Origin of the sequence: Micromonospora sp. NBC_00898, assembly GCF_045207895.1 — a bacterium.
Classification (GTDB): Bacteria; Actinomycetota; Actinomycetes; order Mycobacteriales; family Micromonosporaceae; genus Micromonospora.
The window spans coordinates 4,213,095-4,328,437 of the sequence record NZ_CP108775.1 but is presented as its reverse complement, the minus strand read 5'-3'; the positions used below and the strand labels follow the sequence as shown (position 1 = coordinate 4,328,437).

The following is a 115,343-nucleotide window of genomic DNA, read 5'->3' as shown; positions in this document are numbered from 1 at the left end:
GTGGGCCCGGGGCGGTCGGTACGGCCGCCCTGTCCGGTCTGCCTGTGGACAACCGGCGGGGCTGTGGACGACCGGACGATCATGTCGGGCCTGTGCTAGGACGCGGCCAGGCGGTCACCGAGCGTGCACCCGCGATGACCGGATCCGTGTCGTGCTGACCTGGGACGGCGTCGTCAGCCGGCCGGATGGCGCAGGTGGAGCCGGTCGCATACCGTGCCCGTCGTGGACGGACGACAGAGCTTTCCCGAGGATCAGCAGGGGTCGCGTTGGGGCGACCAGGGGTACGCCGAGCCGGACTGGCGCGGAGCGGGCGACCCGCGCTACCGCGACGACGACTTCCGGACCCCGGAACAGCGCGCCGGCGCGGACGACGGCCGGTACGCCGACCCGGTGACCTCCCGGTACGGCGAATCCGGGCGCTTCGGTGCGAACGACCCGCTCGGCGACGGACATCAGGAGACCGACGGCTATCGGTCCCGGTCGCGGCGCGGGGAGGACCCGGAGGTCTCCGGCGAGCTGCCCGGTGAGCGCGGCGGCCGGCGGGCCGCGCGGGAGAGCGCGGACCAGCTCGTCGCCGGCGGCCGGGAGAGCGTGGCCGGGCCGGACCAGCTCGGCGCGGACCGGGCACCGGACGCGCTGCGACCCGCTCCCGTCGGCGGCTACCCGATCGTCGAGCCGACCCACGCCGCCGTGCCGCCGTTCGGGGTGGGGGACCGTCCGTCCGGCCCGATCCATGCCGGTCCGACCCCGTTCACCGTCGGGGACCGCCCTGGCGGCCCGGCCCCGCATCCGCTGGAGATGCCGACCGGGCCGATGCCGTCGGTCGCGCCCCGGCTCGACGCCCCGCCGACCGGCGACGGCGTCTACCGGACCCGCCGGCCGGCGCTCGCGGTGGTCCTCGCGGCGCTGACGCTCGTCTTCGAGGTTCCCGCCCTCCGGGTCCTCCTGCACGGCGTGGTGGGGAACCCCGTCTCGTCCTCGGACGTGGTGGTGGGGACGTTCCTGGTGGCCGGGCTGCCGATCTTCGCCGCCGGCCTCTACGGGCTGCGTACCGGTGGGTTGTCGCTCGCCGACGGCAGCCGCGGCTGGCTCCGCCCGCCGACGGCCTACCTGACCGTCGGGCTGGTGCTCTTCGTCGCTGCCGCGCTCGGCGCCCGCTGAGTCGCCCCTCGCCGGCTCGCCCGGCATGCGGTGGGCCGGTGACGCCGTGCGGCGAGCCGCCCGCGCCGGGCGCAGGCCCCGCCGGCGCGGCGCGCCACCCGCACGGGTCGAGCCGGGCGCCGGGGACCGGTCCGGGTGGTACGCCCGGAAAGTGACGGTGCGGGGCGTTCCCGCACCCCGGGTCTGGCGGGCGGAGAAGGGGCGTACACTGGTCGACTGGCGACCGCCTCGCGCGGTCGACCTCGCGCGCCCTCTCCACGTTTCCTCGTGGGGCGACGGCCTCCCTGGTCCCGACCCTGTCGGGCCCGTCACGGCCGGCGACCGGGCGCCAGGACGCCCGGCCGCCGGCCGGGCGGGACAACCAGGGAACACGAGGAGTACCCACCATGGCCGTCGTGACCATGCGTCAGCTGCTGGAGAGCGGTGTCCACTTCGGGCACCAGACCCGGCGCTGGAACCCGAAGATGAAGCGCTTCATCTTCACCGAGCGCAACGGTATCTACATCATCGACCTGCGCCAGACCCTCGACTACATCGAGAAGGCGTACGACTACGTGCGCACCACGGTGGCCGAGGGCGGCAGCATCCTGTTCGTCGGCACCAAGAAGCAGGCCCAGGAGGCCATCGCCGAGCAGGCGACCCGGGTCGGTCAGCCGTACGTCAACCACCGCTGGCTCGGTGGCATGCTGACCAACTTCCAGACGGTGTACAAGCGCCTGCAGCGGATGAAGGAGCTGGAGGCCCTGGGTGACCTGAGCGGCACCGCCGCCGGTTACACCAAGAAGGAGACGCTGCAGCTCTCCCGCGAGAAGATCAAGCTGACCCGCACCCTGGGTGGTCTGCGGGACATGCAGAAGCTGCCGGCCGCGATCTGGGTGGTCGACACCAAGAAGGAGCACATCGCCGTCGACGAGGCCCGCAAGCTGGGCATCCCGGTGATCGCGGTGCTCGACACCAACTGCGACCCGGACGAGGTCGACTTCCCGATCCCGGGCAACGACGACGCCATCCGTTCGGCGGAGCTGCTGACCAAGGTCGTGGCCGCCGCCGTCGCCGACGGCCTGATCGCCCGTTCCGGCCGTCGCCGGGGCGGCGACGAGAAGCCGGAGCCGGGCCAGGTCGGCACCGACGAGCCGCTGGCCGAGTGGGAGCGCGAGCTGCTGGAGGAGCCGAAGAAGGCCGACGAGCAGCAGCCGGCCGAGCAGCCGCAGGCCGAGCAGCCGGCGCCCGCCGCCGCGGAGTGATCGCACCGCCGCGTCCCCATCGTCCGTTTTCGCGGTCGGTGGGGCGCGGCGGATACGCCGGGCACATCCGGCCCGGATCCGGGTAACCCGGCAGCCAGACCATCCCACGCAGTCCCAACACCGAAGAGAGAGTCATGTCCAACTTCACCGCCGCGGACGTCAAGAAGCTCCGCGACCTCACCGGCGCCGGCATGATGGACTCCAAGAAGGCGCTGACCGAGGCCGAGGGCGACTTCGACAAGGCCATCGAGATCCTGCGCGTCAAGGGCGCCAAGGACGTCGGCAAGCGGGCCGGCCGCACCGCCGCGAACGGCCTGATCGCCCACTCCGGCAAGGCGCTGCTCGAGCTCAACTGCGAGACCGACTTCGTCGCCAAGAACGACGCCTTCATCGCCTTCGCCCAGCAGCTGGTCGAGCACGGCGAGCGCAGCGGCGTCAGCACCGCCGAGGAGCTGCTGGCCAGCTCGATCGACGGCAAGCCGGTCGCCGACCTGATCCAGGAGCAGTCCGCCAAGATCGGCGAGAAGCTGGTGCTGAACCGCTTCGCCAAGCTGGACGGCAACGTCGCGGTCTACCTGCACCGCAAGAGCCAGGACCTGCCGCCGGCCGTCGGCGTGCTGGTGGAGTACGCCGGCAAGACCGACGAGGCCGGCGACGCCGACGCCCGCGGTGTGGCCATGCAGATCGCCGCGATGCGGCCGAAGTACCTCACCCGGGACGAGGTGCCGGCCGAGGTCGTCGAGTCGGAGCGGCGCATCGCCGAGCAGACCGCCCGCGAGGAGAACAAGCCCGAGGCGGCGCTGCCGAAGATCATCGAGGGCCGGGTGAACGCCTTCTTCAAGGACTACGTCCTGATCGAGCAGGCGTCGGTGGCCGACAACAAGAAGTCTGTGAAGCAGATGCTGGCCGAGGCCGGCATCGACGTGACCCGCTTCCTGCGGTTCGAGGTCGGCCAGGCCTGAGCCGCCAGCTCGGGCGCGTGAGGCGCCCGTGGGCAAGCAACGTCGACGAGGAGGCCGCCGGTGTACGTGACAGGCACCGCGGCCTCCTCGTCACATAGGGTCGGCAGCGGCAGGTACGCGGTACGCGGCGCACACGAGGTGCGCGACGGGAAGGGCGGGGCGGATGACGCAGGTTGTGAGTGACCGGAGCCTGGCGGCGGATGATCCGACCGCCCCTCCGCCCGGCCGGGCTCGCCGGGTGGTCCTGAAGCTCTCCGGCGAGGTCTTCGGCGGCGGCGCGATCGGGGTCGACCCGGACGTCGTGCAGGGCATCGCCCGGCAGATCGCCACCGTGGTCCGCCGCGGCGTGCAGGTCTCGGTGGTGGTCGGCGGCGGCAACTTCTTCCGCGGCGCCGAGCTGCAGAAGCGCGGCATGGACCGGGCCCGGGCCGACTACATGGGCATGCTCGGCACGGTGATGAACTGCCTGGCGCTGCAGGACTTCCTGGAGAAGGAGGGCATCGAGACCCGGGTGCAGAGCGCGATCACCATGGCCCAGGTCGCCGAGCCGTACATCCCGCTGCGGGCCATCCGGCACCTCGAGAAGGGCCGCGTGGTGATCTTCGGCGCGGGCGCCGGCATGCCGTACTTCTCCACGGACACGGTCGCCGCCCAGCGGGCGCTGGAGATCCGCGCCGACGTGGTGCTGATGAGCAAGAACGGTGTGGACGCCGTCTACACCGCGGACCCGCGGATCGACCCGACCGCCAGCAAGCTGGACTCGATCACCTTCTCGGAGGTGCTGCGCCGCAACCTGCGGGTGGCCGACGCCGCGGCGTTCAGCCTCTGCATGGAGAACGGCCTGCCGATGCTCGTCTTCGGCGCGCAGGGCGACGACACCATCGTCCGGGCGGTCGGCGGCGAGAAGATCGGCACCCTGATCACCGCCTGAGCGGCCCCGCCGAACCAGTAGCGGTCCTCCGACACGAACCAGCAGTGCCCACGACGAGCAACAGAAGGAGGCGAGGAGACCGGTGATCGACGACACCCTCCTCGAGGCCGAGGAGAAGATGGAGCGTGCGGTCGAGCACGCCAAGGAGGAGTTCGGCGCCATCCGCACCGGTCGCGCCAACGCCGCCATGTTCTCCAAGGTCATCATCGACTACTACGGCACCCCCACCCCGCTGCCCCAGATGGCGTCCATCGGCGTCCCCGAGCCACGCATGGTGATCATCAAGCCGTACGACAACTCGCAGATCAACGCCATGGAGAAGGCGATCCGCGACTCGGACCTCGGCGTGAACCCGAACAACGAGGGCAACCAGCTCCGCATCCTGCTGCCGCAGATGACCGAGGAGCGGCGCCGCGAGATGATCAAGGTCGCCCGGCACAAGGGCGAAGAGGCCAAGGTGGCCGTCCGCAACATCCGCCGCAAGGGCAAGGAAGAGCTGGACCGCCTGGTCAAGGACGGCGAGGTCGGCGAGGACGAGGGCCGGCGCGCGGAGAAGGACCTGGACGACCTGACCCAGCGGTACGTCGCCACCGTCGACGAGCTGGTCAAGCACAAGGAAGCGGAGCTGCTCGAAGTCTGAGCCGCCCGACGACCCGTCACGGCACCGGCGTGTCGCCGCCCTCCCCGGGCGGCGGACCCGGTGCCGTCGTCGTGGTGGGCCATCGTCCGCCGTGCCGGGTTCCCCGGTGCAGTAGGCTCGGCACGATTCCCACCCACCACCGGGTGAACGGCGGGGATCGGCCGGCCGTCGCGCCGGTCAACCGGAACAGTCGCGCCTGTAGGGGATGGTCTTGGTCTTGCGTCAAGTGGTGGAACTCGTACCGCGTCCACTCGGTGCGTGATGTCCCACCCCGACCCCTACGGCGCCGCCGAGCCTCGCGGCTGGGACCGACCGGACCGTCTGCCCTGGCCCGACCCTGACCTCGAGCCGGGTTCGCGGCGCCGCCCGGGCGCCGATCCCGAGCTGTACGCCGAGCCGCACGGCCGGACCCGCCCGCCGGCGGAGGCGTACCCCGGCCCGGCCCGCGACCCGTACACCCGCCCGGGAGCCGGCGGCCCGTGGCCTGGTCCGTACGACGAGCGGCCCGGCCGCCCCCACGGCCGCCCGGACCGTGACCACGATGGCCGCGGCCCGGAACCCGCCGAGCGCGGCTACCGCGGCGACCGTGGCTACGGGGACGACCGTGGCTACGGGGACGACCGTGGCTATCGCGACGACGTCGAGGACCGGGGTATGCGGCGCACCGGCTACGACGGTCCCGGGCGCCGCGACGCCGACATCGACGACCGCAGCCGGTGGGACGCCGGCTACGAGGACTCCGGCCGGTGGGACGCCGGCTACGACGACCCGCGCCGCCCGGCGGGCGCGGACCGGGGCTACCCCGGTAGCGGCCCGTGGGGCGACCGTTCCGAGGCGCCGGACGACGAGTATCCGACCGCCCAGATCGCCCCGGTCCGGGACGAACCGGACCCGGAGCCCGAGCCACCGTCGGGCCGCCGCCAGCGCGGCCGGCGGCGGGCCGGCGCGGACCGGCCACCCACCCAGCAGACCGCGCCCAGCCGGGCCGGCCGCAACCTGCCGGCCGCGATCGCTGTCGGGGTGGGCCTCGGCGCGGCGATCCTGGTGCCGCTCTTCTTCTACCTGCCGGCGTTCCTCGCCGTGCTGGTCGCCGCCGTGGCGGTCGGGACCTGGGAGATGACCCGGGCGGTACGCCGCAGCGGCGCCCACCCGCCGCTGGTGCCGCTGGTCGCCGGTGGGGCGATCACCGTCGGGCTGGCCTGGTTCGCCGGCCCGGACGCGCTGAGTCTCGGCCTGCTGGTCACCGTGCTGGGCACGATGATCTGGCGGTTGGGCGACGGCCCGGGCAACTACCAGCGCGACCTCACCGCGGCCACCCTGATCGCGGTCTACGTGCCCTTCCTCGGCGGCTTCGCGGCGATGCTGGCCGCCGCCCCCGGGGACGGGCGGCTGCGGGTGCTGGTCACCCTGGTCGCCGTGGTCCTCTCCGACACCGGCGGGTACGCGGCCGGCGTGGCGTTCGGCAAGCACCCGATGGCGCCGTCGATCAGCCCGAAGAAGTCCTGGGAGGGCTTCGCCGGGTCGGTCACCGCGGCGGCGGCCGGCAGCGCCCTGCTGATCTGGCTGCTCTTCGACGTGGCCCCCTGGTGGGGCGCGCTGTTCGGGGTGGCGATCTCCTGCGCGGCGGTCCTCGGTGACCTCGCCGAGTCGATGATCAAGCGGGATCTGGGCGTCAAGGACATGAGCAACCTGCTGCCCGGGCACGGCGGCCTGATGGACCGGCTCGACTCGATCCTCTTCGCGGTGCCGACGGCGTACCTGCTGCTGGCGGTGTTCGTGCCGGTGGTGGGCTGAGGCATGAATCACGTCGGCGGACGCCGTTCCGGCACGCGGTCGGGGCCGATTCGGCACGGTCGGACGGCTGTGTCCCGCTCCCGGCGTGTCAGACTGGACGCGCCATGACGAGCCTGCCACTGATCTCCGTAGACCCCGACGCCCGCGGTCGCCGACCCGCGATGCCGCCCCGTCACCTCGCCGACCTGGACCTGCCGGGCCGGCAGGCGCTCGTCACCGAGCTGGGTGAGCCCGCGTTCCGTGCCAAGCAGGTCTCCAACCACTACTTCGGCCGGTTGGTCCGGGACCCCGCGCAGATGACCGACCTGCCGGCGGCCACCCGGGAGCGGCTCGCCGGGTCGCTGCTGCCCACGCTGCTGAACCCCGTCCGCGAGCTGGCCTGTGACGACGGGGCCACCCGCAAGGCGCTCTGGCGGCTGCACGACGGCTCGCTGGTGGAGAGCGTGCTGATGGGTTACCCGGACCGGGTCACCGTCTGCATCTCGAGCCAGGCCGGCTGCGGCATGGCGTGCCCGTTCTGCGCCACCGGGCAGGCCGGGCTGACCCGCAACCTCTCCACCGCGGAGATCGTCGACCAGGCGGTCTACCTGGCCGGGGTGGCGGCGTCCGGCGCGGTCGCCGGCTCGCCGCCGCGGCTGTCGCACGTCGTGTTCATGGGCATGGGCGAGCCGCTGGCCAACTACTCGCGGGTCGTCGCGGCGATCCGCCGGCTGGTCGCCCCCGCGCCCGAGGGGCTCGGCCTGTCCCAGCGGCACATCACCGTTTCCACGGTGGGGCTGGTCCCGGCCATCCGCCGACTGGCCAGCGAAGACCTCTCAGTGACCCTTGCGTTGTCGCTGCACGCCCCCGATGATGAGCTGCGCGACGAACTCGTCCCGGTCAACCAGCGCTGGAAGGTGTCCGAGGTGCTGGACGCGGCGTGGGACTACGCGGCCACGACGGGGCGTCGCGTGTCGATCGAGTACGCGATGATCAAGGACGTGAACGACCAGCCGTGGAGAGCCGACCTGCTCGGACGGCTGCTGGCCGGCAAGCTGGCCCACGTGAACCTCATCCCGCTCAACCCGACTCCGGGCAGCCGCTGGGACGCCAGCCCGAAGCCGGTCGAGCGGGAGTTCGTCCGGCGGTTGCGCGACGCCGGGGTGTCGACCACGGTGCGGGACACCCGGGGACGCGAAATCGACGGCGCGTGTGGGCAGCTCGCCGCCGCCGAGGACAGGGACACCGATGCGCCGCGCGAAACAACGGCGTGACCGGGCGTAGCGAACGAGACCAGGAGACATAGTGGCGAGTCAGGGTCAGCGTTTCCGGCGTAAGGCGCTCCGCCGGGGATACAAGGTCGACGAGGTGGACGCCTTCCTGGACCGGGTCGAGGCGACCCTCGCCGGGCAGCCGGTCGGCGCGCCCGTGGCCTCCCAGGAGGTCCACGACGTCGTCTTCCGGGTCCGCTTCAACGGCTACGACGAGTGGCAGGTCGACCTGCACCTCGACCGGGTCGAGCGGCAGTTGGCCGAGCTGGAGGAGCGCGGGGGCGTCCCCGGCGGTCGGGGCGGAGACCCCCGGATGGCCGACCGGCTCGGCCCGCCGATGCGCGACGACCGCGGCCTGTCGCCGGTGCCGCAGCCGCCGATGCCGCCCCGGGGGATGCCCGCGCAGGCCGGCCCGCCCGCCGACCGCTACGGCCGGTACGACGAGCCGACCGGCGCCTTCGCCGGCGGGTACGACGCCCCCCGCGGCGGGTACGACGCCCCGCGCGGCCCCGGCGGTCCCGGCCCGATGGGTCCGGGCGCCCCGATGGGGTACGGTGGCCCGCCGCCGCGCGGCCTGCCCCCGGGCCCGGGCGGGTATGGCCAGGACGACTCGCGCTACGGCCAGGACGAGCAGCGTTTCGACGGCTTCGAGGCCGGCCGGCACGGGCGTGCCGACATGACCGCCGAGATCCGGATGTCCGAGCGGGAGCTGCGTGACATGCGCGATCGCGGCCCGGCCGGCCCACCGGCGCTGCCGCAGCAGGGCATGGGCGGCGGCCCCCCGATGGCCGGCCCGCCCGTCGGTGGCCCGCCGATGGTCGGCCCGCCGATGGCCGGCCCGCCCGGCAGCGAGCTCTACCGGGTGGACCAGATCCGGCGCAGCTTCCAGGTGCGCCGCTTCGGCAGCGGGTACGACCCGGACCAGGTGGACCGCTTCTTCGAGACCCTGCTCGGTGGTATGCAGGGCCGCAACCCGATGCCGGTGAACCCGAAGGACCTGGACACTCTGCGCTTCGGGCTGGTGCCCGGCGGCTACTTCGAGGCCGAGGTCGACGCCGCGCTCAAGGACGTGCAGGACATCCTCTTCGGCCGCTGAGCCCGTACGACGACGAAGGCCCGCCCCCGACGGGGGCGGGCCTTCGTGTTACCGGGTTCCGGACGTCGACCGGGTCAGGACCGCAGGCCGTTGCGGCGCAGCACCGAGTCGCCGATGACGATGGCCAGCAGCAGCACGGCGATGCCGATCAGCCAGATGTCCTCGACCTTGCCCTCGTGGTTGCCGCAGAGCGCCATCACCACCAACACCACCGCCGAGAGCACCGCCCCGATCCGTCCGGACTTCCGGTGTCCGGGCTTGTGCTGATCTGGCGCGGTTACCGGCTCGCTTCCTGCCACTGTCGGTCCTTCCCTCGCGATCGGATCTCCGGTTAGTCTGGCACGCCCGGTGCCGGGCCCGGCGCAGGGTCCGACCTGATGGGGGAGCCCATGACCCGCGCGGACGACCGCGAGCTGTTGAAGACGGCGTACGAGGCGTGGGAGGCGGAGAACTGGGCGGTCGCCGGGGAGCTGCTGGAGCGGCTGGTGCGGCGGCACCCGGACCTTCCCCCGTCCGGGGTGTGGTGGTACGACGCCGCCCTGGCCCACAAGTTCCTGCGCAACTGGGCGAAGGCGTACGAGCTGGGGCGGGAGGCGGCCGCCCGGGCGGAGCGGGGCACCGAGGACCCGGCGTTCTGGAACCTGGGCATCGCGGCCACGATCATGGAGGACTGGGCCATTGCGCGGGACGCCTGGCGGGGCTTCGGCCTGACGGTCCCGGACGGCGACGGGGAGATCGTCACGGATTTCGGGGTCGCTCCCGTCCGGCTCATGGAGGGCGAGGTGGTCTGGGCGCGGCGGCTCTGCCCCACCCGGGCCCGGGTGTTGAACGTCCCCACGCCCGAGTCGGGCCGCCGGTTCGGCGAGGTGGTGGTGCACGACGGGGCGCCCAACGGGGAGCGGACCGTCGACGGGCAGTCGTTCCCCGTCTTCGACGAGCTGCTGCTGTTCCGGGCGTCGGACCTGCCGACCACCACCGTCGAGGTGGTCGCCGGGACGCCGGAGGACGTCCGCGCCCTGGCGGCGCTCTTCGACGAGCACGGGTACGCGGCGGAGCCGGCCAGCGGCGTCCGGATGATCTGCTCCTGCTGTAGCGAGGGGAGCGTGGCGCAGGACGCCCATCACCAGGTCACCGGCGGGCAGCGGGTGCACCTGGCCGCTCCGGTCGACGAGATCCCCGGGCTGATGGGCCGCTGGCACGCGGGCGCCCCGGAGCGGCGGAGCTGGACGGAGCCGGTCCGAGGCTGAGCGCCCCGGGCCGTTGGACCCCTCCTCGGCCGGGCGGATCGGCACTACCGGCGTCGCGGGGCGGCGGCCAGACTGCCTCCGGTAGCGTCGGGACGTACACCTTGATTGTCTTTTTGAGGGGGACTGCGGTGCGAGTGACCGGTACGGGACATGCCAGCATGCGGATCGACACGGCCGCGGGCAGCATCCTGTGCGACCCGTGGGTCAATCCGGCCTACTTCGCCTCCTGGTTCCCTTTTCCGGACAATTCGCTGCTGGACTGGGCGGCCCTGGGCCAGGTCGACTACCTGTACGTCTCGCACCTGCACCGGGACCACTTCGACGCCAAGCACCTGCGCGACTCCGTCTCCAAGGACGCCACCGTCCTGCTCCCCGAGTTCCCCACCTCGGAGCTGGAGGACGAGCTGCGGGAGCTGGGCTTCACGAAGTTCCTCAAGGCGCCGAACGAGCAGGTCGTGGAGCTGCCCGGCGGCCTGAAGATCATGATTCAGGCGCTGACCAGCCCGACCGACGGCCCGATCGGTGACTCCTCGCTCTGGGTGGAGTACGACGGCGTCCGGCTGCTGAACCAGAACGACGCCCGGCCGACCGACCTGACCGTCTTCGCCGAGTTGGGCCACGTGCACGCGCACCTGCTGCAGTTCTCCGGCGCGATCTGGTACCCGATGGTCTACGAGCTGCCGCAGTCGGCGAAGACCGCGTTCGGCAAGCAGAAGCGGGACCGGCAGTTCGACCGCACCTGGCGTTACATCGACGACCTGAAGGCCGACCACGTCTTCCCGATCGCCGGCCCGCCCTGCTTCCTCGACGACGCGCTGTGGCAGTTCAACGACATCCACGGCGACGAGGGCAACATCTTCCCCGACCAGTCGGTGTTCCTGGAGGAGTACGCCAAGGTCGGCGGCACCAACGGCATCGTGCTGCTGCCGGGCAGCGTCGCCGAGGTCACCACCGAGGGCGCGAGCACCACCCACCCGGTGCCGGTGGCGGAGTTCTTCGCCGACAAGGTCGCCCACCTGGAGGAGATGCGGGAGCGCAAGCGCCCGATCATCGAGGCGGAGAAGGCGTCCTGGCGGCACCCCGAGGTCGACGTGCTCGGCGAGCTGAAGCGCCGGATCGAGCCGCTGCTGGACGAGTCGATCTACCTGGCCAAGGGGGTCGGCGGCCCGGTCCGCTTCGACCTGGTCGGGTACGACGGGGAGAGCGTTGAATCGATCGTGGTGGACTTCCCGGGCAAGGAGGTCCGGCCGTACGCGGACGAGAAGGTGCGCTACCGGTTCCGTACCGAGCGGGCGCTGATCGAGCACCTGCTGCACATCGGCGAGGTGGACTGGGTCAACTCGCTCTTCCTCTCCTGCCGCTTCTCGGCGGCCCGGATCGGCCAGTACAACGAGTTCGTCTACGCCTTCTTCAAGTGCCTCTCCGAGGAGCGCCTCCAGTACGCCGAGGGCTGGTACGACGAGCACGAGCGGGCCGTCGACGCGGAGGACATCACGCTGGACGGCTGGGTGGTGCAGCGCCGTTGCCCGCACCTGAAGGCGGACCTGAGCCGGTTCGGCATCGTCGAGGGCGACCAGCTCACCTGCCAGCTGCACGGCTGGAAGTTCGACCTGGCCAGCGGTCGCTGCCTCACCAGCGTCGGCCACAAGATCCGCGCCCACCGCGCTGACGAGCAGACCCCCGCCCCCGCCGGCGAGGCGCTCAGCTGACGACCCGGCCGGGGGCGCGCGGATGCCCCCGGCCGCACCTCCGATCCGCGCCCGCGCGGCCCCTCCCTGGGCGACTATGCAGTGGTGGTGGGTGGCGAAAGTCGCAGACCGGCACCGACCGGACACCAGCGAGAGCGGGGCGGGGCGTGACGGGGGCAGGCGCAGAAGAGAGGGAGTACCGGTACCGGCGGGACCGGGAGATGGCCCGGGACGCGTCCCGGGTGGAGACGTTCAGCGACGGGATCTTCGCGGTCGTGCTGACGGTGATGGCCGTCGAGCTGCTCCAGTACGGCCCGGCCAGGGCCGGCGGGAGGGAGCTTCCCGACGCCCTCGCCCACGCCTGGCCGTCTTACCTGGCGTACGTGATCACCTTCGGGATCGCCGGCCAGATCTGGCTCGGCCACCACAACATGTGGCGGTACGTGGTTCGGGTGGATCAGGTGCTGCTGATGTTCAACCTGCTCCTGCTGCTCTTCGTAGCCGCGATCCCGTTCACCGCCGACCTGCTCTCGGACAACCTGCGCGGCAGCGCGACCGAGCAACGGCTGACCGCCGCCCTCTACGTCGGCACCGTGCTCGGTGAGTCGCTCTTCTTCAACCTGAGCTGGTGGTGGGCTCGGCGGCACCGGCTGCTCCACCCAGACCTGGATCCCCAGCTGGCCCGGGCGGTCGCGCGGCGATTGCTGCTGCGCCCACCGCTCTATCTGATCGCCTTCGCCTTCGTCTTCGTCGACCCGATCCTCAGCCTCTTCCTCTACCTGCTGCTCGTCGGCCTCTCCCTCATCCGCCGCCCCGGCGACCTGCCCCGTTTCTCCGCCGAGGCCGGCGGGGAGGTCAGCGGCCCAGGTCGGTGAGGATGCGCTGGGCGGCGTTGTGGCCGGCGGCGCCGATGACGCTGCCGGCGGGGTGGCAGCCGGCGCTGCCGGCGTAGACGCCGTCGACGCCGGTGGCGTACGGCCTCCGGTCGGAGAACGAGACGGTGTTGTCGACGTGGTGGATGTGCCCGCCGGTGATGCCGAAGTGCGCCTCGATGCCGGGCGGGGGCAGCGGCACCGCGTCGGCGATCAGGTCGCCGGCGCCGGGGGCGTAGCGCTCGCAGATCTCGATCAGGCGGGACACGTACCCGGGCAGCGCCTCGTCCCAGGTGGTGCCGGCCAGCTCGTAGGGGACCGACTGGACGAAGAGCGCCGAGGAGTGGTGCCCGGCCGGGTCGGACAGCGACGGGTCGACGGTGGTGTGCAGGTACCACTCGATGGTCGGCTCCTCGGGCAGCCGGCCGGCCTGCACGTCGTCCACATCGCGCGCAGCGCCGCCATCGGCGACTCGCCGCCCGCCCCGACCAGCGACGCCGAGCCGGGCAGCAGGTGGATGGTCGAGCCGAACGGGCTCGGCGCGTCCGCCGGCAGGCAGGAGAAGCGGGGCAGCCCGGTCAGCGCCAGGTTGAGCTTCAGCGTGGTGCCGGGCCGCCGGACCGCCGCCATCCGCTCGGCCAGGGGCGCCGGGAGCGCGCCGTCGGGCAGCAGGTCCATCAGCCGGTACGGGTCGCAGGCCGCCAGCACCACGGAGGCGGCCACCTCCCGCCCGTGCCGCCACGGCGGCAGCAACGGCCGTACGGGGCTGGATGCGGTGACGGTGCGAGTAGTCCAACGGGCAGGGGGTTTCCCGGTCGCACATGCCGTGCGCCGGGGTCCAGCCGGCGATGTGACCAGCCAGGTGCCATGGCTAAGCCGTGCCTGTCCGGCTGGTTGCTGTCCGCCGTTCGGGCCCTCGCGTTCATGGGGCTTTCCAAGCTGGTGTTGTCCGGGAAGCCTGCAGCCCAAGTTCCGGAACGACCCGTTGTGACGCCCCGGGAAGCCCAAGGAAGTAGCCGCCCCTCCCGTGGCCGCGGAGGTGGCCCCGGAGGGCCCCAGCGGCCCCGTGGGGCCGGATCCTGTGACTCCCGTCCGGAACCGTCGTCCGGCTGTTGAAACGGCCCGGTTGGCTGGTGAGTTGTTCCGGACCAAACACCCCCGGCCCCTGGTTGCTGGTCGAGCATCCCACGGGCTGTCACGTTTCCCGGCTTGCCGCCGGGCAGACAGCATCCCACGGCCCAACACCCCGGATCACAGACGCGCACCAGGGCCCATGGGCACAGAAAACCCCGGCAGGCTGGGACACCTACCGGGGCTAGTTCGTCGCTCTACGGGCCGCCTAGGGGGCCGTGGCGTACCGGGCCGCGTGTGCTTCCTGGCGTTCCGCCACCTCCACCTCATCCGGACCCACCGGGAGGGGCCGCAACCGTCCCCGCCGGTCGTAGACGTGGACGTAAACCGCCGTGGGCGGCAGCACGGGACTACCCGCCGGGAAGATAGCCACCCGCGAGGTAACCGCCCGCACCAACAACCGCCGTTGCTCAATCGTCTGAGCCTCAAACTGTTCCACAGTCACCGGGACGTGATCGGGCAGCGTCCCCGGCTCAGGCTCCGTCAGGGCGTCGGAAATCTCGGTCAGCCGGTCAAGGATGCCTCGGTTGGCCTGCTCAAACTGAGGCAGCGTCATGGCCCGCCGGGAGAGCATGTCAGCCAGTTGCATCATCTCCGCCTCAAGCTGGACGCGCTCAGCGTCCAACGCTGCCCGGTCAACCGTGGGCCCCTGGTCGTCACCCTGGCCCAAATCCTCAGCGGTCAACATCTCCACCACGGCATCCCTGACGTAGTGGTCAATCTGTTCCGCCCGTAGCTGCCAGCACTTCCCGTCGCACTTGTAAACCCGCTTTTTAACCCCGTGTCTGGTGCGCGTCCAGTCGCTACGGGCCGGCGCACCACAGATACCGCAGTCAGCGATACCGCCGCATAGGTACTTGACGTTGTTTCCCGCGGCCTGGCGCGTTCGGGTTACGTGGGCCACAAGGTCGGTCCATTCCTGGTATGACAGGATGGGTTCCCAGTTCCCGGGGATCAGTTCCACACGGTGCTTAGGGGCCCGGTCAGCCTTCCCGGTCGTAAGAATGCTGGTCGGCTGGTAGGCGATCCTGGCGGCAAGATAGGGGTTCGTCAGGGCCCCCTTAACAGCCATCCACGTGTACGGCTTGCCAGTCTTCGGGGCCATGATTCCCCGGCTGGTCCATTCCCGGGCCACGCTGGAAAGCGTGCCGCCCGTCCGTACCTGGTCAGCCGCCCATCGGATAGCGTCCGCCTCATCGGGGACAACGTCAAACGTGGCAACCCCGTTTACACGGGCCCGCTGGTAACCCAGCGGCCGGACAGTGCCCACCGGGGAACCGTTGGCCACGCGGTGGCGGTTGGAGGATTTCTGACGGGCGGATTTCTTCTCCACCTCGGCCCGGGCCATCGTCCCCGCCAACCGGGCGGACATGCGGCCCTCAATCGTCGTGAGGTCAAGGTGGCTGCCGTGGGACCAGAACACGGGAACGCCGTTGCTGTTGAGCACGTCAATCAGTTGCTCTAGCTCAATCGGCTGACGCACCAGCCGGTCATCATCCCGGCAGACGATGCGGGCTACCCGGCCCGCCCTGGTATCAGCCATCATCCGCCGGTACTCCGGGCGGACCTTCCGGGTATCGCTGGCAGACCGGGAAGCGTCCCGGTACACCTCAACGTCCGTCCAGCCGTTGCGCTCGCAGAGGGCCAGGCACTCCGCCTCCTGAGCCTCAAGGCTCACGGACACCTTAGTTTTGATCGAGATGCGGACGTAGACAGCGGTCACGGGGCCCGTGGGCCCGGGGGAAGCCATGTGTATAGTCTGCCCTAGTTCCCGACCAGGAAGTTGTACCCGGTGACCGCGTCGTCCGGGCCGGCGTTGAGCCCGGACAGGCCGTCGGTGACCGCGTACATGCTGACCAGCAGCTCGGAGCGGACGTCGAAGCGGGCCAGGTAGTCGGCGACGGAGCTGGTCGCAGCCACCACCCCGCTGCTCATAGGTGGGTTGGCCATCCTCGGCGCCTTCGTGGCGGTCCGCCTGGTCAACCTGGTCACCGACATGTCGATCTTCGCGATCAACATCATCACCCTGATCGGCCTCGGCATGGCGGTCGACTACGCCCTCTTCGTGGTCAGCCGGTTCCGCGCGGAACTGGCCGCCGGGCACGACACCGGCGAGGCGATCCGCCGGACCATGGCCACCGCCGGCCGGACCGGGACCTGCTGGACAGCCTCGGCGACCAGCTGCCCTGGATGGCGCTGCTGATGGCCGGCGCGACCCTGCTGCTGCTCTTCCTCGCCTTCGGCTCGGTGTTGCTGCCGGTCAAGGCGGTGCTGATGAACCTGCTCTCCATCGGCGCCTCGTTCGGCGTGGTGGTCTGGATCTTCCAGGACGGGCACCTGTCCGACCTGCTCGGCTTCACCCCGATCGGCTTCATCGAGCCGAGCAACCCGATCCTCATGCTCGCGGTGCTGTTCGGGCCGGCCACCGACTACGTGGTATTCCTGCTCTCCCGGGTCTGCGAGGAGTGGGACAAGACCGCGGACAACACGACCGCGGTGGCCAGCGGCCTCCAGCACACCGGGCGGATCATCACCGCCGCCGCGTTGCTGTTGATCATCGTGGTGGCCGGCTTCGCCACCGGCGGGATGTCGTACATCAAGCTGATCGGGGTCGGCATGATCGTGGCGATCGTGGTCGACGCGACGCTGGTCCGCGCGCTGCTGGTGCCGGCCACCATGCGCCTGCTCGGCCACGGGAACTGGTGGGTCCCCGGCCCCCCTCGCCGGCATCTATCGCCGCTACGGCATCCGCGAGTCCGCCGACCCCAGCCCCGCCACTGCGGCGGCCCGCCAACGGCTCAGCGCCAGCGTCGCGGAGTAGCCGGCCAGGACGATCACAGGGAACAGGTAGAGCCAGAGCAGGACGGCGACGCCGCCGCACGCATTACGATCCGCCAGCATGACGATCGTCTCGACCGACCGCCTGGTGGTCCGCGACTGGACCGAGGACGAAGCGGACCTGGACCGGATCTACGACATCTACTCCCGGGACGAGGTGATGCGCTGGCTGGGCGGCGGATCGGGGCGGATGACCGACCCGGCGCAGGCGGCCGAGCGGGTCCGGTCCTGGCGGGACCGGTACGCCCCGTACCGCGACCGGTACGGCCTCTGGGCGATCGAGCCGCGCGCCACCGGCCGGACGGCGGGCAGCGTGCTGCTCAAGCCGCTGCCGGGCCGTGACGGCGTCACCCCCACCGACGACATCGAGATCGGCTGGCACCTGCACCCCGACTCCTGGGGGCACGGCTACGCCACCGAGGCGGCCCGGGCGGTGCTCGACCGGGAGTTCGCCGGCGGCGCCCGGCAGGTCTACGCGGTGGTGATGGCGGGCAACGAGGCGTCGACGGCGGTGGCCCGCCGGCTCGGCATGACCCATCTCGGCGTCCGCACCGACTGGTACGGCGGCGCGAACTGGAGACCTTCGTTCTCAACCGTCCCGACTGACCGGTTCCGCTGCGCGCCCATGCCTGGAACAGGGGGTGTGCAGGCGAGCTGCGGCCCTATCGTCGGCGCCGTGCTGATCCGCTTCGACGCCGCCACCGATCGGGTCCGCTTCACCGCCCGTACCGGCGGCACCTGCGCCAGTTGTTCCTGCCGTACCGGGGCACCGGCCTCGAAGCCAACCTGGTGGAACTGGTGTTCCTGCCGACCTACGCGTCCTGGCTGAACTGGATCGAAGCCGAGTTCGCCGCAGTGCGCTAATTCGCGCTCAACGGCACCGACCACCGCAGCCACGCCGAGCAGGACGCCGCCATCGGCGACTACATCCGCTGGCGCAACCACCGCGCCAAACCGAAATCCGGATTCGCCACCGGATCCAAAATCCGCCACCCGGATTACCCGTTCAAGGCTGCATGACGAGGCACTAGTTCGCGGCGCTGCGGGTCTATAGCGGTAGCGGTCCAGGATCGGACAGACCTGTCGAGGTGACCGGCCGACGGCGGTGCGCGCGGGCGGGACGGCCATAATCGACGCGCCTGGCGAACTCGTCAATCAGGATCGGAGCGACCATGACCCTGCCGACACCGCCCAAGAGCGGCCCCGCGCCGAGCGGCGTCCCAGATCGTGCGCGCGTCGTCGTGGTGGGCGGCGGGATCATCGGGACCTCCGTCGCGTACCACCTCGCCCACCTCGGGTGGACCGACGTGGTGCTGCTCGAACGCGACCAACTGACGTCCGGCACCACATGGCACGCGGCCGGGCTGATGGTCACGTTCGGCTCGACGTCCGAGACCTCCACCGAGATGCGCAGGTACACCCGCGACCTGTACGCCCGACTCGAGGCCGAGACCGGGCTCGCCACCGGGTTGAAGCAAGTCGGCTTCATCGAACTCGCGACCGAACCGGGCCGCCTGGAGGAATACCGCCGCGTCTCGGCGTTCAACCGGTACTGCGGAGTCGACGTTCACGAGATCTCGCCGGGCGAGGTCAAGAAGCTGTTCCCCCTCGCCCGCACGGACGACCTGCTCGCCGGCTTCTACGTGCCGCAGGACGGCCGGGCGAACCCGGTGGACGTCACCATGTCGCTCGCCAAGGGCGCCCGGATGAAGGGCGTGAAGATCCTGGAGGGCGTCCCGGCCACGGGCGTGCTGCGGCGGGGCGGCGCGGTGACAGGCGTACGGACGCCGTACGGCGACATCGAGGCCGAGTACGTCGTCAACTGCGCGGGCATGTGGGCCCGCCAGCTCGGCGCGGCGGCGGGCGTGAACATCCCGCTGCAGGCGGCCGAGCACTACTACCTGATCACCGAGCCCGTCGAGGGCGTCGACGGATCCCTGCCCGTACTCGAAGACCCGGCGTCGTACGGCTACTTCCGCGAGGAGGGCGGCGGGCTGATGCTCGGGCTCTTCGAGACCGTCTGCGCGCCCTGGAAGATCGAGGGCATCCCCGACAACTTCTCGTTCGGGGAGCTACCGCCCGACTGGGACCGGATGGCGCCATACCTGGAAAAGGCGATGGAGCGGATCCCGGTCTCGATGGAGGTGGGCGTCCGCACGTTCTTCTGCGGCCCGGAGAGCTTCACCCCCGACCTGCAGCCGATCGTCGGCGAGGCGCCCGAGCTGAAGAACTACTTCGTGGCGGCCGGGCTGAACTCCATCGGCATCCTGACGGGGGGCGGGATCGGTCGCGCACTCGCCCACTGGATCATCGATGGCCGACCGGACATCGACGTCACCGGCATCAACATCGACCGGCTGCACGCCTACCAGAGCAACCCGGAGTACCGGGCGACGCGCACAGTCGAGTCGCTCGGCACGGTCTACCAGTGCCACTACCCGGGCCGCTCGATGCAGACCGCCCGCAATGCGAAGCTCTCCCCGCTGCACCACCGGCTCGTCGAGCAGCGCGCGTACTTCAAGGACGTGAGCGGTTGGGAGGGCGCCGACTGGTATGCGCCCGAGGGCGTCGAGCCGAAGGTCGACGCGCTGTCGTGGGGGCGGCAGAACTGGTTCCCGTACTGGGAGGCCGAGCACCGCGCCGCCCGCGAAGGCGTGATCCTCATGGACATGTCGTTCATGTCGAAGTTCCTCGTGCAGGGACGCGACGCCGGACGCGAACTCGAGCGCATCTCCGCCAACCGCGTCGACGGCGAGGCGGGCGTCATCACCTACACCCAATGGCTCAACGAGGGCGGCACGCTCGAGGCCGACCTCACGGTTACCAAGCTCGGGGACGACCGGTTCTGGGTCGTTGCCTCGGACACCGCGCACCGGCACGTCGAGACGTGGATGCGCCGCCACTTCGGGGACGCGCAAGCGTCCGTCACCGACGTCTCGGGTGCCTACGCGCAGATCAACATCCAGGGCCCGCGCTCGCGGGACCTGCTGGCGTCGGTGACGACGCAGGACATGTCCAACGAGGCGTTCCCGTTCCGCACGGCGCGTGAGATCGACCTCGGGTTCGCCCGCGTGCTCTGCATCCGCATCACCTACCTCGGCGAACTCGGGTATGAGCTCTACATCCCCGCCGAGCAGGCCGTGCACGTCTACGACCGGCTCGTCGAGGCGGGCCGGGCGGTGGGCCTGCGGCACGCCGGGCTCAAGGCGCTGTCGAGCCTGCGGATGGAGAAGGGTTACCGCGACTACGGGCACGACATCGACAACACCGACTCAGTCCTCGAAGCCGGGCTCGGCTTCGCAGTCGCGCTCGACAAGCCGGGCAGCTTCATCGGCCGCGAGGCCGTGCTGGCCAAGAAGGCCGAGGGGCCGCTCACCCGCCGGCTCGTGCAGGTGCTGGTCACCGACCCCGAGCCGTTGATGTTCCACGCCGAGGTCGTGCGCCGCAACGGCACGCCGGTCGGCTACATCCGGGCGGCCTCGTACGGCTTCTCGCTCGGTGGGGCGGTCGGCCTCGCGATGATCGACGCACGCCAGCCGCTCGATCAGGCGTGGATCGATTCCGGCAAGTGGACCGTCGAGATCGGCGCCTCGACCTACCCGGCCCTGGTCTCGCTGCGACCGCTCTACGATCCCGCCAACAAACGGATAAAGATGTGAGGGGTAGGAGTATCCACCGATCTCATCGAGCTCTATCTCATCCACCCTGGGCATGACCGTAATCTTGAGCCAGGTTCTTGACGCGGGACAGGCCGGCGCATCAGTCTTTGACACACTTGGCCAACAGGTTGATCGATTCGGGCTCGTACATCACGCGGGTGGTCGGGCGTCCGAAGGCCGATGCCTGGAAGAGCCGGTCCAGGTCCTCCTCAGTCCGGTGGACGAGCCGCCAGTCCAGCACGTGGTCCATCAGCGCCTTGGTCACGTTGCGCGGATGGAAGTTGCCGACGATGAGGCGCCCACCGGGCCGCATCGTTGGGTCGGCGTGACGACGCGTGGACCGCACGAGCAGCGCTCGACCTGTTGCCGGAGAACACGGCCCGCGCGTGGAGGTGCTGCGTGGCTGCGTCGTGGTCACGCCCGGATGCGGGCCCGACCGGCGGGTGGTGCAACGGGAGCTCGCCTATCGCCTCCGGCAGGCGGGACGATCGGCTCGCGTGTGGGCTTACCCCTCGGTCAATGTCATCCCTGGGGATGATCTATTTATCCCGGATCTCGCCATGTTGCGCACTCCGGGTGGCGGTCGAACGGCGATTGACATCTCATCGGCGGTCCTGCTCGGCGAGATCGTGTCGCCGGCCGACCACCGCAGCGGTGTGATCGACCGGCGTCGCGAGTACGCCGCGGCCGGGGTTCCCTTCTTCCTCCGGGTCGACCTGCGTAACCGGGTTCCTGCGCTGGCCCTCCACGAGCTGGTCGAGGGGGAGTACCAGGCGCTCTCCGCCGCAGCCGCCGGCACCACCTTCGTCATGCGGCAGCCGTTCGAGTTCTCGGTCGACCCGGCCGATCTGCTCGACGAGGAAGCGCCGTCGGTGGAGCCGGACACCGCGGAGTGAGGCTCCCAGCGGGCGTTCAGGACGCCTGGGGAAGAATGGCCGGGTGACCTCTCCCCGTGACCTCGTCCTGCTCGGGTCCACCGGCTCGATCGGTACCCAGGCCATCGACATCGTCCGGCGCAACCCGGACCGGTTCCGGGTGGTCGCGCTCGGCGCCGGCGGCGGCAACGTCGAGCTGCTCGCCGCCCAGGCGCTCGAACTCGGCGTCGAGGCGGTCGGGGTGGCCAAGGCGTCCGCCGCGCAGGACCTCCAGCTCGCCTTCTACGCCGAGGCGAGCCGGCGCGGCTGGGCCGCCGGCGACTTCAAGCTGCCCAAGATCGTGGCCGGGCCGGACGCGATGACCGAGCTGGCCCAGTGGCCCTGCGACATCGTGCTCAACGGAGTGGTCGGCTCGCTGGGGTTGGCGCCGACCCTGGCGGCGCTGCGCGCCGGTCGTACCCTCGCCCTGGCCAACAAGGAGTCCCTCGTCGCCGGCGGCCGCCTGGTGAAGGCCGCGGCGACGCGGCCGGGGCAGATCGTCCCGGTCGACTCCGAGCACACGGCGCTCGCCCAGTGCCTGCGCTCCGGCTCCCCGGCCGAGGTGCGGCGCCTGATCGTGACCGCCAGCGGCGGTCCGTTCCGCGGCCGGCGGCGGGACGAGCTGACCGAGGTGACCCCGGAACAGGCGTTGGCCCACCCCACCTGGAACATGGGCCAGGTCATCACGATCAACTCCGCCACGATGGTGAACAAGGCGTTGGAGGTGATCGAGGCGCACGAGCTGTTCGACGTGCCCTACGCGGACATCGAGGTGGTGGTCCACCCGACTTCGGTGATCCACTCGATGGTCGAGTTCGTCGACGGTTCCACGATCGCCCAGGCCAGCCCGCCCGACATGCGGCTGCCGATCGCGGTAGCGCTGGGCTGGCCGGACCGGGTGCCCGGGGCCGCCACCGCGGTCGACTGGACGAAGGCCCACACCTGGGAGTTCTTCCCGCTGGACGACGCCGCGTTCCCGGCCGTGGCGCTGGCCAAGGCCGCCGGCGAGGCCGGCCGCTGCCGGCCGGCGATCTACAACGCGGCCAACGAGGAGTGCGTCGCGGCCTTCGTCGCCGGGCGGCTGCCGTTCCTCGGCATCGTCGACACCCTCGAGCGGGTGCTGGAGGACGCTCCCGACTTCGCCGAACCAGGTACCGTCGAGGACGTGCTCGCCGCCGAGTCGTGGGCACGGGCGCACGCCCAGGAGATCATCGCGGCGTCGGTGGAAGGAGCCTGATGGCATTTCTGCTCGGGGTGGTGGCATTCGCCCTGGCGATCCTCATCTCGGTGAGCCTGCACGAGGCGGGGCACATGCTCACCGCCAAGGCTTTCGGGATGAAGGTCACGCGGTACTTCGTCGGCTTCGGCCCGACGCTGTGGTCGTTCAAGCGGGGGGAGACCGAGTACGGCGTCAAGGGCATCCCGCTCGGCGGCTTCTGCAAGATCGTCGGGATGACACCGCAGGACGACGACGTCGACCCGGCCGACGAGCCGCGGGCGATGTGGCGCTACCCGGTGTGGAAGCGGACGATCGTGATGTCCGCGGGCTCGATCACCCACTTCGCGCTGGCCCTCGTCGCGCTCTGGATCATCGCGATGTCGGCCGGCCTGCCCAACCCGGACTTCCCCAGCACCGAGAAGGAGTTCCGGGCCCAGCCGGCGGTCGTCTCCCTCGCCCCCTGCGTGGTGGTGGAGAGCGCCAACCGTGCCTGCCAGCCCGGCGACCCGGCCAGCCCGGCGTCGAAGGCCCAGCTCCGCGACGGCGACCGGATCACCGCCGTCAACGGCCGGCCGGTGAGCAGTTGGGGCGACATGCTGGACGTGGTGCGCGGCACCAAGCCGGGCACCGCCACCGTCGAGTACGTCCGCGACGGCACTCCGGCCACCGCCACCGTCGACCTGGCGGCCGTGCAGCGCCCGCCGCTGGACGACCCCAAGGGCGCCACCGCCGCGGTCTCCGCGCTCGGCGTCGCCCTCCAGCCCAGCACCCCCGCCCGACTGACGTACGGGCCGGTCGGCGCGCTCGGCGCGACCGCCGACTTCACCGGCAGCATGGCGGTGCAGACGGCGCAGGCCATGCAGCGCATCCCGCAGAAGGTCCCCGCCCTGTGGACCGCCATCACCGGCGGCGAGCGGGACGTGGACACCCCGATCAGCGTGGTCGGCGCCAGCCGGCTCGGCGGCGAGGCGGTGGAGAACAACGCCTGGCTGATCTTCTTCATGCTCTTCGTCTCGCTGAACTTCTTCATCGGCGTGTTCAACCTGCTGCCGCTGCTCCCGCTGGACGGCGGCCACATCGCCATCGCCTGGTTCGAACGGGCCCGCTCCTGGGCGTACGCCCGGATCGGCCGCCCCGACCCGGGCCGCGTCGACTACCTCAAGCTCATGCCCCTCACGTACGCGGTGATCCTGATCGGTGGCGTGTTCACGCTGCTGACCGTCGCCGCGGACGTCGTCAACCCGATCACGCTCTTCCCAAGGTGAGTGCCTGAAGTGACCGCTGTCAGTCTCGGTATGCCCCCCGTACCGCCGCCGCCGCTCGCCCCGCGTCGGGCCAGCCGCCAGATCATGGTCGGCTCGGTACCGGTCGGTGGGGGTGCGCCGGTCTCGGTGCAGTCCATGACCACCACCCTGACCGCCGACGTCAACGCCACGCTCCAGCAGATCGCCGAGCTGACCGCCTCGGGCTGTCAGATCGTCCGGGTGGCCGTGCCGTCGCAGGACGACGTGGAGGCGCTGCCGGCGATCGCGAAGAAGTCGCAGATCCCGGTGATCGCCGACATCCACTTCCAGCCGAAGTACGTCTTCGCGGCGATCGACGCGGGCTGCGCGGCGGTCCGGGTCAACCCGGGCAACATCCGCCAGTTCGACGACAAGGTGAAGGAGATCGCCAAGGCGGCCGGCGACGCGGGCGTGCCGATCCGGATCGGCGTCAACGCCGGCTCGCTGGACAAGCGACTGCTCGCCAAGTACGGCAAGGCCACCGCCGAGGCGCTGGTCGAGTCGGCGCTCTGGGAGTGCTCGCTCTTCGAGGAGCACGGCTTCCGGGACATCAAGATCTCGGTGAAGCACAACGACCCGGTGGTGATGATCCGGGCGTACCGCCAGCTCGCCGAGCAGTGCGACTACCCGCTGCACCTGGGCGTGACCGAGGCCGGCCCGGCGTTCCAGGGCACCATCAAGTCGGCGGTGGCCTTCGGCGCGCTGCTGGCCGAGGGGATCGGCGACACGATCCGGGTCTCGCTCTCCGCCCCGCCGGTCGAGGAGATCAAGGTCGGCAACCAGATCCTGGAGTCGCTGGGCCTGCGCGAGCGGGGCCTGGAGATCGTCTCCTGCCCGTCCTGTGGCCGCGCCCAGGTCGACGTCTACAAGCTGGCCGAGGAGGTCACCGCCGGCCTGGAGGGGCTGCCGGTGCCGCTGCGGGTCGCCGTGATGGGCTGCGTGGTGAACGGCCCGGGTGAGGCCCGCGAGGCCGACCTCGGCGTCGCCTCCGGCAACGGCAAGGGGCAGATCTTCGTCAAGGGCCAGGTCGTCAAAACCGTCCCGGAGGCGCAGATCGTCGAGACGCTGATCGAGGAGGCGCTGCGGATCGCCGACGAGATGGGCGCCGAGATCCCCGAGGAGCTCCGCGACATGGTCCCCGGCCCCCGGGTCACCGTGCACTGACGTCCCGACGCACCGTCGGAAAGGGCGGCCGTCCCCGTGGGGATGGCCGCCCTTTCCGCGTACGCGGGTGAGCTGCTCACTCGGATTCGGCGAGGATGGCGTAGAGCTTGCGCCGGGTCTCGTCGAGCACCTGGGCGGCCCGTTCGCGCTGGTCGTCGGTGCCGGTCATCATCACCTGGCGCAGCGCGTTCATCGCCTGTGCGCCGGCGTCCCGGATGTCGTGCCAACTGTTGACCGTGTTCTCGGCGAACTCCGCCCACGGTGGGGTCTGCGCCGCCTCGGTGGCCTCCGCGCGCCCCTGGTCGGTGAGGGTGAACCGCTTCCGCCCGCCGCCCGATCCGTCGGTGGCGACGATGACGCCCTCGTCCTCCAGCAGTTGGAGGGTGGGGTAGATCGAGCCGGGGCTGGGCCGCCAGGCCCCGCCGGTGCGGGAGTCGATCTCCTGGATCATCTCGTAGCCGTGCATCGGCCGCTCGGTGAGCAGGGCCAGCACGGCGCCCCGCACGTTGGGCCGCCGCCCCCGGCCGCGACCGCCCCGGCCGCCCCGCCCGCCGTGACCGTGCGGTCCCGGGGGGAACGGCGGGCCGGGCGGGAACGGGGGGAAGCCGAAGCCGCGCATCCGCGCCTCGTGCATCGCGTGCATCCGTCCGTGGAATCCCATCGGACTCTCCTTCGCTCGTAGTGTCGCTGATGCATCGACGATATATCGGCAATGCATCGGCGACAAGGCGAATGTGGGACGGGACAGAAAACCGTACGTACGTCTTGTTAGGCTGCCCGGCGTGCGCCTGCTTCCCGAACCGGGCCCGGCCCGGACCCTCGCCCTGTCCACCCTGGTCAACACCGTCGGCCGCGGCACCTGGCTGACCGTCAGCGCGCTCTTCCTGACCCGCTCGGTCGGTCTGACCGTGGCCCAGGTCGGCCTCGGCCTCACCATCACGGCGCTGGTCAGCCTGGTCGCCAGCACCCCGATGGGCTACCTCGCCGACCGGTACGGCCCGCGCGGCATCCAGCTCGCCGCGCTGCTCGCCTCCGCCGCCTGCACCGCCGCTCTGGTCGCCGTCCGGTCCTTCCCGACCTTCCTCGTCGTCGGGATGCTGATGGCGGTCGCCGACGCGGCCAGCCGGGGCGCCCGGGGCGCGCTCATCGCCGGAGCCGTCCCCGCCGACCAGCGGGTCCGCACCCGGGCGTACCTGCGTGCCGTCACCAACGTCGGGATCTCCGTCGGCGCGGTGACCGCCGGGGTCGGCATCGCCGCCGACACCCGGGCCGGGTACGTGGCGCTGATCCTGCTCAACTGCGTGACGTACCTGGTCGCGGCGGCGATCCTGCTCCGGCTGCCGGTGGTCCCACCCGTCCCGGCGCCCGCGCACGGCCCGCGGCTGATCGCCCTGCGGGACCGCCCGTTCCTGGCCTTCACCGTGCTCGACGGGCTGATGTCCGTGCACTTCGGGTTGCTCAACATCGCGCTGCCGCTCTGGATCGCCGAGCACACCACCGCCCCGCACTGGCTCATCTCCGCCTGCATGCTGGTCAACACGGTGATGGTGGTGCTCTTCCAGGTGCGCGCCTCGCGCGGCACCGAGGACCTGGCCGGCGCCGCCCGGGCCGCCCGCCGGGCCGGCGCGATCATCGCGGTCGCCTGCGCGCTCTTCGCCGCCAGCGGTGGAATGTCCACCCCGGTCGCCGTCGCGCTGCTGCTGGCCGGGGCGTTCGTGCACGTCATCGGCGAGCTGTGGCACGCGGCGGCGGGCTGGGGCATCTCCTTCGGCCTGGCCCCGGCCCACGCGCAGGGGCAGTACCAGGGCGCGTACGGGATGGGCATGCAGCTCGGCGGGATGGTCGCGCCGGTGGTGGTGACCACCCTGGCGGTCGGCTGGGGCGTGCCGGGCTGGCTGCTGCTGGGCGGAACGTTCCTGCTGCTCGGGCTGCTGGTGCCGCCCGTGGTGGGGTGGGCGCGACGGTCCCGTCCGGCCGAGCCGGCGGTCGCGCCGGTTCCGGTTGGCTGACCCGGTCATCAGGTCGGCCCGCGCGCCGCAGGCCCGATCTGGCAGGCTGGTAACCGTGCTGACGGTGCCGGTACGCCAACTGGGGGAGTCGGAGCGCCGCGCGGTCGAGCGGCTGCTCGACCTCGACCCGTTCGCCGGCGCGCAGGTGGCCGAGCGGGTGGCCGCCCGGGGGCTGGCCTGGTGGCGGGCCGAAGGCCGGATCCTCGGCTACGGCACCCGGCGCAACCTGGAGTCGATCTGCTGGCTGGGCGGCAACCTGACCCCGGTGCTCGCCAACGAGTCGGCGGTCGCCGCCTTCGCCGACCAGCTCGGCACCGAGGAGCGGATCTGCTCGTCGATCGTCGGGCGGGCGGATGCGGTGCTGGGCCTCTGGGACCGCCTCTCCGCGCACTGGGGGCCCGCCCGGGACGTACGCCCGAACCAGCCGCTGCTGGCCACGGACGCGCTGCCCAGGGTGGCGGCCGACCCGGAGGTGCGGCGGGTGCGCGGCGGCGAGGTCGACCGGCTCTTCCCGGCGGCGGTGGCGATGTACACCGAGGAGGTCGGGGTCTCGCCGCTGGCCGACGACGGCGGGCGCGGGTACCGGCGGCGGGTGGCCGACCTGGTCCGCGCGGGCCGCGCGTACGCCCGGTTCGTCGACGGCAAGGTGGTCTTCAAGGCCGAGCTGGCGGTGGTGACCCGACGGACCGCCCAGGTCCAGGGGGTCTGGGTGGCGCCGGAGTGGCGGGGCCGGGGGATCGCCACGGCGGCGATGGCGGCGGTGGTCCGGGACGCGCTGGTGCGGGTCGCGCCGACGGTCAGCCTCTACGTCAACGACTTCAACCTGCCCGCCCGCCGGGTCTACGAGCGCTGCGGCTTCCGGCCGGTCGGCACGCTCGCCACCGTGCTCTTCTGAGCCGCAACCAGCGCATGGCCGGGATCACGCTCCGCTGAATTGCACCGAACCGGACGTACGGCGTTATGCTGACCATGTTTTTGTACTGACTAGTCAGTGCAACAAGGTCGGAGAGCGATGAAGATCGTCGAGGCCAGCGGGCTGGGTCTGCGGACCCGCCGAGGCTGGGTGTACCGGGACGTCGACCTCACCGCGGAGGCCGGCGAGCTGCACGCGGTGACCGGGCCGCCCGGCAGCGGGCGCACCTCCCTGCTGCTCGCCCTGGCCGGCCGCTTCCCACACACCGAGGGGGAGCTGCGCCGCCGGGGACCGGCCGCGCTCGGCCAGGTCGCCGGGGTGCACGAGCCCGACCCGACGCTCACCGTCGCCGAGCACATCCAGGAGCGGCTGCTGCTGCTCGGGCCGGTGCCGCGCCGCCGGCGGCAACTCGTCCCGGTCGCCGCCGTCCGGGCCCGCCGGGCCTACCGGCGGGACGCCTTCGCCGCCGCCATCGCCGGCTTCACCGACACCCCGCTCGACCCCGACCGGTACGGCCGGGATCTCACCCCCGTCGAGCGGCAGGTGCTCGGCCTGGTGCTGGCCAGCCTGAGCGGCCCCCACCTGATCGTCGCCGACGACGTGGACGCCGGATCCGACGCCCCCGAACGGCAGTGGATCTAGGCCGCCCTGGCCCGCCTCGCCGACCAGGGATACGCCGTGATCGCCAGCGCCCGCGCCGTCGAGCCCGGCGCCACCGCGATCACCCACCGGATCGGCGACCCGACCCTGCCCGCCCGCACCGAGCTGACCCTGCCCCCGGCCGCCCTCGTCGCCCCCCGGGCGGCCCACGACCAGACCCCCGAGGTGACCGCATGAGCGTCGTCCGACTCGCGCTGTTCGAGCTGCGCCGGATGACCCGGGGCCGGCTGCCGCGCGCCGCGCTCGCCGTCCTCACCGTCATCCCGCTGCTCTACGGCGCCCTCTACCTCTACGCGTTCTGGGACCCGTACGGGAACCTGGACCGCATCCCCGTCGCCCTGGTCAACGCCGACCGGCCGGCGAAGGCCAGCGACGGCACCGAGGTGCACGCCGGGCGGGACCTCACCGACGAGCTCATCGACCGCAAGGTCTTCGGCTGGACCGTCACCGACTCCGACGACGCCACCGCCGGTCTGCGCAGCGGCCGCTACCACCTGGTCTTCTCCATCCCGGCGGACTTCTCCGCGACCCTGGCGGCCGGCCCCGAGCCGGACCAGCCGGCCCGCCGGGGCGAGCTGAAGGTGGTCAACGACGACGCCACCAACTACCTGTCCGGGCTGCTCGCCCGCTCCGCGTTCAGCGAGATCCGGGCCGCCGCCGCGCAGAGCACCGCCGCCTCGTACTTCGACAGGATGCTGATCGGGTTCACCGACGCCAAGGCGGAGACCGGCCGGGCCGCCGACGGAGCTGGGAAGATCCACGACGGGCTCGGCGCCTCGGAGGAAGGGGCCGGGAAGATCGCCGGTGGGCTGGACACCGCCGAGGACGGCGCCGGGCAGCTCGCCGGCGGGCTCGACACGTCCGTGCGGGGCGCCGACAAGCTGGCCGCCGGGCTCGATCAGCTCTACACCGGCGCGGCGCAGATCGCCGACAGCACCAACCGCGCGGCCACCGAGACCCGCGCCGCCGCCGCCCGGGTGGACGCCGCCGCCGACAGGTACGAGCCGCTGCTGCGGAAGAACGCCCAGGACATCCAGCGGGCCGCCACCGCAGTCGCCGAGGGCGCGCAGGCGCTCGCCGACGGCATCGACGCGCTGCCGGCCAGAGCGGACGCGGTGGTGACCCAGGCGGAGCAGGTCCGCGACCGGTTGGACGCGCTGGTCGAGGCCCACCCCGAGCTGGCCGACGACCCGAACCTCGTCGCCGCCCGGCAGGCCGCCGACAAGGCCGTCACCGCCGCCGGGGCGGTCGTCGCCACCCTCGACAGGACCGACCTGGCCGGGCTGAAGAAGCAGATGACCGAGGTCGCCGCGACCGCCCGCGAGGTCGCCGCCGCCGCGCCGCACCTCGCCGACGACGTCGCCTCGGCCCGCGCCAAGGTCGACCAGCTCGCCAGCGGACTCACCACCCTCGCCGACGGCAGCGCCAGGCTGCGCGACGGGCTGGGCGGCGCCGCGAACGGCGCGGACCAGCTCCGCGGTGGGCTGTACCGGCTCGCCACCGGCGCCCGCCAGCTCGACGGCGGGCTGGCCCAGCTCAGCAGCGGCAGCGACCGGCTCGCCGACGGGCTGACCAAGCTGGAGGGCGGCGCCGGCGACCTCGCCGACGGGTTGGCCGCCGGGGAGGAGAAGCTGCCCGGGTACCACGACGCGGACAGCCGCGCCGACATCCTCGGCGATCCGGTCGGCCTGATCCGGAACTCGCACCACCCGGCCGGCTCGTACGGCGTGGGCTTCGCGCCGTACTTCCTCGCCCTGGCGCTCTGGGTCGGCGCGATGATCACGTACATGCTGCTGCGGCCGGTCAATCGGCGGCACGTGATGTCCGGCGCGTCCGGCTGGCGGGTCGCGCTCGCCGGCTGGCTGCCCGCCGCGGCCATCGGGCTGGCCCAGGTCGGGGTGCTCTTCACCGTGGTCACCCTGGTGCTCGGCCTCGACCCGGTCCACGGGGCGGCCACCCTCGGCCTGCTGGCGCTGACCTCGCTCGCCTTCACCGCGATCATGCAGCTGCTCGGCGCGGCGCTCGGCCCGGCCGGCCGACTCGCCGCGCTGGCCCTGCTGATGCTTCAGCTCACCTCCGCCGGAGGCACCTACCCGGTGCAGACCTCACCCGGCTTCTTCCAGGCCGTCCACCCCTGGCTGCCGATGACCTACGTGGTGGCCGGGCTCCGGCACACCGTCAACGGCGGGCCCGCCGGACCGGTGGTCACCGGCGCGCTCGTGCTCGCCGCGTTCGGGGTGGGCGCCCTGGTGCTCACCGTCGGCGCGACGCGCCGCTCCCGCCGGCTCACCCCGGCCAAGCTGCACCCCGAACTGGCCATGTGAGAATGCTGATGGGCCGGACGGCGGTGACGCGGGGCTCCGGCCCGGGCCGGGGTTGTCCACGGGGAGGGCGCGTGACGGACGGACGGTCGCGGCGGCGGGAGGACACCCGCCAGCGCCTCTTCGTGGCGGCGGTGGAGCTCATCGCCGAGCAGGGCTTCTCGGCGACCACCGTCGACGACATCGCGGCCCGCGCCGGCGTGGCGAAGGGGACCGTCTACTACAACTTCGAGTCCAAGACGGTGCTCTTCGAGGAGCTGCTCCGGCACGGCATCGGGCTGCTCACCGCCGACTTCCGGGCCGCCGTCGCCGGCCTGCCGCCGCGCGAGGCGCTCGCCGCCCTGGTCCGCGCCGAGCTGGAGTACATCCGCCGGTACCGGGCCTTCGCCCAGCTGCTGCTCTCCGAGATGTGGCGGACCAACCGGGAGTGGCAGCAGACCCTGCGGCTGCTGCGCGACGAGGCCATCGAGGTGATCGCCGAGACCGTCCGGGCCGGCGTGGCCAGCGGTGACCTCCCCGCCGATCTCGACGTCCGGACGGCCAGCTCGGCGCTGTTCGGCGTCGGGCTGGTGGTGGCCGTGGACTGGCTGGTCTTCCAGCCGGAGCGGCCGATCTCCGACGTGGAGGAGGCGCTACTCGGCATCGTCCGCCGGGTCGCCCAGACCTGAGCGCGGGCGGCGGCCGGTGGTCGCCGTCACGGAGCGGGGCGCGGTAAATGCGTTGAGCGGTCGCGGCCGGACGACGAGGCTGTGGTCACCGCCCCGCCCACCCGAGTCCGGAGGACCGTCCCATGCGCCTGCTCCGTGATCTCCGGGCCACCGCACCGCGCCGGATGGCGGTCGTCGTCCTGCTGATCCTGCTCGGCGCCGGCGGCCAGGCCGCCGCCTCCGCGCTCGCCGGGCCGGTGCTGGTGCACCGCTCGGCCGGCTGGTTCGCCGCGCTGGCCGTGGCGCTCGTCGCCGCCGTGCTCACCGACCTCGCCGTCGGGCTGCTGATGGCCGGGCTGACCGCCGACTGGTCCGCCGACGTCCGCCGCCGGCTGTGCCGGGTGGCGCTCGGGCAGGACCTGCCCACCCTGGAGACCACCCCCGTCGGCGAGTTGCTCGACCGGATCGACAACGACGTCTACCAGGTCGCCGCCGAGATGCGGAACACCGGCGTCCGGCTCGTCCAGGGGCTCGCCGTCTGCCTGCTCGCCACCGCCAGCGCGCTGATCGTCTGGTGGCCGGCGGGCGTCGGGATGGTCGTGCTGACCGCCCTGCTCGCCGTGCTGCTGCGCCGCCCCACCGCCCGGATCGCCCCGGCCCGGATGGCCGAGGAGGAGGCCTGGTCCGACCTCGCCGCGGTGATGGAGGAGGCCGTCCACGGCCAGGACGACGTCCGGACCAGCCTCGCCCGGCCGTACGTGCTGCGCCTCTACGCCCGGCGCGCCGCTGAGGTGATCTCCCGCGGCGGCCGGGTGTTCCGGCTCTCCGCCCGGGTCACCGCCCTCGCCGCCGGTGCCGTCCGGGTCGGCATCGCCGCCGTGGTGCTCGGCGGCGCCTGGGCGCTCGCCTCCGGCCGGATCGACGGCGCCCGGCTCACCGCCATCTGGCTGCTCGCCCTCGCCTTCGGCGCGACCGTCGAGCACATCGCCCGCTGGGTGCCGCACCTGCAGCAGGCGCTCGGCGCCTGGGCCCGGGTGCAACTGCTCGCCGGATCCCGGCAGGAACCGGCCGGTGGCGCCGCCCCGGCCGACGGCGACCTGACCGTGCGCGGGCTCACCTTCCGCTACCCGTCTGGCGGGGACGACCGGGGGCCGGCGCTGCGCGACATCCGGCTCGCCTTCGCCCGCGGCCGGTCGTACGCCCTGGTCGGGCGGACCGGGTCGGGCAAGTCCACGCTGGCCAAGGTGCTCACCCGGGCGGTGGACGTGCCGCGCGGCACCGTCTTCCTCGGCGACACCGACCTGGTCGACCTCGACGTCGAGGCGCTGCGCCGGTGGATCGCGGTGGTGCCCCAGCGCACCGAGATCCTGGCCGGCACCCTCGCCGAGAACGTCGCCCTCTTCGACCCCGACCTGCTCGACGACGCCACCCGGGCGCTGGCGGAGCTGGGGCTGACCGGCTGGATCGCCGAACTCCCCGACGGCGTGGACACGAAGCTCGGCGAGGGCGGGCACGTGCTCTCCGCCGGGCAGGAGCAGCTGGTGGCGTTCGCCCGGATCCTGGTCCGCGACCCGCACGTGGTGATCCTCGACGAGGCCACCGCCCGGCTGGACCCGGTCACCGAGACCCGGGTACGGCAGGCCACCGAACGGCTGCTCGCCGACCGGATCGGCATCGTCATCGCGCACCGGCTCTCCTCGGTGCGCCGCTGCGACGAGGTGGTGGTGATGGCCGACGGCGCGGTGCTGGAGGCCGGCCCGCTGCGCGAGTCGGAACGCTTCGCCGAGCTGCTGGCGACCAGCCACGCCAGCGCGTACGCCTCGGCCGGCGCCGGGCGCGGCGGGGTGGACCTGCTGCCCGGGCCCGACGAGCCGTGGGACGACGGCGAGCCGGCATCCGCGCCGGTCGGGGCCGCCCGGCCGGCCCCGGCGGTCGTACCGAAGAGCGACCCGCCGCCGCTGCCCCCGGCGCCGCCCGCGCGGACCATGCGGGAGATCCTGCGGCTGGGCACCAACGACCCGCGGTACGGCTTGCTCTCCGTCTGCCTGTTCGTGGTGATGACCCTGCTCGGCCTGGACGGCTCGGTGCTGCCGTGGCTCTGGGCCGATGTGGTCGGCGGCGGCGACCCGTGGCTGCCGGCGCTGGGCATCGCCGCCGCGCTGCTGGTCGTCCTGCCGCTGCCCTACCTGACCAACCTGTGGTTCCCGCAGTGGTGGATCCGGCAGCTGCTGCGGATCAGCCTGCGGCTGGTGCACGGGCAGACCGGGGCGCGGCGGGTCAGCGGGCACACTCCGGCCGAGGTGGTCGCCCAGGGCGGCGACACCGACCGGGTGGTGCAGCTCGCCGACAACCTGATGGACCAGTTCATCTCGGTGGCCATCGTGGTGACCATGACCGTGGTGACCGGCAGCGTCGTGCCGGCGCTCTTCTTCGTCGGGACGATGCTGGTCTCCGGGCTGGCGGCGACGCTGTTCGGGCCGCGGCTGGAACGCACCGCCGGGGGCACCGTGAAGGCCCGGGCGGCGTTCGCGACCGCCCTGGTCTCCTCGCTCTCCGCCGCCCGTACGGTGAAACTCGCCGGCGCCACCCGCCCGGTGCTCGACCACCTGGCGACGCTGGACACCGTCCGCAGCGACCGGCAGCGCCGGGAGATCTCCATGCAGGTGTGGGCGAGGTCCACCCCGTCACTGGTCAGCGGCCTGCTGCCGATCGGCGCGTGGGCGCTGTACCTGGCCGGGGAGCTCTCCGCCGGCGCCACGCTGGTGGCGGTCTCCACCCTCGGGGCGGCCCGCTGGTTCGCGTGGACCACCGCGTCGCTGGTCTCGCACTACCCGTCGGCGCGGGTGTGGACCCGGCGAACCGTGGCGATGTCCGGGATCGGGGAGTACTCGGCGGCGGTGCCGGGAGTGGACCTGGCCGCCGGCACCGCGCCCGCGCCCGAACCGCCGCCGCGGCACCCGCTGCGCCGGCTCGACCTCACCGGCTTCGGGGCGCTGCACTCCGACGGCACCCTGGCCGTCCGGGAGGTCGACCTGACCGTCGAACGGGGGCAGCTGGTGCTCGTCGTCGGGCCGGTCGGCGCCGGCAAGTCCTCGCTGCTGCGGGCCCTCGCCGGCATCGTGCACCACACCGGCACGCTGCGCTGGAACGGGGATCCGGTCACCGAACCGGAGCTGTTCCTGCGCCCCGGCCAGGTCGGGTACGTCAGTCAGCTGCCCCGGGTGCTCTCCGGCACGGTCGCCGACAACATCGTCCTCGGGCACGAGGTGGACGCCGCCGACGCGGTGTCCACGGCGCAACTGGAGCACGACCTGGCCGCGGCCGGCGGCGGGCTGGGGCTGCTGATCGGGCACAAGGGCACCCGGCTCTCCGGCGGACAGCTTCAGCGGCTGGCGCTGGCCCGGGCGCTCGCGCCGCGTACCGAGCTGCTGATCGCCGACGACGTGTCCTCCGCGCTGGACGTCACCACCGAGCTGGCGCTCTGGGCGGCGCTGCGCAACCGCGGCGTGACCGTGCTCGGCTCGACCTCCAAGCGGGCCGCCCTGGTCCGCGCCGACCACGTCGTGGTCCTGATCGACGGCAAGGTCGCCGCCCAGGGCCCCTGGCGGAACCTGGAACCCCACTGGTCCCACCTGGCCGGCTGACCCGCATCGTCGATCATGTGGTTGGCAGGGGCAAAGCGGGCAAACATCCCCCCTCATGATCAACAGCGTTGGTGGGGTCAGAAGGCGCGGGTGTACTGGTTCGGCCAGTGGGGGGTGGTGGTGAGCTTGGCGGCGGCGCGGCGGGGCCAGTAGGGGTCGCGGAGGAGTTCGCGGCCGAGGAGGACCAGATCGGCCTCGCCGGCGGCGATGATCTGCTCGGCCTGCTCGGGCTCGACGATCAGGCCGACCGCACCGGTCAGGACGCCCGCGTCGCGGCGGATCCGGGCCGCCAGCGGGACCTGGTAACCGGGGCCGACCGGGATGCTCGCCCCGGCCGAGGCGCCGCCGGAGGAGGCGTCGACCAGGTCCACCCCGACGGCGGCCAGCTCGCCGGCGAGCACCACGCTGTCCTCGACGGTCCAGCCACCCTCGACCCAGTCGGTGGCCGAGATCCGGGTGAGCACCGGCACGGACTCACCGACCACGGCGCGGACCGCCCGGGCCACCTCCAGGGTGAGCCGCATCCGCGCCGCCCGGTCGCCGCCGTAGCCGTCCGTGCGGTGGTTGGTCAGCGGGGAGAGGAACTCGTGCAGCAGGTAGCCGTGCGCGGCGTGGATCTCCACCGCGGCGAAGCCGGCGTCCAGTGCCCGGCCGGCGGCGGTGGCGAACGCGGTCACCACGGCCGCGATCCCCGCCTGGTCCAGGACGGCGGGTTCCCGGTAGTCCGGCAGGAACGGCTCGGCACCCGGGCCGACCGGCGTCCAGCCACCCTCGGCGTCCGGCACCCCGCCCCGGTGGTCGGCCCACGGCCGGTACGTGGACGCCTTGAACCCGGCGTGGGCGAGCTGCACGGCCGGCACCGCGCCCTGCCCGGCGACGAACGCGGTGATCGGCCGCCAGGCGTCGACGTGCGCGTCGGACCAGATCCCGACGTCCTGCGGGCTGATCCGGCCCTCGGGGACCACGGCGGTGGCCTCGGTGATGATCAGGCCGGCGCCGCCGACGGCCCGCGAGCCGAGGTGGACCAGGTGCCAGCCGGTGGGCAGGCCGTCCGGGCCGGCGCTGTACTGGCACATCGGCGCCATGGCGATCCGGTTGGGCAGGGTGACGCCGCGCAGGGCGAGCGGGGTGAACAGGGCACTCATGCGGTGATCCTCTCGAAGCACGGAAAGGGAGGGCCCGAGGGCCCTCCCTTTCCGCAGTGGCTCAGGCGGGGACGGGAGCCAGCTTGTCGGCGGGCCGCGCCTCCTCGGCGTCGATCAGCTCGCGGCTGCCGGCGGAGTCGTACGCGGCCCGGTCCAGGGTGCCCTCGCGGGCGGCGACGATGGTCGGCACCAGCGCCTGACCGGCCACGTTGGTGGCGGTGCGGATCATGTCCAGGATCGGGTCGATCGCCAGCAGCAGGCCGGCGCCGGCCAGCGGCAGGCCCAGCGTGCTCAGGGTCAGGGTGAGCATCACGATCGCGCCGGTCAGGCCGGCGGTGGCGGCCGAGCCGACCACCGAGACGAAGGCGATCAGCAGGTAGTCGCCGACGCCCAGGTGCACCCCGAAGACCTGCGCCACGAAGATCGCCGCCAGGGCCGGGTAGATCGCGGCGCAGCCGTCCATCTTGGTGGTGGCGCCGAACGGGACGGCGAAGGAGGCGTACTCGCGGGGGACGCCGAGCCGCTCGACGGAGCGCTGGGTCACCGGCATGGTGCCCACCGAGGAGCGGGACACGAAGGCCAGCTCGATGGCCGGCCAGGCGCCGGCGTAGAACCGCAGCGGGTTGAGCCGGCCGGCGGCCACCAGCAGCACCGGGTAGACCACGACGAGCACGATCGCGCAGCCGACGTAGACGGCGGTGGTGAACTTCGCGAGCGGGGCCAGCAGGTCCCAGCCGTAGGAGGCGACGGCGTGGCCGATCAGGCCGAGGGTGCCGATCGGGGCGAGCCGGATCACCCACCACAGGGCCTTCTGCACGATGGTGAGCACGGCGCGGTTGAACTCGACGAACGGCTCGGCGGCCTGGCCGACGAGCAGCGCGGCGGCGCCGACCACCAGGGCGAGGAAGACGATCTGGAGCACGTTGCCCTCGACGAACGCGCCGACCGGGTTGGTGGGCACGATGCCGGTGAGGAAGTCGGTCCAGGAGCCGGTCTTCTTCGGCGCGGCGGCGCCGGCGACGTCCAGGGTGACGCCCTTGCCGGGGTTGGTGAGCAGGCCGAGGCCGATGCCGACGCTCACCGCGATCAGCGCGGTGAGGCCGAACCAGAGCAGCGTCTTCAGCGCCAGTCGGGCCGCGTTGGCCACGCCGCGCAGGCTGACCACGCTGACCACGATGGCGGTGAAGACGAGCGGCGGGACGGCCAGCTTGAGCAACTGGACGAAGAGACCGCCGACGGTGTCGAGGGTGCTGGCCAGCCAGCTCAGGTCGTTGGCGCGGGCGAGGAAACCCAGCGCCACGCCGAGCACGAGGCCGAGCAGGATCTGCACGGAAAAGGGGATCTTGCGCAAGGCGGAAGCCATGAGGATGTGTCCAAGGTCTGTCGGAGGTCGGTCAGGGGCAGCGTCAGGAACGAGGCTGCGCCGGACAGACGCCGCTGGCCTGCAGTCGGAGATCGACATACAGGCGCACGGTGAGGTGCCAGACATTGGTCATCGCCCGCCGACGCTACTCCCGTCCCGGCCGCGACTGGAAGGAGCGTTCGGCGTGACGATCCTTACATGACCGGTTCACACCACGGTGATCCGTTCGTCACGACCGCGCCGGGCCAGGCCGAGCGCGGTGGCGCTGGTCAGGCCCCAGCCGACCGCCACCGTCAACAGCAGCCGCTCCAGCACCCCGACGAGGCCGCCACGCCCCACGGTCACCATGGCCACGGCGATCGCCGCCGACAGCGGCAGGGCCAGCGCCGCGCCGAGGGCGGCGATCCAACGCACCGCCGGGGCCGCCGCCGGGGAGACCAGCAGGGCCAGCATCGCGAGGACCACCGAGGCGGTCGCCGCGATGCTCGCGCCGCCGTGCACCAGGTCGGCCGCGGTGGGCGTCTCGAACGGCGGCAGCGGGCAGCCGGCGCTGCACGTCACCGCGCCGGAGAGTGCGGTGAGGACGCTGCCGGCGGCGAGCAGCCCGGCGGCCACCCGCAGCGCCGTGGGCAGCGCCACGGCGAGCAGCAGCAGCGCCGCGGCAAGGGCGAAGATCCCGATCCGGTACGCCGCGGCGTACCGGCTGTCGGTGACGCCGGCCTCGCTGACGTACCCGGTCGGACCCGGACCGGGACCGGCGACCACGGCGACCGTCACCGCGACCGCGCCCGCCAGGGTGCAGCCGGCGGCGGCCGACGCGGCGGCGACCCGGACGACGCCCCGGTCAGCCACGCCCGTGCGGCGTGGCCCAGCCGGACAGGTCCGGGCCGAGCGGCACGATGCCGGTCGGGTTGATCTCCCGGTGTGTGCCGTAGTAGTGCCGCTTGATGTGGTCGAAGTCGACCGTGTCTCCGAAGCCCGGGGTCTGGAACAGGTCCCGGGCGTACGCCCACAGCACCGGCATCTCGGTCAGCTTCTGCCGGTTGCACTTGAAGTGCCCGTGGTACGCCACGTCGAAGCGGACGAGCGTGGTGAACAGCCGCACATCCGCCTCGGTGATCGCGTCGCCCATCAGGTAGCGGCGCCCCGCCAGCCGCTCCGACAGCGCGTCCAACCGGGCGAACAGCGCCGTGTACGCCTCGTCGTACGCCTCCTGCGAGGTGGCGAAGCCGCACCGGTAGACGCCGTTGTTGACGTCCCGGTGGATCTCCGCCATCAGCGCGTCCAGCTCCGGGCGCAGCTCCACCGGGTAGAGGTCCGGCGCGTCCGGCTTGTGGAACCGCCGCCACTCGGTGGAGAAGTCCAGGGTGAGCTGCGGGTAGTCGTTGGTGACCACCCGCCCGGTGAGCGTGTCGACCAGGGCCGGCACGGTCACCCGGCCGGTGTAGTCCGCGTCGGTCGCCAGGTACGCCTCGGAGAGATAGCCGATGCCGAGCACCGGGTCGAAGCCGTCCGGGTCCAGGGCGAACCGCCAGCCCCGTTCGTCCCGGATCGGGTCGACCGTGCCCAGCGAGATGACGTCGTCCAGGCCGAGCAGCCCCCGGACGATCCGGGCCCGGTGCGCCCACGGGCAGGCCCGGCACCAGATCAGCCGGTAGCGGCCGGCCTCCAGCGGCCAGCGGTCCTGCTCGTCCGGCCCGCCGCCGGGCGGAGACGTCGAGTGCGGGGTGACTCGACCGGTGAACCGGTTGGGCTGGCGGACGAACTCGCCGGTGCCGGCGGTCTCTGCGCTGAACTGGGCCCGGGCCATGCCGTCAACCTATCGGCTCCGGGCGCGGATATCCTGGCGCCGGGCGTCCCCGTGATCCGAGGACCGCCGCCGCCAGCCCCTTCCCACCCCCGAAGGACAGCGCCGATGACCGTGGCATACCTCGTGGCCGGAGTCCGCACCCCGATCGGCCGGTACGCCGGCGCCCTCGCCGGGGTACGCCCCGACGACCTCGCCGCGCACGTGATCCGCGAACTGGTCGCCCGGCACCCGTCGGTGGACTGGGCCCGCACCGATGACGTGCTCCTCGGCTGCGCCAACCAGGCCGGCGAGGACAACCGCAACGTGGCCCGGATGGCGGCGCTGCTCGGCGGGCTGCCCGAGGAGGTCCCCGGCAGCACGGTCAACCGGCTGTGCGGCTCCGGCCTGGACGCCCTCGCCATCGCGGCCCGCTCCATCGTGGCCGGCGAGGCCGACCTGGTGGTCGCCGGCGGCGTGGAGAGCATGAGCCGGGCCCCCTTCGTCATGCCGAAGGCGACCACGCCCTTCTCCCGCGCCGCCGAGGTGTACGACACCACCATCGGTTGGCGGCTGGTCAACCCGCTGATGAAGAAGGGCTGGGGCATCGACTCGATGCCGGAGACGGCGGAGAACGTCGCCGCCGAGCACGGGATCGACCGGGTCGCCCAGGACGAGTTCGCGTACCGCTCCCAGCAGCGGGCCGCCAAGGCGCAGGCCGACGGCCGGTTCGCCGAGGAGATCGTGCCGGTGACCGTGCCGGCGGGGCGCCGCGAGACGAAGCTGGTCGAGGTCGACGAGCACCCCCGGGAGACCTCGCTGGAGAAGCTCGCCGCGCTGCCCACCCCGTTCCGCGAGGACGGCACGGTGACCGCCGGCAACTCCTCCGGCGTCAACGACGGAGCGGTCGCCCTGCTGGTCGCCTCCGAGGCCGCCGTGTCCCGGTACGGCCTCACCCCGCTCGCCCGGATCGGCGGCGCCGCCGCGGCCGGCGTGCCGCCGCGGATCATGGGGATGGGCCCGGTGCCGGCCACCCGTAAGCTGCTCGACCGGCTCGGCCTCGGGCTGGACGCGGTCGACGTGATCGAGCTGAACGAGGCGTTCGCCGCGCAGTCCGTGGCGGTGCTGCGGGAGCTGGGCCTGCCGGAGGACGCCGAGCACGTCAACCCGAACGGCGGCGCGATCGCCCTCGGCCACCCGCTGGGGGCCAGCGGTGCCCGGCTGGCGCTCACCGCCGCGCTGGAGCTGCGCCGCCGGGGCGGCCGGCGGGCGCTGGCCACCATGTGCGTCGGCGTCGGGCAGGGCATCTCGCTGCTGCTGGAGTCCGCCGCCTGAGCAGATACCGGCTCGCCACCTGACCACGGTCCGGTCCGCCGCCGCACGACCCTCCGGTCCGTCGCCGTCGCCGGTGGCGGACCGTGGTCGGGCCGGGTCCGAAAGTCGATCTCCCGCACCGTGGCGCACGCGCCTAGAGTGGTCAGCACCACACGATCCGCGGGTCGGCCGGTGTCGCCTCCGCGTGCCCCCGCGCGCCCGGACACCGCCGCCCACCCGCGCCGCGGCGACGAACTGGGGCGACGTGATGCAGATGCCGGACGGACTTCCCGCCGAGATCGATCTGACCCGGCCCAGCGCGGCCCGGGTGTACGACTACTTCCTCGGCGGCGCGCACAACTTCGAGATCGACCGGCAGCTCGCCGAGCAGATCGCCAGCATGACGCCGAACCTGGCGGCCACCATGCGCTCGGGCCGGGAGTTCCTGCGCCGGGCCGTCCGGGCGCTGCTCGACGCCGGCATCGACCAGTTCCTCGACATCGGCTCCGGCATCCCCACCGTCGGCAACGTGCACGAGGTGGCCCAGGCGGCGAACCCCAAGGCGCGGATCGTCTACGTCGACATCGACCCGGTCGCCGTGGCGCACAGCCGGGAACTGCTCGCCGGCAACGACCTCACCGCCGTCCTCCACGCCGACCTGCGTGAACCGGAGCGGATCCTCGCCGAGGCCCGGGAGTCCGGCCTGATCGATTTCGGCCGGCCCGTCGGCATCCTGCTTGCCGGGGTGGTGCACTTCATCCCGGACGCCGACCGCCCCGGCGACATCCTGGCCACCCTGCGGGCCGTCGCCGCGCCCGGCAGCCACCTGGTCATCTCGCACTCCACCTTCGAGGACCAGCCGCAGGAGATGCTCGACGCGCAGCGGCTGTCGGCGCGTACCGACACCGAGATCACCCTCCGCTCGCGCGCCGAGATCAGCTCCTTCTTCGGCGACTGGACGATCCTCGAACCGGGCGTGGTGCACATGCCGCTGTGGCGCCCCGACTCGCCGTCCGACGTGGACGAACACCCCGAGCGGTTCGGGGCCTTCGGCGGCGTCGCCCGGCGCGACCAGCCCGCCGGCTGAGCCGACATGCAGGCCGCGCCGGTGCCCGGCGGGGAGGACTTCAGCCGGCCGGGCGCCCAGGCGTACGCCGCCGACTGGGCCCGGGCGGTCTGCCGGCTCGGGTTCGTGCCGCTGAGCGCGGCCGAGACCGAGCGGCTGCTGCTCGTGCACACCGTACGGCTGGCCCAGGCCCTCCTCGCCCCGGCGTTCTCCGCGCAGGCCGCGGCGGACGTCGGGCGGGCGCTGGTGGAGGCCCACCTCACCGAGCCCGGCGTGCTCGACTGGTCGGTCCGCGCGCTCGGTGACGACTTCCTGGCCCAGGTGCTGCCCGGCCGGGTCGAGTGGCCCGGGGCGCGGGAGCGGGTGACGGCGGTGCAGGGCGCCTTCTCCGCCGGCTTCGCCCGGGCGCTGCGCGACCGCACCTTCAGTCAGCAGGAGCGGATCGCCCGCTCGGCCTGGCAGGCTCGGGACGCCGTCGAGCAGGCGCTGCGCGACAGCGAGGCCCGGTTCCGGGCGGTGTTCACCGGGGCGGCGATCGGGATCGGCATCGCCGGCGTCGACGGCCGGATCCTCGACGTCAACCAGTCCTTCGCCGACATGCTCGGCTACACCATCGAGGAGCTGCGCGAGATCAACGTGGCGTCGCTCTTCCACGCCGACGACGCGGCCGGCATGTGGGAGCTGTACCAGGAGCTGGTCGAGGGCAAGACGGACAGCGCCCGGGTGGAGAAGCGCTACCACCGAAAGGGCGGCAGCCTCGTCTGGACCGACCTCGCCGTCTCGCTGATCCGGTACGACGACGGCCGGCCCCGGTTCACCGTCGCGATGATCGAGGACATCACCGAGCGGTACGAGCTCCAGCAGCGGCTGCGCTTCCAGGCGCTGCACGACCCGCTCACCGGCCTGCCCAACCGGACGCTCTTCTTCGAGACGCTGAGCCGGGTCTTCGAGACCGCCGGCGAGGAGCAGCGGGTCGGCATCTGCTTCCTCGACCTGGACGGCTTCAAGGCGATCAACGACAGCCTCGGCCATGACCTCGGTGACCTGCTGCTGATCGTGATCAGCCGGCGGCTCGCCGACTGCGTGGCCGGGCGCGGCCACCTGGTCGCCCGGATGGGCGGCGACGAGTTCGTCATCCTGGTCGACTCCGGCGGCGGCCTCGACGACGCGGTTGAGGTGGCCGAGCTGGCCCTCGCCGCGGTCTCCGCCCCGGTGCACGTCGGCGACCAGCAGCTCGCCGTCTCGGCGAGCATCGGCATCGTGGAGTGCCCGGCCGCGGAGACCAGCGTCTCGGAACTGATGAAGGCCGCCGACACCACCCTCTACTGGGCGAAGGCCGAGGGGCGGGGCCGGTGGGCGGTCTACGACCCGGAGCGCAGCGCCGCCGACATCGCCCGTTCGGCCCTGGCCGCCGGCCTGCCGGCCGCGCTGGACCGGGGCGAGTTCGTGCTGCACTACCAGCCCATCGTGTCGCTGCTGGACGGCACGATGCTCGCCGTGGAGGCGCTGGTCCGCTGGCAGCACCCCGAGCTGGGGCTGATCGGGCCGGACCGGTTCATCGGGCTGGCCGAGGAGACCGGGCTGATCGTCCGGCTCGGCGCCTGGGTGCTCCGGCAGGCGTGCCGGGACGCCGAGGGCTGGCGGCGGGCGTACCCGGACGCGCGGCTGGTGGTGAGCGTCAACCTGGCGGCCCGGCAGGCCGACGACCCGGCGATCGTGGACACGGTGGCCGAGGCGCTGACCAGGACCGGGCTCCCTGCGGAGCTGCTGCAACTGGAGCTGACCGAGAGTGCGGTGATGGGCACCGCCGGGGAGCCGCTGCGGTCGCTGCACGAGCTGGCCGGGCTCGGCGTCCGGCTGGCCATCGACGACTTCGGCACCGGGTACTCGAACCTGGCGTACCTGCGCCGGTTGCCGATCCACTGCCTGAAGCTGGCCGGACCCTTCGTCGAGGGGATCCGGGCCGACGGGGCGGACGTCGCGACCGACCACCGGGACGAGCGGATCGTCGACGCGCTGGTCCGGCTGGCACACGCGCTGGAGCTCTGGGTCACCGCCGAGGCGGTGGAGACCGAGGTGCAGGCCGAGCGGCTGCGGGCGCTGCGCTGCGACACCGGACAGGGCCTCTGGTTCGGCGGGCCGGTTCCGGCGGAGCAGATCCGCGCCCGACTCGCGGGCGGGGAGGCGGCATGAGCCTCACCGACACGCAGGCGGTGGTCTCGGTGGTGGCCGCGCTGGCCATCCTGGCCGGGCTGGCCGGGGTGGTGGTGCCCGGGCTGCCGGCCCTGCCGCTGTGCTGGGGCGGGGTGCTGGTCTGGGCGCTCTTCGGCGAGGCCGGGCCGGGCCGCTGGGCGGTGCTCGCCGCCGCCACAGTGGTCGCCGCCGGCGGCACGGTGGTCAAGTACCTCTGGCCGGGGCGGAACCTGAAACGGACCGGCGTGCCCACGTCGTCGCTGCTGGCCGGGGGCCTGCTGGGGTTGGTCGGCTTCTTCGTCATCCCGGTCGTCGGCCTGGTGATCGGCTTCGTGGGCGGGGTGTGGGGCGCGGAACGGCTGCGGCTGGGCAGCAACCAGCTCGCCTGGCCGGCCACCGTGCAGGCGCTCAAGGCGGCCGGACTGTCCATGCTGGTGGAGTTCCTCGCCGGCCTGGTGATCGCCGCCCTCTGGGTCGCCGGCGTGCTGCTGACCTGACCTTCGCCCGACGAAGGCCGCAGGCGGCCTCCGTCGTGTCCGTTCGACAATCGGAGGGTGCGGGTGCGGAGACCATCGAGATTCGAGATGGGCAGCCGGCTACAGGAGCTCAGTGGAGAGACGATGCTCTGGATCGTCGGCATGAATCTGGACGTCCTGTCGGGCTGGACCGTGTGGGGTGGCAATGACCCCGACCGGTTCCTGACGGTGGAGGATCGGTTGGTCCTGGCTCCCGGCGTGGAGACGTTGATCTCGAACCTCCCCGGGTCTGGCCGGCACTCGTTCCACGGCGATGCCCGCTACCTGAAGTTCCGCGAGGAGGTGAACAGCGCCTATTCACCCGGGGCGACCGATGGAGATGAGAGCGGGCTCTACGACTTCTCCGCGACTCTCGAGGCGATCCGCGAGCGCGAGGTTCTCCATGCGCCGCACTCCGGAATGGCGGCGGACTGCCTGGGGGCTGCTCTCGACCTCGGCCTTCAGTTCGGTGCGGACTCAGCGGGATATCAGTTGGCGCGGCACGGTCCGCTGGATCGGCTCTATCGAGCGACCTGGAAAGAGATCGACGAGTCGGAACTCGACTACCTCGAGTGCGAGGCGGCGCTCGTCCGCTTGATCGGGTGGATGGAGAGGCTCGCAAGATAGGCGCAGGTCAGCCGTGGCGTGGTGCGGCGGCGCGGGGTGCCCGGAAGGTACGACGGATCGCCGTACGAGTGAGAGAGAGGTTGGCACCCCGCGCCGTCGCGGACCGGGCGTTGCCGAGCGCCCGGCGGTAGGCCCGTCGCGATCGGGCCTGGTCACGGGGTCAAGGATGCGGCCAGGAGGGCCGGCCCGGCAACGGAATTAGCCGCGGCGGCGGTGAGATTCCCACGGCCGTCGTATTGACCCCCTTGATCGACGGGACCACACTTCACCCACTCGTACCGGGGATTCACCTCGAGGAGGTGTGCAGTGGCCACGACGCCCGCGCCGACCGCCGAGCAACCGATGGACGACGACGCCCGACGGCTCGCCGAACTCGGTTACCGGCAGGAGCTGCACCGCAAGTGGAGCGGCTTCTCCAACTTCGCCATCTCGTTCTCGATCATCTCGATCCTGGCCGGCTGCTTCACCACCTTCGGCCAGGCGTGGAACAACGGTGGGCCGGTCGCCATCTCCTGGGGCTGGCCGCTGATCTCACTGTTCATCCTGATCATCGGCTTCTGCATGGCCGAGCTGGTGTCCGCCTACCCGACCGCCGGCGGGATCTACTGGTGGGCGGCGACGTTGGGCCGGCCGGTGCACGGCTGGTTCACCGGCTGGCTCAACCTGATCGGCCTGGTCGCCGTCACCGCGTCGGTGGACTACGGCTGCGCCACCTTCCTCAACCTCACCCTGTCCGCGCTCTTCGACGGCTGGGCGGGGACACTGACCCAGGCGTTCGGGCTGTTCGTGGTGATCCTGGCCCTGCACGGCCTGATCAACATCTTCGGCCATCACATCATCGACGTCCTGCAGAACGTCTCGGTCTGGTGGCACGTGGCCGGCGCGGCCGTGGTGGTGGCGATCCTGCTGTTCGTCCCCGACCACCACCAGAGCTTCCAGTTCGTCTTCACCGAGCGGTTCAACAACTCCGGCTTCGGCGACGGCGAAACCGGCGGGCTCACCTTCTGGTTCTACGTGCTGCCGCTGGGCTTCCTGCTCACCCAGTACACGATCACCGGCTTCGACGCCTGCGCGCACGTCTCCGAGGAGACCCGCGGCGCCGCGCAGGCCGCCGCCAGCGGGCTGTGGCGGTCGATCTTCTATTCGGCGGTCGGCGGCTGGATCCTGCTGCTGGCCTTCCTCTTCGCCGCCACCGACGTGGACGCCATCAACGCCGCGGGCGGGTTCTCCGGGGCGATCTTCGAGACCGCGCTGACCCCGTTCTTCTTCAAGGCGGTCATCATCATCTCCACCATCGGCCAGTTCTTCTGCGGGATGAGTTGCGTGACGTCGATGTCCCGGATGACCTACGCGTTCAGCCGCGACCGCGCGGTGCCGGGCTGGCGGCTCTGGTCCCGGGTGAACCGCAACGGCACCCCGGTCAACGCGATCATCGGGGCGACCGTCGCCGGCCTGGTGCTGACCCTGCCCGCGCTCTACAAGAACTCGGCCGGCATCCCGGTCGCCTTCTACGCGGTGGTCTCCGTCGCGGTGATCGGGCTCTACCTGTCCTTCCTCATCCCGATCTTCCTGCGGCTGCGGATGGGCGACCGGTTCGTCCCGGGACCGTGGACGCTCGGCCCGAAGTACAAGCTCCTCGGCTGGATCGCGGTGATCGAGATCGCGGTCATCTCGGTCTACTTCGTGCTGCCGATCGTCCCCGCCGGGGTGCCCGGCAACGCCGACTTCAGCTGGTCGGCGGTGAACTACGCGCCGATCGCGGTGGGCGGGCTGCTGCTGGGCGTCGCCGTCTGGTGGTACGCCTCGGCCCGGAAGTGGTTCACCGGCCCTCGCCGTACCGTCGATCTACCGGCGCCGCGCCCGGCCCCGGACGGCGCCCGGGCCGACGAGCCGGCCTGACGCGGCGGTCCGGGCCCCGGTTTGCCGGGGCCCGGGTCCGGGGCTCCGAACTGTTCCGTGTGTCATCAGTGGTTTTCCAGCTTCATCAAGCATTGTCAGTACGTGAAATTGTCCGAGTGGGCGCGCCGGAACGGTGTGCACTACCAGACCGCCTGGTCGTGGGCGAAGAACGGGAAGATGCCCGTGCCGGTGGTGAAAACCGGCACCGGCCGGTATCTCGTCCTTGAATCGGACGTCACCCTGCCGGGACGCACCGTCGTGTACTGCCGGGTCTTCTCGGCTGATCAGCGTGACGATCTGGAGCGGCAGGCCGATGGCTGACGATCTGATGCGGGACATGGTGGACGTGCTCACCTCGTTCTGCGTCCGTGTGTACGGCCGCCGCTCGGCCGCCCGTAAAGCGCAGGCGGCGCTGGTGGCTGTGGAGGCGACCGCATGAGTCGCATCAAGCAGGGTTTCCGGGTTGAGTTGGCACCAACGACCGAGCAGCGAGTAAGACTGGCGCAGCATGCCGGCCTGTCGCGGGTGGTGGAGAACTTCTGTCTTGCCCTGGTCAGGGTGACTCTCGACCAGCGCGCTGCCGTGCGCACCTATGGCGTCCCAGACCAGCAGCTCACGCCGGTGCCGTGGTCGGCCCCCGCTTTGGAGAAGGCGTGGCGGGCCGCCCACCCCACCGCGTTCCCGTGGTTTAGGCAGGCAGGGCTGTCGTCGCGGGTGCCGAAGGAGGCGTGCCGGGTGCGGGCCGCCGGATTGAAGAACTGGGCCGGCTACCGCAGGGGCGCCCGGCGGGGGCGCCGGGTGGGGTTCCCGACGTGGCGCAAGCGCAAGCATGGAATGCGGTTCCGCTACGACGCCGACCGCGCCCGCCCTACGGGTGAACGCACGATCGCCCTGCCCGGCATCGGCCCGGTTGCCACCCGGGAGGACATGTCCTGGCTGACCGGCCGGCTCGGCGACGGCCGCGCCCGCATCATCGGCGCGACCGTCCGCGAGCAGGTGGGCCGCTGGTGGGTGTCCTTCCAGATCGACATCGACCGCACCGACATCAACACCACCCGCACCGCGCCCGCTGACGCGCCGACCTGTGGTGTGGACCTGGGGTTGAAGACGTTCGCGGTCATCGCCGATGACACCGGCGAGGTCGAGGAAGTTCACGCCCCACGGCCGCTCACCAGTGCTCAGCGCAGGCTGCGGCGGGCGAACAAGGCTCTGGCCCGCACACAGCGCGGCTCGAACAACCGGGCCAAAGCGGTCCGGAAGGTTGCCGCCATCCACCTGACGGTCGCCAACCGGAGGGCGGATTTCCTGCACCAACTCACGACACGGCTCGCGAGAACCAAACGAGCCCTCGCCGTCGAGAGCCTGAACGTTGCAGGGATGGTCCGAAACCGCCGCCTGGCTCGTGCGGTGTCCGATGCCGGGTTCGCCGAGTTCGTCCGGCAACTGCAGTACAAGACCGGCTGGTACGGGTCAAAGGTGTGGGCCGCCGACCGCTGGTACCCATCCAGCAAAACCTGCGGCGACTGCGGCGCGATCAACGCCAGGCTCACCCTGGCCGACCGGACGTGGGCATGCCCGTGTGGCGCTGCCCACGACCGGGACCACAACGCGGCCCGCAACCTGCTGGCCGCCATGCACGCCGCCGCCTGACGCGCCCGGTCGCCGGGCAGTTCCCCGGAGGCTCGAAACGCCGGTGGAGGACCTGTAAGACCCCGGCACGCCGAGGCACGGACCCGCGAAGCAGGAAGAGGATCACAGAGGTTCTCAGAACGGCATTGACGATGATCCGCTAGGCCGGTAGACCTTGGTGATGGAGGCTCGCCGATGAGGAAAGCTCCGCTCTCGCTGGAAGAACTGCGGGTCGCCATCCGGGGCGGCGAGATCGACACGGTGGTGCTGGCCCTGACCGACATGCAGGGCCGGTTGCAGGGCAAACGCTTCCATGCCCCGTACTTCCTCGACGAGGTGGTCTCCCACGGCAGCGAGGGTTGCAACTACCTGCTCGCCGTCGACGTCGACATGAACACCGTCGACGGGTACGCGATGTCGTCCTGGGAGCGCGGCTACGGCGACTTCGCGATGAGGCCCGATCTGACCACCCTGCGCCGGGTGCCGTGGCAGCCGGGCACCGCCATGCTCCTGGCCGACCTGGACTGGCTGGACGGCTCCGGTCCGGTGGTCGCCTCGCCCCGGCAGATCCTGCGCCGGCAGTTGGACCGGCTGGCCGCCCACGGGCTGACCGCGTACGCCGGCACCGAGCTGGAGTTCGTGCTGTTCCGCGACTCGTACGAGGAGGCGTGGCGGCGCGGCTACCGCGACCTCACGCCGGCCAACCAGTACAACGTGGACTACTCGCTGCTCGGCACCGCGCGGGTGGAGCCGCTGCTGCGGCGTATCCGCACCGAGATGGCCGGCGCCGGGCTGACCCCGGAGAGCGCCAAGGGCGAGTGCAACCTCGGCCAGCACGAGATCGCCTTCCGGTACGACGAGGCGGTGGCCTGCGCCGACCACCACGTCATCTACAAGAACGGCGCGAAGGAGATCGCCGCCCAGGAGGGCATGTCGATCACGTTCATGGCCAAGCCGAACGCCCGCGAGGGCAACTCCTGCCACATCCACTTCTCGCTGCGCGACCGCGACGGCCGCTCGGCGATGCTCGGCGACGGGCCGGCCCACCTGTCGGTGACCGGGCAGCGGGTGCTCGCCGGGCTGCTCGACAGCATGCGGGAGCTGAGCCTCTTCTTCGCCCCGAACGTCAACTCCTACAAGCGCTACCAGCCCGGCTCGTTCGCGCCGACCGCGCTGCGCTGGGGCACCGACAACCGCACCTGCGCGTTGCGGCTGGTCGGGCACGGGCAGGGCATGCGGGTGGAGAACCGGGTGCCCGGCGCGGACGTCAACCCGTACCTGGCGATCGCCGCCCTGGTCGCCGGGGCGGTGCACGGCATCGAGCGGGAGTTGGAGCTGGGCGACGAGTGCACCGGCAACGCGTACGACGACCCGCATGCCGAACGCGTCCCCGCCACCCTCCGCGACGCCCGCACCCTCTGGCAGTCCTCGAGGGTCGCCAAGGACGCCTTCGGCGACGAGGTGGTCGCCCACTACGCCAACCAGGCCAGAGTCGAGCTGAGGTCCTTCGACGCCGCCGTCACCGACTGGGAACTCACCCGTGGCTTCGAACGCCTCTGACCCACCCCGAGGTTCCCGCGATCTTGCAGTTGGTGTCGCTGGTTCGTGGTGAAGAGCGGCTTTTGTCGGGGCAGCAATTGCAAGATCGCCGAGAGCAGGGAGGGCGGGGAGCGTGACCGAGGTGCGGAACCCGGCGACGGGGGAGGTCATGGCGGAGGTGGCGGCGACGGGGGTGGCGGAGGTTGACGCGGCGATCTCTCGGGCGGCCGCCGCCTTCGAGACGTGGCGGCAGGTGGCGCCGGGGGAGCGGGCGCGGGTGCTGCGGCGGTTCGCGACGGTGGTGGACGCGCACCTGGAGGAGCTGGCGCTGCTGGAGGTGCGCAACTCCGGGCACACCATCTCCAACGCGCGGTGGGAGGCGGGGAATGTCCGGGACGTGCTCGACTACTACGCGGGCGCGCCGGAGCGGCTGACCGGGCGGCAGATCCCGGTGCCCGGCGGGCTCGACGTCACCTTCCACGAGCCGCTCGGCGTGGTCGGGGTGATCGTGCCGTGGAACTTCCCGATGCCGATTGCCGGCTGGGGCTTCGCCCCGGCGCTCGCCGCCGGCAACACCGTCGTGCTCAAGCCCGCCGAGCTGACCCCGCTGACCGCGCTGCGCCTGGCCGAGCTGGCCCTCGAAGCCGGCCTGCCCGAGGGCGTGTTCACGGTGCTGCCCGGGCAGGGCAGCGTGGTGGGGGAGCGGTTCGTCACCCACCCGGCGGTACGCAAGGTCTGCTTCACCGGCTCCACCGAGGTCGGCACCCGGATCATGGCCGGCTGCGCCGACCAGGTGAAGCGGGTCACCCTGGAGCTGGGCGGCAAGTCCGCCAACCTGGTCTTCGCCGACGCCGATCTGGAGAAGGCCGCCGCCACCGCGCCGTACGCCGTCTTCGACAACGCCGGCCAGGACTGCTGCGCCCGCTCCCGGATCCTCGTCCAACGGACGGTGTACGACCGGTTCCTGGAACTCCTCGAACCGGCCGTGCGCGCCTTCCGGGTCGAAGACCCGGCCGCGGAGACCGCGGAGATGGGTCCGCTGATCTCCGCCGCCCACGCCGACCGGGTCGGCGGGTACGTCGACGGCGCGAAGGTCGCCTTCACCGGCGCCCGCCCCGACGGCCCCGGCTTCTGGTACCCCCCGACCGTGCTGCTCGCCGACTCGCCGGCCGACCGGCACTGGCGGGAAGAGGTCTTCGGCCCGGTGGTCTCGGTGCTCCCGTTCGACGACGAGGCCGACGCGATCCGGCTGGCCAACGACACCGAGTACGGCCTCTCCGGCTCGATCTGGACCCGCGACGTGGGCCGGGCCGTCCGGGTGGCCCGGGCGGTCGAGTCCGGCAACCTCAGCGTCAACTCGCACTCGTCGGTGCGCTACTGGACCCCGTTCGGCGGGATGAAGCGCTCCGGGCTCGGCCGGGAGCTGGGTCCGGACGCGCTGCACGCCTTCACCGACGTCAAGAACGTGTTCATCTCGACAGAGGAGTGAGATGCAGGGTCGTCTTCAGGACCGGGTTGCCGTGGTGACCGGGGCGGGCAGCGGGATCGGCCTGGCCACCGTGCGGCGGTTCGCCGCCGAGGGGGCCCGGGTGGTCTGCGTGGACATCGACCCGGCGGCGGGGGTGCGGGCCGCCGACGAGGTGGGCGGGGAGTTCGTGGCCTGCGACGTGGCCGACGAGGCGGCCGTCCGGGATCTCTTCGACGGGGTGGCGCAGCGGTACGGCCGGGTGGACGTGGCGTTCAACAACGCCGGCATCTCCCCGCCCGACGACGACTCCATCCTGGAGACCGGGCTGGACGCCTGGGAGCGGGTGCTGCGGGTCAACACCACCAGCGTCTACCTCTGCTGCAAGCACGTCATCCCGCACATGCGCCGGCAGGGTAAGGGTTCGATCATCAACACCGCCTCGTTCGTCGCCCTGATGGGGGCGGCCACCTCGCAGATCGCGTACACGGCGAGCAAGGGCGGGGTGCTGGCGATGACCCGGGAGCTGGGGGTGCAGTTCGCCCGGGAGGGCATCCGGGTCAACGCGCTGTGCCCCGGCCCGGTCGCCACTCCGCTGCTGCTGGAGCTCTTCGCCAAGGACCCGGAGCGGGCCGCCCGGCGGCTGGTGCACGTCCCGATGGGGCGGTTCGGCAACCCGGCGGAGATCGCCGCCGCGGTGGCCTTCCTGGCCAGCGACGACTCGTCGTTCATGACCGCCGCGCAGTTCGTCGTCGACGGCGGGATCACGGGCGCGTACGTGACCCCCCTGTGAGCGCGAGGAGTGAGCCGGGTCTGCGAGCCCCGCAGTCGCGAACGGTGCAGGCCCGGTGAGCCGGCCGCTGATCGGGATCACCGCGTACGTCGAGCCGGCCGGCTGGGCGGTGTGGCGGGACGTGCCGGCGGCGCTGGTGCCGCAGGCGTACGTCCGGGCGGTCACCGCCTCCGGCGGCCGGGCCGTGCTGCTGCCCCCGGACGACCTCGACGCGGAGGTGGTCGGCGTGCTCGACGGCCTGCTCCTCGCCGGCGGCGCCGACGTCGGCCCGGAGCGGTACGGCCAGCCGCCCGACCCGCGTACCGAGAGCCGCCCCGACCGGGACGCGGGCGAGCTGGCCCTGCTCGGCGCGGCGCTGGCCGCGGACCTGCCGGTGCTCGGCGTGTGCCGGGGGATGCAGCTCCTCGCCGTCGCCCACGGCGGCGCGCTGCACCAGCACCTGCCGGACGTGGTCGGTCACGACCGGCACCGCCCGGCGCCCGGGGTGTTCGGCGCGCACCCGGTGCGGTTCGCCCCCGACAGCCTGGCCGGGTCGGTGCTGGCCGGGGTGGACCGGGTCAACTCCTACCACCACCAGGCGGTGGCCGACCCCGGTGACCTGATGGTCACCGGATGGGCCGACGACGGGGTGGTGGAGGCGCTGGAGGATCCGCGGCGGCGCTTCCTGCTGGGCGTGCAGTGGCATCCGGAGAACGATCCGGACCCGCGCCCGGTGGCCGCGCTGGTCCGGGCCACCCGCCGCTGACCGGCGGGGCCTGTTGCGCAGATCACATCGTCGTGGATGCGACGCGTGGCCTTCCGCGCCTGGCGCGCTCGCCGACCGCCGACGGTTACGTCAGGATGAGGCGTAGGTAACCAGCGACCGCCGACCGCCATGCGTTACGTTGCTCCTCCGTCGGGGTAGTAGGCGGGCACGGTCGGCGAGGCTTCGTCGGCCGTCGCGGACGTTGGCCGGAGCGGGAGGCTGCATGAGCTCGGCCCAGGGGGGCGAGGACGGGCGAGGCTCGTCCTCGGGGACCGGCGAGGCGGAGCTGCCACCGCTGCTGACCGCGGCCTTCGCCGCCGGCGGCGAGATGGGTGAGCGGCTGCACGCCTTCGACTGGTCCACCACCCCGCTGGGCGAGCCGGCGACCTGGCCCCCGGCGCTGCGCCACGCCGTCAGCATGATGCTCTCCTCCCGGGCCCAGATCGTGATGTTCTGGGGTGACGAGCACCGCGCCTTCTACAACGACGCGTACCGGCCGACGATCGGGGTGAAGCACCCCGCGGTGATCGGGCAGCCGGCCTCCGTCCACTGGGCGGAGACCTGGGACGTGCTCGGCCCGCTGCTGGACGGCGTGCGCCGCACCGGCGAGCCGTACCGGGGCGAGGACCACCCCTTCGTCATCGACCGGCACGGCTTCCTGGAGGACGTCTACTTCGACATCTCGTACGACCCGATTCGCGACGCCGACGGCACGGTCAACGGCATCTTCTGCTTCGTCAACGAGACCACCGGTCGGGTGCTCGGCGAGCGTCGGCTGCGCGCCCTGGCCGAGCTGGGCTCCCAGCTCGCCGACGTGGCCAGCACCCGGGAACTCGGCCAGGTCGCCGCGCGGGTCCTCGCCGGACACCGGGCGGACGTGCCGTTCAGCCTGCTCTGGCTGGACGACGCCGAGGGCGTCCCGGAGCTGGCCGGCTGGGCCGGCGTCGACCCCGGCCAGGTCGTCGGCGGGCCGCCGGCACCGCCGGTCGCCACGGGGGCGGCGGAGCAGGTCCGGCCGGTGCCGGTCGGCGACCTGCTCGGTGGGCTGCCGCCGGACGCCGCCGAACACGCTCTGGTGCTGCCGATCACCGCGACCAACGAGCCGGCCGGCGTGCTGGTGCTCGGGCTCGGTCGCCGGCTGCCGCTCACCGACGAGTACCGCGATTTCACCGACCTGGTCGCGGCGCAGATCTCCCGCGCGGTCGGCAAGCAGCGGGCGTACGAGCAGGAACGGGCGCGGGCCGCGGAACTGGCCGCGCTGGACCGCGCCAAGACCAACTTCTTCGCCAACGTCAGCCACGAGTTCCGCACCCCGCTGACGCTGGTCCTGGGGCCGCTGGAGGACCTGCTCGCCGACCCGGGCCTGCCCGCGCGGTACACCGAGCGGCTGACCATGATGCACCGCAACGCGTTGCGGCTGCTCAAGCTGGTCAACACCGTGCTGGACTTCTCCCGGCTGGAGTCCGGCCGGCTGGCCGCCCACTACCAGCCCACCGACCTCGCCGACTACACGTCCCGGCTGGCCAGCACCTTCCGCTCGGCGGTCGAGCGGGCCGGGCTGCGCCTGGTGGTGGACTGCCCGCCCCTGCCCGCGCCGGTCCACGTCGACCGGGACATGTGGGAGAAGATCGTCCTCAACCTGGTCTCGAACGCGGTCAAGTTCACCTTTGACGGCGAGATCCGGGTCCGGGTCCGCGCGGCCGACGGGGCCGCCCGGGTGGAGGTCAGCGACACCGGGGTCGGCATCGCGCCGGAGGAGCTGCCGCACGTCTTCGAGCGGTTCCACCGGGTACCGGGCGTCCGCTCCCGCTCCCACGAGGGCACCGGGATCGGGCTGGCGCTGGTCCGCGAGCTGGCCGAGATGCACGGCGGCACGGTGGAGGTGCGCAGCCGGGTCGACGAGGGGACCACCTTCGCCGTCACCGTCCCGTTCGGGCACGGGCACCTGCCCGTCGACCGGGTGGCCACCTTCCCCCCGGCGCCGCTGACCGAGCCGGAGCAGGCCCGGCTCTACGTCGCCGAGACCGCCCTCTGGACCGACGAGGTCGCGCCGCCCGCGGGCCTGCCCGAACCGGCCGCCGCGCCGGCCGGCGGCGGCGGCGGCGGCCGGATCCTGCTCGCCGACGACAACGCGGACCTGCGCGAACACGTCACCCGGCTGCTCGCCCACAGCTACGAGGTGGTGGCCGTGCCGGACGGCGTGGAGGCGCTCCGGCTGGCCGTCGACACCCCGTTCGACCTGGTGCTGACCGACGTGATGATGCCGCGGCTGGACGGCTTCGGGCTGGTCACCGCGCTGCGCGCGAACCCGGTCACCCGGCACGTGCCGATCGTGCTGCTCTCCGCCCGGGCCGGCTCGGCCGAGGCGGTCGCCGGGCTCTCGGTCGGCGCGGACGACTACCTCACCAAGCCCTTCTCCAGCCAGGAGCTGATCGCCCGGGTCCGGGCCAACGTCGAGCTGGGCCAGCTGCGCGGCCAGATCATCCGCCGGCTGCGCGCCCTGGCCGACGCCGCCGTGGCGATCAACACCGCCCGCTCCACGGCCGACGTGGTGCAGGTCGCCGCCCGGCACGCGCTCAGCCTGACCGAGGCCCCCCGGGTCGTGGTCACCGCCACCGGGGCCCGCTACGAGGCGGACGGCGGCGGCGAGGCCGCCGCCGAGCCGTCGACGGTGCTGCCGCTCAGCGGCACCACCGGCGAGCAGCTCGGGGAGCTGCGGGTCTGGCAGCGCGAGGACGACGGCACCGAGCAGGCCGCGCTGACCCAGCTGGCCCGCCTGGTCGGCGTGCGGCTGGAGAACGCCCAGCTCTACGAGGCCGAGCACCGGATCGCCACCACCCTGCAGCACAGCCTGCTGCCGCGTACGCTGCCGCAGCTGCCCGGCGCCGTGGTGGCCAGCCGCTACCTGCCGGGCAGCGCCGACGTCGAGGTCGGCGGTGACTGGTACGACGTCATCGGCGCCGCCGACGACGAACTGGTGCTGGTCATCGGCGACGTCGTGGGCAAGGGCGTCCGGGCCGCCGCCGCGATGGGCCAGCTGCGCAACGCGCTGCGGGCGTACGTCCTGGAGGGCTTCGACCCGGGCCAGGCGCTGACCCGGCTGAACCGGCTGGTCGGCTCCACCGAGGGCGGCTCCTTCGCCACCGTCGTCTGCCTCTGGTTCTCCCCGCGCACCGGCCGGCTGCGGTACGCCAGCGCGGGACACCCGTCCCCCCTGCTGATCCGCGGAGACGACGTGGCGTTCCTGCACGATCGAGCCCTCGGTCCGCCGATCGGGGCGATCCCGCGGGCGGCGTACCGGACCGTCGAGGGTGAGCTGCCCCCCGGCGGTCGCCTGCTGCTCTACACCGACGGCTTGATCGAGGATCGGCACCTCGGCATCGACGCCGCGCTGGACCAGCTCCGCCTGGACGCCGCGAGCCCGGGCGAGCACGTGGCCGACCTGCTCGACGCGGTGGTCGAGCGGGTCACCGGCCGGCCCCGGCACGACGACGTGGCCGTGCTGGCCCTGGAGGCGGTCGAGCTGAACCGGTTCGTGCTGCGGCTGCCGGCCGACCCGACCCGGCTCAGCGTGCTGCGCAAGCGGCTGGAGGACTTTCTCGTCGCCCACCGGGTGGGTGAGGACGACCTGTTCGACCTCACCGTGGCGATCTCCGAGGCCGCCGCGAACGCCATCGAACACCCGGTGTCGCCGGCCGAGCCGGTGATCGGGGTGGAGGTGACGATCGAGGACCGGGCGGTGGTCGCCACGGTCCGCGACAGCGGGCGGTGGCGGGAGTCCGCCGGCTCGGGCTTCCGGGGGCGAGGGCTGGCGCTGATCGGGGCGCTCGGTGACCTGACGGTGCGGCGTACCGCCGAGGGCACCGAGGTGACGCTGCGCCGGCAGCTGCGCGACTGAGCCGGACCGGGCGGCGGGGTGGGCTGCCGGGGTGGTCGACGGCGCCGGCCGCCGGGGCGGTCAGCGGCGGGGCGGCTGGCCGGTGATGCGGGGTCAGGCCGGCTGGAGCCACTCCTGCTCGCCGAGGCCGGAGATCTCCAGCACCCGGCGGACCTGCCGGGACGGCAGCACGGTCAACGCGCCGGGGAAGCGCTGGGCGAGCCGGACCAGGGCGTGGATGGCCGCTGAGTCGAAGAAGGTGACCGCGCGGAGATCCACGGTGACGTGCCTGGCCGGCTCACGGAGGGCGGTCTGCAGCATGGTGTCGGCGGTGGCCATGTCGACCTCGCCGGTCACCAGCACACGGAGCTGATCACCGTCGACCTCCGCGGTGGCGGAGAAGACGGGAGGTGCGCCCCCTTGATCCACGGAGCCACAATGGCACAGCCGGCGGGGCGCGGCAACAACCCGCGTGAGCAGCCCGTGGCGGGGGTCACCCCGGCGCGCGGCGATAGGCTGTCCGCATGACCGTCCGTGCGCCGCTGACCCCAGGCACGCTCTCCCCGTGGCGAGCGGTCCCCGCCCACATCCCGCGTCCGGAGTACGTGGGCAAGAAGCGTCCCCAGGAGTGGCGTGGCTCGCACGTGCAGACGCCGGAGACCATCGAGAAGATGCGCGTCGCCAGCCGGCTCGCCGCCCAGGCCACCCGGCTCGCCGGGGAGCACTGCAAGCCGGGCGTGACCACCGACGAGATCGACAAGGTGGTGCACGAGTTCCTGGTCGACCACGGCGCCTACCCGTCGACGCTGGGCTACAAGGGCTTCCCGAAGTCCTGCTGCACCAGCCTCAACGAGGTGATCTGCCACGGCATCCCCGACTCGACCGTGCTGGCCGACGGCGACATCATCAACGTCGACGTCACCGCGTACATCGGCGGCGTGCACGGGGACACCGACGCCACGTTCTGCGTGGGCGAGGTGAGCGAGGAGGCGCGGCTGCTGGTCGAGCGGACCCACACGGCGATGATGCGGGGCATCAAGGCCGTCGCCCCGGGACGGCAGATCAACGTGATCGGCCGGGTCATCGAGTCGTACGCCAAGCGGTTCGGCTACGGCGTGGTCCGCGACTTCACCGGCCACGGCATCGGCGAGGCGTTCCACAGCGGCCTCTACGTGCCGCACTACGACAGCCCCCGGCCGACCGACATCATGGAGCCGGGGATGACCTTCACCATCGAGCCGATGATCACCCTCGGCACCTACCAGTACGACATGTGGGATGACGGTTGGACGGTGGTCACCAAGGACCGGAGGTGGACGGCCCAGTTCGAGCACACGATCGTCGTGACCGACGACGGCTACGAGATCCTGACCCTGCCGTGACCGAGACCCCGGCGGCGCTGCGCGAGGCGCACCACGCGGACGTGTCCGGCGGCTGGCTGCGGCCGGCCGTGTTCGGCGCGATGGACGGACTGGTCACCAACATCGCCCTGATCGCGGGTGTCGGCGGCGGTGGCGTGTCGCCGAAGAGTGTCGTGCTGACCGGCATGGCCGGCCTGGTCGCCGGCGCCATCTCGATGGGGCTGGGCGAGTACACCAGCGTCCGCTCGGCCAACGAGCAGGTCGCCGCCGAGGTGGCCAAGGAGCGGCGCGAGCTGGAACGGCATCCCGAGGCGGAGGCCCGTGAGCTGGCCGACGCGTGGGTCGCCCGGGGGCTCCCCCGCGACCTGGCGATGCAGGTGGCCGACGCGGTCCGGCGCAACCCGGAGGAGGCGCTGCGGGTGCACGTCCGGGAGGAGTTGGGCGTCGACCCCGACGAGCAGCCCAGCCCGTGGTCGGCGGCGATCTCGTCGTTCCTCTGCTTCTCCCTCGGTGCCCTGGTCCCGCTGCTGACCTACCTGATCGGCTTCACCAGCCTCTGGCTGGCGCTGGGCGTCGGCGGGGTGGGGCTTTTCGTGGCCGGGGCGGTCGTCGCCCGGTTCACCAACCGTCCCTGGTGGACCAGCGGCCTGCGCCAGTTCCTGCTGGGCGCCGCGGCCGCCGCCGCCACGTACCTGGTCGGGGCCCTCATCGGCATCCAGGGCAACGTCGGCTGACCCAACCCGGGCGGCGTCGTCGTCAGGGGGTGAGGAGGTCGTCGACCGTGCCGTCGACCGGGCGGCCGCGGGCGGCCAGTTCCTCGGCCTGGCGGGCCAGCACCGCGCCGACCTCGGTCATGTCCGCCCCGGCCAGCCCGGTACGCCGGACCGCGTCCCCCGGGTCCCGGAAGTAGGTGCGGCTGAGCAGCCCGTTCACGGTGGCTGCGGCCAGCCGTGCCTCGCCGAGCATCAGCAGCGCCTGGTCGGTCTCGTACCACTCGGCGAGCCGGGCGGCGCGGGCGTGCGCGGCGCTGCCCCGGTACCACGCCTGCCGGGCGGCGCCGCTGAACTCGGCCGGTCGGGCCCGGGCCAGCCGGGCCAGGTGCTCGTCGCGCAGGGCGCGCAGCCACCCGGTCGGGTCGTGCAGCGCCCGGGTGGTGACGTACCGGTCGGCGGTCAGCGGCCAGAGCGGGGTGATCGTGCGGGCCTGCCGAAGGTAGTCGTCGGCCCCGGCGACGGTCAGGTCGACCAGCACCCCGGCCACCCGCCGGGTGGCCGGGTCCGGGCCGCTGCCCGGCCGGTAGGTGACCAGCAGCAGCCCGACCTCACCGTCCCCGCCGCCGTCGTCGTCGCCGTGGGCGAGCGGGCCGTGCACCGCGACGGCGAGGATGTCGGCCGGGAAGCGGCGCAGCGCCGCCGCGCTCACCCGCTCGGCGACCCGCCACCGTGGATCGTCCAGGTGCGGGCCGGTCCCCAGCTCCATGTCGCTGGTGTCCACGCGTCACCTCCGTCCGCGCCGGGGGACCACCCGGCCGCCCGACGGCCGCGCGCGTCGTCGCCCGGACCGGCTCGGGCCGGCGTCGGCCGTCCGCCGCCCACCACCCTAGCCACGACGGTCCGCCGCGCCGGCGTGCCGCGCCCGAGGTCAGGCCGGATCGGTGCCGGCCGGTGCCGCGCCGACCGGGACCAGCCGGAAGACGCGGATCTCCCGGCCGCCGGCCCGCTCGACGTACGTCCGGTACGCGGGCCACTCGGTGACCAGCAGCCGCCACAGCTGTTCCCGCTCCGCGCCGGTGGCCACCTCGGCGCGCACCGGCATGCGGCGCCCCTTGACGTCCACCTCGGCGGCCGGCTGGGCCAGCAGGTTCAGCGCCCAGCCAGGCTGGTGCTGCTGCCCCCAGTTCGACCCGATCACCACGTACGCGTCGCCGTCCGGCACGTACAGCAGGGGGTTGTTGCGGGGCCGGCCGGAGCGGCGGCCGGTGGTGGTGATGACCAGGGAGGGCACCAGGCCGAGCGCGACCACCCGGCCCTTCGTGAGTCGGCCGACCAGGCGGTCGGCGGGGACGAGCAGGCGCATCGTGGCGCCGAACCACTTCTGGTGGCCGAGTCGGCGCGTGAGGGTTCCCAGGGCGGACACGGGCTCAGTCTGCCGGCTCCGCCGCCGCGGCGGCACCCCCCGAGCGGACCGGCGCATATCGGAGCCTGTCACTCCAGCCGGCGCTCGACGGGCAGCCGGGACCGGGTCAGCAGCCCTGCCCCGAGCATCGCCACCAGCGGGACCACCACCAGCACGCCGAGGGTCAGCCAGGGCACCACCACCGGGTACGGCGTCTCGACCGGCCAGGCCGCGGCGTACCGGCGGTTCACCGAGGCGAGGATGATCAGCGCCGAGCCGAGACCGGCGACGATGCCCAGCACGGAGCCGAGCACCGCGATCACGCCGGCCTGGCAGAGCGAGAGCACCCGGCGCACCCGCGGGCTGGCGCCCACCGCGGCCAGGGTGGACAGGTCCCGGCGGCCCTCGGCGGCGGCGAGCCCGGTGGCCACCCCGGCGGCGCCCAGCGTGATCACGCCGGAGCCGACCGCCAGCAGGAGCAGCAGCGGTCGCCGGTCCGAAGCCGGCTCGTCCTGCTCCACCTGCATCTGGAGCGGACCCAGCCGCGGCAGGTCGGCGGCGAGTCGTTGCCGCTGCGCCGTCGTCGGCGGTCCGGTGGTGTCGACCACGTAGCCGAGCTGCTCGCCGACCAGGCCGAGCCGGGCCGTCGCCGCGGCGGAGAGGATGAGCCGGTCGACCGGCAGGCCGCCGCGCAGCGCGTAGCCGGGCAGGGTGGTCGTGGTGGTGGTCGTGGACGGCGGGTCCTGCCGGGCGGTGGTCCGGCTGACGGTGACGCCCACCCGCCCGTCCACCACCTGCCGCGGGTCGGTCACCACCACCCCGCCGGACCGGAGCATCCGGGTGGCGGCGGCCACCTCGCCGGCCGGGGCGCCGGTGAGCGCGGGCAGGGCTGAGCCGTCGTCCACGTACGCCGGCAGGTAGAGGCCGTCCGGGTTGCGCGACGGCCGGGCGCAGCGCGGATCGGCGAGGGCCCGTCGGCGGCCGTCGGCGGTCAGGTACCCGGTCAGGTCGTAGGGGCACTGCCGGTCCGGCGGGACCGCCGCCGCAGGGAGGCAGTAGTCGTCCGGGGACATCGGCGCGGCGCAGGCGGGCACGTCGAGCCGGGCCACCGTGCCGTCCGGCAGGACGGCCCGGACCCGCTCGGCCACCTGCGCCGGTGGGGGCAGTTCGGTGGTGGTGGCGCCCGTGCCCAGCAGCAGCACGTTGCCGGGTGGGATGCCGGGCTGCCAGTCCGCCCGGTTGCGGGCGTCGTCGCTGGCCACGTAGACGCCGAGGGCGACGCTGCCGGCGACCGCGGCCATCACCGCGGAGATGGCCGGCGCGGCGGAGGCGCGGTTGCGGCTGGCGTCGCGCAGCGCGAGCCGCGGCGCCAGCGGCAGCAGCCGGCCGGCCCCGGCGAGCAGTCCGATCAGCGTGGGGGTGCCGAAGACCAGGCCCAGCTCGCCGAGGATCAGCCCGGCCAGGATCATCGTCGGGGCGGTCCGGGCGGCGCCGAGCGCGGCGACGGCGGCGCCGCCGAGGGTGAGCAGCACCCCGGCGACCAGCCAGCGCCGGCGGTGGCGGGGTGGGCTGCGCCGCCCGGCCAACCCGGCCACCACGTCCTCCCGTGCGGCGGTCCAGGCCGGCGCCAGCGCGGCCAGCACCCCGGCGAGGACCGCGACCGCGGCGATCGCGGCCAGCGCGGCCGGGAAGACGCGGTACCCGCCGGAGCGGGCGGCGGTGAGGTACTGCTCGACCAGCGGCCGGCCGGCGACCGCCGCGGCGGTGCCGAGCAGCAGCCCGAGCGCCGCCCCGCCCGCGCCGAGCACCACGCCGTCGGCCAGCACCACCCGGCGCAGGTGCACGTGGTCGCCGCCCGCCACCGCGACCAGCGCGAGGTCCCGCCGCCGCCGCCGCACGCCGACCGCGAAGGCCGGCCCGACCAGCAGCACCACCTCCAGCAGGCCGAGGCCGCCGACCAGCACGGCGTCGCTCGCCTCCTCGGCGTCCGGCATGGACGTGTCGCCGTCGGCCACCTCGTCCCGGCCGGGCAGGGCGGTGCGGGCGCGTACCGCCACGCCGCGCGCGTTGAGCCGGTCGACCAGCGCCGGGTCCAGCCGTCCGGGCACGTCCACCAGCCAGCTCTCGTCGGACGGGGCGACCGGCCCGGCCGCCGCCTCCGGCCGCATCGCGACCACCTCGCGCAGGTTGTCCGGGAACTCCACCACCCCGACCACCCGGTACGGTCCACCGCCGTCCGCGGTACGGACCGTGCCGCCGAGCGGCACCCCCAGGCGGCGCAGGGCCGGCCGGCTGACCGCGATCTCGGCGGGCGCGGCGGGCCGCCGGCCGGCGCGCAGCCGGGCCAGCGGTCGGGCGACGGGATCGGTCAGGTCCACGCTGCGCGCGTCGAACGGCACGTCCCGGCCGTCGAGCCGGACCTCGAACGGGACCCACCAGCGGACCGGGCTGACCCGACTGCCCGGGGGCAGCAGCGCCGACATCTCGGCGGCCGTCACCGGGCGGGTCCGCGGCACCGTCTCGCCCCGGGCCGGCCAGGTGTTCTCCCCCCAGGCGTCCTGGACCAGCGCGTTTTCGGCCGACCAGCGCAGCTCCGCGTCCGCGCCCCCGAGCCGCCGGTCCAGCTTCTCGGCCCGGGTCAGCTGCGCCATGTCCCAGCTCACCGCGGTGAAGCTGAGCACCAGCACGGGCAGCGTGATCATCGCCAGCACCAGCGCGGTACGACCCCGTGCCCGCCGGGCCTCCCGCCGCGCGATGCGCAGCGCGACCAGCCACGAGCCGACCGCCCCGGCGAACCGGCCCCGGCTCACCGCCCGCTGCCGGTCAGCAGCTGCTCGACGCCGACCAGCGGCGCCGTCGAGTCCACCAGCACCCCGTCCCGGAGGAAGACCACCCGGTCCGCCCAGCCGGCGTGCCGGGCCTCGTGGGTGACCAGCACCCCCGCCGCGCCGGCGTCCACCCGGCGGCGCAGCAGGTGCAGCACCGCCTCGCCGGCCTGCGAGTCGAGCGCCCCGGTCGGCTCGTCGGCGAGCACCAGCCGGCGCTCGCCGACCAGGGCCCGGGCGATCGCCACCCGCTGCTGCTGACCGCCGGACATCTGGTCCGGGAAGCGGTCGCCCAGCCCGGTGAGGTCCACCTCGGCCAGCGCGGCCAGGGCCAGCTTCCGGGCCTGCCGGACGCCCGTCCCGTCGAGTTCCAGCGGCAGCGCGACGTTCTCCGCCGCGGTGAGGCTGCCGAGCAGGTTGAGATCCTGGAAGACGTAGCCGATCCGCCGCCGCCGCAGCCGGGCCAGCTCCCGGCGGTCCAGCCCGCCGAGCGCCGCCCCCTCGACCAGCACCTCACCGGCGGTGGGACGGTCCAGCCCGCCGGCGAGCGACAACAGGGTCGACTTCCCGGAGCCGGAGGGGCCCATCACGGCGACCAGCTCACCGGGGCGGATCGTGAGGCTGACCCCGCGCAGCGCGTGCACGGCGGCCTCGCCGGCGCCGTGGGTCCGGTGCACGTCCCGCAGTTCCAGCACCGCCCCGCCCGCCGCGGTCATCGGATCGTCCTCGTTCGCAACCGCGGGGCTCGCCGGCCCGGCTCGCTCCTCGCGCTCACCGGTGGGCCTCCTCCCCGGGGCGCCCCACGACCCCCGGGTCGCCGGTGTCCGGCGCGGCCGGGCGGGATGGCGCGGGACGGTAGCGGACCAGGCTCGTCTCGCAGTGGTCCAGCCAGCGGATCTCCGCCTCGGCCTGGAAGACCATCGCGTCCAGCACCAGCCGCCAGGGCAGGTCCTCCGGCTTGTCGCTGGCGTACTTCAACCGGGTCAACTCCTGCAACGCCCGCATGGTCGCGCTGCGCTGGGTCTGCACCACCGACCGGACGTCCACCCCGGGGGTGGTCAGCGCCAGGGCCAGCTTGATCGCCAGCTCGTCCCGGGGCCGGTCGGTGCGGCTGATCGGGGTGGCGAACCAGAGTGCCAGGTCCGCCCGCCCGGCGTCGGTGATCTCGTACGGCCGCTGCCCGCCCTCGTTCTCCGGCAACGGGCGGACCAGGCCGTCCCGCTCCAGCCGGGACAGGGTGGTGTAGACCTGCCCGATGTTCAGCGGCCAGGTCGAGCCGGTCGACTCCTCGAAGGCGGCGCGCAGCTGGTACCCGTACATCTGGCCGCGTTCGAGCAGGGCGAGCAGCCCGTGACGGATGGACATGGCAACGGAGTATGCATACCTGGTATGCGGCCCGCAACCGGAACGCCCGCGCCCGTGACCTGGGACGCCGCCGGGGTGCGGCTCAGACCGGGCGGCCGGGGAAGGGGACGGTGAGCGGGGTCACCCCGGCCGTGCGCCGCCACCGGGTGGCGCGCAGCGCGCAGTCGGTCAACGCGGCCAGGGCGCGGTTCCGGTCCGCCCCCGTGGTGTGCGGCAGGGCCGCCCGCCAGAACCCGGCGGTCCGCTCCTCCACCTCGATCGCCAGCTTCAGCGCGCTGGCCCGGTCGGTCACCGGGTACGGCAGGGCGTACCCGGCCCGGTCGGCGGGGACCCGACCGCCGCCGGAGCTGAGCTGGAGGATCAGGGCGTCGCGGCGGGCGCGGTGGGCCGCCTCGGCGGCGCGGGCGGCGGTCCGCGCGGCGTCGGCGAGCCGTACGCCGATCACGCCGTACGCCCAGATCGCCGCGTACTCGGCGGAGAGGGCGGCGCCGAGGGCCTCGGCGGGCCCGGCGGGTGCGTTACGCGGGATCACTTCAGCGCCTCCAGATGGGTGGCCCGGGCGGCTGCGATGGAACCGAGCAGCGCGGCCCGCTCGGCCGGCGCCGCCGCGCAGGCCTTCGCGGCGTTGTCCCGCCCGGCCCGCTCGGCCTCGCGCAGCCCGGCCAGCGCGTCGGCCGGGTCAGCGGCGCCGGACGCGCCCGGCGTGCCGGTCGGAGCGCCGGAGGGGCCGGGCGGCCGATCACCCGGCGCAGCTCATCGGCGTGCGCCTGGTGAGCGTCGGCGATCGGGGTGAGCCGGTCGGCGAGGGCCGGGTCCGTGGCGATCGCGGCCCGGTGCCGGGCGGCCAGCGCCGCGGCTTCGGCGGCCAGCGGCTCCAGCGGGTCGGGCGGCGGCGGCTTGTCGTCGTCGCGGTCGAAAAGATCACAGCCGGTCAGCGGTACGGCCGCGCCGCCGACCACCACCAGCGCCCCGGCGCGCAGCACGTTTCGCCGGGAATGTCCCGGTGCACCGTCGCGCTGTGTCGTTCTGCCCGTCGCCACCGGACAAGTCAACACCATCCGTGGCCGTCCGTGGGCCACCAGCGTCGGTGCGCCGACAGGTCCGCCGGCCGCCGAGCGCGTTACGCTCTGCGCAGCCACCGGGCGCGACCGCCCCGGTGGCGTGCCGGCATGGCGGGCCGACCGGGCCCGGAGCACGATCAGGAGAAGGGGCGCCAGATGACGCAGCGTGGCCGTGCCACCAGGCCGACCGGGCCGTCCGGGCGACCCCGGCGGGCCGACGGGCCGCGTGGCGGGGACGGGGCCGGCGCACCGCGCGGCGGTGACCTCGGCGCCCGGCGCGCGCGGCTGCGCGAGGTGATCGAGCCGGTGGTCGAGGGCGCCGGCTACGACCTGGAGGACCTCTCCGTCTCCCGGGCCGGCCGACGGCACGTCGTACGCGTGATCGTGGACGCCGACGGCGGGATCAACCTGGACGCCGTCGCGGACGTCTCCCGCGCGGTCTCCGCGGCGTTGGACGCCGCGGAGGAGGCCGGTCGCGACCTCGTGGCGGGGGAATACCAGCTCGAGGTCAGCTCGCCGGGCGTGGACCGCCCGCTCACCCTGCCCCGGCACTGGCGGCGTAACGCCGGCCGGCTGGTCAAGGTGACCGTGCGCGGCGCGACGGCGCTGCCCGAGCAGCGGGCCGCCGGGGACCGGCAGGTCACCGGCCGGGTGGTCGAGGCCGACGACGAGCGCGTGGTGCTGGAGACGGACGCCGGCCGCGCGGAACACCGGTACGCCGAGCTCGGACCCGGTCGGGTCCAGGTCGAGTTCAACCGCCTCGACGAGGCGGACGAGCTGGACGGCGCCGACGAGGCCGACGAGGCCGACGAGGCCGACGAAACTGACGACATCGACGACGAAGATGATGTGGAGGACGAGGAGAGGTGAACATCGACCTCGCGGCGCTGCGCGCACTCGAGCGCGAGCGGGAGATCCCGTTCGACACGATCCTCGCGGCGATCGAGACCGCGTTGCTGACCGCCTACCGGCACACCGACGGCGCCGAGCCGCACGCCCGGGTGGAGATCGACCGCAAGTCGGGCGCCGCCCTGGTCTACGCCCAGGAGCTGGACGACGACGGCACCGTGGTGCGGGAGTGGGACGACACCCCGCACGACTTCGGCCGGATCGCCGCCATGACGGCCAAGCAGGTGATCCTCCAGCGGCTGCGGGAGGCCACCGACGAGGTGCACTTCGGTGAGTACGTCGGCCGCGACGGTGACCTGGTCACCGGCGTGGTGCAGGCGCACGAGGCGCGCGCCGAGAAGGGCATCGTCAGCGTCGACCTGGGCAAGCTGGAGGGCGTGCTGCCCCAGTCCGAGCAGGTCCCCGGCGAGCGGTACACGCACGGCGAGCGGATCCGCTGTGTCGTGGTGCACGTGGCCAAGGGAATGCGCGGTCCGCAGATCACGTTGTCCCGTTCGCACCCCGCACTGGTGAAGAAGCTCTTCGCCCTCGAGGTGCCGGAGATCGCCGACGGCACGGTCGAGATCGGTGCGATCGCGCGTGAGGCGGGTCACCGCACGAAGATCGCGGTCCGCTCCACCACGCCGGGCGTGAACGCCAAGGGCGCCTGCATCGGCCCGATGGGGCAGCGGGTCCGGGCGGTGATGAGCGAGCTGCACGGTGAGAAGATCGACATCATCGACTGGTCGGACGACCCGGCGACCTTCGTCGGCAACGCGCTCTCGCCGGCCAAGGCGCTGCGGGTCGAGGTCGTCGACCTGGCCAGCCGGGCGGCCCGGGTCACCGTGCCGGACTTCCAGCTCTCCCTGGCCATCGGCCGGGAGGGGCAGAATGCCCGGCTTGCCGCCCGACTGACCGGTTGGCGGATCGACATCCGCTCCGACGCGGAGCAGACCGAGTCGGCCGGCCGGGGCGCAGCTGATCACGTGCCGGAGCCGGGCGGCGCGATCTCGAGCAGCTAGGGGTAGACTTTCTCCAGTGGTACGACGCGCGCTACCGGAGCGCACCTGTGTGGGCTGCCGGAGACGTGCGCCGGCCAGCGAACTGCTGCGGATCGTCGCGGTCGGCGACGAGGCTGGTCACAGCCTCCGGCCCGATCCGGCCCGCAGGCTGCCGGGTCGGGGAGCGAACATGCACCCGGATCCGGCCTGCTTCGCGCAGGCGGTGCGCCGCCGAGCCTTCGGGCGGGCACTGCGCATCACCGGGGTCCTCGATCACGGTGAGCTGGCGGAGCATGTTGACGCGCCAACCACTACGTCCGGTCAGCCCGACCGGGCGAGGGTCGCTAGCAAGGTAGGACGACCGACATGAGCACACGATGAAGTCCCTGAAATGACCAGGCTTCAAGTGCACGAGTGAGGTTGCTGCGGGTGCTGCCCGCACGACCTCGGAGTGAGGAGTGCAGTGGCAGGTAAGGCCCGCGTACACGAGCTTGCTAAGGAGCTCGGGGTCGAGAGCAAGACAGTGCTCGCCAAGCTGAAGGAAATGGGCGAGTTCGTCAAGTCCGCGTCGAGCACCGTCGAGGCGCCCGTCGCCCGACGGCTGCGCAGCGCGTTGGTGGCCTCCGCCGGTTCGCCGGCGTCGGCCGCCCCGTCGGCGGCTCCGTCCGCGCCGGCGGCTACCCCGACGCCGCCCCCGACCCCGGGTGCCCCCCGGGTCTCGGCCAGGCCGATGCCGCCCCGGCGGCCGACCGCGCCGACCCCTGGACCGAAGCCCACGGGCCCGGTCCCCGGCCCGCCGCAGCCGGCGACCCCGGTCGCCAAGCCGGCGAGCGCGCACGACATCGAGGTGGCGGCCGCCGAGGCGCGCGCCGCCGCCCTCAAGGCTGAGCAGGAGGCCGCGGTCAAGGCCGCCCAGGCCGCCCGCCAGCAGCAGCGGGAGAACGTCCGCCGGGAGCCCCCGGCCGAGGGCGGTCCCCGTCCGGGTCCGGCTCCGCGTCCGGGTCCGAACGCGGTGCCGCCGCGTCCGGGTGCCCCGGCCGCCGGTCGTCCCGGTGGCCCGACCCCGGGCCCGGGTGCCCGGCCGGGCGGTCGTCCGCCGGCGCGCGGCGCCGGTAACAACCCGTTCGGTATCCAGGGTGGCCAGCAGCAGCGGCCCCCGGCCGCCGGCGGTCCCCGGCCGAGCCCGGCCGGCATGCCGCCGCGGCCCAGCCCGGCCTCCATGCCGCCGCGGCCCAGCCCGGCCTCCATGCCGAGCCAGCGTCCGACCACCGGTCGCCCCGGCGGCCCCGGTGCCGGTCGTGGTGGACCGGGTGGCGGCGCAGGCCGTCCCGGCGGCGGTGGCGGTGGCTTCCGCGGCGGTCCTGGCGGTGGCGGCGGCGGTGGCGGTGGCTTCCGCGGCGGTCCCGGTGGCGGCGGCGGTGGCGGTGGCTACCGTGGCGGTCCCGGTGGCGGCGGCGGTGGCGGTGCTCCCGGTGGCGGTTTCCGTCCGGGTGCCCCGGCCGGTGGCGGCGGTCGCCCGGGTGGCGGCGGTCGTGGCCGTGGCGGTGGCGCCGCGGGTGCCTTCGGGCGTCCGGGCGGTCGGCCGACCCGTGGTCGCAAGTCCAAGAAGCAGCGCAGACAGGAGTTCGACAACCTGTCGGCTCCGACCATGAGCTCGGGTGCTCCCCGGGGTCAGGGTCAGGTCGTCCGGCTCTCCCGTGGCGCCTCGCTGTCGGACTTCGCCGACAGGATCAACGCCAACCCGGGTTCGCTGGTCCAGGAGATGTTCAACCTGGGCGAGATGGTCACCGCGACCCAGTCCTGCTCCGACGACACCCTGCTGCTGCTGGGTGAGCACCTCGGTTTCGACGTGCAGATCGTCAGCCCGGAGGACGAGGACCGCGAGCTGCTCGCGCAGTTCAACATCGACCTCGACGCCGAGGTCGCGGAGGAGCGCCTGGTCAGCCGTGCGCCGGTGGTGACCGTCATGGGTCACGTCGACCACGGTAAGACCAAGCTGCTCGACGCGATCCGCAAGGCGAACGTCGTGGCCGGCGAGGCGGGTGGCATCACCCAGCACATCGGCGCGTACCAGGTCCACGTGCCGCACGACGGTGTGGACCGTGCGGTGACCTTCATCGACACCCCGGGTCACGAGGCGTTCACCGCCATGCGTGCCCGTGGTGCCCAGGTGACGGACATCGTGGTGCTCGTGGTGGCGGCCGACGACGGCGTGATGCCGCAGACCATCGAGGCGCTCAACCACGCCAAGGCGGCGGACGTGCCGATCGTGGTCGCGGTCAACAAGGTCGACAAGCCGGAGGCCAACCCGGACAAGGTCCGCCAGCAGTTGACCGAGTACGGGCTGGTCGCCGAGGAGTACGGCGGCGAGACCATGTTCGTCAACGTGGCGGCGAAGCCGGGCATCGGCATCGACGAGCTGCTCGAGGCGGTCCTGCTGACCGCCGACGCGTCGCTGGAGCTGACCGCTCCGATCGACGGGCCGGCGCAGGGTGTGGCGATCGAGGCGCACCTGGACAAGGGCCGCGGTGCGGTGGCGACGGTGCTGGTGCAGAAGGGCACCCTGCGGGCGGGCGACTCGATCGTCGCCGGTGGGGCGCACGGCCGGGTCCGGGCGATGCTCGACGAGAACGGCAACCAGGTCGCCGAGGCGGGTCCGGCCCGTCCGGTCCTGGTGCTCGGTCTGACCGCGGTGCCGGGTGCGGGTGACACCTTCCTGGCGGCCGAGGACGACCGCACGGTGCGCCAGATCGCCGAGCAGCGGCAGGCACGACGGCGGGCGGCGGCATTCGCCAACTCCCGTGGCCGGGCCACCCTCGAGACGCTCATGGAGCAGCTCAAGGAGGGCGAGAAGACCTCGCTCAACCTGGTGCTCAAGGGCGATGTCTCCGGTTCCGTGGAGGCCCTCGAGGACGCGCTGTTCAACCTCGACATCCCGGAGGAGGTCCAGCTCAGGATCATCCACCGGGGCGTGGGTGCGATCACCGAGAGCGACGTCATGCTCGCGAGCGCCTCGTCCGAGGCGGTCACGATCATCGGCTTCAACGTGCGGGCCGCCAACAAGGTCCGCGAGATCGCCGACCGCGAGGGCGTGGAGATCCGGTACTACACCGTCATCTACCAGGCCATCGAGGAGATTGACGCCGCGCTCAAGGGGCTGCTCAAGCCGGAGTACGAGGAGGTCGAGCTGGGCTCCGCGGAGATCCGCGACGTGTTCCGCTCGTCCAAGGTCGGCAACATCTCCGGCTGTATCGTCCGGTCCGGCGTCATCCGCCGCAACGCCAAGGCGCGGCTGCTGCGGGACGGGTCGGTCGTGGCGGACAACCTCACGATCAGCTCCCTCAAGCGGTTCAAGGACGACGCGACGGAGGTCCGCGAGGGCTTCGAGTGTGGTCTGACGCTGGGCGGTTACAACAACGTCCAGGCCGGCGACATCATCGAGACCTTCGAGATGCGGGAGAAGCCGCGCGCCTGATCCGGTGCTGACACAGTGATCAAGGGGTTTACGCCGAAAGGCGTAAACCCCTTGATCACGTCAGGGGGTGACCGTAATGTCCGGGGCGATGTTCACCGGAACCGCGGTCTTCGACCTGCTGCTGCCGGGCGACTCCCGGTCGCTCAAGGCGAAAAGATCATATGTACGGCCGATCGTCGCGGCACTGCGCCGCTTCGAGGTGTCGGCCGCCGAAGTGGGAGCGCTCGACCTGCACGGCCGGGCCGAGATAGCGGTGGCCGTGGTGGCCGCCGAGGCGGCGCACGTCCGTGAGGTGCTCGACTCGTGCGAGCGCCTGGTGGCCGCCCGTCCCGAGGCCGAGCTGCTGTCGGTGCGCCGCCGGCTGTACGGCGAGGAAGACTGACTCCGGCGCCGGTCGGCCCGGGCGTGGCCGTCGCCACCGGCGGCCCCGCGCGACGGCCACGATCGCGCGGGTAGTGTTCGAGGTGTTGGGCGGTCGGGCCCGGCGGTGCCCCGCGCCGTCGTTTCCGGCCGGGAGCAGGATGCCCTGGAGGTGGGGGAGATGACGGATCCGGCCAAGGTACGCCGGCACGCGGAGCGCATCCGCGAACTGGTCGCGTCGGTGGTGCGGAGCCAGATCAAGGACCCCCGGCTCGGGATGATCACCATCACCGACGCCCGGATCACCGCCGACCTGCGCGACGCCACGGTGTTCTACACGGTGCTCGGCGACGCGGCGGCCCAGGCCAGCACCGCCGCCGCGCTGGAGAGCGCCAAGGGGATGCTGCGCAGCACCGTCGGCAAGGCCCTCGGGCTACGGCACTCGCCGACCCTCACCTTCGTCCTCGACGACGTGCAGGACCAGGTCAAGCACATCGACGACCTGCTGGCGGCGGCCCGCAACGCCGATGCCGAGGTGCAGCGGCTGGCCGCCAGCGCCAAGTACGCGGGCGAGGCCCAGCCGTACCGCCTCGAGGACGAGGTCGAGGACGCCGAGACCGAGGCCGCCGGGACCGAGGGCGAGCCGCGCGGCGGCGACCGCCCGTGACCGACGCCGCCGCGGGCGCCCCCGAGGCGCCCACCGGGGCCGAGTGGGCGGCCGCAGTCGCCGCGGTACGCCAGCTTCCCGCCGGCGCGCGGGTGCTGCTGATCTGCCACGTCAACCCGGACGGGGACGCGCTCGGCAGCATGCTCGGCTTCGGGTTGGCGCTGCGCCGGCTGGGCGTACGGCAGCTCCAGGCGACCTTTCCCGGGCCACCGGAGGTGCCGGAGCCGTTCCGCTGGCTGCCCGGGCTCGACCTGCTGGTGCCGCAGCACGCCGCGTACCCGGATCCGGACCTGGTCATCTGCTTCGACGCGGCGAGCGAGTCGCGGCTGGGTGACCTGGTGGACCGGCTGGACACGGCGGGCGCGTCGCTGGTGCTCGACCACCACGCCTCCAACACCCGGTTCGGCGGCGTCAACCTGGTCGACCCGCACGCGGCGGCGACCTCGGTGGTCGCCGAGGGGCTGCTGGACCGGCTCGGGGTGCCGCTGGACGCGGACATCGCGGCCTGCTTCTACGTCGCGCTGAGCACGGACACCGGTTCGTTCCGCTTCGAAGCGACCACCCCGGCGGTGCACGAGATGGCGGCCCGGCTGCTGGCCACCGGCATCCGGCCGGGGGACATCTCCCGGCGGATCTTCGACACCCGGCCGTTCGGCGCCGTCCGCCTCTTCGGCGAGGTGCTCGGCCGGGCCTGCCTGGAACCCGGGGCGGCCGGCGGGCGCGGCCTGGTCTGGACGTACGCCACGCTGGCCGACCTGGCCCGGCACGACCAGCCGCCGTACGTGCTGGAGGCGCTGATCGACTCGGTGCGCTGCACGGCCGAGGCGGACGTGAGCTGCGTGGTCAAGCAGGTGGCGGCCGGGGAGTGGGCGGTGTCGCTGCGGAGCAAGGGCGCGGTGGACGTGAGCCGGGTGGCAGTGGCGCTGGGCGGCGGTGGTCACCGGTTCGCCGCCGGCTTCACCGGCCGGGGCAGCGCCGACGAGGTGGTCGATCGGATCCGGGCCGAGCTCGACGGGGCGCTGCTCGCCGTCTGAGATCAGGGTCGACTCCGGGGTGTGGCGGTCTTCCCGCGTTCCGTGACGCTGGGGACAATCGGGTGATGGATCACCCCCGAGAGCTCACCGCCGAGGCGCCCCGAGCCTGGGACCGTCCCGCCGTCTCCGTACCGGTGCTGGTCTGCCTCTCCCTGGTGGGCGGCCAGCTGCCGTCCTTCTCCGCGCAGGCCAACCTCTACACCCTGGGCACCGGCGGGGCGCTGATCTGGCTCGGGCTGAGCAACCGGGTGCCCCGTCGGCCCGCCCCCCACCGGCTGGCGCCGGGCGCGGTCTGGTGGCTGCTGCCGGTGACCGTCTTCGGGGTGTTCGAGGGGGCGACCTTCGTGCTCTCGATCGGCGACGACTTCCCCACCTTCTCCCGGCTGGCGGATCCGCTGCTGGAGGACCACCTGGTCCGCTCCACGGCCTGGTTCGCCTGGCTGGCCGCGTTCTGGGGGCTGGTGCGGCGATGATGCGGGCGCTGGCGATCGGTGGCTTTCTGACCGCGGTGCTGCTCTTCGCCGCGGTGGAGTGGGCGTCCCGGCGGGAGGGTTCCCGGGTGCCGCCGCTCGGCGACGTCTGCGCGTTCGTGATGCGGTACGAGGTCGGGCCGGTGCCGGTGGGGCGGATCGGCCTGTTCGGCTTCTGGTGGTGGTTGGGTTGGCACTTCCTGGCCCGGTGACCCGGCGCTTGTCCAGATGTCGGGAACACTGGGCAGCATGTGGACCTGAACGATAGCTTGGGTAAGGACCGGCGCCGCGCCGCGACGCTGGTCGTGGGCGGTGGCGCCACACCAGGTGCCGCCTCCCTCCAGGGTCGGACCGACCCGGGCTCACGCTGCCAGGCGAGCCGCTCCGGTGATCCCGGACCGCTGCCCGGCGCTCAGCACGACCGCCCGTAGGGCCACCGTGCCGCGGTGGTCCGCGCCCTGGAAGGGAACTGGAAATGGCGACCAAGCCCACCCGCAAGCCGCAGCCCGAGACCACCGACGAGGCGCGCGAGCAGATGCGCCGCGCGCTGCAGACCTCGATGGACACCCGTCAGTGACGCACCCGGTCCGGCGGTGACGCCGCCGACGTCGCTCCGTCGCCAGCGTCACCGCCACCCGGGTCGCCCGCGTTTCCGCGGGCGGGCCGCCCGGCGCTACCGAGATGCTGGCCAGTGCGCCGACCGGTAGGGCGGTGGTGCAGGCTCGCGCGGTCGCGCCGCGAGGCTCGAGCGTGCTCTAAACCTGGCCGGGTTTGCTGTTCGATGAAGTGACGCAGCACGGTCATCGGTGCGCCGCTGATTGACCCCGCGAAGTAGCAGCCCGACCACAGCCGGTTCGCTTGCCAGTAGTGGTGTGCCAGGTCGGGGAATTGCTGGCGTTTCCGCCGGGTGGAGACGCCAGAGGCTGTTGACGAGCTTCGACAGGGCCACTTTGGGTGGGAAGTTGACCATCAGGTGGATGTGTTGTCGTCGCCGTTGAACTCGAAACCAAATGGGCGTGCAGGAAGCGCAATATGAACTGGCACGCACGCCTTAGCAGTTGTGTCATAGGGTGATGTAAGAGTTCCGATATGCAGCTTCGGTACAACTACCGCGTCTACCCCACGCCGAGGCAGCAGCGGTCGCTGGCGCGGGCGTTCGGATGCGCTCGGGTGGTGTTCAACGACGGGCTGCGCGCACGGCAGCAGGCTCGGGAGAACGGTGAGGCGTACCTGTCGGACGCCGGACTGTCGAAGCGGGTCATCACTGAGGCCAAGCAGACTCCCGAGCGGAAGTGGCTGGGCGACGTGTCGGCCGTGGTACTCCAGCAAGCACTGGCCGACCTTAATGTCGCATACCGTAACTTCTTCACCTCGCTGACCGGCAAGCGCAAGGGCCGGCGGGTGGCCCCTCCGCGGTTCCGCTCACGTAAGGACAACCGGCAAGCCATCCGCTTCACCAAGAACTCCCGCTTCCGGCTGCTGGACAACGGGCGGCTGAGACTGCCGAAGATCGGTGATGTGCAGGTTCGCTGGTCGCGTGACCTGCCGTCTGAACCGTCGTCCGTGACGATCATCCGGGACGCGGCCGGCCGGTACTTCGCCTCATTTGTAGTGCATGCCTCCGACGTGCCGTTGCCTGCCAAAGACACCGAGGTGGGTATCGACCTGGGACTGACCCATTTCGCGGTCCTGTCGGACGGCACGAAGGTCACCGCCCCGAAGTTCCTCAGACGGGCGGCGCGGAAGCTGCGCACGCTGCAAAAGGCGCTGTGCCGCAAGGTCAAGGGGTCGCAAAACCGCAAGAAGGCCGCGGTCAAGGTCGCTCGCGCCCACTCTCGGGTGGCCGACACGCGGCGGGACTGGCAACACAAGCTCTCGACACGGATCATCCGCGACAACCAAGCGGTGTACGTCGAGGACCTGTGCGTGACCGGTCTCGCCCGCACCCGGCTGGCCAAGTCCGTGCATGACGCCGGCTGGGGCAGCTTCACGGCCATGCTGGAGTACAAGGCCGCACGGTACGGACGTGCCTTCGGCCGCATCAACCGGTTCGCGCCTACGTCGCAGACGTGCTCGGCGTGCGGTCGGCTCGACGGTCCCAAACCGCTGTCCGTCCGGTCGTGGACTTGCCCCTGTGGGGCGATCCATGACCGGGACGTCAACGCGGCGCTCAACATCCTCGCCCAGGGACGCTGGGAGAGTTTAACCGCCTGTGGAGCGCAGGTAAGACCGGCACCCGTGCCGGCACTGCGCCGAGAAGCAGGAATCCGCCCAGGCGCCGCGCGCTGTACCGCACGCGGCGCGGAGGGAACCTCCGACCTTCAGGGTGGAGAGAACGTCAAGTCTGGCGCTACCCCCGTCGCTCCCGCCCGCGGATCTTCGCCGCGGTGACCGCGCTCGCCCCGCCCTGCTGGTGGTTCTCCTCCGCACGCGCCGATCTCCGCGGCTGGCTCTCCACCCTCCCCTCACCCTGACCCCGCCGCTGGTACCCCGCCCTGATCATGAAGTTGTTGTCGTCCGCGCCAGCGTGTGGTGGACAACAACTTCATGATCCCCCTGCGAGCGGACCGGTGGGTAAGTGGTGCGGGTGGTTGCGGGCATTACCTGGGCATGCCAGGATCGGCGGCGATGAGTCAGACCGCCACCACCTCGCCCGCGTCCGACGCCGCGTCGCCGCGGCGGATCGCCGCACTCGCTCTGCCGGCCCTCGTGGTGCTCGCCGCCGAGCCGCTCTACGTCCTGGTCGACACGGCGGTGGTCGGGCACCTGGGCCGGGTGCCGCTGGCCGCGCTCGCCGTCGGCGGCACGGTGATGACGCTGACCGCCTGGCTCGGCACCGTCGTCGCATACGGCACGACCGGGCGTTCGGCGCGGCGGTTCGGGTCGGGTGACCGGGGCGCGGCGGTGGCCGAGGGCGTGCAGGCGTCCTGGCTCGCCCTGGCGGTCGGGGTCCTGGTGGCGCTCGCCATGCAGCTCGGCGGCGGGGTGTTGGCGCGTACCCTCGTCGGCGGCTCGGGCGACGTGGCCGGCGCCGCCGCGCAGTGGCTGCGCATCGCGGCGCTGGGCGCCCCCGGCCTGCTGCTCGCCGCCGCCGGCAACGGCTGGCTGCGCGGCATCCAGGACACCCGGCGGCCGCTGCTCTTCGTGCTCGCCCCCAACCTGCTGTCCGCGCTGCTCTGCCCGCTGCTGGTCTATCCCGCCGGGCTCGGCCTGGCCGGTTCGGCGGTGGCCAACGCCGCCGCGCAGACCCTCTCCGGCGGCCTCTTCGCGGCGGCGCTGGTGCGCGAGCGGGTCTCCCTGCGGCCCCGGCCGGGGCTGATCCGGCAGCAGCTCGTGCTCAGCCGGGACCTGCTGATCCGGGGCGTCGCCTTCCAGGCGAGCTTCCTGTCCGCCACCGCCGTGGCCGCCCGGTTCGGCGCCGCCGCCATCGGCGCCCACCAGATCGCTCTCCAGCTCTGGTTCTTCACCGCCCTGGTGCTGGACGCGCTGGCCATCGCCGCCCAGTCGCTGATCGGCGCCGCGCTCGGCGCGGGCGACGCGGCCGGCGCCCGCGCCCTCGCCCGGCGGATCGCGCTGGTCGGTGGCGCCTGCGGGGTCGCCTTCGCGCTGCTGATCGCCGCCGGGGCCGGCGTCGTGCCGTCGTGGTTCAGCTCCGATCCGCAGGTACGCGACCAGGCCATGGTGGCCTGGCCGTGGTTCGTGGCGCTGCAGCCGATCGGCGGGGTGGTCTTCGCCCTCGACGGTGTGCTGATCGGCGCGGGAGACGTCCGCTACCTGCGCAACCTCACCATCGTGGCGGCGCTGGGCGGGTTCCTGCCGGCGGTTTGGCTCGCCTACGGGCTCGACCTCGGGCTGGGTGGGATCTGGGCCGGGCTGACGCTATTCGTGGTGCTCCGGCTGGCCGCCCTGCTGCTGCGGCTGCGCTCCGGCGGCTGGGCGGTGGTCGGCGCGGTCCGCTGACCACCGCACCACCGGTCGGTCAGCACTCCTCGCCGTCGCCGGGCCGCCAGCTGTCGTCGTAGATGTCGCCGCTCTGCTCCGGCTCGGGCCGGCGCTGGAGCAGCGGCAGGTCGTACTCCAGCGCGATGAAGCCCTTCCGCATCGCGTCGCAGGTCGCGTTGAGCACCGTCACGTCGGCCGCGTCGATCCACAGTCCCCGCGAGCCGGCCCGGACGTCCCCGGGGTGGGGCAGGTGCCAGACGACCTGGTCGCGCAGGGTGACCAGCTCGGCACCCGGCGGGTACTTCTGTGCCTGGAACAGATCGAACGAGTAGACCCAGAAGAACCGGGTGGTGACGGCCAGCACCCGGATGTCGTCGCGGTCGGTGGTGGCGGCGTACTCGACGGTGCCGCGGACCCGGATGCCGTCCTCCGCCACCCACCCCGGATCGGCCCGGGGCGCGATCCGGGTGGCGTAGCCGAGGTTGCCACCCTTGGCCAGGTCGTCCTTGATCGCCGTGCGGGCGTCCGGGGCGAGCAGGGCGAGGAACGGCTCCGGGTCGTCGGCGAGCATGGCGCTTCGCAGCCGGCCCTCGACCAGCGCGGCCCGCACCTTCGCCAGCGCGTCTGCGACCTGCTTCTCGCTGAACGGCCCGGCCTTGCGGGCGGCCGGCAGGGTGATCCCGGCCTCGCCCTCGGCGAACCGCTCGGCGGGGGTGCCGATGAAGACACCCAGGGTGTTGCCGTCGGCGTCGACGGGACGCGGCGGGGTGACGTCCCGGCTCCGCACCGGGAGCACCTGCTCGCCGTTGTGGACCTTCTGCACGAAGCCGTACCCGGCGGCGCCGAGGAAGCCGAACAGGCCGAGGACCAGCAGGACGGCGAGCCCGCCGAGGAGCTTGCCGCTGTGCCGTTCCCAGCCGAGCTGGAGCCGTTCGCCGCGGGTCAGCTCGTGCTCCTCCTCGGGCTGACGCATCCAGTCCGGGATGCGGACCGCCTCCTCGGCGGGGGCGAAGAGCTGGTCGAGGCGGTGTGCGGGGCCGGGGGTCGGCGGGGTGTCGGTCATGGCGTTTCCCGAGGAAGGTGTGACGGGGGGCCGGTGATCTTCGCACGGGTCACGCTCGTCGCGCTGTCCCTCGCCGCCGCCCACCCGCGGCGTCGCGGCGGGTCAGAGTTCGCCCCGCATGATCTTGCCGAACAGGTACAGGGCCCCGGCGATCAGCAGCGTGGCCACGACGGCGACCACCACGAACGAGACGATCGCCGACCCCACCGGGTGCCGCTCGCCGAACCGGCTCCGGTCCCGCCACCGCCACAGCCCTCGCCGGGCGGCGCGCAGCGCCGGGACGCCGTCGACGAGGTCGGAGAGCCGCCGGCCGAGCGTCCGGCGGGGCGGCTCCGGGTTGCGCATCCAGTCCGGCAGGTCGACGCGGGGGCGGTTCCCGGACGAGGAGGGGGTGGTCATCAGGTCTCCAGAGGGAAGCGCGGCTCAGTCGTGCAGTCCGCAGGTGTCCGGGATGTCGAGGGAGCGGTCGGGGTCGTACAGGGAGTCCGGTTCAGCGGTGGCGGTGGTGGTGACAATCGGCTCCGGATCGCTCGCCTTGCCGACGTCCAGCAGTCCCTTGTCGAACGCGGCGCAGTCGACGTTCGCGCCGTAGGACTGCATGTCGGTGAGCCACAGACCGTTCGCCCCGGACCGGACGTCGCCCGGGTGCGGCAGCTCCCACACCAGCGTGTCGTGCACGATCACCACCCCGTCGCCCGGGTAGACCCCGGCGGTCCGGAACGCGTACGCCCAGACGAAGTTGGTGGTCACCGCCAGCACCGGGACGCCACGCGGGTTCCGGGTCGCCCGGTAGGTGACGCGCCCCTTGACCCGGGTCTGCTCCGGGGCCAGCCGGGCGCCCGGCGCGAGCCGGGTCGCGAAGTTGGCGAACACGTCGGAGGTGAAGTCCCTGCGGATGTTGGCCCGCTCGTCGGGCGCGAACTGCCGGACCAGCCGCTCCGGGTCCTTCGCCGTCATGAACGTCCGGTCCAGCCGGGCGGTGATCAGGGCGGCGCGGACCTTCGCCAGCGCGGCGGCCACCTGCTTCGGGGTGAAGTCGCCGGTCCGCTTCGCCGGCGGCAGCGTGATCCCGGCCGCCCCCTGCGGGAACGCGGCGGCCGGGGTGCCGTCGAACGGCCCGGCCGCCGGGGGCGGGGACGCGGTGCTGGTGGCGTACACCCCGGACGGTTGGCTGATCGTCGGGTACGCCTTCGGGCCCGGGCGGCGGGCGTACCCGTAGCCGACGGTGCCGAGGGTGGCGAGGAGGGCGAGCGCCACCAGCGCGCCGACCCCGGCGAGCAGCCGACCGGCCCGGCGCCGGAACCAGATCCGCAGCCGTACCGTCCGGCCGAGCCGGATCTCCTTCTCGAGCTGGTGCAGCCAGTCGGGGAACTCCTCCGACCCGGGGCGCGCGGGGTCGGGCCGGGAGGACGGTTCGGGGGTGCGGTCGGCACTGGTCATCGGCGGGATCCCGGGGTCCGGCGGGGCGGGGGCGGATGATCTTTACACCTGAGCGGCCGGGGGCGGTATCCCCCGCGGGCGTCGGGATCCACCTCTGGCAGGCTTGACGGCCGTGAGCACAGACGGACTTATCGTGGTCGACAAGCCCGGCGGCATGACGTCGCACGACGTGGTGGCGCGGATCCGGCGGCTGGCGCGGACCCGCCGGGTCGGCCACGGGGGCACCCTCGACCCGATGGCCACCGGCGTGCTGGTGATCGGCGTGGGTCGAGCCACCCGGCTGCTCACCTACGTGATCGGCGCCGGCAAGAGCTACACCGCGACGATCCGGCTCGGCCAGTCCACCGTCACCGACGACGCCGAGGGCGACGTGATCGCCACGACGCCGGCCGGCACGGTGACCGACGAGGCGGTGCACGCGGCGCTCGCGGCGCTGACCGGGGAGATCGACCAGGTGCCGAGCGCGGTCAGCGCCATCAAGGTCAACGGGGAGCGGGCGTACAAGCGGGTCCGCGAGGGGGAGAGCGTCGAGCTGCCGGCCCGCCGGGTCACCATCTCCCGGCTGGACGTGCTCTCGATCCGTCGGGACCAGACTGACGTGGTGGACGTGGACGTGGACGTGACCTGCTCGTCCGGGACGTACATCCGGGCCATCGCCCGGGACACGGGCCTGGCGCTGGGGGTCGGTGGCCACCTGACGGCGCTGCGACGGACCGCGGTGGGCGGCTTCACCCTGGCCGAGGCGGCCACCCTCGACGAGCTGGAGCAGCGCGCGCCGGAGGTGGTCAACCTGCCGCTCGACGCGGCCGCGGACCGGTACTTCCCACGCCGGGACGCCACCCCGGACGAGGCGAAGATCCTCTCCCACGGCGGGCCGCTGGACCCGGCCGGCATCGCCGGGCCGTACGCCGTCTTCGGTCCGGGCGGCGGCCTGATCGCTATCGTCAGCGAGCGGGACGGGCGGGCCCGCGCGGAGATCGTGCTCGCCCCGGCCTGACGGCCGGGCGCGGGGATCGTGCTCGCCCCGGCCCGACGGCCGGGCGCGGAGCGACCCGACCGGCGCCGGCCGGCGGGACAGCAGGGGAGGAGCGGCATGCAGCGGTGGCGGGGGTACGAGGCGGCGCCCGGTGGTTGGGGGCGGTCGGTCGTCACCATCGGCGTCTTCGACGGCGTGCACAAGGGGCACCAGGCGACCATCGGCCACGCCGTGGCGCGCGCCCGTGAGCTGGGCGTCAAGTCGGTGGTGGTGACCTTCGACCCGCACCCGGCGGAGGTGGTCCGCCCCGGCTCGCACCCGGCCGTGCTGACCGAGCCGGCCCGCAAGGCGGAACTGATCGAGGCGCTCGGCGTCGACGTGCTCTGCGTGGTGCCGTTCACCGCGGAGTTCTCCCGGCTGCCGGCCGAGGAGTTCGTGCACGACATCCTCGTCGAACACCTGCACGCCGCGCTGGTGGTGGTCGGCGACAACTTCCGGTTCGGGCACCGGGCGGCCGGTGACGTGGCGCTGCTGGAGCGGCTCGGCCGGACCTTCGGCTTCGGGGTGGAGGCCGGGCCGTTGGTCGCCGGGGCCGGCACGGTCTTCTCCTCCACGTACATCCGCTCCTGCGTCGACGCGGGTGACGTGGTGGCGGCGGCCGCCGCGCTGGGCCGCCCGCACCGGGTGGAGGGCGTCGTGGTCCGCGGTGACCAGCGCGGCCGTGAGTTGGGTTACCCCACCGCCAACCTGCTCCGCCACCGGTACGCGGCGATCCCCGCCGACGGGGTGTACGCCGCCCGGCTGGTGCGCCGGGGGCATCGGGAACCCCTCGCCGCGGCGGTGTCGATCGGCACCAACCCGACCTTCTCCGGCCGGGAGCGGCGGGTGGAGGCGTACGCGCTGGACTTCACCGGCGACCTGTACGGCGAGCGGCTGGCCCTGGACTTCGTCGCCCACCTGCGTGAACAGCGGACGTACGACGCGATCGAGCCGCTGGTCGCCCAGATCGCCGAGGACGTGGAACGGACCCGGCGGGTGCTCGGCTGACCCGTGTCGCGGCCCTTGACCGGGCGGGTCCGGCGCGGGCTGGTAGGCTGGCGGGGACGTCGGCTGACCGACGTGGGGCCTCGCGTGCCTGCACGACGCCGCGGGTGCGAGGTTCGTCCGTCTCCGGTCCTCCGGATCCCGACGACGGACATCAGTGATCAACCCATCGAAACAGGGAGAACATGGCGCTCGACCAGGAAGCCAAGGCCAAGATCCGCTCGGAGTACGCGACCGCCGAGGGCGACACCGGTTCGCCGGAGGTGCAGGTCGCGGTCCTCACCAAGCGGATCGCCGAGCTCACCGAGCACCTGAAGGTGCACAAGCACGACCACCACAGCCGCCGCGGGCTGCTGCTGCTGGTCGGCCGTCGCCGTCGGCTGCTCAACTACGTCCAGAAGAAGGACATCAACCGCTACCGGTCGCTCATCGAGCGGCTCGGCCTGCGCCGATGACGTGACGGGGGAGTGGCCACTCGGCCGCTCCCCCGTTCCGGTACCACAGAAGAACAGGGCCGCGCGACCACCTGAGAGGGAGCCGGTCAGCGTACCGGTCTCCGGTAGTGGCCCCCGGGAATCCCGGCATCATGCCGGTCACCCGGGCGCTTCGATCGAAGACCGGCCGTCTGAGCAGCTCCCGTGTCGTGGGCCCACGACGCGAAGGAGCACGACAGCACATGACCGAGACCAACCTCGGCACCGAATCCCGCACCGCCGTGATCGACAACGGGTCGTTCGGCACCCGCGAGATCACCTTCTCCACCGGTCGGCTGGCTCGCCAGGCCGCCGGCTCCGTCGTCGCCCAGCTGGGCGAGACGGTCGTCCTCTCCGCCACCACCGCCGGCAAGCAGCCGAAGGAGCAGTTCGACTTCTTCCCGCTGACCGTCGACGTCGAGGAGCGGATGTACGCCGCGGGCCGGATCCCCGGCTCGTTCTTCCGCCGCGAGGGTCGCCCCAGCGAGGACGCGATCCTCACCTGCCGGCTGATCGACCGGCCGCTGCGCCCGTCGTTCGTCAAGGGCCTGCGCAACGAGGTCCAGGTCGTCGAGACCATCCTCGCGCTCGACCCGCAGCACCCGTACGACGTCGTGGCGATCAACGCCGCCTCGATGTCGACCAAGCTCTCCGGCCTGCCGTTCTCCGGCCCGATCGGGGCCACCCGGATGGCGCACGTCGACGGCCAGTGGATCGCCTTCCCGACCCACGAGGAGCTGACCCGGGCCACCTTCGACATGGTGGTGGCCGGTCGTGCGCTGGCCGACGGCGACGTCGCGATCATGATGGTCGAGGCCGAGGCCACCGACCGCACCGTCGCGCTGGTCGCCGGCGGCGCCCCCGCCCCGACCGAGGAGGTCGTCGCCAGCGGCCTGGAGGCCGCCAAGCCGGCCATCCGTGAGCTGTGCCGGGCGCAGAGCGAGCTGGCCGAGGTGGCGGCCAAGCCGGTCGCCGAGTTCCCGGTCTTTCTGGACTACCAGGACGACGCGTACGAGGCGGTGGCCGACCTGGCCCGCGCCGACGTCGCCGAGGCCCTCCAGATCGCCGGCAAGGCCGTCCGCGAGGAGGCCCTGGACGCGGTCAAGGCCCGCGTGCAGCAGGAGCTCGGCCCGCGCTTCGAGGGCCGGGAGAAGGAGCTCTCCGCCGCCTTCCGCTCGCTGACCAAGTCCGAGGTGCGCAACCGGGTGCTGCGCGAGCAGGTCCGCATCGACGGCCGCGGCCCGCGCGACATCCGCCCGCTGACCGCCGAGGTCGGCGTGCTGCCGCGGGTGCACGGCTCGGCCCTGTTCGAGCGGGGCGAGACCCAGATCCTGGGCGTCACCACGCTGAACATGCTGCGCATGGAGCAGACGCTGGACACCCTCTCCCCGGAGAAGTCCAAGCGCTACATGCACAACTACAACTTCCCGCCGTACTCGACCGGTGAGACCGGTCGGGTCGGCTCGCCGAAGCGGCGCGAGATCGGCCACGGCGCCCTGGCGGAGCGGGCGCTGATCCCGGTGCTGCCGTCGCGCGAGGAGTTCCCGTACGCCATCCGGCAGGTCTCCGAGGCGCTCGGCTCCAACGGCTCCACCTCGATGGGTTCGGTCTGCGCCTCGACGCTGGGCCTGCTGTCGGCCGGTGTGCCGCTGAAGGCGCCGGTCGCCGGTATCGCCATGGGCCTCATCTCCGACGAGGTCGAGGGCAAGACCCAGTACGTGACGCTGACCGACATCCTCGGCGCCGAGGACGCGTTCGGTGACATGGACTTCAAGGTCGCCGGCACCCGGGACTTCGTCACCGCCCTGCAGCTCGACACCAAGCTCGACGGCATCCCGTCGGACGTGCTGGCGGCCGCGCTGCAGCAGGCGCACGAGGCCCGGCAGACCATCCTCGACGTGATGCAGCGGGCGATCGAGGCGCCGGCCGAGATGTCGGACTACGCGCCGCGGGTCACCACCGTCAAGATCCCGGTCGACAAGATCGGCATGGTGATCGGCCCGAAGGGTCAGACCATCAACGCCATCCAGGACGAGACCGGCGCCGAGATCTCCATCGAGGACGACGGCACCATCTACGTCGGCGCGACCAACGGGCCGTCGGCCCAGGCCGCGGTGGAGCGGATCAACGCGATCGCCAACCCGACGCTGCCGAAGGTCGGCGACCGGTTCCTCGGCACCGTGGTGAAGACCGCCGCGTTCGGCGCCTTCATCTCGCTGCTGCCGGGCCGCGACGGCCTGCTGCACATCTCCAAGGTGGGCGACGGCAAGCGGGTCGAGAAGGTCGAGGACTTCCTCAACGTCGGCGACCGGGTCGAGGTCGAGATCGCCGACATCGACGCCCGCGGCAAGATCTACCTGGACAAGGTCCGCCCGGAGGGCGCCGAGGCGCCGGCCGCCGGTGAGGCCGAGGGTGGCGAGCGTCCGGCCGGCCGCGGTGGCGACCGGGGCCCGCGGGACCGCGGCGACCGGGACCGCGAGCGCGGCAGCCGGGGCCCGGAGCGCGGCGAGCGCGGCCAGGGCGGCGGCGAGGGTGGCGAGGGCGGCGAGCGTCCGCGCCGGCGGACCCGCCACAGCTGAGCAGTGACCGGCCGGGTGGGGACGACGTCCCCACCCGGCCTTCGACGACTCCGGCTCGGCGCGTCTGGCGCCGCGATCTGGAGCCGTCGCCGTGACACCCCACCCCTCGTCGAAGTGAGAGCAGGTTTCCGTGAGTCGGGCCCAGCGTTCGTCTTTTCCTGCGGGTCGACGGGGGGTGGCGCCGTCCGGCGCCGTCCGGCACGCCACCGGGCCGCAGCCCGGGCGCGTCGGCGGGTCGGCCCGGGCGGTCACCCGCACGCTGAGTGACGACCCGCTGGGCGGGACGGTACGCCGTACCGTGCTGCCCAGCGGCCTGCGCGTGCTGACCGAGGCGATCCCGGCGATGCGCAGCGTCTCCTTCGGCATCTGGGTGGCGGTCGGCTCCCGCGACGAGACCGGGCCGCAGGGCGGTGCCGCGCACTTCCTGGAGCACCTGCTCTTCAAGGGCACCAAGAAGCGGACCGCGATGGAGATCTCCTCCGAGATCGAGGCGGTGGGCGGCGAGACGAACGCCTTCACCACGAAGGAATACACCTGCTACTACGCGCGGGTGCTCGACGAGGACCTGCCGCTGGCCATCGACGTGATGTGCGACGCGGTCGCCGACTCGGTGCTGGAACCGGCCGACGTGGAGACCGAGCGGGGCGTCATCCTCGAAGAGATCGCCATGCACGACGACGAGCCCGGCGACGAGGTGCACGACCTGTTCGCCCGGGCCGTCTACGGCGACCACCCCCTCGGTCGGCTGATCTCCGGCACCGAGGAGACGGTCACCCCGATGACCCGCCGGCAGATCCAGAGCTTCTACCGGCGCCGCTACACCCCGCCGCAGATCGTCATCGCCGCCGCCGGCAACCTCGACCACGCCACCGTGGTCAAGCTGGTCCGCCAGGCCCTGCGCGGCACCCCCCTGGACAGCGAGCCGGCGACGCCGGCCCCGCACCGCCCGGCCACCCCGGCGGTACGCACCAAGCCGGCCGCCACCCTGGTCGAGCCGAAGGAGACCGAGCAGGCGCACGTCATCCTCGGCTGCCCCGGCATCGACCGCACCGACGGCCGGCGCTTCGCCCTCGGCGTGCTGAACAACGTCCTCGGCGGCGGGATGTCCAGCCGGCTGTTCCAGGAGATCCGGGAGCGGCGCGGCCTGGCCTACTCGGTCTACTCCTACGCCAGCCAGTACGCCGACAGCGGCCTCTTCGCCGTCTACGCGGGCTGCGCGCCGGGAAAGGTGGACGAGGTGCTGGAGCTGACCCGCGCCGAGCTGGCCCGGGTGGCCGCCGACGGGATCACCGCCGACGAGCTGGCCCGGGGCAAGGGCATGTCGAAGGGCTCGTTCGTGCTGGGCCTGGAGGACACCGGCTCGCGGATGAGCCGGCTGGCCAAGGGTGAGCTGCTCTACGGCGACCTGATGCCGGTGGACGAGCTGCTCGCCCGGGTCGACGCGGTGACCCTGGACGACGTGAACGCCCTCGCCGCCGAGCTGCTCAGCCGGCCGATGTCCCTCGCCCTGGTCGGCCCCTTCGGCGAGCACGACTTCACCGCCTGACCCCGGGTTCGATCCGCGAGTTGCCGCATGTCGCGGTCTCCGTGGGCCGCAACCGGGCAAACTGCCGCATCCCCATCTCGCGCGTGTCGCCGCGCCGTGCGCGGATCCCTTGCCCGCCACCCGTCGCGGGTGCCGTGTCCGGGCGCGATCAGGGTCGTCCTGTGGGACGGCCGCCGGTCCCGGGGGGTGACCGCGTCCCGATTGGGATAGGTTGTGCCCCGTGACTGACGAGCAGGAGAAGACCCCGGCCGAGCCGGTCCGGGTCGGCGTGCTGGGTGCCCGCGGCCGGATGGGCATGGAGGTCTGCAAGGCGGTCGACGCGGCCCCCGACATGGACCTGGTGGCCATGATCGACCAGGGTGACTGGCTGTTCAACGCCTCCGATGCGGGCGCCGAGGTGGTCGTCGACTTCACCACTCCGGACGTCGTCATGGACAACCTGCACTGGTGCATCGACCAGGGCATCAACGCGGTGGTCGGCACCACCGGCTTCACCGAGCAGCGGCTGGACCGGGTGCGCGGCTGGCTGGGGCGCAAGCCCGGCGTGGGTGTGGTGATCGCCCCCAACTTCGGCATCGGCGCGGTGCTGATGATGCAGTTCGCCGCCCGGGCGGCCCGGCACTTCGAGTCGGTCGAGATCATCGAGCAGCACCACCCGCGCAAGCTGGACGCCCCGAGCGGCACGGCGACGCACACCGCGCGGCTCATCGCGGCGGCCCGCGCCGAGGCCGGCCTCGGCCCGGTGCCGGACGCCACCAGGGACGAGGTGCCGGGCGCGCGCGGCGCCGAGATCGACGGGGTACGCGTCCACGCGGTCCGGGCCACCGGACTGGTCGCCCACCAGGAGGTGCTCTTCGGCACCCTCGGGGAGACGCTGACCATCCGGCACGACTCGTACGACCGCGCCTCCTTCATGCCCGGCGTGCTGCTGGCCGTCCGCGCGGTGCGGCACCGCCCGGGCCTGACCGTCGGCCTGGACGCCCTGCTCGACTGACGCCCCATTGCCCGGCGGCCGTGGGCTGCGGGGTGGCCGTCGCCCGGCCGCCACCGCCGGGCGCTGGCCGGCGCCCGCACGCGGCTGGCCGAGGTGCGCGAAGTAGCGGTCGCTGCCCGGCGGCCACAGCCTCGCTCCCCGCGGCCACTGGCCGCGCCGGCACCGCCACTCGGCAGGTGCGCAACGGCGATCAAGCGTGGCAACCGGTCCACGGTGCACGCTGTAGCCATGACCACGACGGACGGGCTGACCAGCATCCTCGACTGGGTGCAGGCCGGCGTCGACGACCCGGCGATCAGCCCGGCCGATCTCGCCGCCCGCGCCCACCTGTCCCGCTTCCACTTCGACCGGCTGGTCGCCGCGGCCACCGGCGAGCCGCCCGGCGCGCTGCGGCGCCGGCTGCTGCTGGAGCGGGCGGCCCATCGACTCACCACCAGTGACCGCACCGTCCTGGACATCGCGGTGGAGGCCGGGTACGGCTCGCACGAGGCGTTCACCCGCGCTTTTCTCCGCTCGTACCGGGCGACACCCACGGCCGTACGACGGCGCCCGCCGCTCACCTTCCGGGAGCTGGAGCTGCCGTGCCCGAATGGCGTCCACTTCCAACCCCCCGGCGGCCTGCGGCTGCCGGCAGCGCACGAGGAGACTCCCATGAACGTGCTGCAGCACCTGGTCGACCACCACGTCGAGACCCTGACCGCGATCATCGACCGCGCCGCCGGGCTGAACGAGGAGGTCCTCGACCGGCCCGTCACCGTCTCGGTCGAGACGATCGACGACCGGCCCACCCTCCGGTCGCTGATCAACGCGATGGTCACCCAGGAGGAGCACTGGCTGTCGGCGCTGCGCGGCGGCGACTGGCCCGACGAGAGCGACCGGTCGATCGGCGGCCTGGCGGCCCGGCACGCGGTGGCCGGCCGGGACTACCGCGCCTTCGTGGCGCGGACGCTGGCCGCCGGCACCCTCGCCGACACGTTCGTCGACACCACCTGCACGCCGCCGACCACCCACACCCTCGGTGGCACCATCGGCCACGTGATCACCTTCGCGGCCGTCCGCCGTACGCTCGCCATCGGCGCCCTGCACACCGCGGGCGTCACCGACCTCGGGGCGGGTGACCCCCGGCCGTACCTGGACGCCCGGGCCGGCTGAACCCGCGGCGGGCGGCCGAAAGCGGTCGCCCGCGAGCCGGCCGCGGCCTAGGCTCACCCCGGTGATCATCGATTCCGGGTTGCGCGACCGCGCCGGCCGCCACGTCACCCTGCGGCAGGTCGACGACGGGAACTGGCGGGCCGTCGCCGACGTCGCCCCCCGCGACGATCAGCGGGCCTGGGTGCCCGCCCTGGCCGCCCGGTACCTGGTGCTGACGATGCGCTCGGACGTCTGGAACTCGCTCGCCGTGGTCGCCGACGAGGCGGTGGTGGGGCACGTCATGTGGGGCGTGGACGACGATGGTTCCCGCTGGATCGGCGGCATGGTGATCGACGCCGCGGCGCAGGACCGGGGCGTCGGGCGGGCCGCCGTGCGCACCCTCGCCGACTGGCTGTCCGGGCAGGACGGCGGCAGCGTCGTACGACTGTCGTACCACCCGGAGAACCTTGCCGCCGCTCGCCTCTACGCCTCCCTGGGCTTCACCCCCACCGGCGCCATGGAGGACGACGAACTCGTCGCCGAACTCCCCCCACGTGCCTGACCCGCCCGACCCGCCCCGTGATCATGAAGTGGTTGCCACCCGCCTCGGCGAGTCGCGGCAACAACTTCATGATCGACGGGGTGGGGGCGGTGGTCAGCGGGGGGTGTGGGGAGAGGGGGTGGTGGGGGCGGGGCGCGGGGCGGGGATGGTCGGGGTGGAGCGGGGGGTCGCGGTGTCGAGCGTGAGGCCGGATGGCAGGCCGGTGACCGTGGGGTGGCCGGAGCTGTCGACGTGGACGTCGACCGGGGCGCCGGCCACGCGGAACCGGTCGACCGCGAGCGCGCCCAGCTCGGGGCCGGCCAGCGGGCGTACCGTCACCCGGCCGGCGGGCACGTCGGGGTAGAGCCCGACACCGGCCTGGAGGAGCAGGACCGCGGCCGCCGCCGACCAGGCCTGCGGTCGGCAGGCCGCCGGGTACGGCACCGGGCGGCCGGCCACCGCGCGGTCGTCCCCGCCGTACAGCTCGGGCAGCCGGTAGTCGAACGCCTCGGCGGCGCCGAGCAGCCCTTCGGCCAGGCCGAGCGCGGCGTCGGCGAAGCCGGCCCGGGCCAGCCCGGCGAGGACGATCGCGGTGTCGTGCGTCCAGATCGACCCGCAGTGGTACGACAGCGGGCTGAAGCCGGCGTCGTCGGTGGACATGGTGCGCAGCCCGAAGCCGCCGGCCAGCGCGTCGGTGGTGAGCAGCGCCGCCACCTGCGCCGACTCGTCCGCCGACAGCAGTCCGGTGCCGAGCAGGTGGCCGATGTTGCTGGTCAGCGAGTCGACCGGGCGCTTGTCCCGGTCCAGCGCGAGGGCCGGCTGGGGGCCGTGCCGGCCGGCCACCCAGAACGTGGCCCGGAACTTCCCGGCCAGCCGGTCGGCGTACTCGCGCCAGCGGTCGGCGCCGGGCCGATCGAAGGCGTCGAGCAGGGCCGCCCCGTCCATCGCCGCCCGGTACGCGTACCCCTGCACCTCGGCCAGCACGATGGGCGCCTGGGCGAGCCGGCCGTCGCGGAACCGGACCGCGTCGCCGGAGTCCTTCCAGCCCTGGTTGGACAGCCCGTGGCCGGTGGTGTCGACGTACTCGACCAGGCCGTCGCCGTCGGCGTCGGCGTGGTCGGCGAGCCAGCCGAGCGCGGCCTCCAGGTGCGGCAGCAGCGGCTCGACCTGGTCGGCGGGGAGCCCCCAGCGCCAGGCGTCGTGCAGCAGGCTGATCCAGAGCATGGTCGCGTCGACCGTGCCGTAGTAGGCCGGCGGCAGGCGCGGCCCCTCGTCGCGGAGGGTGAACTCGTGCCGGCGCAGCTCGTGCAGGATCTTGCCGGGGGCCTCGCCGGTGGCCGGGTCGACCCGGGTGCCCTGCCGGCGGGCGAGGACCCGCAGCGTGCCGGCGGCCAGTTCGGTGCCGAGCGGCAGCATCATCCGGGCGGCCCAGAGGCTGTCCCGGCCGAACAGGGTGAGGAACCAGGGCACGCCGGCGCCGAGGAAGACGTCGGTCGGCCGGGCCGGGTCGGCCAGCCGCAGCCCGCGCAGGTCGGCCAGCGACCGGTCGAGGAGGCGGGCCAGCCGGCGGTCGTCGGCGCGTACGGCGGGGTCGGACCAGGTCGGCGCGCCGGTGGGGGCGGTGACCACGGCGTTCGGGTCGTCGACCGTGAGCCGCCAGCGCAGCGTCACCGTCGCGCCGGGGGCGAGGTCGACCGGCCAGCTCAGCCGGGGTGCGATGGTCCGCTCGGCGGTGGCGTCCACCTGGGCGGCCTCGCCGGTGACGGTCACGGTGATCCCGTCGGCGGCCCAGCTGAGCTGCCCGGGCTGGCCGGCCTTCGCCTCCAGCGGCGTGGTGGCGCCGCCGGACTTGACCACCTCGATCGGGGCCAGGTCGCAGCCGAGGTCGACGCTCACGGTGGCGCGGACCGGCACGGTGGCGGTGGAGACGACGTGCAGTTCCTCGCTGATGCCGGTGGGCCGCGCCCGGCGGACCCGGTCGACCCGGACGGTGGGATCCGGGCCGGGGTCGCCGAGCCAGCGGGTGAGGCCGACGAAGCGGGTGGTGTGCGGGTCGACCTGACCGCGGGTCAACCCCTCGGGCTCCCGCTCGTCGACGCGCAGCTCGGCCCGGGAGAGCACCCGGGCGTCGGCGTGGAAGACGCCCTGGACGCCGCTCGGGCGGATCTGGCCGGCCGCGTCACCCAGCGCGCTGGTGGGGGCGAGGACCACCCCGACCAGGTCGTGCAGCAGGGGTTGCAGATGGCGTTCGGTCACGGGGAACTCCAGGTGCTGATCGGTGGTACGGGGGTGTCGCGACCGGGTCGTCCCGGATGTCTTGACAGATCGTCCCGGCCGGTGCAAAGTGCGAAACATTCCAGAAACTTTGAACGATCTAATCCTGCCGTAAGGGAGTTGGATCGTTCAAGGCGGCGAGAGGGATTTTGTGTCTGACAAGGTGACGATCGCTACGGTGGCCCGGCACGCCCAGGTCAGCCGGCAGACCGTGTCGAACGTCCTCAACGCGCCGCACATCGTCCGCGAGGAGACCCGGCAGCGGGTGCAGGAGGCGATCGCGGAGCTGGGCTACCGGGCCAACCAGGCCGCCCGGCAGATGCGGACCGGGCGCTCCCGGCTGATCGCCGTCCGGATCGAGCCCACCCGGGACGGGATCAACGGCTCGGTGCTCGACCGGTTCCTGCATGGCCTCACCGAGACCGCCGACGCCGCCGGCTACCGGGTCATGCTCTACACCGCCACCGACGACGACCAGGAGATCGCCACCTACGACGACCTGCTCGGCGCGTACGAGCTGGACGGCTTCGTGCTGACCGGCACCGACCACGGCGACCCCCGGACGGCCTGGCTGGGCGACCGGGGAGTGCCCTTCGTGACCTTCGGCCGGCCCTGGGACGCCCCCGAGTCGCACCCCTGGGTCGACGTCGACGGCGCCGCCGGCACCGCCCAGGCCACCGCGCGGCTGCTGACCAACGGCCACCGCCGGGTCGCCTTCATCGGCTGGCCAGCGGGCTCCGGCGTCGGCGACGACCGGCGCGCCGGCTGGCGTACCACCCTGACCGCGGCCGGCCTCGACCGGGACGGCCTGCACCGGGAGACCGAGGACGGCATCGCCAACGGCGAGCGGTCGATGCGCGAGCTGCTCACGACCCCCGCCCCGCCGACCGGCGTGGTCTGCGCGAGCGACTCGCTCGCGCTCGGCGCGCTCCAGGCCGTCCGGGCGGTGGCCGCGGAGACCGCCGTCATCGGATTCGACGACACCCCGGTCGCGGCGGCGGTCGGGTTGACCAGCGTCAGTCAACCGCTCGCGGCCGCCGCCGCCCGCTGTGTCGAGCTGCTTACCGGCGTACTCGACGGCCACCCCACCGAACCCCAGGTGCTGCTCCAGCCCGCGCTGGTGCTGCGGCACACCGCGTGACCCCCGTTTCCCCCACCAGGAGAAGAAGATGGCACCTCGATCCCTCACCCGGGCGGCGATGGCCGGCCTCGCCGCCGTCGCCCTGTTCGGCTCCGCCGCCTGCGGCAGCGGCTTCGACGACTCCTCCGGCGACGCGAAGCAGTCCAGCGGGCCGGCGAACCTGCAGATCCTGATCGGCTCCTCCGGCGACGCGGAGACCAAGGCCGTCCAGGACGCCGCCGCGAAGTGGGCGTCGTCGTCGGGCAACCAGGCCACCGTCACCCCCGCTCAGGACCTCGTCCAGCAGCTCGGCCAGGCCCTCGCGGGCGGCAACCCGCCGGACGTGTTCTACGTCGACGCGAGCCGGTTCGCCGACTACGCCAGCGTCGGCGCCCTCGAGCCGTACGGCGACAAGATCAGCAAGCCGGACGACTTCTACGAGAGCCTGCGCACCGCGTTCACCTACGACGGCAAGTTCTACTGCGCGCCGAAGGACTTCTCCACCCTCGCCCTGCAGATCAACACCGACCTGTGGGCCAAGGCCGGGCTGACCGACGCCGACGTGCCGACCACCTGGGACCAGCTCACCGCCACCAGCCAGAAGATCAAGGCCAAGGGCCTGGTGCCGCTCGCCCTCGGTGACACCCGGGACCGGATCGGGGCCTTCATGGTGCAGAACGGCGGGTGGCTGATCAGCAAGGACGGCAAGCAGCCCACCGCGGACACCCCGGAGAACCTCCAGGCCCTCCAGTACGTCAAGACCCTGATCACCAGCGGCTACGCCCGGTACCCCAAGCAGCTCGACGCCGGCTGGTCCGGTGAGGCGTTCGGCAAGGGCAAGGCCGTGATGACCATCGAGGGCAACTGGATCAAGGGCGCCCTGCAGAACGACTTCCCCAACGTGAAGTACAAGGTCGTCCCGCTGCCCGCCGGCCCGAAGGGCCAGGGCACGCTCTCCTTCACCAACTGCTGGGGGATCGCGGCGAAGTCGAAGTTCAAGGACCAGGCGATCAAGTTCGTCGAGGCGATGACCGCCGGTGACCAGCAGATGGCCTTCGCCAAGGCGTTCGGCGTGATGCCCTCCCGGCAGTCCGTCCGGGACCAGTACACCAGCGCGTTCCCGGCCGACAAGCCGTTCATCGACGGCGCCGCGTACGCCCAGGGCCCGGTGAACGCCCCGAAGATGGACAGCGTCCTCGGCGACCTGGACACCGGCCTGCAGGGCCTGGCCAACGGCGACCCGAAGACCGTCCTGCAGAACTTCGACAAGAACGCCAAGGCGGCGCTCGGCGGCTGAGGTGCAAGGAGGGGCCCCCTATTGACAGACGGTTGTTGAGAGGGGGCCCTTCCTTCCACCTCCGACCGGAGGGAGGAGGGGAGATGGCAACCGAAGCACTCGCCGGGCCGGCCACCGCGCGGGCCCGCCAGCCGCGCCGCCCGGGACGCGGCATCCGGAGCAACGAGAACGTCGCCGGGTGGCTCTTCGTCGCACCCGTGATCGTCATCCTCGGACTGTTCCTGCTGCTGCCGATCCTGATGGCGATCTGGGTGAGCCTCACCGACTGGAACGGCCAGGGCAGCCCGTTCACCGGGAAGGTGCCGTTCGTCGGCGGCGACAACTACACCCGGCTGTTCACCGAGGACGGGCTCGCCCGTCGCGACTTCATGACCAGCATCCGGAACAACATCTACTACGTGGTGCTCGTGGTGCCGACGCAGACGGTGCTCGCCCTCGGGCTCGCCCTGGTGGTCAACAACCGGATGCTCAAGGGGAAGGGGTTCTTCCGGACCGCCTTCTACTTCCCCTCGGTCACCAGCTCGGTGGCGATCAGCGTGGTCTTCCTGTTCATGTTCGCCAACTCCGGCGCGGTCAACGCGCTGCTGCGCCTCTTCGGCATCGAGGGGCCGCAGTGGTTCGCCGACTCGCGGGGCGTGCTGCACCTGCTGCTCGGCGCGGTCGGCGTGGACTCCCCGCCCGCCGCGCTCACCGCCGGCGGACCGTTCGGGCTGACCTGGTGGGACTGGCTCTCCGGGCCGAGCGTCGCGATGATCTCGATCATCAGCCTGGTGGTCTGGACCACCTCCGGCACCTTCATGCTGATGTTCCTCGCCGCGCTGCAGAACGTGCCGGTGGCGCTGGACGAGGCGAGCACCCTCGACGGCGCCGGCCGGTGGCAGCGGTTCCGGCACGTCACCCTGCCGCTGATCAAGCCGACCACGTTCCTGGTGCTCACCCTCGGCCTGATCGGTTCCTGGCAGGTCTTCGACCAGGTGTACGTGATGAGCCAGGGTGAGCCGGCCAAGACCACGCTCACCCCGGCCTACCTGTCGTACCGGACCGCGTTCCGGGACTTCGACTACGGCTCCGGGGCGGCCATCTCATTCGTCCTCTTCCTGATCATCATCGTGCTCACCCTGATCCAGCGCCGGGTGATGGCCGAGCGGGACGAGCCCCGGCCCCGGCGCGGCCGGTGGTGGCGACGCGCACCGGAAGGGTCGCGGACATGACCGTGCTGACAGACCGGCCGCCGGCCCCGGCGGCCACCGCGCGCCGCGCCGACCGCGACCCGCGCGCCCTGGTGAACAGGTTCCTCGGGTACGCCGTCCTGATCTTCTTCGGGCTGGTCTTCCTCTACCCGTTCGTCATCCAGATCGGCAACTCGTTCAAGACCGAGCCGGACGCCGCCGCGAACCCGCTCTCCCCGGTGCCCGACCCGCTGTCGCTGGCCGGCTTCGAGCGGATCTTCGCGGGCACCAGTTTCCCGCTCTGGCTGGGCAACTCGCTGCTGGTCACGGTGCTGGTGACGCTCGCCCGGGTGTTCTTCGACTCGCTCGCCGGCTACGCCCTCGCACGGCTGCGGTTCCGCGGCCGGGCCGGGCTGTTCGCCGCGATCATCGCGGTGATGGCGGTGCCCGGCGTGGTGCTGCTGATCCCGAAGTTCCTGGTGCTCAACCAGCTCGGCCTCTACGACAGCTACGCGGGACTGGTCGTGCCGCTGCTCGCCGACGCGGCCGGAGTCTTCATCATGAAGCAGTTCTTCGAGTCGATCCCGGTCAGCGTGGAGGAGGCGGCCCGGATCGACGGCGCGGGCACCTTCCGCACCTTCTGGTCGGTGGTGCTGCCGATGGCGAAGCCGGCCCTGATCACGCTGACCATCCTGTCGTTCCAGAGCTCCTGGAACGAGTTCCCGCACAGCCTGGTCGCCGTCCAGGACCCGAGCCTGTTCACCCTGCCCCGGGGGCTGGCCGACCTGGTCAGCGGCTCGCTCGGCAAGGGCACGCAGTATCCGCTGAAGCTCGGCGCCGCGCTGCTGGCCACCATCCCGGTGGCGGTGCTCTTCGTGATCTTCCAGCGGTACTTCGTCCGGGGCGCCAACGAGGGCGCCGACAAGGGCTGACCCGGCGCGGACGGTGCGCCGAGATCCACCGGCAGAGGGCCCGCCGTCCACGCCCCCGCAGCTGGTCGAGGGCGTGCCGGCGGTGGCTCAGGCCTCGGCGACCGGCTCGGTCGGCACGGCGACGTGCAGCCGGAGCTGGGGGACCAGCATGTCGTCGACATCGAGGGCCCGGGCCGCGCCGTCCGGCTCCCAGCCGGTGCTGGTGAGGAACTTCCGGGTCGCCTCGTCCCCGTCGAACGCCCAGGCCACCGCCCGGGTGAAGCCGTCTTCCCGCCAGCGGTCGACGGCGGCGGCGAGCAGCCGGCTGCCGTGCCCGCGCCGACCCCAGCGCGGCTCCACCAGCAGGTCGGTCACCGCCACCACGCCGTCGGCGAGCGCTTCGGCCGGCTCGCCCGGGGTGAGGGCCTCCGCGTCGGCCGGACCGGATGCGGCGAAACCCACCAGATACGATTGCTCGGCCTGTTCGACGGCGACCAGCACGCGGTGCGCGCCCGAGGGCGGCTCCTGCACCGCCGCGCTCCACCGCCGGGCGAGGTACGCCTCGTCCAGGTTGTCGAGCACGTGCCGGGGCAGGATCCGGCGGTACGCGACCCGCCAGGTCGCGAGCTGGATGCGTGCGATCTCGCCGGCGTCCTCGGGACGCGCCGGGCGGACGTACCCGAGAGCCATGGCACGTGAGCCTACGCAGGGCGAGGGAGGCGACGGTGGCGCAGGGTGCCAGGCGGACGTACGGGCAGGTCGCCGGCGTGGTGGTGCTCGCCGCCGCGGTGGCTGCCTTCCTCGCCGTCGCGGCCGTGCGGCACGGCTTCTTCGACCTGAAGGTCTACTACGGCGCGCTGACCTTCTGGGTGCACGACGGCGGGGAGATCTACGACTTCCTCAAGGCCGGCACCCAGTACGGCTTCACCTACCCGCCGTTCGCCGCGCTGGTCATGCTGCCGATGGCGTACCTGCCCTGGCCGGCGGCGATCACGGTGAGCGTGGCCGCCAGCGTGGTGACCAGCGCGGTGCTCATCTGGTGGCTGGTCGACCCGATCGCCCGCCGCGCCGGCTGGACCCGCTGGTTCGCCCTCGCGGTAGCGCTCTGCCTGGCCGCCGCGTTCGAGCCGATGCGCGAGACGGTCAACTTCGGCCAGGTCAACACGCTGCTGCTCTTCCTGGTGGCGGTGGACCTGCTGTGGCTGTTGCCGGCCGGCAACCGGTGGGCCGGGGTGGGCATCGGCCTGGCCACCGCGATCAAGCTGACCCCGGGCGTCTTCATCGTCTACCTGCTGGTGACCCGGCGCTGGCGGGCCGCGTTCACCGCGATGGCCGCCGGGGCCGGGGCGACCCTGGTCGCCGCCGCGCTCTTCCCGGACGCCTCCCGCGAGTTCTGGACCGAGGCGCTGTGGAACACCGGCCGGGTCGGGGAGCTGGCGTTCGTCTCCAACCAGTCGCTGCGAGGGGTGGTGGCCCGGCTGAACCCGGAGCACCCGAGCACCCTTGCCTGGCTGGCGCTGGTGCTGGCCACCCTGGCCGTCTGGGTGTGGCGGTCCCGGGCCGCGGTGGCGGCGGGCGACGAGGCCACCGGCCTGGCGCTGACCGGCGCGATGATGTGCCTGGTGAGCCCGGTGACCTGGGTGCACCACCTGGTCTGGCTGATCCCCGGCCTGATCCTGCTGGTGGACAACGCCATGGCCGCGCCCGCACGCGGCCGCCGGCGCCGCCTGCTGCTGGCCGCCGCGATCATCGGGTACGGCTTCCTCATCAGCCGGATCGTCTGGGCCTGGGAGAAGGACTTCACCGGCGTGGACGGCTTCCTCGGCAGCAACACCTACGTCTGGATCAGCCTCGCGCTGCTGCTCGGCCTGCCGATCCGCAACTGGGCCACGCCGGCCGGCGCCGGACCGGACCGGCAGCCGGAGCCGGCCGGGTCGACCGGCGAGCCGGCCGGGTCAGTGGTCGAGCCGGGCGGTGTAGCGCAGCTCGACCAGCCCGAGCGGGTCCTGCCCGCCGGAGAGCGGCACCGGGTAGACGGACTCCGCCCCGTCGGGTGACAGCCCGGCCCGCTCGTAGAAGTGCCGGGCTCGGACGTTCTCGGCCAGCACCCAGAGCCGGTACTCGGTCCAGCCCCGCTCGGCCAGCCCGGCGTGGGCCGCGGCCAGCAGCGCCCGCCCGGTCCCGCCGCCCCAGCGCGTCGGCTCCACGTACATGGTCACGATCTCGCCGTACGTCGGGTCGAGGTCGGCCCGGTCCTGGTCGTTGCGGTACGGCCCGAAGGTGGCGAAGCCGGTGACCGCGCCGTCGACCTCGGTGACCAGGGTGGTGAACGGGTGCTCCGGGTCGGCGGTGCCGAGGTCGCGGCGGCGCTGCGCCCAGGCCGCCGGGTTGAGCCGGCGCAGCACCTCGTCCGGCATGATCCCGGCGTAGCCGGCCTGCCAGCTCCGCACGTGCACCCGGGCGATCGCCTCGGCGTCGTCCGGCACCTCCCGGCGAATGGTCAGCATCCGTCCGTTCTATTCCCTCGCGGGCGATCGGTCCAGCGTCCGCTCCGGCGTCGTACCCCTGGATTAGGGTGCCCGACGATGGCCGTAACGGAATCGCTCTCGCTCGCCCAGGCCCGGCGCGTCGCCCTCGCGGCCCAGGGCTTCGCCGACCCGGCGCCCGCCGGCGTGCCCACCCGCCGGCACCTGCGCCGGGTGCTCGACCGGGTCGGGTTGATCCAGATGGACTCGGTCAACGTCCTGCAACGCGCCCACTACCTGCCGCTCTACAGCCGCATCGGGCCCTACCCGACCACGCTGCTCGACGCCGCCGCCTACCGCCGTCCCCGTGAGCTCTTCGAGTACTGGGGGCACGAGGCCTCGCTGGTGCCGGTCGGGCTGCACCCGGCGCTGCGCTGGCGGATGGCCAAGGCGCAGGACGACGCCTGGGGCGGCATGCGCCGCATCGCGCAGGAGCAGCCCGAGCTGGTGGCCTGGGTCCGCGACGAGGTGGCCGCCCGGGGGCCGCTGACCGCCGCCGAGATCGAGCACGACGCGCCGCGGGAGACCGGCAACTGGGGGTGGAACTGGTCGGCGGTGAAGCGGGCGTTGGAGTTCCTGTTCTGGGCCGGCGAGGTGACCGCCGCCGACCGCACCACCTCGTTCGCCCGCCGCTACGACCTGCCCGAGCGGGTGCTGCCGGCGGCCGTGCTCGACGCGCCCACGCCGACCGACGCCGACGCCTGGCGCGCCCTGGTGTCCATCGCCGCCCGGTCGCTCGGCGTGGCCGCCGAGCCGGAGCTGCGCGACTACTTCCGGCTGCCGCTGGCCGGCGCCCGGCGGGCCGTCGCCGAGCTGGTCGAGGCGGGGGAGCTGACGCCGGTCACGGTGCAGGGCTGGCGGCAGCCGGCGTACCTGCACGCGCAGGCCCGGCTGCCCCGGTGGGTGCGGGGCAACACCCTGGTCAGCCCGTTCGACCCGTTGGTCTGGGAGCGGGCCCGCACCGAGCGGCTCTTCGACTTCAGCTACCGGATCGAGATCTACGTGCCCGCACCGCAGCGGGTGTACGGCTACTACGTGCTGCCGTTCCTGCAGGGGGAGCGCTTCACCGCCCGGGTCGACCTGAAGGCCGACCGGAGGGCGGGGGTGCTGCTGGTGCCGGCCGCCTGGATCGAGCCCGGGGCCGACCCGGGGGAGACCGCGCTGGCCCTGGCCGCCGAGCTCTACCGGCTCGCCGGCTGGCTCGGCCTCGACGCGGTGGCCCCGCCCGTGGCGGGGGACCTCGCGGTGCCGCTGGCCGCCGCGCTGGCGGGTGTCGCCGGTGTACGGTGAGCGCGTGACGAGCGTCGACCGGCCGGCCACCCAGCCGGGCCAGCAGGTCCCCGACGGTCCCGCCCCGACCGCCCCGGCGGTTCCGGCCGGGCACGCGGAGCCCGCGCCGGCGGCCTGGCCGACCGGCGAGGTCCCGGCCGGCGGCTGGCCACAGCAGGCCTACCAGCCCGTCGAGCCGGACCGGCTCACCCGGCTGGTGGTCCGCCTGCACGAGCGCGCCCCCCGCTGGGCGGTGCCGCTGGCCGCGCTCGGCTGCGTGGGCATGGGCATGGCGTACGCGCTGGTCAGCGACCCCACCCACAGCGACCCGGACGCCCGGCCGACCTGCCTGCTCAAGCTCACCACCGGGCTGGACTGCCCGGGCTGCGGTGGCACCCGCGCCCTCTGGTACGTGTTGCACGGCGACCTGCCGGCCGCCGCCCGGCACCACTTCCTCTTCGTCTTCTCGCTGCCCTTCCTGGCCTACCTCTTCGTCGCCTGGGCGGGCAACCAGGCGTTCGGCTGGCGCCTGCCCGAGCTGCGGATCAGCTCCAAGGTGCTCGGCGGCTTCCTGGTCGCCTGGCTCGCCTTCTCGGTGCTGCGCAACCTGCCCTGGGCGCCCTTCACCGCCCTCTACGTCTGAGCCGGCCCCCGGGCCGGGACGGCTTGCGCAACTCTTCTCCACGGCCCGTGCTGCCCCACGGCACGTCTCGTTCTGCCGCCCCGCCTCGGCCCGCGGCCCGTCTCGGCCCGCGGCCCGTCTCGGCCCGCGGCCCGTCTCGGCCCGCGGCCCGTCTCGGCCCGCGGCCCGTCTCGGCCCGCGGCCCGTCCTGGCTCGCGGCCCGTCCTGGCTCGCCGGCATCGGCGACTCCTGTCCGCCCGGTCGGGACAGCTCCTCGGAGCCTTTGGAGCTGAATCGTCTGCGTTATCAGCCGGCCATTGCCGGCTGCCCGACCGACGGGCCCGCCGCCCCGGTCACCGACCGCCCGGCTCCGCTCGCGGGCTGCCTGCCCGGGTGACCTCGCGGCCGGCCGGGAAGGCCGGGCTCGGCGACGGTGGCCCTGATGCCATAGACGAGTCAGCTCCAAAGGCGGTCGAGCAAATGCCCGCCCGCGCTGCGGCGCTGCGAGATCTTGGACACTTGCCGTTCACCGCGACCGGGAAGTGTCCAAGATTCGCTGATGGTGGGCGCTTTGACGTCCGCGCGCCCAAGTTTCGTCCGCGGGCGTTCGGCCACTAAAGTCCCAGGAATGCCGGAGATGGTGCAGCCCCAGGTCAAGTTGATCGCGTGGACCCAGTTCCAGGCCCCGGACGACGTGCCGTGGTCGACCGACGCCGAGGGCGGTCAGGCCCTCGCCGAGTTCGCCGGTCGGGCCTGCTACCAGAGCTGGAAGAAGCCGAACCCGGCCACCGCGACCAACGCCGGCTACCTGGCGCACATCCTGGAGGTCGGGCACCTGAGCGTGCTGGAGCACGGCTCGGTGAGCTTCTACTTCAGCGGGGTGTCCCGCTCCTTCACCCACGAGCTGATCCGGCACCGGCACTTCTCCTACTCGCAGCTCTCCCAGCGGTACGTCCCGGAGCGGGACGCCGCCATGGTCGAGCCGGCGGTGATCGCCGACGACCCGGAGCTGCACAAGAAGTTCGTCGAGGCGGCCGAGGCGAGCGTCCGGGCGTACAACGAGCTGCTGGAGGGGCTGGAGCAGCGCTTCTCCGACGAGCCCAACCCGACGCTGCGCCGCAAGCAGGCCCGGCAGGCGGCCCGCGCGGTGCTGCCCAACGCCACCGAGACCCGGATCGTGGTCACCGGCAACTACCGGGCCTGGCGGCACTTCATCAAGATGCGCGCCACCGAGCACGCCGACGTGGAGATCCGCGAGCTGGCCGTGGAGTGCCTGCGGCAGCTCAAGGGCGTCGCGCCGAACGTCTTCGCCGACTTCACGATCACCGCCCTGCCGGACGGCACCGAGGTGGCGGCCAGCCCGCACGGCGAGTGACTGGTGAACCCTTCCCCGCCGGGGCCCCGGTGGTCGTCCGCTAGGTTGTGAACATGACGCACGACCACTCTGCCGCCCCCGACCGGGGCGCGTCGCGCCCGTTCGGGCGACTGCTCACGGCCATGGTGACCCCGTTCACCCCGGACGGGTCGCTCGACCTCGACGGCGCCGTACGCCTCGCGCAGCACCTCGTCGACGAGCAGGGCAACGACGCGCTGGTGCTCAACGGCACCACCGGTGAGTCGCCGACCACCACCGACGCGGAGAAGGAGATCCTGATCCGCGCCGTCGTGGAGGCGGTGGGCGACCGGGCCCGGATCGTCGCCGGGGTGGGCACCAACGACACCCGGCACACCATCGAGCTGGCCGCGTCGGCGGAGAAGGCCGGCGCGTACGGGCTGCTGGTGGTCACGCCGTACTACAACAAGCCGCCGCAGAGCGGGTTGCTGCGGCACTTCACCGCGGTCGCGGACGCCACCGGGCTGCCGATCATGCTTTACGACATCCCGCACCGCACCGGCGCGGCGATCGCCACCGAGACGCAGGTCAAGCTGGCCGAGCACGGCCGGATCGTCGCGGTCAAGGACGCCAAGGGCGACCTGACCGCGACCTCCTGGGTGCTCGCCCGCAGCGACCTGGCCTTCTACAGCGGCGAGGACGCGCTGACCCTGCCCGCGCTCGCCGTCGGCGGCGTCGGCCTGGTCGGCACCTCGACGCACTTCACCGGTGCGCTGGCCAAGCAGATGATCGAGGCGTACGACGCGGGGGACACCGCGACCGCGCTGAGCCTGCACCGGCGGCTGCTGCCCCTGTTCACCGGCATCTTCCGCAGCCAGGGTGTGATCCTGGTGAAGGCGGGCCTGGCGGCCAAGGGGTTGCCCGCCGGCCCGGTACGACCGCCGTTGGTGGATGCCACCGCCGACGAACTGGCCCAGCTGCGCGCGGACTGCGCGGCGGCGGGCCTCGACCTGCCCGAATGATCGAACGACACGATGGACGCCGGCTGACGGCGTCGCAGATTGAGGTGGACGCGTGACCGAGGCGCACTTCGAGGGTGAACTGCCCCCGCCGCTGCCGGAGGGCGGCCTGCGGATCATCCCGCTCGGCGGACTCGGCGCCATCGGCCGGAACATGACCGTCTTCGAGTACGACGGCAAGCTGCTGATCGTCGACTGCGGGGTGCTCTTCCCCGACGTCGAGCAGCCCGGCGTGGACCTGATCCTGCCCGACTTCGGGCCGATCCTGGACCGGCTCGACGACGTCCAGGCGATCGTGCTCACCCACGGTCACGAGGACCACATCGGCGCGGTGCCGTACCTGCTCGCCCACAAGTCGGACATTCCGCTGGTCGGGTCCCAGTTCACCCTCGCCCTGGTCGAGGCGAAGCTGGCCGAGCGGCGGATCCAGCCGTACACGCTGACCGTGCGAGAGGGTGGCAAGGAGCGGCTCGGCCCGTTCGAGCTGGAGTTCTTCGCCGTCAACCACTCCATCCCCGACGCGCTCGCGGTCGCCATCCGCACGCCGGCCGGCCTGGTGCTGCACACCGGCGACTTCAAGATGGACCAGCTCCCGCTGGACGGCCGGATCACCGACCTGGCCGGCTTCGCCCGGCTCGGCGCCGAGGGTGTGGACCTGCTGCTGTCGGACTCCACCAACGCGGAGATCCCCGGCTTCGTCACCCCGGAGCGGGAGATCGGGCCGGTGCTGGACTCGATCTTCGTTAAGGCCAAGGGGCGGATCATCGTCGCCTCGTTCGCCTCCCACGTGCACCGGGTGCAGCAGGTCTTCGACTCGGCGGCCGAGCACGGCCGCAAGGTCGCGCTGATCGGCCGGTCCATGGTCCGCAACATGGGCATCGCCCGGGACCTCGGCCTGCTCAACATCCCGGCCGGCCTGGTCATCGGCATCGAAGAGGCGACCACGCTGCCGCCCGAGCAGATCGTGCTGATGTCCACCGGCTCGCAGGGCGAGCCGATGAGCGCGCTCGGCCGGATGGCCAGCGGCGACCACCGGCACATCACCATCGCTCCCGGCGACACGGTGGTGCTGGCCTCCTCGCTGGTCCCCGGCAACGAGACCTCCGTCTACCGGGTGATCAACCGGCTGGCCCGGGCCGGCGCGGTGGTCGTGCACAAGGACGTCGCCAAGGTGCACGTCTCCGGCCACGCCCCCGCCGGTGAGCTGCTCTATCTGCTCAACGTGGTCCGCCCGAGCAACCTCATGCCGGTGCACGGCGAGTGGCGGCACCTGCGCGCCCACGCCCGCCTCGGCATCGAGTCCGGGGTCGCCGCGGACCGCGTGGTGCTCTGCGAGGACGGCGACGTGGTCGACCTGGTCGAGGGCCGCGCCAGCCTGGTCGGGCACGTGAAGAGCCGGTACGTCTACGTCGACGGGCTCGCCGTCGGCGACGTCAGCGAGTCGCTGCTCACCGAGCGGCGGATCCTCGGCGACGGCGGCTTCATCGCCACCACCGTCGTGGTCGACTCGGTGACCGGCAAGGTGGTCGCCGGCCCGACGCTGTCGGCGAAGGGCTTCTCCGAGGACCCGGAGGCGTTCAACCCGGTGATCCCGCTGGTCACCGAGGCGCTCAACCGGGCCGCCGCGGACGGCATCACCGACCCGCACCAGCTCCAGCAGATCGTCCGGCGCACCGTCGGGCGGTGGGTCAACGACGCGTACCGGCGGCGGCCCATGATCGTTCCGACCGTGGTCGAGGTCTGACCCCACCCGCTCCGCACGCCGGTCCACCGTCCGCGGTGGGCCGGCGTCGTCACGCTCCGGGTACGCCCCGACGTACCGCAACCACGCTCGGTCGATCGTCGTCGGTCGCTTCAACCGATCGGCGTCCGGCTCCGTACTCCGCTCCGGCAGGCGTACCCCGCGCCGGCCGGGAGGAGCGTGGCGGATGGACCGCAGACGGATCACAGCCATCGGCGTACTGGTGGCGGCGGCGGGAGCGGCGGCGGCGGTGACCCTGCCGTCGTTCGCCGGGGAGGGCGCGGCGCCCCGCGGCGGTGCGCCCGCGGCGTCCGACGGCGTCGGCCCGGAGGTGGTCGACGCCATGAGCCGCGACCTCTCGCTGAGCCGGGAACAGGCCGTGAAACGCCTGAAGACCGAGCGCTGGGCGGCGGGCACCGTCGCCCGGCTCCGCACCGAGCTGGGCGAGGACTACGGCGGCAGCTGGCTCGGCGCCGACGGTGCGACGCTCACCGTGGCGGTGGCCGACCCGGCGCGGGCGGCGACGGTGCGGGCCGCCGGCGCGGTGCCGAAGCAGGTCGACCGGGGCGTCCGCGAGCTGGACGCGGTGAAGGGCCGGCTCGACTCGGCGGGCGGCAAGGCCGGCCCGGCCGTCTCCGGCTGGTACGCCGACGTCGCCACCAACTCGGTGGTGGTGCTCGCCCAGCCGGGCGCGGAGGCGGCCGGCCGGCGGTTCGCCGAGGCCAGCGGGGTGCCCGCCGGCTCGGTCCGGGTGCGGGCCGCCGCGGAGGCGCCCCGCCCGCTGTTCGACGTCCGGGGCGGCGACGCGTTCTTCATCAACAACGCCGGCCGCTGCTCGGTCGGCTTCTCCGTGGTGGGCGGCTTCGTCACCGCCGGGCACTGCGGCCAGCCGGGCGACCGGACCACCGGCGCCAACCGGATCGCCCAGGGCACCTTCATCGCCTCGTCGTTCCCCGGCGACGACTGGGCGGTGGTCGAGGTCAACGGCGAGTGGACGCCGCAGGGCGTGGTGAACGACTTCAACGGCGGCACGGTGCCGGTGAACGGCTCCACCGAGGCCCCGGTCGGCGCCTCGGTCTGCCGCTCCGGCTCCACCACCGGCACCCACTGCGGCGTGATCCAGGCCAGGAACGCCACGGTGAACTATCCGGAGGGGACGGTCACCGGGCTGACCCGGACGGACGTCTGCGCCGAACCGGGCGACTCCGGCGGCGCGTGGCTCTCCGGCGACCAGGCGCAGGGGGTCACCTCCGGTGGGTCCGGGGACTGCACGCAGGGCGGGGTGACCTTCTTCCAGCCGGTCAACGAGATCCTCCAGCGCAACAACCTGACCCTGGTCACCGCGAACGGCCAGGCCGACCCGGCCGAGCCGCCCGCCGGGGGTGGCGCCACCGCCCCGCCCGCGACAGCCCCGCCGAGTACCCCGCCGGCCGGTGACCCGGCCGCGTGCACCGGCCAGGTGAGCCGTACCGGGCAGCTCGCCGCCGGCCGGGCGCAGCTCCAGCCGGACGGCCGCTGGTTCCGTGCCGACACCGGCACCCAGGAGGCCTGCCTCGCCGCCCCGCAGGGGGTGCTGGCGGCGCTCGAGCTGCAACGGTTCACCGGCACCACGTTCCGGACCGTGGCCAGCGCCGACACCTCCGACGGGGCGGCCCGGCTGACCGCCGACACCCCGGCCGGCGTCTACCGCTACCGGGTGGTCGGGCTGGACGGCGCCGGCAGCTACACGCTGGCGTTCTCCGCCCGCTGACGACGCCGGCACCGCGGACCGCGGCCCCCGTCCACCACCGCCCGGTGGCCGGGGGCCGCGCCGCGTCCGCGCCCCGGTGGAAGGTGGTCGGGCCGGTCAGCCCTCGCGCATCCGGTCCAGGCCGTCGGCGACCCGGCTCGCGACGAACTCGGTGACCTCGTACCCGGCGACGCCGCGCGTGGCGAACGGGTCGGTGGCCAGCCTGCGGTCCAGCTCCGCGCGGTCCACACCGCCGGCCAGGATCACCCCACCGGTACGCGGCACCCGACGACCGGAGGCGAGGAAGACGCCGTCGGCGTACTGGCGGTCGAGCCAGGCCAGGTGGTCGGGCAGGGCCTCGTCGACGCGGGCCAGGTCGGTCAGGTACGTCAGGGTCACCACGAACACTCCGCGAATGCTAGACCGGCCCGGTCAGGCGAGCGCCGCCACCGCCTCGGCGTACCCGACGCCGGTGGCCACCGTCGCGTCGACCAGCACGTCGAGCTGGACGGGAGCCACCCCGTACGCCAGGTCGGTGGTGACGTCCCCGGCCAGCAGCAGCTCGCCGGAGTCCAGTTCGTGCACGTACGCCTTGGGTAGCAGCCGGTCGTGGTTCCAGGCGTTGCAGAACGCGTACGCCTCGGCGTGCCGGGCCGCCGGCAGCCGGCGGGCCGCGACCACCCGGGCGTGCAGGATCTCCCCGCGCCGCCCCAGCCGGCGGTACCGGATCACCGCCTCGCCCCAGCGGCCCACCACCGTGCCGTCCGGCTCCACCGCGTACCCGTCGCCGCGGCGGTCCAGGGCAGCGGTGATCAGCGACAGCCCCAGCGGGGTCACCTCCTCGTCGGCCGGCCCGGTCGGTTCCGCCGGTTCGTCCGGCCACTCGTCGGGCGCGTCGTCGGCGGGCAGCGGCACCGGCTCGGCCACCGGCCGCTCGGCCAGCCAGGAGGCGATCCGGCCGGACTGGTGGCCGGTGCCGTTGCGGGCGTCGAAGCTGCCCGCCAGCTCGGTCGCCGCCGCGAGCAGGTCCGCGCCGAGCGCCGCCACGTCCACCTCGGCCGCCAGCCGGGGACCGTGCCCGGGGCGGTGCAGGCGCCGCCCGCCCTGCCCGGCCTCGGCGGCCAGGGCGCAGAGCAGCGCGCCGGCGGCGGCGAACTCCATCGCGGACAGGTCGTCGTACGGGTGGTCCAGCCGGGGCAGCTGCTCGGCGAGGAGGTCCAGCCCTCGGTCCAGGTGCCCGGCCAGCGCACAGAACCGCAGGTGCGCGGCGAGCTGCGGGAAGGCGGCCCGTTCCCGCCGGTGTCGCCGGTACGCCCGCACGTGCGCCCGGGCGGCCCGTTCCGGCTCGCCGCCGCGCAGCCACGGCAGCAGCGCCGCCGCGAGGGCCCGCTCCGGCTGGTCGGTGCAGCGCACCTCGCCGGCGAACACCGGCCGCAGGGCGTCCAGCGCCGCCGCGTGCTCGCCCCAGCCGACCAGCAGTTCGGCCCGGCGGGCCGGGGCGCACCCGGGGCAGCCGCCGGCCGCATCGGGCCCGGCGGCCGACCGCGCCGAGGCGCGGGGCGGCGTCGGACGCGCCGCGCCGGATCGGTCGTACGACTGCTCCGACTCGCCGCGTGTCGGGGGCGCCGAGGAGGCGCGATCGTCGCGCCACCGGTCGTACTCCCGGCGCGCGGCCGGCTCGTCGCCGAGGTGGTCGGCGAGCCGGCAGCGCAGCTCGGCGACCGGCTCGACGCCCGGGCCGAGCCGGTCGGCGAGGTCGTCCAACAGGGACCGGGCCTGGTCCAGGCCCACCCGCGGGGTGCCGAGGGACGCCTCGACCGCCTGCCGCTGGTGGCGTAGCAGCGTCTCGGCGGCGTCGGGGTGGCCGTCCAGCAGCCCGGGCGCCCGGTCGACCGCCGCCCGGCTGCGGCGCACCTGCTCCACCAGCCGCCAGCGCTCCCCGTGGTGCAGGTACGCCTCGATCAGCGCGAGCCGGGCGGCCAGTCCGGTGCCCGGGTCGCTGGTCGCGTCGGCCTGGGCGGCGATCCGTTCAAGCTCGGCGAAGCGGGCCTCGCCGTCGGGCAGGTCCCGGGCGTCGGCGAGCGCCTCGGCCAGCCCACGGTCCCGGGAGGTGGTCACCGGTCCGACCCGCCGGGCAGGTCGCCGACGGCGGCGGCGAGCTGGCAGCCGGTGGCGATGCCGCGGTCGATCAGCTGGTCGAGCTGGTGCGGGGTGACCCCGCGTTCCAGGTCGGTGGTCACCTCGCCGCAGATCTGGGCGAGCCCGTCGTCGGCGACGTGCACGAACGCCTTGGGCCAGAGCCGGTCGTGGTTCCAGGTGTTGCAGAAGGCGTACAGGTCCGGCACGTGCTCGATGCCGAAGCGGGGCGCGGTGACGGTGCGGACCTGGAGCAGCTCGCCCGCGGCGCCCCGGCGGAAGAACCAGATCAGGCTGTCCTCCCAGCGACCCACCAGGCCGCCGTCGGCGTCCTCGGCGACGGTGTAGCCGCGGTTGGCCAGCACCGCGCCGATCAACTGCCTGGTCAGCGGCCGTAGTGCCTGCGGGTGTCCGGCCAGGGGGCCGTCCGGACCGTCCTCGATCTCCGGCGACGCCATCGGGCATCCCTTCTGAGGCGAATAACACAACGGACGGCGCGGTCCGTGCTGCGACGCGCGGACACGACCCGGAAAAGCGCCGATCTGCCGGGTGACGCCGTTACGGTGACTGTATGGCGGGCCGTACCTCTCAGGCGAGCCGGCGGCGCGGCGCGTCGCCGCGCGGCACCACGAACAGCCGTGCCCGCCAGCCGGCGAAGAAGACCACCCGGGCCAAGGCCCGGCGGCGGCCCGCGGCCCGGCCCGGCCCGGCGGTCTACGTCGGACGCGCGGTCGGCGCCGTCTGGATGGTACTGGCGCACGGGGTGGGTTGGGCGGTCCGGGCGGCCGGCCGGCAGGCCGCGTCGGCCCGCGACCTTGATCCGGAGCATCGCCGCGACGGCGGCGGGCTGCTGCTGTTCGGCTTGGGCATCCTCACCGCGGTGGCCATCTGGTTCGGTGCCGCCGGGCCGGTCGGCGCCCGGCTGGCCGACACCGTGCGGCTCTTCCTCGGCGCGATCGCGATCGTCGTGCCGGTGCTGCTGATGATCGGCGCCTGGCGGCTGATGCGCACGCCGGCCGACCCCGAGCACCGGGGCCGCGGCCTGGTCGGCTGGGGTTCGATGCTGCTCGCCACGGCGGCGCTGCTGCACATCGGACAGGACCCGGTGGACTCCGTGCAGCGGGACTACGCGGGCGGCCTGATCGGCGCGGGTGTCGGCGACCTGCTGGAGACGGCGATCACCGCCTGGGTGGCGGTGCCGCTGCTGATCCTGCTGCTCCTCTTCGGCCTGCTGGTGGTCACCGCGACCCCGATCAACAAGATTCCGGAGCGGCTCGGGCTGCTCGCCGGCATCCTGGTCGCGGCCCCGGCCAGCGACGAGGCCGAGGTGGTCGAGAAGCCGGCCCGCAAGCGGCCGGCCAAGCGCATGCCGCCGCCGCTGGACCCGGACGACCCGGACGGCGACTACGACGGCGTCGACCTCCAGGACACCCTGGTCATCCCGCGCAAGTCCCCGGCGAAGGTGCCCGCCACCCGCAAGCCGGTCGAGCCGCCGGAGCACTCGCCCGCGCCCACCCGGGCCGAGCAGCTCGCGCTCACCGGGCTGGCCGGCGACTACACTCTGCCGCCGGCCAACATGCTCAGCGGCGGGGCCGCCCCGAAGACCCGGAGCAAGGCCAACGACGAGGTGATCGCGGCGCTGACCGGCGTCTTCGAGCAGTTCGACGTGGACGCCGCCGTCACCGGCTTCACCCGGGGCCCGACCGTCACCCGGTACGAGGTCGAGCTGGGCCACGGCGTCAAGGTCGAGCGGATCACCCAGCTCTCCCGCAACATCGCGTACGCGGTGAAGTCGCCGGACGTGCGGATCCTCAGCCCGATCCCGGGCAAGAGCGCGGTCGGCGTGGAGATCCCGAACACCGACCCGGAGAACGTCGCCCTCGGCGACGTGCTGCGCTCCCGGGCCGCGACCAGCGACCACCACCCGATGGTGGTGGCGCTCGGCAAGGACATCGAGGGCGGCTACGTGGTGGCCAACCTGGCGAAGATGCCGCACATCCTGATTGCCGGCGCGACCGGCGCGGGCAAGGCACTGGCCCTGGACACGCCGATCCCGACGCCTGACGGATGGTCCACCATGGGAGCCCTCCAGGTTGGCGGGAGGGTCTTCGACGAGCAGGGCCGAGCCTGCACCATCGTCGCCGCCACCCCCGTCATGTATGACCGCCCCTGTTACGAGGTGGAGTTCTCCGACGGCACCGTCATCGTCGCCGACGCTGAGCACCAGTGGCAGACGACGACGAGGGCGGGCCGGACTCAGCGAACCCACCGGTGGAGGGATGGTTCGTACTGGTCCGCGGATGACGTGAAGCGGGTGGCGACACAGGCGGACAAGGTGCTGGCGGAGGCCGATCGCCCGGTGTCGACTGACGAGATCATCGCGGATGTCGGCCAGCAGTTCCGAAACGTGCTGTACCGGGTCGTGCGTGGGTTGCCCAGGGAGGCGGAGAGCGCGCTGACCAGCTACCTGCGGGGTGGTCGCGAGGTGACCCGCCGGGTGCCCACCTATTCCCGTCACCGGGTCTACCAGGCGTTGCATGAGATCGTCGCGGATCCGGGACGATCAGGTCGGCGGCGTAGCTTCGACGACCGCCCAGTCACGACGGCAGAGATAGCAGCGTCGCTACGGGTGGCCGGGCGGAGCGAATCGTGGGCCAATCACGCGGTGGCGGTGTGCGGGGCTCTCGACTATCCAGAGCAGGATCTACCGATCGCTCCGTACACCTTGGGCTGCTGGTTGGGTGACGGCACCACCGGGTCGGCCGGCTTCACATGCGACGAGGAGGAGCTGCTGGACAACATCCGTCTGGATGGGTATGTCGTGACGAAGCACGCTTCCAGCCGGATGCAGTACACGATCTCGAACAGGCCGGAACGGGAACGGCGAGTCGCCGAGGCGGTGGAACTGGCCACCGGGGGCGTGAGCCTCGCTCGGGCGGCGCGGCAGTTCGGGGTCGGCCTCTCCGCGGTGTGTCTGGCAGCTCGGGGTCGGACCAGGCTCCGGCGGCCGAGCCGCTCCGAACCGGACACTCCTCCCCGTGACCGTTACCGGACGCTGCGGCAGTTGTTCCGTGAGATCGGTACGAAACACATCCCCGCCAGCTACCTGCGTTCGTCAGAGCAACAGCGGCGGGCACTGCTGGCAGGTCTGCTGGACACCGACGGAACGGTTTCCAGGCAAGGCGGCGTCGAACTTGCGCTCACGAACGAGCGTCTGGCCCAGGATGCTCTGGAGTTGATCATTGGGCTCGGTTATCAGGCGACACTGACGACGAAGCGGGTGAAGGGCCGGAACGAGTCGACCTCCACCTGCTACCGGATCCACTTCACCCCGGCCGACAAGGTCTTTCGGCTAACGCGCAAAGCGAGCCGTCAAGTGGTTCGTACGCGGCCGACGACCTCGCGGCGCTACATCATGGACGTCCGGCCGATCGCCTCGGTACCTGTCCGATGCATCGAGGTCGACAGTCAGAGTCACCTGTACCTGGCCAGTCGCGCGTGCATCCCCACGCACAACTCCAGTTGTCTGAACACACTGCTGGTGTCGGTCCTGACCCGCGCGACGCCGGACGAGGTGCGGCTGCTGCTGATCGACCCGAAGCGGGTCGAGATGACCGGCTACGAGGGGATCCCGCACCTGGTCACCCCGATCGTGACCAACGCGAAGAAGGCGGCCGACTCGCTGGACTGGGTCGTCCGCGAGATGGACATGCGCTACGACGACCTCGCCGCCAACGGGGTCCGGCACATCGACGACTTCAACCGCAAGGTGCGCAACGGCGAGATCAAGGCGCCGCCGGGCAGCGAGCGGGAGATGCGTCCGTACCCGTACCTGCTGGTGATCGTCGACGAGCTGGCCGACCTGATGATGGTCGCGCCACGCGACGTGGAGGACTCGGTCGTCCGGATCACCCAGCTCGCCCGGGCCGCCGGCATCCACCTGGTGCTGGCCACCCAGCGCCCCTCGGTCGACGTCGTCACCGGCCTGATCAAGGCGAACGTGCCGTCCCGGCTGGCGTTCGCCACCTCCTCCCTCGCCGACTCGCGGGTGATCCTCGACCAGCCCGGCGCGGAGAAGCTGCTCGGCCGCGGCGACGGGCTCTTCCTGCCGATGGGTGCCTCCAAGCCGGTCCGGATCCAGGGCGCCTGGGTGACCGAGCGCGAGATCCATGACGTGGTGAAGTTCTGCAAGGACCAGCGCGAGCCGGAGTTCCGCCCGGACGTGCTCGCCCCGGCGCAGGACAGCAAGAAGAAGATCGACGAGGACATCGGCGACGACCTGGACCTGCTGGTGCAGGCGGTCGAGCTGGTGGTCACCTCGCAGTTCGGCTCGACGTCGATGCTCCAGCGCAAGCTGCGGGTCGGCTTCGCCAAGGCGGGCCGGCTGATGGACCTGATGGAGACCCGGGGTGTGGTCGGCCCGTCCGAGGGCTCCAAGGCCCGGGACGTGCTGGTCAAGCCGGACGAGCTGGAAGAGGTCCTGGTCGGCCTGCGCGGCGGCGAGGAGTAGGACACACCGACGCGACAAGGCCCGCCGGATTCCGGCGGGCCTTGGTCGTGGGGCGGTGGGTCAGGAATTCATCAGGGCGGCGCCGATGACCATGCCGAGGATCGCGCCGACCACGCTCGCGGCGGCGGCGTACCAGCCGAGCGGCTTGTCGCCGAGGACCGCGCCGACGATGCCGAGGATCAGGCCGGCCAGGCCGAAGAACGGCGGCAGGAAGAAGACCGCGATGACGGCGAAGACGAAACCCAGGATGGTGCAGATGCGCGCGGCGCTGCTGCGGGGGCGGGCGGTGGCGTGGATGTCGGCCATGGTGTCCTCCGTGAGTAGACCCTTCGGTGGGTGATCGGTGTCTACCCACCCGGCGCTCGCGCTACGCATCCGGTGCGGCACCCCGCGAGGTGGGCGGAATCGGTCAGTGGAAGACCTTCAGGCCCACGACGCCGGCCACGACCAGGAGCAGACAGACGATCCGGGGCAGGCCGGCCGGCTCGTGCAGGGCGAGCATGCCGACCAGCGCCGTGCCCACCGCGCCGATGCCCACCCAGACCGCGTAGCCGGTGCCGACCGGGATGTCGCGCAGCGCGTACGCCAGGCCGGCCATGCTCAGCACCAGGGTGACCGCGGAGACGGCGGAGGGGAGGGGGCGGCTGAACCCCGAGCTGCGGTCGAGGGCGATCGCCCACGCCGTCTCGAGGAGTCCGGAGAACACCAGCACGATCCAGGCCATGGCGGTCACCTCTGCGGGGCGGGCCCGGCCACCGGGCCGGGACGAGTCGGTCGTCGTCCGGGGCGTCTTGGCCTGTCCGGGTACGCCCACGACTCGTCCGGGGCGGCCCGGCGGTACGCCGGTGGGGGCCGCCGAGGCCGACGTTAGCACCGGCGGGGCGGGGCGGCCGCCGGTGCGGTGACGAACCCCACCACCGGTGGCTCTCAACCTCACTTCAGGTTGCAGGATGGGGCCCATGACGCTGCTCTTCTCCGACGAGGACGTCGCCGCGACCCTGGACGCCGCGGTCACCGTCGCCGCGATGCGCGACGCGCTGCTGGCCGCGTACGAGGGTCGGCTGGTCGCCCCGCCCCGGGCGTCCGCGTCGCTCGGCGGCGGCCGGATGGTGCTCACCGCCGGCCACCTCACCGGCGAGTGGTACGGCTTCCGGTCGTACGACACCTTCGGGCACCCGGAGAGCGGGCAGCTGGTCGTGCTGCACGACGGGCGGACCGGGGCGGTGCGGGCGATCGCGGTCGGCGAGGAGCTGGGCTCCCGGCGCACCGGGGGACTCGGCGGGGTGGCCGTGGACGCCCTGGCCCGCCCCGACGCGGCCACCCTCGGCGTGGTCGGCTCCGGCCGGCAGGCGTGGACGCAGGTGTGGGCCGCCGCCGCGGTGCGCCCGCTGCGCGAGGTGACCGTGCACAGCCGCTCGGCGGCCCGGCGGGAGGCGTTCGCCGCCCGGGTCCGCGCCGAGCTGGGCGTGCCGGCCCGGGCGGTGGGGTCCGCCCGCGCGGCGGTCGCCGGCCGCGACGTGGTGGTGCTCGCCACCACCAGCACCAGCCCGGTGCTCGACGCCGCCGACCTCGCCCCGGGCACCCACGTCAACACCGTCGGCTTCAAGCAGGCCGACCGGCACGAGTTCGGCACCGACCTGCTGGACGTCGCCGACCTGCTGGTCACCGACTCGCCGGCGCAGGCGGCCGCGTACGCCCCGCCGATGCTCGCCGCCGTCGAGCCGTACGCCGGACGGCTGCGCGACCTGGGCGCGGTGCTGGCGGGGGCGGTCCCCGGCCGGACCGGCGCGGACCAGATCTCGGTCTTCTGCTCGACCGGCCTGGCCGGCACGGAGGTCTTCCTGCTCGACCGGCTGGCCCGGGTGGGCGCGGCGGCCCGCTGACGCCAGCCCGCCCGACCGGCGTTCGGCCGCGGGATGCGGCACATCGCGGGTTCCGGCCCGCCGGGCAGCGCGACATGCCGCGAGTCGGCCGCCGGCGCGACCGGGAGTGGTCGGACGCTGTGAGCCGGCCGATGCCGGCGGCCTGCCGTCGCGGGCTACCCGGTGCGGCCCGGTACCCTCGGATGGTGTCTGCCACCTCCGCTTCCGACAA

98 protein-coding genes, 7 pseudogenes and 1 riboswitch are annotated in these 115,343 nt (G+C 73.1%); of the genes and pseudogenes, 74 read left to right on the top strand and 31 right to left on the bottom strand.

Going from position 1 to position 115,343, the window contains the following annotated elements; translation table 11 throughout:
* Positions 1-213: 213 nt before the first annotated feature.
* From OG799_RS20985 to OG799_RS20950, 8 genes are all read left to right on the top strand, one after another.
* Positions 214-1,161, top strand: coding sequence for a hypothetical protein (locus OG799_RS20985; protein WP_406036855.1), 948 nt, complete (start codon positions 214-216; stop codon positions 1,159-1,161).
* A 386-nt stretch (positions 1,162-1,547) separates the two neighbouring features.
* Complete coding sequence (gene rpsB / locus OG799_RS20980; protein WP_406036854.1) at positions 1,548-2,405, top strand: 30S ribosomal protein S2; 858 nt, start codon at positions 1,548-1,550, stop codon at positions 2,403-2,405.
* A gap of 134 nt (positions 2,406-2,539) precedes the next feature.
* Complete coding sequence (gene tsf / locus OG799_RS20975; RefSeq protein ID WP_406036853.1) at positions 2,540-3,367, top strand: translation elongation factor Ts; 828 nt, start codon at positions 2,540-2,542, stop codon at positions 3,365-3,367.
* 163 nt (positions 3,368-3,530) lie between these two features.
* A complete protein-coding gene (pyrH, locus tag OG799_RS20970; RefSeq protein WP_091190591.1) occupies positions 3,531-4,298 on the top strand; it encodes a UMP kinase in 768 nt (255 codons plus the stop codon).
* 82 nt (positions 4,299-4,380) lie between these two features.
* A complete protein-coding gene (gene frr, locus OG799_RS20965; protein ID WP_130332949.1) occupies positions 4,381-4,938 on the top strand; it encodes a ribosome recycling factor in 558 nt (185 codons plus the stop codon).
* A 654-nt stretch (positions 4,939-5,592) separates the two neighbouring features.
* On the top strand, positions 5,593-6,732 hold the full coding sequence (locus tag OG799_RS20960; RefSeq protein ID WP_406046358.1) for a phosphatidate cytidylyltransferase: 1,140 nt from the start codon (positions 5,593-5,595) through the stop codon (positions 6,730-6,732).
* Positions 6,733-6,836: 104 nt separating this feature from the next.
* On the top strand, positions 6,837-7,985 hold the full coding sequence (gene rlmN, locus OG799_RS20955) for a 23S rRNA (adenine(2503)-C(2))-methyltransferase RlmN (protein ID WP_406036852.1): 1,149 nt from the start codon (positions 6,837-6,839) through the stop codon (positions 7,983-7,985).
* A 31-nt stretch (positions 7,986-8,016) separates the two neighbouring features.
* On the top strand, positions 8,017-9,078 hold the full coding sequence (locus tag OG799_RS20950) for a DivIVA domain-containing protein (protein ID WP_406036851.1): 1,062 nt from the start codon (positions 8,017-8,019) through the stop codon (positions 9,076-9,078).
* Between the two features lie 74 nt (positions 9,079-9,152).
* Here OG799_RS20950 and OG799_RS20945 read toward each other — a convergent pair whose 3' ends face one another.
* Positions 9,153-9,377: a DUF2631 domain-containing protein gene (locus OG799_RS20945; protein WP_406036850.1), complete on the bottom strand. Its 225-nt coding sequence runs from the start codon at positions 9,375-9,377 to the stop codon at positions 9,153-9,155.
* 78 nt (positions 9,378-9,455) lie between these two features.
* Here OG799_RS20945 and OG799_RS20940 point away from each other — a divergent pair, with 78 nt between their 5' ends.
* From OG799_RS20940 to OG799_RS20930, 3 genes are all read left to right on the top strand, one after another.
* Positions 9,456-10,325, top strand: a complete 870-nt coding sequence (locus tag OG799_RS20940) for a hypothetical protein (protein WP_406036849.1) — start codon at positions 9,456-9,458, stop codon at positions 10,323-10,325.
* A 128-nt stretch (positions 10,326-10,453) separates the two neighbouring features.
* Positions 10,454-12,034, top strand: a complete 1,581-nt coding sequence (locus tag OG799_RS20935) for a Rieske 2Fe-2S domain-containing protein (RefSeq protein ID WP_406036848.1) — start codon at positions 10,454-10,456, stop codon at positions 12,032-12,034.
* A 200-nt stretch (positions 12,035-12,234) separates the two neighbouring features.
* On the top strand, positions 12,235-12,888 hold the full coding sequence (locus OG799_RS20930) for a TMEM175 family protein (RefSeq protein ID WP_406046357.1): 654 nt from the start codon (positions 12,235-12,237) through the stop codon (positions 12,886-12,888).
* Here the strand turns inward: OG799_RS20930 and OG799_RS20925 are convergent.
* From OG799_RS20925 to OG799_RS20915, 3 genes and pseudogenes are all read right to left on the bottom strand, one after another.
* Positions 12,869-13,617: pseudogene (locus tag OG799_RS20925) on the bottom strand (phytoene desaturase family protein); the annotation flags it as partial. The gene OG799_RS20930 and the pseudogene OG799_RS20925 sit on opposite strands and share 20 nt — an antisense overlap.
* Before the next feature lie 607 nt (positions 13,618-14,224).
* Positions 14,225-15,739 carry a recombinase family protein gene (locus OG799_RS20920; protein ID WP_406036847.1) on the bottom strand — a complete coding sequence of 505 codons (1,515 nt, stop codon included), beginning with the start codon at positions 15,737-15,739 and terminating at the stop codon, positions 14,225-14,227.
* Between the two features lie 41 nt (positions 15,740-15,780).
* A complete protein-coding gene (locus tag OG799_RS20915; RefSeq protein WP_406046515.1) occupies positions 15,781-15,966 on the bottom strand; it encodes a hypothetical protein in 186 nt (61 codons plus the stop codon).
* On the opposite strand from OG799_RS20915, the gene OG799_RS20910 reads away from it, so the two are divergent.
* Both OG799_RS20910 and OG799_RS20905 read left to right on the top strand, forming a co-directional pair.
* Positions 15,959-16,219 carry an MMPL family transporter gene (locus tag OG799_RS20910; protein ID WP_406036846.1) on the top strand — a complete coding sequence of 87 codons (261 nt, stop codon included), beginning with the start codon at positions 15,959-15,961 and terminating at the stop codon, positions 16,217-16,219. The two genes, OG799_RS20915 and OG799_RS20910, sit on opposite strands and share 8 nt — an antisense overlap.
* A pseudogene (locus OG799_RS20905) lies at positions 16,207-16,725 on the top strand (MMPL family transporter); the annotation flags it as partial. The gene OG799_RS20910 and the pseudogene OG799_RS20905, both read left to right, overlap by 13 nt.
* A gap of 30 nt (positions 16,726-16,755) precedes the next feature.
* Here OG799_RS20905 and OG799_RS20900 read toward each other — a convergent pair.
* Positions 16,756-16,917, bottom strand: a complete 162-nt coding sequence (locus OG799_RS20900; RefSeq protein ID WP_406046514.1) for a hypothetical protein — start codon at positions 16,915-16,917, stop codon at positions 16,756-16,758.
* Here OG799_RS20900 and OG799_RS20895 point away from each other — a divergent pair.
* Both OG799_RS20895 and OG799_RS20890 read left to right on the top strand, forming a co-directional pair.
* Positions 16,916-17,460, top strand: a pseudogene (locus OG799_RS20895) (GNAT family N-acetyltransferase). The gene OG799_RS20900 and the pseudogene OG799_RS20895 sit on opposite strands and share 2 nt — an antisense overlap.
* 566 nt (positions 17,461-18,026) lie before the next feature.
* Positions 18,027-20,513, top strand: a complete 2,487-nt coding sequence (locus OG799_RS20890; protein WP_406036845.1) for an FAD-dependent oxidoreductase — start codon at positions 18,027-18,029, stop codon at positions 20,511-20,513.
* 100 nt (positions 20,514-20,613) lie between these two features.
* On the opposite strand, the gene OG799_RS20885 is transcribed toward OG799_RS20890, so the two are convergent.
* On the bottom strand, positions 20,614-20,778 hold the full coding sequence (locus OG799_RS20885; protein WP_406036844.1) for a hypothetical protein: 165 nt from the start codon (positions 20,776-20,778) through the stop codon (positions 20,614-20,616).
* 70 nt (positions 20,779-20,848) lie between these two features.
* On the opposite strand from OG799_RS20885, the gene OG799_RS20880 reads away from it, so the two are divergent.
* The 4 genes from OG799_RS20880 to ispG are packed head-to-tail and all read left to right on the top strand — an operon-like array spanning position 20,849 to position 25,093.
* Positions 20,849-21,409 (top strand): Uma2 family endonuclease, encoded by a 561-nt coding sequence (locus tag OG799_RS20880; RefSeq protein ID WP_406036843.1) that lies wholly within the window; start codon positions 20,849-20,851, stop codon positions 21,407-21,409.
* 43 nt (positions 21,410-21,452) lie between these two features.
* Positions 21,453-22,664, top strand: a complete 1,212-nt coding sequence (dxr, locus tag OG799_RS20875; protein WP_406036842.1) for a 1-deoxy-D-xylulose-5-phosphate reductoisomerase — start codon at positions 21,453-21,455, stop codon at positions 22,662-22,664.
* The gene (locus OG799_RS20870; RefSeq protein ID WP_406036841.1) at positions 22,664-23,911 is read left to right on the top strand and encodes a M50 family metallopeptidase; all 1,248 of its coding nucleotides are present in this window, start codon (positions 22,664-22,666) and stop codon (positions 23,909-23,911) included. Before dxr ends, OG799_RS20870 begins: the two co-directional genes overlap by 1 nt.
* A gap of 9 nt (positions 23,912-23,920) precedes the next feature.
* Positions 23,921-25,093, top strand: coding sequence for a flavodoxin-dependent (E)-4-hydroxy-3-methylbut-2-enyl-diphosphate synthase (gene ispG, locus OG799_RS20865; RefSeq protein WP_406036840.1), 1,173 nt, complete (start codon positions 23,921-23,923; stop codon positions 25,091-25,093).
* 76 nt (positions 25,094-25,169) lie between these two features.
* Here the strand turns inward: ispG and OG799_RS20860 are convergent, their stop codons facing one another.
* Positions 25,170-25,754 (bottom strand): PadR family transcriptional regulator, encoded by a 585-nt coding sequence (locus OG799_RS20860; protein ID WP_406036839.1) that lies wholly within the window; start codon positions 25,752-25,754, stop codon positions 25,170-25,172.
* A gap of 121 nt (positions 25,755-25,875) precedes the next feature.
* On the opposite strand from OG799_RS20860, the gene OG799_RS20855 reads away from it, so the two are divergent.
* The 7 genes from OG799_RS20855 to OG799_RS20825 all read left to right on the top strand — a co-directional run bounded on the left by OG799_RS20855 (position 25,876) and on the right by OG799_RS20825 (position 35,287).
* Positions 25,876-27,102 (top strand): MFS transporter, encoded by a 1,227-nt coding sequence (locus OG799_RS20855; protein WP_406036838.1) that lies wholly within the window; start codon positions 25,876-25,878, stop codon positions 27,100-27,102.
* A 55-nt stretch (positions 27,103-27,157) separates the two neighbouring features.
* Positions 27,158-27,997, top strand: a complete 840-nt coding sequence (locus tag OG799_RS20850; protein WP_406036837.1) for a GNAT family N-acetyltransferase — start codon at positions 27,158-27,160, stop codon at positions 27,995-27,997.
* A 117-nt stretch (positions 27,998-28,114) separates the two neighbouring features.
* Positions 28,115-28,657 (top strand): ATP-binding cassette domain-containing protein, encoded by a 543-nt coding sequence (locus OG799_RS20845; protein WP_406036836.1) that lies wholly within the window; start codon positions 28,115-28,117, stop codon positions 28,655-28,657.
* A gap of 36 nt (positions 28,658-28,693) precedes the next feature.
* A complete protein-coding gene (locus OG799_RS20840; protein ID WP_406036835.1) occupies positions 28,694-28,852 on the top strand; it encodes a hypothetical protein in 159 nt (52 codons plus the stop codon).
* A complete protein-coding gene (locus OG799_RS20835) occupies positions 28,849-30,999 on the top strand; it encodes a YhgE/Pip family protein (RefSeq protein WP_406036834.1) in 2,151 nt (716 codons plus the stop codon). The genes OG799_RS20840 and OG799_RS20835 overlap by 4 nt, the downstream gene beginning before the upstream one ends.
* Positions 31,000-31,070: 71 nt before the next feature.
* Positions 31,071-31,664 (top strand): TetR/AcrR family transcriptional regulator, encoded by a 594-nt coding sequence (locus tag OG799_RS20830; protein ID WP_406036833.1) that lies wholly within the window; start codon positions 31,071-31,073, stop codon positions 31,662-31,664.
* Positions 31,665-31,786: 122 nt separating this feature from the next.
* Positions 31,787-35,287 carry an ATP-binding cassette domain-containing protein gene (locus OG799_RS20825; RefSeq protein WP_406036832.1) on the top strand — a complete coding sequence of 1,167 codons (3,501 nt, stop codon included), beginning with the start codon at positions 31,787-31,789 and terminating at the stop codon, positions 35,285-35,287.
* A gap of 77 nt (positions 35,288-35,364) precedes the next feature.
* Here OG799_RS20825 and OG799_RS20820 read toward each other — a convergent pair whose 3' ends face one another.
* The 4 genes from OG799_RS20820 to OG799_RS20805 form a co-directional block, all read right to left on the bottom strand.
* On the bottom strand, positions 35,365-36,432 hold the full coding sequence (locus tag OG799_RS20820) for an NADH:flavin oxidoreductase/NADH oxidase (protein ID WP_406036831.1): 1,068 nt from the start codon (positions 36,430-36,432) through the stop codon (positions 35,365-35,367).
* Between the two features lie 61 nt (positions 36,433-36,493).
* Complete coding sequence (locus OG799_RS20815; RefSeq protein ID WP_406046356.1) at positions 36,494-37,783, bottom strand: dicarboxylate/amino acid:cation symporter; 1,290 nt, start codon at positions 37,781-37,783, stop codon at positions 36,494-36,496.
* A 219-nt stretch (positions 37,784-38,002) separates the two neighbouring features.
* Positions 38,003-38,647 (bottom strand): DUF998 domain-containing protein, encoded by a 645-nt coding sequence (locus tag OG799_RS20810; RefSeq protein WP_406036830.1) that lies wholly within the window; start codon positions 38,645-38,647, stop codon positions 38,003-38,005.
* Positions 38,640-39,605, bottom strand: a complete 966-nt coding sequence (locus OG799_RS20805; RefSeq protein ID WP_406036829.1) for a glutathione S-transferase family protein — start codon at positions 39,603-39,605, stop codon at positions 38,640-38,642. The genes OG799_RS20810 and OG799_RS20805 overlap by 8 nt, the downstream gene beginning before the upstream one ends.
* 105 nt (positions 39,606-39,710) lie before the next feature.
* Here OG799_RS20805 and pcaF point away from each other — a divergent pair, with 105 nt between their 5' ends.
* From pcaF to OG799_RS20740, 13 genes and pseudogenes are all read left to right on the top strand, one after another.
* Entirely contained in the window at positions 39,711-40,916 is a 1,206-nt protein-coding gene (pcaF, locus tag OG799_RS20800; RefSeq protein WP_406036828.1) for a 3-oxoadipyl-CoA thiolase, read from the top strand.
* 247 nt (positions 40,917-41,163) lie between these two features.
* Complete coding sequence (locus OG799_RS20795; RefSeq protein WP_406046355.1) at positions 41,164-41,982, top strand: SAM-dependent methyltransferase; 819 nt, start codon at positions 41,164-41,166, stop codon at positions 41,980-41,982.
* Positions 41,983-41,988: 6 nt separating this feature from the next.
* The gene (locus OG799_RS20790; RefSeq protein WP_406036827.1) at positions 41,989-44,154 is read left to right on the top strand and encodes a putative bifunctional diguanylate cyclase/phosphodiesterase; all 2,166 of its coding nucleotides are present in this window, start codon (positions 41,989-41,991) and stop codon (positions 44,152-44,154) included.
* The gene (locus OG799_RS20785; RefSeq protein ID WP_406036826.1) at positions 44,151-44,651 is read left to right on the top strand and encodes a DUF456 domain-containing protein; all 501 of its coding nucleotides are present in this window, start codon (positions 44,151-44,153) and stop codon (positions 44,649-44,651) included. The genes OG799_RS20790 and OG799_RS20785 overlap by 4 nt, the downstream gene beginning before the upstream one ends.
* A gap of 123 nt (positions 44,652-44,774) precedes the next feature.
* Positions 44,775-45,296, top strand: coding sequence for a hypothetical protein (locus tag OG799_RS20780; protein ID WP_406036825.1), 522 nt, complete (start codon positions 44,775-44,777; stop codon positions 45,294-45,296).
* Positions 45,297-45,602: 306 nt separating this feature from the next.
* Positions 45,603-47,195, top strand: coding sequence for an amino acid permease (locus tag OG799_RS20775; protein ID WP_406036824.1), 1,593 nt, complete (start codon positions 45,603-45,605; stop codon positions 47,193-47,195).
* 102 nt (positions 47,196-47,297) lie between these two features.
* Positions 47,298-47,634, top strand: a pseudogene (locus OG799_RS20770) (recombinase family protein).
* Positions 47,631-48,845, top strand: coding sequence for an RNA-guided endonuclease InsQ/TnpB family protein (locus tag OG799_RS20765; protein WP_406036823.1), 1,215 nt, complete (start codon positions 47,631-47,633; stop codon positions 48,843-48,845). The pseudogene OG799_RS20770 and the gene OG799_RS20765 overlap by 4 nt, the downstream one beginning before the upstream one ends.
* Before the next feature lie 174 nt (positions 48,846-49,019).
* Entirely contained in the window at positions 49,020-50,384 is a 1,365-nt protein-coding gene (locus OG799_RS20760) for a glutamine synthetase family protein (RefSeq protein WP_406036822.1), read from the top strand.
* Positions 50,385-50,496: 112 nt separating this feature from the next.
* Positions 50,497-51,852 carry an aldehyde dehydrogenase family protein gene (locus tag OG799_RS20755; RefSeq protein ID WP_406036821.1) on the top strand — a complete coding sequence of 452 codons (1,356 nt, stop codon included), beginning with the start codon at positions 50,497-50,499 and terminating at the stop codon, positions 51,850-51,852.
* Position 51,853: 1 nt separating this feature from the next.
* Complete coding sequence (locus OG799_RS20750; protein WP_406036820.1) at positions 51,854-52,621, top strand: 3-oxoacyl-ACP reductase; 768 nt, start codon at positions 51,854-51,856, stop codon at positions 52,619-52,621.
* Positions 52,622-52,676: 55 nt separating this feature from the next.
* Complete coding sequence (locus OG799_RS20745) at positions 52,677-53,366, top strand: gamma-glutamyl-gamma-aminobutyrate hydrolase family protein (RefSeq protein WP_406036819.1); 690 nt, start codon at positions 52,677-52,679, stop codon at positions 53,364-53,366.
* 223 nt (positions 53,367-53,589) lie between these two features.
* Entirely contained in the window at positions 53,590-57,264 is a 3,675-nt protein-coding gene (locus tag OG799_RS20740; RefSeq protein WP_406036818.1) for a SpoIIE family protein phosphatase, read from the top strand.
* Between the two features lie 93 nt (positions 57,265-57,357).
* Here the strand turns inward: OG799_RS20740 and OG799_RS20735 are convergent, their stop codons facing one another.
* Entirely contained in the window at positions 57,358-57,672 is a 315-nt protein-coding gene (locus OG799_RS20735; protein WP_406036817.1) for an STAS domain-containing protein, read from the bottom strand.
* 95 nt (positions 57,673-57,767) lie between these two features.
* Between OG799_RS20735 and map the strand changes: the two genes are divergently transcribed.
* Both map and OG799_RS20725 read left to right on the top strand, forming a co-directional pair.
* Positions 57,768-58,625: a type I methionyl aminopeptidase gene (gene map / locus OG799_RS20730; RefSeq protein ID WP_406036816.1), complete on the top strand. Its 858-nt coding sequence runs from the start codon at positions 57,768-57,770 to the stop codon at positions 58,623-58,625.
* Positions 58,622-59,338, top strand: coding sequence for a VIT1/CCC1 transporter family protein (locus tag OG799_RS20725; RefSeq protein ID WP_406036815.1), 717 nt, complete (start codon positions 58,622-58,624; stop codon positions 59,336-59,338). The genes map and OG799_RS20725 overlap by 4 nt, the downstream gene beginning before the upstream one ends.
* Before the next feature lie 22 nt (positions 59,339-59,360).
* Here the strand turns inward: OG799_RS20725 and OG799_RS20720 are convergent, their stop codons facing one another.
* The 7 genes and pseudogenes from OG799_RS20720 to OG799_RS20690 form a co-directional block, all read right to left on the bottom strand.
* Positions 59,361-60,083, bottom strand: coding sequence for a nucleotidyltransferase domain-containing protein (locus OG799_RS20720; RefSeq protein WP_406046354.1), 723 nt, complete (start codon positions 60,081-60,083; stop codon positions 59,361-59,363).
* Positions 60,084-60,245: 162 nt separating this feature from the next.
* Positions 60,246-60,740 (bottom strand): nitroreductase family deazaflavin-dependent oxidoreductase, encoded by a 495-nt coding sequence (locus OG799_RS20715; RefSeq protein ID WP_406036814.1) that lies wholly within the window; start codon positions 60,738-60,740, stop codon positions 60,246-60,248.
* Between the two features lie 68 nt (positions 60,741-60,808).
* Entirely contained in the window at positions 60,809-63,529 is a 2,721-nt protein-coding gene (locus OG799_RS20710) for an FtsX-like permease family protein (RefSeq protein WP_406036813.1), read from the bottom strand.
* Positions 63,526-64,260 (bottom strand): ABC transporter ATP-binding protein, encoded by a 735-nt coding sequence (locus tag OG799_RS20705; RefSeq protein WP_406036812.1) that lies wholly within the window; start codon positions 64,258-64,260, stop codon positions 63,526-63,528. Before OG799_RS20705 ends, OG799_RS20710 begins: the two co-directional genes overlap by 4 nt.
* Before the next feature lie 55 nt (positions 64,261-64,315).
* A complete protein-coding gene (locus tag OG799_RS20700; RefSeq protein WP_406036811.1) occupies positions 64,316-64,909 on the bottom strand; it encodes a PadR family transcriptional regulator in 594 nt (197 codons plus the stop codon).
* A gap of 82 nt (positions 64,910-64,991) precedes the next feature.
* Positions 64,992-65,441: a ferritin-like domain-containing protein gene (locus OG799_RS20695; RefSeq protein WP_406036810.1), complete on the bottom strand. Its 450-nt coding sequence runs from the start codon at positions 65,439-65,441 to the stop codon at positions 64,992-64,994.
* A pseudogene (locus OG799_RS20690) lies at positions 65,438-65,892 on the bottom strand (hypothetical protein). Before OG799_RS20690 ends, OG799_RS20695 begins: the two are co-directional and overlap by 4 nt.
* A gap of 234 nt (positions 65,893-66,126) precedes the next feature.
* Between OG799_RS20690 and rimP the strand changes: the two are divergent.
* From rimP to OG799_RS20645, 9 genes are all read left to right on the top strand, one after another.
* Complete coding sequence (gene rimP, locus OG799_RS20685; protein ID WP_406036809.1) at positions 66,127-66,840, top strand: ribosome maturation factor RimP; 714 nt, start codon at positions 66,127-66,129, stop codon at positions 66,838-66,840.
* Positions 66,837-67,880 (top strand): transcription termination factor NusA, encoded by a 1,044-nt coding sequence (gene nusA, locus OG799_RS20680; protein WP_406036808.1) that lies wholly within the window; start codon positions 66,837-66,839, stop codon positions 67,878-67,880. The genes rimP and nusA overlap by 4 nt, the downstream gene beginning before the upstream one ends.
* A 16-nt stretch (positions 67,881-67,896) precedes the next feature.
* Positions 67,897-68,229 carry a YlxR family protein gene (locus tag OG799_RS20675; RefSeq protein ID WP_350680569.1) on the top strand — a complete coding sequence of 111 codons (333 nt, stop codon included), beginning with the start codon at positions 67,897-67,899 and terminating at the stop codon, positions 68,227-68,229.
* A 93-nt stretch (positions 68,230-68,322) separates the two neighbouring features.
* Complete coding sequence (gene infB, locus OG799_RS20670) at positions 68,323-71,334, top strand: translation initiation factor IF-2 (protein ID WP_406036807.1); 3,012 nt, start codon at positions 68,323-68,325, stop codon at positions 71,332-71,334.
* A gap of 88 nt (positions 71,335-71,422) precedes the next feature.
* On the top strand, positions 71,423-71,716 hold the full coding sequence (locus OG799_RS20665; protein ID WP_406036806.1) for a DUF503 domain-containing protein: 294 nt from the start codon (positions 71,423-71,425) through the stop codon (positions 71,714-71,716).
* Between the two features lie 159 nt (positions 71,717-71,875).
* The gene (gene rbfA / locus OG799_RS20660) at positions 71,876-72,361 is read left to right on the top strand and encodes a 30S ribosome-binding factor RbfA (protein ID WP_406036805.1); all 486 of its coding nucleotides are present in this window, start codon (positions 71,876-71,878) and stop codon (positions 72,359-72,361) included.
* Entirely contained in the window at positions 72,358-73,395 is a 1,038-nt protein-coding gene (locus OG799_RS20655; RefSeq protein ID WP_406036804.1) for a bifunctional oligoribonuclease/PAP phosphatase NrnA, read from the top strand. Before rbfA ends, OG799_RS20655 begins: the two co-directional genes overlap by 4 nt.
* Before the next feature lie 65 nt (positions 73,396-73,460).
* Positions 73,461-73,868: a hypothetical protein gene (locus OG799_RS20650; protein ID WP_406036803.1), complete on the top strand. Its 408-nt coding sequence runs from the start codon at positions 73,461-73,463 to the stop codon at positions 73,866-73,868.
* Complete coding sequence (locus tag OG799_RS20645; RefSeq protein ID WP_406046353.1) at positions 73,868-74,077, top strand: DUF6186 family protein; 210 nt, start codon at positions 73,868-73,870, stop codon at positions 74,075-74,077. Before OG799_RS20650 ends, OG799_RS20645 begins: the two co-directional genes overlap by 1 nt.
* Before the next feature lie 358 nt (positions 74,078-74,435).
* Here the strand turns inward: OG799_RS20645 and OG799_RS20640 are convergent.
* A pseudogene (locus tag OG799_RS20640) lies at positions 74,436-74,771 on the bottom strand (transposase); the annotation flags it as partial.
* Between the two features lie 183 nt (positions 74,772-74,954).
* On the opposite strand from OG799_RS20640, the gene OG799_RS20635 reads away from it, so the two are divergent.
* Entirely contained in the window at positions 74,955-76,256 is a 1,302-nt protein-coding gene (locus tag OG799_RS20635) for an RNA-guided endonuclease InsQ/TnpB family protein (protein WP_406036802.1), read from the top strand.
* Between the two features lie 237 nt (positions 76,257-76,493).
* Complete coding sequence (locus tag OG799_RS20630) at positions 76,494-77,825, top strand: MATE family efflux transporter (protein WP_406036801.1); 1,332 nt, start codon at positions 76,494-76,496, stop codon at positions 77,823-77,825.
* Positions 77,826-77,844: 19 nt separating this feature from the next.
* Here OG799_RS20630 and OG799_RS20625 read toward each other — a convergent pair whose 3' ends face one another.
* From OG799_RS20625 to OG799_RS20615, 3 genes are all read right to left on the bottom strand, one after another.
* A complete protein-coding gene (locus tag OG799_RS20625) occupies positions 77,845-78,870 on the bottom strand; it encodes a hypothetical protein (RefSeq protein ID WP_406036800.1) in 1,026 nt (341 codons plus the stop codon).
* 102 nt (positions 78,871-78,972) lie between these two features.
* Complete coding sequence (locus tag OG799_RS20620; protein WP_406036799.1) at positions 78,973-79,269, bottom strand: hypothetical protein; 297 nt, start codon at positions 79,267-79,269, stop codon at positions 78,973-78,975.
* 24 nt (positions 79,270-79,293) lie between these two features.
* Positions 79,294-80,310 carry a hypothetical protein gene (locus OG799_RS20615; RefSeq protein ID WP_406036798.1) on the bottom strand — a complete coding sequence of 339 codons (1,017 nt, stop codon included), beginning with the start codon at positions 80,308-80,310 and terminating at the stop codon, positions 79,294-79,296.
* Positions 80,311-80,422: 112 nt separating this feature from the next.
* Between OG799_RS20615 and truB the strand changes: the two genes are divergently transcribed.
* From truB to OG799_RS20575, 8 genes are all read left to right on the top strand, one after another.
* A complete protein-coding gene (truB, locus tag OG799_RS20610; protein WP_406036797.1) occupies positions 80,423-81,307 on the top strand; it encodes a tRNA pseudouridine(55) synthase TruB in 885 nt (294 codons plus the stop codon).
* 96 nt (positions 81,308-81,403) lie between these two features.
* The gene (locus OG799_RS20605) at positions 81,404-82,333 is read left to right on the top strand and encodes a bifunctional riboflavin kinase/FAD synthetase (protein WP_406036796.1); all 930 of its coding nucleotides are present in this window, start codon (positions 81,404-81,406) and stop codon (positions 82,331-82,333) included.
* A gap of 182 nt (positions 82,334-82,515) precedes the next feature.
* Complete coding sequence (rpsO, locus tag OG799_RS20600) at positions 82,516-82,785, top strand: 30S ribosomal protein S15 (RefSeq protein ID WP_067302624.1); 270 nt, start codon at positions 82,516-82,518, stop codon at positions 82,783-82,785.
* A gap of 221 nt (positions 82,786-83,006) precedes the next feature.
* On the top strand, positions 83,007-85,382 hold the full coding sequence (locus tag OG799_RS20595) for a polyribonucleotide nucleotidyltransferase (protein WP_406036795.1): 2,376 nt from the start codon (positions 83,007-83,009) through the stop codon (positions 85,380-85,382).
* A 175-nt stretch (positions 85,383-85,557) separates the two neighbouring features.
* The gene (locus OG799_RS20590; protein ID WP_406036794.1) at positions 85,558-86,928 is read left to right on the top strand and encodes a M16 family metallopeptidase; all 1,371 of its coding nucleotides are present in this window, start codon (positions 85,558-85,560) and stop codon (positions 86,926-86,928) included.
* Between the two features lie 220 nt (positions 86,929-87,148).
* Entirely contained in the window at positions 87,149-87,922 is a 774-nt protein-coding gene (dapB, locus tag OG799_RS20585; RefSeq protein WP_406036793.1) for a 4-hydroxy-tetrahydrodipicolinate reductase, read from the top strand.
* 228 nt (positions 87,923-88,150) lie between these two features.
* Complete coding sequence (locus OG799_RS20580) at positions 88,151-89,074, top strand: helix-turn-helix domain-containing protein (protein ID WP_406036792.1); 924 nt, start codon at positions 88,151-88,153, stop codon at positions 89,072-89,074.
* A 61-nt stretch (positions 89,075-89,135) separates the two neighbouring features.
* Positions 89,136-89,615 (top strand): GNAT family N-acetyltransferase, encoded by a 480-nt coding sequence (locus OG799_RS20575; protein WP_406036791.1) that lies wholly within the window; start codon positions 89,136-89,138, stop codon positions 89,613-89,615.
* 93 nt (positions 89,616-89,708) lie between these two features.
* On the opposite strand, the gene OG799_RS20570 is transcribed toward OG799_RS20575, so the two are convergent.
* The gene (locus OG799_RS20570) at positions 89,709-91,850 is read right to left on the bottom strand and encodes a glycogen debranching N-terminal domain-containing protein (RefSeq protein ID WP_406036790.1); all 2,142 of its coding nucleotides are present in this window, start codon (positions 91,848-91,850) and stop codon (positions 89,709-89,711) included.
* A 181-nt stretch (positions 91,851-92,031) separates the two neighbouring features.
* On the opposite strand from OG799_RS20570, the gene OG799_RS20565 reads away from it, so the two are divergent.
* The 4 genes from OG799_RS20565 (at position 92,032) to OG799_RS20550 (ending at position 96,386) form a co-directional block, all read left to right on the top strand.
* Positions 92,032-93,009, top strand: coding sequence for a LacI family DNA-binding transcriptional regulator (locus tag OG799_RS20565; protein ID WP_406036789.1), 978 nt, complete (start codon positions 92,032-92,034; stop codon positions 93,007-93,009).
* Positions 93,010-93,037: 28 nt separating this feature from the next.
* On the top strand, positions 93,038-94,285 hold the full coding sequence (locus OG799_RS20560) for an extracellular solute-binding protein (RefSeq protein ID WP_406036788.1): 1,248 nt from the start codon (positions 93,038-93,040) through the stop codon (positions 94,283-94,285).
* An 83-nt stretch (positions 94,286-94,368) separates the two neighbouring features.
* Positions 94,369-95,496, top strand: a complete 1,128-nt coding sequence (locus OG799_RS20555; RefSeq protein WP_406036787.1) for a carbohydrate ABC transporter permease — start codon at positions 94,369-94,371, stop codon at positions 95,494-95,496.
* Complete coding sequence (locus OG799_RS20550) at positions 95,493-96,386, top strand: carbohydrate ABC transporter permease (protein ID WP_406036786.1); 894 nt, start codon at positions 95,493-95,495, stop codon at positions 96,384-96,386. Before OG799_RS20555 ends, OG799_RS20550 begins: the two co-directional genes overlap by 4 nt.
* A gap of 87 nt (positions 96,387-96,473) precedes the next feature.
* Here the strand turns inward: OG799_RS20550 and OG799_RS20545 are convergent, their stop codons facing one another.
* Positions 96,474-97,055, bottom strand: coding sequence for a GNAT family N-acetyltransferase (locus OG799_RS20545; RefSeq protein ID WP_406036785.1), 582 nt, complete (start codon positions 97,053-97,055; stop codon positions 96,474-96,476).
* Between the two features lie 35 nt (positions 97,056-97,090).
* Here OG799_RS20545 and OG799_RS20540 point away from each other — a divergent pair, with 35 nt between their 5' ends.
* Entirely contained in the window at positions 97,091-98,422 is a 1,332-nt protein-coding gene (locus OG799_RS20540; RefSeq protein ID WP_406036784.1) for a glycosyltransferase family 87 protein, read from the top strand.
* Here OG799_RS20540 and OG799_RS20535 read toward each other — a convergent pair.
* The gene (locus OG799_RS20535) at positions 98,321-98,872 is read right to left on the bottom strand and encodes a GNAT family N-acetyltransferase (protein ID WP_406036783.1); all 552 of its coding nucleotides are present in this window, start codon (positions 98,870-98,872) and stop codon (positions 98,321-98,323) included. The genes OG799_RS20540 and OG799_RS20535 overlap by 102 nt on opposite strands.
* 78 nt (positions 98,873-98,950) lie before the next feature.
* Here OG799_RS20535 and OG799_RS20530 point away from each other — a divergent pair, with 78 nt between their 5' ends.
* The 6 genes from OG799_RS20530 to OG799_RS20505 all read left to right on the top strand — a co-directional run bounded on the left by OG799_RS20530 (position 98,951) and on the right by OG799_RS20505 (position 106,624).
* A complete protein-coding gene (locus OG799_RS20530; RefSeq protein ID WP_406036782.1) occupies positions 98,951-100,180 on the top strand; it encodes a winged helix-turn-helix domain-containing protein in 1,230 nt (409 codons plus the stop codon).
* 4 nt (positions 100,181-100,184) lie between these two features.
* Positions 100,185-100,802, top strand: coding sequence for a DUF2752 domain-containing protein (locus tag OG799_RS20525; protein WP_406036781.1), 618 nt, complete (start codon positions 100,185-100,187; stop codon positions 100,800-100,802).
* Between the two features lie 616 nt (positions 100,803-101,418).
* Entirely contained in the window at positions 101,419-102,156 is a 738-nt protein-coding gene (gene thyX / locus OG799_RS20520; protein WP_406046352.1) for an FAD-dependent thymidylate synthase, read from the top strand.
* A 53-nt stretch (positions 102,157-102,209) separates the two neighbouring features.
* Positions 102,210-103,136, top strand: coding sequence for a 4-hydroxy-tetrahydrodipicolinate synthase (dapA, locus tag OG799_RS20515; RefSeq protein WP_406036780.1), 927 nt, complete (start codon positions 102,210-102,212; stop codon positions 103,134-103,136).
* Positions 103,137-103,188: 52 nt separating this feature from the next.
* Entirely contained in the window at positions 103,189-104,877 is a 1,689-nt protein-coding gene (locus OG799_RS20510) for a ribonuclease J (RefSeq protein ID WP_406036779.1), read from the top strand.
* A 184-nt stretch (positions 104,878-105,061) separates the two neighbouring features.
* Positions 105,062-106,624 (top strand): S1 family peptidase, encoded by a 1,563-nt coding sequence (locus tag OG799_RS20505; protein ID WP_406036778.1) that lies wholly within the window; start codon positions 105,062-105,064, stop codon positions 106,622-106,624.
* Positions 106,625-106,720: 96 nt separating this feature from the next.
* Here OG799_RS20505 and OG799_RS20500 read toward each other — a convergent pair whose 3' ends face one another.
* The 3 genes from OG799_RS20500 to OG799_RS20490 are packed head-to-tail and all read right to left on the bottom strand — an operon-like array spanning position 106,721 to position 109,197.
* Positions 106,721-107,011, bottom strand: coding sequence for a YciI family protein (locus tag OG799_RS20500; RefSeq protein ID WP_406036777.1), 291 nt, complete (start codon positions 107,009-107,011; stop codon positions 106,721-106,723).
* Positions 107,012-107,035: 24 nt separating this feature from the next.
* Positions 107,036-108,721 carry a YbjN domain-containing protein gene (locus OG799_RS20495; RefSeq protein ID WP_406036776.1) on the bottom strand — a complete coding sequence of 562 codons (1,686 nt, stop codon included), beginning with the start codon at positions 108,719-108,721 and terminating at the stop codon, positions 107,036-107,038.
* Positions 108,718-109,197 carry a YbjN domain-containing protein gene (locus tag OG799_RS20490; protein ID WP_406036775.1) on the bottom strand — a complete coding sequence of 160 codons (480 nt, stop codon included), beginning with the start codon at positions 109,195-109,197 and terminating at the stop codon, positions 108,718-108,720. The genes OG799_RS20495 and OG799_RS20490 overlap by 4 nt, the downstream gene beginning before the upstream one ends.
* 113 nt (positions 109,198-109,310) lie before the next feature.
* Here OG799_RS20490 and OG799_RS20485 point away from each other — a divergent pair.
* Both OG799_RS20485 and OG799_RS20480 read left to right on the top strand, forming a co-directional pair.
* Positions 109,311-110,786: pseudogene (locus OG799_RS20485) on the top strand (DNA translocase FtsK 4TM domain-containing protein); the annotation flags it as partial.
* Between the two features lie 30 nt (positions 110,787-110,816).
* Positions 110,817-113,249, top strand: coding sequence for an FtsK/SpoIIIE domain-containing protein (locus tag OG799_RS20480; protein WP_406046351.1), 2,433 nt, complete (start codon positions 110,817-110,819; stop codon positions 113,247-113,249).
* A 60-nt stretch (positions 113,250-113,309) separates the two neighbouring features.
* Here OG799_RS20480 and OG799_RS20475 read toward each other — a convergent pair whose 3' ends face one another.
* The gene (locus OG799_RS20475; RefSeq protein ID WP_406036774.1) at positions 113,310-113,555 is read right to left on the bottom strand and encodes a hypothetical protein; all 246 of its coding nucleotides are present in this window, start codon (positions 113,553-113,555) and stop codon (positions 113,310-113,312) included.
* 103 nt (positions 113,556-113,658) lie between these two features.
* Positions 113,659-113,973, bottom strand: coding sequence for a DMT family transporter (locus tag OG799_RS20470; RefSeq protein WP_406036773.1), 315 nt, complete (start codon positions 113,971-113,973; stop codon positions 113,659-113,661).
* Between the two features lie 56 nt (positions 113,974-114,029).
* Positions 114,030-114,090, bottom strand: a riboswitch (guanidine-III (ykkC-III) riboswitch).
* Between the two features lie 118 nt (positions 114,091-114,208).
* On the opposite strand from OG799_RS20470, the gene OG799_RS20465 reads away from it, so the two are divergent.
* The gene (locus tag OG799_RS20465; protein WP_406036772.1) at positions 114,209-115,132 is read left to right on the top strand and encodes an ornithine cyclodeaminase family protein; all 924 of its coding nucleotides are present in this window, start codon (positions 114,209-114,211) and stop codon (positions 115,130-115,132) included.
* Positions 115,133-115,343: the final 211 nt, after the last annotated feature.

Excerpts from the sequence above, each read along its gene's own strand:
- rpsB (WP_406036854.1), top strand. The coding sequence starts at position 1,548 with ATGGCCGTCGTGACCATGCGTCAGCTGCTGGAGAGCGGTGTCCACTTC.
- tsf (WP_406036853.1), top strand. The coding sequence starts at position 2,540 with ATGTCCAACTTCACCGCCGCGGACGTCAAGAAGCTCCGCGACCTCACC.
- pyrH (WP_091190591.1), top strand. The coding sequence starts at position 3,531 with ATGACGCAGGTTGTGAGTGACCGGAGCCTGGCGGCGGATGATCCGACC.
- OG799_RS20960 (WP_406046358.1), top strand. The coding sequence starts at position 5,593 with ATGCGGCGCACCGGCTACGACGGTCCCGGGCGCCGCGACGCCGACATC.
- rlmN (WP_406036852.1), top strand. The coding sequence starts at position 6,837 with ATGACGAGCCTGCCACTGATCTCCGTAGACCCCGACGCCCGCGGTCGC.
- OG799_RS20940 (WP_406036849.1), top strand. The coding sequence starts at position 9,456 with ATGGGGGAGCCCATGACCCGCGCGGACGACCGCGAGCTGTTGAAGACG.
- OG799_RS20930 (WP_406046357.1), top strand. The coding sequence starts at position 12,235 with ATGGCCCGGGACGCGTCCCGGGTGGAGACGTTCAGCGACGGGATCTTC.
- OG799_RS20915 (WP_406046515.1), bottom strand. The coding sequence starts at position 15,966 with ATGGCCAACCCACCTATGAGCAGCGGGGTGGTGGCTGCGACCAGCTCC.
- OG799_RS20900 (WP_406046514.1), bottom strand. The coding sequence starts at position 16,917 with ATGCTGGCGGATCGTAATGCGTGCGGCGGCGTCGCCGTCCTGCTCTGG.
- OG799_RS20890 (WP_406036845.1), top strand. The coding sequence starts at position 18,027 with ATGACCCTGCCGACACCGCCCAAGAGCGGCCCCGCGCCGAGCGGCGTC.
- OG799_RS20870 (WP_406036841.1), top strand. The coding sequence starts at position 22,664 with ATGGCATTTCTGCTCGGGGTGGTGGCATTCGCCCTGGCGATCCTCATC.
- OG799_RS20860 (WP_406036839.1), bottom strand. The coding sequence starts at position 25,754 with ATGGGATTCCACGGACGGATGCACGCGATGCACGAGGCGCGGATGCGC.
- OG799_RS20845 (WP_406036836.1), top strand. The coding sequence starts at position 28,115 with ATGAAGATCGTCGAGGCCAGCGGGCTGGGTCTGCGGACCCGCCGAGGC.
- OG799_RS20835 (WP_406036834.1), top strand. The coding sequence starts at position 28,849 with ATGAGCGTCGTCCGACTCGCGCTGTTCGAGCTGCGCCGGATGACCCGG.
- OG799_RS20825 (WP_406036832.1), top strand. The coding sequence starts at position 31,787 with ATGCGCCTGCTCCGTGATCTCCGGGCCACCGCACCGCGCCGGATGGCG.
- OG799_RS20820 (WP_406036831.1), bottom strand. The coding sequence starts at position 36,432 with ATGAGTGCCCTGTTCACCCCGCTCGCCCTGCGCGGCGTCACCCTGCCC.
- OG799_RS20805 (WP_406036829.1), bottom strand. The coding sequence starts at position 39,605 with ATGGCCCGGGCCCAGTTCAGCGCAGAGACCGCCGGCACCGGCGAGTTC.
- pcaF (WP_406036828.1), top strand. The coding sequence starts at position 39,711 with ATGACCGTGGCATACCTCGTGGCCGGAGTCCGCACCCCGATCGGCCGG.
- OG799_RS20795 (WP_406046355.1), top strand. The coding sequence starts at position 41,164 with ATGCAGATGCCGGACGGACTTCCCGCCGAGATCGATCTGACCCGGCCC.
- OG799_RS20790 (WP_406036827.1), top strand. The coding sequence starts at position 41,989 with ATGCAGGCCGCGCCGGTGCCCGGCGGGGAGGACTTCAGCCGGCCGGGC.
- OG799_RS20785 (WP_406036826.1), top strand. The coding sequence starts at position 44,151 with ATGAGCCTCACCGACACGCAGGCGGTGGTCTCGGTGGTGGCCGCGCTG.
- OG799_RS20780 (WP_406036825.1), top strand. The coding sequence starts at position 44,775 with ATGCTCTGGATCGTCGGCATGAATCTGGACGTCCTGTCGGGCTGGACC.
- OG799_RS20765 (WP_406036823.1), top strand. The coding sequence starts at position 47,631 with ATGAGTCGCATCAAGCAGGGTTTCCGGGTTGAGTTGGCACCAACGACC.
- OG799_RS20760 (WP_406036822.1), top strand. The coding sequence starts at position 49,020 with ATGAGGAAAGCTCCGCTCTCGCTGGAAGAACTGCGGGTCGCCATCCGG.
- OG799_RS20750 (WP_406036820.1), top strand. The coding sequence starts at position 51,854 with ATGCAGGGTCGTCTTCAGGACCGGGTTGCCGTGGTGACCGGGGCGGGC.
- OG799_RS20740 (WP_406036818.1), top strand. The coding sequence starts at position 53,590 with ATGAGCTCGGCCCAGGGGGGCGAGGACGGGCGAGGCTCGTCCTCGGGG.
- map (WP_406036816.1), top strand. The coding sequence starts at position 57,768 with ATGACCGTCCGTGCGCCGCTGACCCCAGGCACGCTCTCCCCGTGGCGA.
- OG799_RS20720 (WP_406046354.1), bottom strand. The coding sequence starts at position 60,083 with ATGGAGCTGGGGACCGGCCCGCACCTGGACGATCCACGGTGGCGGGTC.
- OG799_RS20705 (WP_406036812.1), bottom strand. The coding sequence starts at position 64,260 with ATGACCGCGGCGGGCGGGGCGGTGCTGGAACTGCGGGACGTGCACCGG.
- OG799_RS20700 (WP_406036811.1), bottom strand. The coding sequence starts at position 64,909 with ATGTCCATCCGTCACGGGCTGCTCGCCCTGCTCGAACGCGGCCAGATG.
- rimP (WP_406036809.1), top strand. The coding sequence starts at position 66,127 with ATGACGCAGCGTGGCCGTGCCACCAGGCCGACCGGGCCGTCCGGGCGA.
- OG799_RS20665 (WP_406036806.1), top strand. The coding sequence starts at position 71,423 with ATGTTCACCGGAACCGCGGTCTTCGACCTGCTGCTGCCGGGCGACTCC.
- rbfA (WP_406036805.1), top strand. The coding sequence starts at position 71,876 with ATGACGGATCCGGCCAAGGTACGCCGGCACGCGGAGCGCATCCGCGAA.
- OG799_RS20650 (WP_406036803.1), top strand. The coding sequence starts at position 73,461 with ATGGATCACCCCCGAGAGCTCACCGCCGAGGCGCCCCGAGCCTGGGAC.
- OG799_RS20645 (WP_406046353.1), top strand. The coding sequence starts at position 73,868 with ATGCGGGCGCTGGCGATCGGTGGCTTTCTGACCGCGGTGCTGCTCTTC.
- OG799_RS20635 (WP_406036802.1), top strand. The coding sequence starts at position 74,955 with ATGCAGCTTCGGTACAACTACCGCGTCTACCCCACGCCGAGGCAGCAG.
- OG799_RS20630 (WP_406036801.1), top strand. The coding sequence starts at position 76,494 with ATGAGTCAGACCGCCACCACCTCGCCCGCGTCCGACGCCGCGTCGCCG.
- OG799_RS20625 (WP_406036800.1), bottom strand. The coding sequence starts at position 78,870 with ATGACCGACACCCCGCCGACCCCCGGCCCCGCACACCGCCTCGACCAG.
- OG799_RS20620 (WP_406036799.1), bottom strand. The coding sequence starts at position 79,269 with ATGACCACCCCCTCCTCGTCCGGGAACCGCCCCCGCGTCGACCTGCCG.
- OG799_RS20615 (WP_406036798.1), bottom strand. The coding sequence starts at position 80,310 with ATGACCAGTGCCGACCGCACCCCCGAACCGTCCTCCCGGCCCGACCCC.
- OG799_RS20605 (WP_406036796.1), top strand. The coding sequence starts at position 81,404 with ATGCAGCGGTGGCGGGGGTACGAGGCGGCGCCCGGTGGTTGGGGGCGG.
- rpsO (WP_067302624.1), top strand. The coding sequence starts at position 82,516 with ATGGCGCTCGACCAGGAAGCCAAGGCCAAGATCCGCTCGGAGTACGCG.
- OG799_RS20595 (WP_406036795.1), top strand. The coding sequence starts at position 83,007 with ATGACCGAGACCAACCTCGGCACCGAATCCCGCACCGCCGTGATCGAC.
- OG799_RS20580 (WP_406036792.1), top strand. The coding sequence starts at position 88,151 with ATGACCACGACGGACGGGCTGACCAGCATCCTCGACTGGGTGCAGGCC.
- OG799_RS20560 (WP_406036788.1), top strand. The coding sequence starts at position 93,038 with ATGGCACCTCGATCCCTCACCCGGGCGGCGATGGCCGGCCTCGCCGCC.
- OG799_RS20555 (WP_406036787.1), top strand. The coding sequence starts at position 94,369 with ATGGCAACCGAAGCACTCGCCGGGCCGGCCACCGCGCGGGCCCGCCAG.
- OG799_RS20550 (WP_406036786.1), top strand. The coding sequence starts at position 95,493 with ATGACCGTGCTGACAGACCGGCCGCCGGCCCCGGCGGCCACCGCGCGC.
- OG799_RS20545 (WP_406036785.1), bottom strand. The coding sequence starts at position 97,055 with ATGGCTCTCGGGTACGTCCGCCCGGCGCGTCCCGAGGACGCCGGCGAG.
- OG799_RS20535 (WP_406036783.1), bottom strand. The coding sequence starts at position 98,872 with ATGCTGACCATTCGCCGGGAGGTGCCGGACGACGCCGAGGCGATCGCC.
- OG799_RS20530 (WP_406036782.1), top strand. The coding sequence starts at position 98,951 with ATGGCCGTAACGGAATCGCTCTCGCTCGCCCAGGCCCGGCGCGTCGCC.
- thyX (WP_406046352.1), top strand. The coding sequence starts at position 101,419 with ATGGTGCAGCCCCAGGTCAAGTTGATCGCGTGGACCCAGTTCCAGGCC.
- dapA (WP_406036780.1), top strand. The coding sequence starts at position 102,210 with ATGACGCACGACCACTCTGCCGCCCCCGACCGGGGCGCGTCGCGCCCG.
- OG799_RS20505 (WP_406036778.1), top strand. The coding sequence starts at position 105,062 with ATGGACCGCAGACGGATCACAGCCATCGGCGTACTGGTGGCGGCGGCG.
- OG799_RS20490 (WP_406036775.1), bottom strand. The coding sequence starts at position 109,197 with ATGGCGTCGCCGGAGATCGAGGACGGTCCGGACGGCCCCCTGGCCGGA.
- OG799_RS20480 (WP_406046351.1), top strand. The coding sequence starts at position 110,817 with ATGGGAGCCCTCCAGGTTGGCGGGAGGGTCTTCGACGAGCAGGGCCGA.
- OG799_RS20475 (WP_406036774.1), bottom strand. The coding sequence starts at position 113,555 with ATGGCCGACATCCACGCCACCGCCCGCCCCCGCAGCAGCGCCGCGCGC.
- OG799_RS20470 (WP_406036773.1), bottom strand. The coding sequence starts at position 113,973 with ATGGCCTGGATCGTGCTGGTGTTCTCCGGACTCCTCGAGACGGCGTGG.
- OG799_RS20465 (WP_406036772.1), top strand. The coding sequence starts at position 114,209 with ATGACGCTGCTCTTCTCCGACGAGGACGTCGCCGCGACCCTGGACGCC.